Origin of the sequence: Dyella marensis (assembly GCF_900112865.1) — a bacterium.
GTDB lineage: Bacteria > Pseudomonadota > Gammaproteobacteria > Xanthomonadales > Rhodanobacteraceae > Dyella_D > Dyella_D marensis_A.
In genome coordinates this window covers 449,109-562,518 of the sequence record NZ_FONH01000002.1, presented here as the reverse complement: position 1 = coordinate 562,518, position 113,410 = coordinate 449,109, and the positions used below count along the sequence as shown (strand labels likewise).

Annotated in this window: 100 protein-coding genes and 1 tRNA gene (2 of these 101 only partly in view); 50 read left to right on the top strand and 51 right to left on the bottom strand. The window is 67.5% G+C overall.

Features of this window, described 5'->3' with window-relative positions; translation table 11 throughout:
- Positions 1-2,148, top strand: the 3' portion of a protein-coding gene (locus BM172_RS05410) for a GH92 family glycosyl hydrolase (protein ID WP_026636359.1). Its footprint begins 288 nt before the window's first position; 2,148 of the gene's 2,436 nt are visible here — the last part of the coding sequence; its start codon lies beyond the left edge, outside the window; its stop codon occupies positions 2,146-2,148.
- Positions 2,149-2,377: 229 nt separating this feature from the next.
- On the opposite strand, the gene ald is transcribed toward BM172_RS05410, so the two are convergent.
- Positions 2,378-3,496, bottom strand: coding sequence for an alanine dehydrogenase (gene ald, locus BM172_RS05405; RefSeq protein ID WP_026636360.1), 1,119 nt, complete (start codon positions 3,494-3,496; stop codon positions 2,378-2,380).
- Positions 3,497-3,661: 165 nt separating this feature from the next.
- Here ald and BM172_RS05400 point away from each other — a divergent pair, with 165 nt between their 5' ends.
- Entirely contained in the window at positions 3,662-4,135 is a 474-nt protein-coding gene (locus BM172_RS05400) for an Lrp/AsnC family transcriptional regulator (RefSeq protein ID WP_026636361.1), read from the top strand.
- An 87-nt stretch (positions 4,136-4,222) separates the two neighbouring features.
- Here the strand turns inward: BM172_RS05400 and BM172_RS05395 are convergent, their stop codons facing one another.
- Both BM172_RS05395 and BM172_RS05390 read right to left on the bottom strand, forming a co-directional pair.
- Positions 4,223-4,879, bottom strand: coding sequence for a helix-turn-helix transcriptional regulator (locus BM172_RS05395; RefSeq protein WP_035323789.1), 657 nt, complete (start codon positions 4,877-4,879; stop codon positions 4,223-4,225).
- Positions 4,879-5,529 carry a hypothetical protein gene (locus BM172_RS05390; protein ID WP_035323791.1) on the bottom strand — a complete coding sequence of 217 codons (651 nt, stop codon included), beginning with the start codon at positions 5,527-5,529 and terminating at the stop codon, positions 4,879-4,881. The genes BM172_RS05395 and BM172_RS05390 overlap by 1 nt, the downstream gene beginning before the upstream one ends.
- 365 nt (positions 5,530-5,894) lie before the next feature.
- On the opposite strand from BM172_RS05390, the gene BM172_RS05385 reads away from it, so the two are divergent.
- Genes BM172_RS05385 through BM172_RS05375 form a run of 3 tightly spaced genes read left to right on the top strand, consistent with a single transcriptional unit; the run spans position 5,895 to position 8,273 of the window.
- Positions 5,895-7,139 (top strand): sensor histidine kinase, encoded by a 1,245-nt coding sequence (locus tag BM172_RS05385; protein WP_026636364.1) that lies wholly within the window; start codon positions 5,895-5,897, stop codon positions 7,137-7,139.
- Complete coding sequence (locus BM172_RS05380; protein ID WP_026636365.1) at positions 7,132-7,899, top strand: LytR/AlgR family response regulator transcription factor; 768 nt, start codon at positions 7,132-7,134, stop codon at positions 7,897-7,899. The genes BM172_RS05385 and BM172_RS05380 overlap by 8 nt, the downstream gene beginning before the upstream one ends.
- A 26-nt stretch (positions 7,900-7,925) precedes the next feature.
- Positions 7,926-8,273 carry a hypothetical protein gene (locus BM172_RS05375; protein ID WP_026636366.1) on the top strand — a complete coding sequence of 116 codons (348 nt, stop codon included), beginning with the start codon at positions 7,926-7,928 and terminating at the stop codon, positions 8,271-8,273.
- A 103-nt stretch (positions 8,274-8,376) separates the two neighbouring features.
- On the opposite strand, the gene BM172_RS05370 is transcribed toward BM172_RS05375, so the two are convergent.
- From BM172_RS05370 to BM172_RS05335, 8 genes are all read right to left on the bottom strand, one after another.
- A complete protein-coding gene (locus tag BM172_RS05370; protein ID WP_026636367.1) occupies positions 8,377-10,203 on the bottom strand; it encodes a S41 family peptidase in 1,827 nt (608 codons plus the stop codon).
- Positions 10,204-10,270: 67 nt separating this feature from the next.
- Positions 10,271-10,837: a hypothetical protein gene (locus BM172_RS05365; protein ID WP_051548965.1), complete on the bottom strand. Its 567-nt coding sequence runs from the start codon at positions 10,835-10,837 to the stop codon at positions 10,271-10,273.
- Complete coding sequence (locus BM172_RS05360; RefSeq protein ID WP_026636368.1) at positions 10,834-11,154, bottom strand: hypothetical protein; 321 nt, start codon at positions 11,152-11,154, stop codon at positions 10,834-10,836. Before BM172_RS05360 ends, BM172_RS05365 begins: the two co-directional genes overlap by 4 nt.
- Positions 11,151-11,837 carry a sigma-70 family RNA polymerase sigma factor gene (locus tag BM172_RS05355; RefSeq protein ID WP_051548966.1) on the bottom strand — a complete coding sequence of 229 codons (687 nt, stop codon included), beginning with the start codon at positions 11,835-11,837 and terminating at the stop codon, positions 11,151-11,153. Before BM172_RS05355 ends, BM172_RS05360 begins: the two co-directional genes overlap by 4 nt.
- Positions 11,838-12,434: 597 nt before the next feature.
- Positions 12,435-15,545, bottom strand: coding sequence for an efflux RND transporter permease subunit (locus tag BM172_RS05350; protein WP_026636370.1), 3,111 nt, complete (start codon positions 15,543-15,545; stop codon positions 12,435-12,437).
- Positions 15,545-16,606 (bottom strand): efflux RND transporter periplasmic adaptor subunit, encoded by a 1,062-nt coding sequence (locus tag BM172_RS05345; RefSeq protein ID WP_428844756.1) that lies wholly within the window; start codon positions 16,604-16,606, stop codon positions 15,545-15,547. The genes BM172_RS05350 and BM172_RS05345 overlap by 1 nt, the downstream gene beginning before the upstream one ends.
- Before the next feature lie 38 nt (positions 16,607-16,644).
- Positions 16,645-17,793, bottom strand: coding sequence for a TolC family protein (locus BM172_RS05340; protein ID WP_026636372.1), 1,149 nt, complete (start codon positions 17,791-17,793; stop codon positions 16,645-16,647).
- Positions 17,794-17,986: 193 nt separating this feature from the next.
- Entirely contained in the window at positions 17,987-18,334 is a 348-nt protein-coding gene (locus BM172_RS05335; protein WP_051548967.1) for a hypothetical protein, read from the bottom strand.
- A gap of 92 nt (positions 18,335-18,426) precedes the next feature.
- Here BM172_RS05335 and BM172_RS05330 point away from each other — a divergent pair, with 92 nt between their 5' ends.
- A complete protein-coding gene (locus tag BM172_RS05330) occupies positions 18,427-18,777 on the top strand; it encodes a DUF3147 family protein (protein WP_026636374.1) in 351 nt (116 codons plus the stop codon).
- Between the two features lie 2 nt (positions 18,778-18,779).
- On the opposite strand, the gene BM172_RS05325 is transcribed toward BM172_RS05330, so the two are convergent.
- A complete protein-coding gene (locus tag BM172_RS05325) occupies positions 18,780-19,247 on the bottom strand; it encodes a nuclear transport factor 2 family protein (RefSeq protein WP_026636375.1) in 468 nt (155 codons plus the stop codon).
- Between the two features lie 536 nt (positions 19,248-19,783).
- Between BM172_RS05325 and BM172_RS05320 the strand changes: the two genes are divergently transcribed.
- On the top strand, positions 19,784-20,254 hold the full coding sequence (locus BM172_RS05320) for a hypothetical protein (RefSeq protein WP_051548969.1): 471 nt from the start codon (positions 19,784-19,786) through the stop codon (positions 20,252-20,254).
- 298 nt (positions 20,255-20,552) lie between these two features.
- On the top strand, positions 20,553-22,106 hold the full coding sequence (locus BM172_RS05315; RefSeq protein ID WP_051548970.1) for a DUF1565 domain-containing protein: 1,554 nt from the start codon (positions 20,553-20,555) through the stop codon (positions 22,104-22,106).
- A 110-nt stretch (positions 22,107-22,216) separates the two neighbouring features.
- On the opposite strand, the gene BM172_RS05310 is transcribed toward BM172_RS05315, so the two are convergent.
- Positions 22,217-23,929, bottom strand: a complete 1,713-nt coding sequence (locus BM172_RS05310; protein ID WP_197022884.1) for a DUF2334 domain-containing protein — start codon at positions 23,927-23,929, stop codon at positions 22,217-22,219.
- A gap of 485 nt (positions 23,930-24,414) precedes the next feature.
- On the opposite strand from BM172_RS05310, the gene wecB reads away from it, so the two are divergent.
- Genes wecB through BM172_RS05290 form a run of 4 tightly spaced genes read left to right on the top strand, consistent with a single transcriptional unit; the run spans position 24,415 to position 31,569 of the window.
- On the top strand, positions 24,415-25,527 hold the full coding sequence (gene wecB / locus BM172_RS05305) for a non-hydrolyzing UDP-N-acetylglucosamine 2-epimerase (protein WP_051548972.1): 1,113 nt from the start codon (positions 24,415-24,417) through the stop codon (positions 25,525-25,527).
- Between the two features lie 17 nt (positions 25,528-25,544).
- Entirely contained in the window at positions 25,545-27,782 is a 2,238-nt protein-coding gene (locus tag BM172_RS05300) for a glycosyl transferase family protein (protein ID WP_035323795.1), read from the top strand.
- Entirely contained in the window at positions 27,779-30,676 is a 2,898-nt protein-coding gene (locus BM172_RS05295; protein ID WP_026636378.1) for an NfrA family protein, read from the top strand. Before BM172_RS05300 ends, BM172_RS05295 begins: the two co-directional genes overlap by 4 nt.
- The gene (locus BM172_RS05290) at positions 30,673-31,569 is read left to right on the top strand and encodes a DUF4434 domain-containing protein (RefSeq protein ID WP_035323799.1); all 897 of its coding nucleotides are present in this window, start codon (positions 30,673-30,675) and stop codon (positions 31,567-31,569) included. Before BM172_RS05295 ends, BM172_RS05290 begins: the two co-directional genes overlap by 4 nt.
- A gap of 143 nt (positions 31,570-31,712) precedes the next feature.
- On the opposite strand, the gene BM172_RS05285 is transcribed toward BM172_RS05290, so the two are convergent.
- Positions 31,713-32,684 (bottom strand): hypothetical protein, encoded by a 972-nt coding sequence (locus BM172_RS05285; protein ID WP_026636380.1) that lies wholly within the window; start codon positions 32,682-32,684, stop codon positions 31,713-31,715.
- 736 nt (positions 32,685-33,420) lie between these two features.
- On the opposite strand from BM172_RS05285, the gene BM172_RS05280 reads away from it, so the two are divergent.
- On the top strand, positions 33,421-34,935 hold the full coding sequence (locus tag BM172_RS05280; RefSeq protein WP_035323800.1) for an alpha-N-arabinofuranosidase: 1,515 nt from the start codon (positions 33,421-33,423) through the stop codon (positions 34,933-34,935).
- Positions 34,936-35,101: 166 nt separating this feature from the next.
- Here BM172_RS05280 and BM172_RS05275 read toward each other — a convergent pair whose 3' ends face one another.
- Together BM172_RS05275 and BM172_RS05270 are read right to left on the bottom strand one after the other, a co-directional pair.
- Complete coding sequence (locus BM172_RS05275) at positions 35,102-36,511, bottom strand: HAMP domain-containing sensor histidine kinase (RefSeq protein WP_051548974.1); 1,410 nt, start codon at positions 36,509-36,511, stop codon at positions 35,102-35,104.
- Positions 36,511-37,176, bottom strand: coding sequence for a response regulator transcription factor (locus BM172_RS05270; RefSeq protein ID WP_090423545.1), 666 nt, complete (start codon positions 37,174-37,176; stop codon positions 36,511-36,513). The genes BM172_RS05275 and BM172_RS05270 overlap by 1 nt, the downstream gene beginning before the upstream one ends.
- A gap of 187 nt (positions 37,177-37,363) precedes the next feature.
- Between BM172_RS05270 and BM172_RS05265 the strand changes: the two genes are divergently transcribed.
- Both BM172_RS05265 and BM172_RS05260 read left to right on the top strand, forming a co-directional pair.
- Positions 37,364-37,915, top strand: coding sequence for a (2Fe-2S)-binding protein (locus BM172_RS05265; protein ID WP_197022885.1), 552 nt, complete (start codon positions 37,364-37,366; stop codon positions 37,913-37,915).
- An 89-nt stretch (positions 37,916-38,004) separates the two neighbouring features.
- Complete coding sequence (locus BM172_RS05260; RefSeq protein ID WP_177218785.1) at positions 38,005-38,760, top strand: MipA/OmpV family protein; 756 nt, start codon at positions 38,005-38,007, stop codon at positions 38,758-38,760.
- A 216-nt stretch (positions 38,761-38,976) separates the two neighbouring features.
- Here the strand turns inward: BM172_RS05260 and BM172_RS05255 are convergent, their stop codons facing one another.
- Both BM172_RS05255 and BM172_RS05250 read right to left on the bottom strand, forming a co-directional pair.
- Positions 38,977-39,588, bottom strand: coding sequence for a DNA-3-methyladenine glycosylase I (locus tag BM172_RS05255; RefSeq protein WP_026636386.1), 612 nt, complete (start codon positions 39,586-39,588; stop codon positions 38,977-38,979).
- A gap of 36 nt (positions 39,589-39,624) precedes the next feature.
- Positions 39,625-40,566 (bottom strand): bifunctional helix-turn-helix transcriptional regulator/GNAT family N-acetyltransferase, encoded by a 942-nt coding sequence (locus BM172_RS05250; RefSeq protein ID WP_197022886.1) that lies wholly within the window; start codon positions 40,564-40,566, stop codon positions 39,625-39,627.
- Positions 40,567-40,787: 221 nt separating this feature from the next.
- Here BM172_RS05250 and BM172_RS05245 point away from each other — a divergent pair, with 221 nt between their 5' ends.
- The 3 genes from BM172_RS05245 (at position 40,788) to BM172_RS05235 (ending at position 41,940) form a co-directional block, all read left to right on the top strand.
- The gene (locus BM172_RS05245; RefSeq protein ID WP_051548977.1) at positions 40,788-41,153 is read left to right on the top strand and encodes a DUF2239 family protein; all 366 of its coding nucleotides are present in this window, start codon (positions 40,788-40,790) and stop codon (positions 41,151-41,153) included.
- Entirely contained in the window at positions 41,153-41,503 is a 351-nt protein-coding gene (locus BM172_RS05240) for a GIY-YIG nuclease family protein (protein ID WP_026636388.1), read from the top strand. The genes BM172_RS05245 and BM172_RS05240 overlap by 1 nt, the downstream gene beginning before the upstream one ends.
- Before the next feature lie 134 nt (positions 41,504-41,637).
- Positions 41,638-41,940 carry a hypothetical protein gene (locus BM172_RS05235; RefSeq protein WP_026636389.1) on the top strand — a complete coding sequence of 101 codons (303 nt, stop codon included), beginning with the start codon at positions 41,638-41,640 and terminating at the stop codon, positions 41,938-41,940.
- 4 nt (positions 41,941-41,944) lie between these two features.
- Here the strand turns inward: BM172_RS05235 and BM172_RS05230 are convergent, their stop codons facing one another.
- The 5 genes from BM172_RS05230 to BM172_RS05210 form a co-directional block, all read right to left on the bottom strand.
- The gene (locus BM172_RS05230) at positions 41,945-42,436 is read right to left on the bottom strand and encodes an Ohr family peroxiredoxin (protein WP_026636390.1); all 492 of its coding nucleotides are present in this window, start codon (positions 42,434-42,436) and stop codon (positions 41,945-41,947) included.
- A gap of 29 nt (positions 42,437-42,465) precedes the next feature.
- Positions 42,466-43,764 (bottom strand): cytochrome b, encoded by a 1,299-nt coding sequence (locus tag BM172_RS05225; RefSeq protein ID WP_026636391.1) that lies wholly within the window; start codon positions 43,762-43,764, stop codon positions 42,466-42,468.
- Between the two features lie 67 nt (positions 43,765-43,831).
- A complete protein-coding gene (locus BM172_RS05220; protein WP_026636392.1) occupies positions 43,832-44,593 on the bottom strand; it encodes an SDR family oxidoreductase in 762 nt (253 codons plus the stop codon).
- Positions 44,594-44,885: 292 nt separating this feature from the next.
- Complete coding sequence (locus tag BM172_RS05215) at positions 44,886-45,887, bottom strand: LysR family transcriptional regulator (protein WP_051548979.1); 1,002 nt, start codon at positions 45,885-45,887, stop codon at positions 44,886-44,888.
- A gap of 115 nt (positions 45,888-46,002) precedes the next feature.
- Complete coding sequence (locus tag BM172_RS05210; protein WP_231504238.1) at positions 46,003-46,647, bottom strand: TMEM175 family protein; 645 nt, start codon at positions 46,645-46,647, stop codon at positions 46,003-46,005.
- A gap of 134 nt (positions 46,648-46,781) precedes the next feature.
- On the opposite strand from BM172_RS05210, the gene BM172_RS05205 reads away from it, so the two are divergent.
- The 3 genes from BM172_RS05205 to BM172_RS05195 all read left to right on the top strand — a co-directional run bounded on the left by BM172_RS05205 (position 46,782) and on the right by BM172_RS05195 (position 48,590).
- Positions 46,782-47,546 (top strand): SDR family oxidoreductase, encoded by a 765-nt coding sequence (locus tag BM172_RS05205; RefSeq protein WP_026636395.1) that lies wholly within the window; start codon positions 46,782-46,784, stop codon positions 47,544-47,546.
- Between the two features lie 119 nt (positions 47,547-47,665).
- Complete coding sequence (locus BM172_RS05200) at positions 47,666-48,145, top strand: carboxymuconolactone decarboxylase family protein (RefSeq protein ID WP_026636396.1); 480 nt, start codon at positions 47,666-47,668, stop codon at positions 48,143-48,145.
- A 28-nt stretch (positions 48,146-48,173) separates the two neighbouring features.
- The gene (locus BM172_RS05195) at positions 48,174-48,590 is read left to right on the top strand and encodes a cupin domain-containing protein (RefSeq protein ID WP_026636397.1); all 417 of its coding nucleotides are present in this window, start codon (positions 48,174-48,176) and stop codon (positions 48,588-48,590) included.
- 65 nt (positions 48,591-48,655) lie between these two features.
- On the opposite strand, the gene BM172_RS05190 is transcribed toward BM172_RS05195, so the two are convergent.
- Positions 48,656-49,558, bottom strand: coding sequence for an RNA polymerase sigma-70 factor (locus BM172_RS05190; protein WP_035323802.1), 903 nt, complete (start codon positions 49,556-49,558; stop codon positions 48,656-48,658).
- 196 nt (positions 49,559-49,754) lie between these two features.
- On the opposite strand from BM172_RS05190, the gene BM172_RS05185 reads away from it, so the two are divergent.
- The 3 genes from BM172_RS05185 to BM172_RS05175 all read left to right on the top strand — a co-directional run bounded on the left by BM172_RS05185 (position 49,755) and on the right by BM172_RS05175 (position 51,955).
- On the top strand, positions 49,755-50,636 hold the full coding sequence (locus BM172_RS05185; protein ID WP_026636399.1) for a hypothetical protein: 882 nt from the start codon (positions 49,755-49,757) through the stop codon (positions 50,634-50,636).
- A 29-nt stretch (positions 50,637-50,665) separates the two neighbouring features.
- Entirely contained in the window at positions 50,666-50,932 is a 267-nt protein-coding gene (locus tag BM172_RS05180; RefSeq protein WP_035323805.1) for a hypothetical protein, read from the top strand.
- Positions 50,933-51,031: 99 nt separating this feature from the next.
- Positions 51,032-51,955, top strand: a complete 924-nt coding sequence (locus BM172_RS05175) for a Dyp-type peroxidase (RefSeq protein ID WP_035323806.1) — start codon at positions 51,032-51,034, stop codon at positions 51,953-51,955.
- 315 nt (positions 51,956-52,270) lie between these two features.
- Here the strand turns inward: BM172_RS05175 and BM172_RS05170 are convergent, their stop codons facing one another.
- The 3 genes from BM172_RS05170 to BM172_RS05160 all read right to left on the bottom strand — a co-directional run bounded on the left by BM172_RS05170 (position 52,271) and on the right by BM172_RS05160 (position 57,669).
- Positions 52,271-53,593 carry a histidine-type phosphatase gene (locus BM172_RS05170; protein WP_051548981.1) on the bottom strand — a complete coding sequence of 441 codons (1,323 nt, stop codon included), beginning with the start codon at positions 53,591-53,593 and terminating at the stop codon, positions 52,271-52,273.
- A 56-nt stretch (positions 53,594-53,649) separates the two neighbouring features.
- Positions 53,650-56,376, bottom strand: a complete 2,727-nt coding sequence (locus tag BM172_RS05165) for a TonB-dependent receptor (RefSeq protein WP_026636401.1) — start codon at positions 56,374-56,376, stop codon at positions 53,650-53,652.
- A gap of 108 nt (positions 56,377-56,484) precedes the next feature.
- Positions 56,485-57,669: a phosphatidylinositol-specific phospholipase C1-like protein gene (locus BM172_RS05160; RefSeq protein WP_081805262.1), complete on the bottom strand. Its 1,185-nt coding sequence runs from the start codon at positions 57,667-57,669 to the stop codon at positions 56,485-56,487.
- Between the two features lie 377 nt (positions 57,670-58,046).
- Here BM172_RS05160 and BM172_RS05155 point away from each other — a divergent pair, with 377 nt between their 5' ends.
- The gene (locus BM172_RS05155) at positions 58,047-60,035 is read left to right on the top strand and encodes a peptide-N4-asparagine amidase (RefSeq protein ID WP_026636403.1); all 1,989 of its coding nucleotides are present in this window, start codon (positions 58,047-58,049) and stop codon (positions 60,033-60,035) included.
- 104 nt (positions 60,036-60,139) lie between these two features.
- Here the strand turns inward: BM172_RS05155 and BM172_RS05150 are convergent, their stop codons facing one another.
- The 8 genes from BM172_RS05150 to BM172_RS05115 are packed head-to-tail and all read right to left on the bottom strand — an operon-like array spanning position 60,140 to position 68,554.
- Complete coding sequence (locus tag BM172_RS05150; RefSeq protein WP_026636404.1) at positions 60,140-60,922, bottom strand: 3-keto-disaccharide hydrolase; 783 nt, start codon at positions 60,920-60,922, stop codon at positions 60,140-60,142.
- A 19-nt stretch (positions 60,923-60,941) separates the two neighbouring features.
- On the bottom strand, positions 60,942-61,835 hold the full coding sequence (locus BM172_RS05145; RefSeq protein WP_026636405.1) for a hydroxypyruvate isomerase family protein: 894 nt from the start codon (positions 61,833-61,835) through the stop codon (positions 60,942-60,944).
- Positions 61,832-62,887, bottom strand: a complete 1,056-nt coding sequence (locus tag BM172_RS05140) for a sugar phosphate isomerase/epimerase family protein (protein WP_026636406.1) — start codon at positions 62,885-62,887, stop codon at positions 61,832-61,834. The genes BM172_RS05145 and BM172_RS05140 overlap by 4 nt, the downstream gene beginning before the upstream one ends.
- A gap of 4 nt (positions 62,888-62,891) precedes the next feature.
- On the bottom strand, positions 62,892-63,482 hold the full coding sequence (locus BM172_RS05135; RefSeq protein ID WP_026636407.1) for a gluconate 2-dehydrogenase subunit 3 family protein: 591 nt from the start codon (positions 63,480-63,482) through the stop codon (positions 62,892-62,894).
- A gap of 11 nt (positions 63,483-63,493) precedes the next feature.
- Positions 63,494-65,191, bottom strand: a complete 1,698-nt coding sequence (locus tag BM172_RS05130) for a GMC oxidoreductase (RefSeq protein ID WP_026636408.1) — start codon at positions 65,189-65,191, stop codon at positions 63,494-63,496.
- A 37-nt stretch (positions 65,192-65,228) separates the two neighbouring features.
- Positions 65,229-66,113 carry a sugar phosphate isomerase/epimerase family protein gene (locus BM172_RS05125; RefSeq protein ID WP_026636409.1) on the bottom strand — a complete coding sequence of 295 codons (885 nt, stop codon included), beginning with the start codon at positions 66,111-66,113 and terminating at the stop codon, positions 65,229-65,231.
- A 42-nt stretch (positions 66,114-66,155) separates the two neighbouring features.
- Positions 66,156-67,361 (bottom strand): nucleoside permease, encoded by a 1,206-nt coding sequence (locus BM172_RS05120; RefSeq protein ID WP_026636410.1) that lies wholly within the window; start codon positions 67,359-67,361, stop codon positions 66,156-66,158.
- Positions 67,358-68,554, bottom strand: a complete 1,197-nt coding sequence (locus tag BM172_RS05115) for a Gfo/Idh/MocA family protein (protein WP_035323810.1) — start codon at positions 68,552-68,554, stop codon at positions 67,358-67,360. Before BM172_RS05115 ends, BM172_RS05120 begins: the two co-directional genes overlap by 4 nt.
- 336 nt (positions 68,555-68,890) lie before the next feature.
- On the opposite strand from BM172_RS05115, the gene BM172_RS05110 reads away from it, so the two are divergent.
- Complete coding sequence (locus BM172_RS05110) at positions 68,891-69,970, top strand: LacI family DNA-binding transcriptional regulator (protein WP_231504239.1); 1,080 nt, start codon at positions 68,891-68,893, stop codon at positions 69,968-69,970.
- Between the two features lie 32 nt (positions 69,971-70,002).
- On the opposite strand, the gene BM172_RS05105 is transcribed toward BM172_RS05110, so the two are convergent.
- The 5 genes from BM172_RS05105 to BM172_RS05085 all read right to left on the bottom strand — a co-directional run bounded on the left by BM172_RS05105 (position 70,003) and on the right by BM172_RS05085 (position 75,140).
- Positions 70,003-70,608: a DUF2894 domain-containing protein gene (locus BM172_RS05105; protein WP_026636413.1), complete on the bottom strand. Its 606-nt coding sequence runs from the start codon at positions 70,606-70,608 to the stop codon at positions 70,003-70,005.
- Positions 70,601-71,251 (bottom strand): OmpA family protein, encoded by a 651-nt coding sequence (locus BM172_RS05100; protein ID WP_026636414.1) that lies wholly within the window; start codon positions 71,249-71,251, stop codon positions 70,601-70,603. Before BM172_RS05100 ends, BM172_RS05105 begins: the two co-directional genes overlap by 8 nt.
- The gene (locus BM172_RS05095; protein ID WP_026636415.1) at positions 71,248-73,344 is read right to left on the bottom strand and encodes a DUF802 domain-containing protein; all 2,097 of its coding nucleotides are present in this window, start codon (positions 73,342-73,344) and stop codon (positions 71,248-71,250) included. The genes BM172_RS05100 and BM172_RS05095 overlap by 4 nt, the downstream gene beginning before the upstream one ends.
- A 10-nt stretch (positions 73,345-73,354) precedes the next feature.
- Complete coding sequence (locus BM172_RS05090; protein WP_026636416.1) at positions 73,355-74,059, bottom strand: DUF3348 domain-containing protein; 705 nt, start codon at positions 74,057-74,059, stop codon at positions 73,355-73,357.
- 151 nt (positions 74,060-74,210) lie between these two features.
- Entirely contained in the window at positions 74,211-75,140 is a 930-nt protein-coding gene (locus BM172_RS05085) for an alpha/beta hydrolase (protein ID WP_231504240.1), read from the bottom strand.
- A 168-nt stretch (positions 75,141-75,308) separates the two neighbouring features.
- On the opposite strand from BM172_RS05085, the gene BM172_RS05080 reads away from it, so the two are divergent.
- From BM172_RS05080 to BM172_RS05050, 7 genes are all read left to right on the top strand, one after another.
- Complete coding sequence (locus tag BM172_RS05080) at positions 75,309-76,241, top strand: AraC family transcriptional regulator (protein ID WP_197022887.1); 933 nt, start codon at positions 75,309-75,311, stop codon at positions 76,239-76,241.
- Entirely contained in the window at positions 76,204-76,611 is a 408-nt protein-coding gene (locus BM172_RS05075; RefSeq protein ID WP_026636418.1) for a DUF2000 family protein, read from the top strand. The genes BM172_RS05080 and BM172_RS05075 overlap by 38 nt, the downstream gene beginning before the upstream one ends.
- A gap of 109 nt (positions 76,612-76,720) precedes the next feature.
- Positions 76,721-76,951 carry a DUF3820 family protein gene (locus tag BM172_RS05070; protein WP_026636419.1) on the top strand — a complete coding sequence of 77 codons (231 nt, stop codon included), beginning with the start codon at positions 76,721-76,723 and terminating at the stop codon, positions 76,949-76,951.
- On the top strand, positions 76,948-77,370 hold the full coding sequence (locus tag BM172_RS05065) for a hypothetical protein (protein ID WP_143096465.1): 423 nt from the start codon (positions 76,948-76,950) through the stop codon (positions 77,368-77,370). Before BM172_RS05070 ends, BM172_RS05065 begins: the two co-directional genes overlap by 4 nt.
- 742 nt (positions 77,371-78,112) lie before the next feature.
- Positions 78,113-80,389: a protease pro-enzyme activation domain-containing protein gene (locus tag BM172_RS05060; protein ID WP_231504251.1), complete on the top strand. Its 2,277-nt coding sequence runs from the start codon at positions 78,113-78,115 to the stop codon at positions 80,387-80,389.
- A gap of 139 nt (positions 80,390-80,528) precedes the next feature.
- The gene (locus BM172_RS05055) at positions 80,529-80,954 is read left to right on the top strand and encodes a heavy metal-responsive transcriptional regulator (RefSeq protein WP_026636422.1); all 426 of its coding nucleotides are present in this window, start codon (positions 80,529-80,531) and stop codon (positions 80,952-80,954) included.
- Positions 80,951-83,422, top strand: coding sequence for a heavy metal translocating P-type ATPase (locus tag BM172_RS05050; protein WP_081805265.1), 2,472 nt, complete (start codon positions 80,951-80,953; stop codon positions 83,420-83,422). The genes BM172_RS05055 and BM172_RS05050 overlap by 4 nt, the downstream gene beginning before the upstream one ends.
- A 45-nt stretch (positions 83,423-83,467) precedes the next feature.
- On the opposite strand, the gene BM172_RS05045 is transcribed toward BM172_RS05050, so the two are convergent.
- A complete protein-coding gene (locus BM172_RS05045) occupies positions 83,468-84,202 on the bottom strand; it encodes a Crp/Fnr family transcriptional regulator (RefSeq protein ID WP_051548988.1) in 735 nt (244 codons plus the stop codon).
- Between the two features lie 234 nt (positions 84,203-84,436).
- On the opposite strand from BM172_RS05045, the gene ispG reads away from it, so the two are divergent.
- From ispG to BM172_RS05025, 4 genes are all read left to right on the top strand, one after another.
- The gene (gene ispG, locus BM172_RS05040; RefSeq protein WP_026636424.1) at positions 84,437-85,696 is read left to right on the top strand and encodes a flavodoxin-dependent (E)-4-hydroxy-3-methylbut-2-enyl-diphosphate synthase; all 1,260 of its coding nucleotides are present in this window, start codon (positions 84,437-84,439) and stop codon (positions 85,694-85,696) included.
- A gap of 192 nt (positions 85,697-85,888) precedes the next feature.
- Positions 85,889-86,215 carry a DUF4156 domain-containing protein gene (locus tag BM172_RS05035; RefSeq protein ID WP_081805310.1) on the top strand — a complete coding sequence of 109 codons (327 nt, stop codon included), beginning with the start codon at positions 85,889-85,891 and terminating at the stop codon, positions 86,213-86,215.
- A 95-nt stretch (positions 86,216-86,310) separates the two neighbouring features.
- Positions 86,311-87,006, top strand: a complete 696-nt coding sequence (locus tag BM172_RS05030; protein ID WP_026636426.1) for a class I SAM-dependent methyltransferase — start codon at positions 86,311-86,313, stop codon at positions 87,004-87,006.
- A gap of 85 nt (positions 87,007-87,091) precedes the next feature.
- Entirely contained in the window at positions 87,092-87,898 is an 807-nt protein-coding gene (locus tag BM172_RS05025; protein WP_026636427.1) for an HD-GYP domain-containing protein, read from the top strand.
- A 107-nt stretch (positions 87,899-88,005) separates the two neighbouring features.
- Here the strand turns inward: BM172_RS05025 and BM172_RS05020 are convergent, their stop codons facing one another.
- A complete protein-coding gene (locus tag BM172_RS05020; RefSeq protein WP_026636428.1) occupies positions 88,006-88,968 on the bottom strand; it encodes a GlxA family transcriptional regulator in 963 nt (320 codons plus the stop codon).
- 112 nt (positions 88,969-89,080) lie between these two features.
- Here BM172_RS05020 and BM172_RS05015 point away from each other — a divergent pair, with 112 nt between their 5' ends.
- Positions 89,081-89,725 carry a cysteine hydrolase family protein gene (locus BM172_RS05015; RefSeq protein ID WP_026636429.1) on the top strand — a complete coding sequence of 215 codons (645 nt, stop codon included), beginning with the start codon at positions 89,081-89,083 and terminating at the stop codon, positions 89,723-89,725.
- A gap of 111 nt (positions 89,726-89,836) precedes the next feature.
- On the opposite strand, the gene aat is transcribed toward BM172_RS05015, so the two are convergent.
- Genes aat through trxB form a run of 4 tightly spaced genes read right to left on the bottom strand, consistent with a single transcriptional unit; the run spans position 89,837 to position 93,377 of the window.
- A complete protein-coding gene (gene aat / locus BM172_RS05010; RefSeq protein ID WP_026636430.1) occupies positions 89,837-90,571 on the bottom strand; it encodes a leucyl/phenylalanyl-tRNA--protein transferase in 735 nt (244 codons plus the stop codon).
- Positions 90,572-90,573: 2 nt separating this feature from the next.
- Positions 90,574-91,758: a GNAT family N-acetyltransferase gene (locus BM172_RS05005; RefSeq protein ID WP_231504241.1), complete on the bottom strand. Its 1,185-nt coding sequence runs from the start codon at positions 91,756-91,758 to the stop codon at positions 90,574-90,576.
- Positions 91,759-92,418, bottom strand: coding sequence for a DsbA family protein (locus tag BM172_RS05000; RefSeq protein ID WP_035323811.1), 660 nt, complete (start codon positions 92,416-92,418; stop codon positions 91,759-91,761). It abuts the gene before it with no gap.
- Complete coding sequence (gene trxB / locus BM172_RS04995; protein WP_026636432.1) at positions 92,418-93,377, bottom strand: thioredoxin-disulfide reductase; 960 nt, start codon at positions 93,375-93,377, stop codon at positions 92,418-92,420. Before trxB ends, BM172_RS05000 begins: the two co-directional genes overlap by 1 nt.
- A gap of 293 nt (positions 93,378-93,670) precedes the next feature.
- Here trxB and BM172_RS04990 point away from each other — a divergent pair, with 293 nt between their 5' ends.
- From BM172_RS04990 to BM172_RS04955, 8 genes are all read left to right on the top strand, one after another.
- Entirely contained in the window at positions 93,671-96,001 is a 2,331-nt protein-coding gene (locus tag BM172_RS04990; protein ID WP_026636433.1) for a DNA translocase FtsK, read from the top strand.
- 61 nt (positions 96,002-96,062) lie between these two features.
- Positions 96,063-96,722 carry an outer membrane lipoprotein periplasmic chaperone LolA gene (gene lolA, locus BM172_RS04985; RefSeq protein ID WP_026636434.1) on the top strand — a complete coding sequence of 220 codons (660 nt, stop codon included), beginning with the start codon at positions 96,063-96,065 and terminating at the stop codon, positions 96,720-96,722.
- Between the two features lie 9 nt (positions 96,723-96,731).
- Complete coding sequence (locus tag BM172_RS04980; protein WP_026636435.1) at positions 96,732-97,397, top strand: YoaK family protein; 666 nt, start codon at positions 96,732-96,734, stop codon at positions 97,395-97,397.
- Positions 97,398-97,619: 222 nt separating this feature from the next.
- On the top strand, positions 97,620-98,951 hold the full coding sequence (locus tag BM172_RS04975) for a replication-associated recombination protein A (RefSeq protein WP_035323813.1): 1,332 nt from the start codon (positions 97,620-97,622) through the stop codon (positions 98,949-98,951).
- Positions 98,952-99,010: 59 nt separating this feature from the next.
- Entirely contained in the window at positions 99,011-99,637 is a 627-nt protein-coding gene (locus BM172_RS04970) for a 2-hydroxychromene-2-carboxylate isomerase (RefSeq protein WP_026636437.1), read from the top strand.
- A gap of 89 nt (positions 99,638-99,726) precedes the next feature.
- Complete coding sequence (locus BM172_RS04965; RefSeq protein WP_026636438.1) at positions 99,727-100,302, top strand: hypothetical protein; 576 nt, start codon at positions 99,727-99,729, stop codon at positions 100,300-100,302.
- Positions 100,303-100,414: 112 nt separating this feature from the next.
- On the top strand, positions 100,415-101,695 hold the full coding sequence (gene serS / locus BM172_RS04960) for a serine--tRNA ligase (protein WP_026636439.1): 1,281 nt from the start codon (positions 100,415-100,417) through the stop codon (positions 101,693-101,695).
- A 157-nt stretch (positions 101,696-101,852) separates the two neighbouring features.
- Positions 101,853-103,529 (top strand): S41 family peptidase, encoded by a 1,677-nt coding sequence (locus tag BM172_RS04955; protein ID WP_177218784.1) that lies wholly within the window; start codon positions 101,853-101,855, stop codon positions 103,527-103,529.
- 472 nt (positions 103,530-104,001) lie between these two features.
- On the opposite strand, the gene BM172_RS04950 is transcribed toward BM172_RS04955, so the two are convergent.
- Positions 104,002-104,091, bottom strand: a tRNA-Ser gene (locus BM172_RS04950).
- A gap of 109 nt (positions 104,092-104,200) precedes the next feature.
- On the opposite strand from BM172_RS04950, the gene BM172_RS04945 reads away from it, so the two are divergent.
- Positions 104,201-105,616 carry a cryptochrome/photolyase family protein gene (locus tag BM172_RS04945; protein ID WP_026636440.1) on the top strand — a complete coding sequence of 472 codons (1,416 nt, stop codon included), beginning with the start codon at positions 104,201-104,203 and terminating at the stop codon, positions 105,614-105,616.
- Positions 105,617-105,712: 96 nt separating this feature from the next.
- On the opposite strand, the gene BM172_RS04940 is transcribed toward BM172_RS04945, so the two are convergent.
- The 3 genes from BM172_RS04940 to BM172_RS04930 all read right to left on the bottom strand — a co-directional run bounded on the left by BM172_RS04940 (position 105,713) and on the right by BM172_RS04930 (position 109,342).
- Complete coding sequence (locus BM172_RS04940) at positions 105,713-106,912, bottom strand: cation:proton antiporter (protein WP_026636441.1); 1,200 nt, start codon at positions 106,910-106,912, stop codon at positions 105,713-105,715.
- A gap of 35 nt (positions 106,913-106,947) precedes the next feature.
- Positions 106,948-108,393 carry an MFS transporter gene (locus BM172_RS04935; protein ID WP_051549108.1) on the bottom strand — a complete coding sequence of 482 codons (1,446 nt, stop codon included), beginning with the start codon at positions 108,391-108,393 and terminating at the stop codon, positions 106,948-106,950.
- Between the two features lie 325 nt (positions 108,394-108,718).
- Positions 108,719-109,342 carry a phosphatase PAP2 family protein gene (locus BM172_RS04930; RefSeq protein WP_245778721.1) on the bottom strand — a complete coding sequence of 208 codons (624 nt, stop codon included), beginning with the start codon at positions 109,340-109,342 and terminating at the stop codon, positions 108,719-108,721.
- A gap of 122 nt (positions 109,343-109,464) precedes the next feature.
- Here BM172_RS04930 and ligA point away from each other — a divergent pair, with 122 nt between their 5' ends.
- The 3 genes from ligA to BM172_RS22445 all read left to right on the top strand — a co-directional run bounded on the left by ligA (position 109,465) and on the right by BM172_RS22445 (position 113,120).
- Positions 109,465-111,861: an NAD-dependent DNA ligase LigA gene (ligA, locus tag BM172_RS04925; protein WP_026636444.1), complete on the top strand. Its 2,397-nt coding sequence runs from the start codon at positions 109,465-109,467 to the stop codon at positions 111,859-111,861.
- A complete protein-coding gene (gene epmA / locus BM172_RS04920) occupies positions 111,852-112,838 on the top strand; it encodes an EF-P lysine aminoacylase EpmA (RefSeq protein WP_051548992.1) in 987 nt (328 codons plus the stop codon). The genes ligA and epmA overlap by 10 nt, the downstream gene beginning before the upstream one ends.
- Before the next feature lie 120 nt (positions 112,839-112,958).
- Positions 112,959-113,120 (top strand): LiaI-LiaF-like domain-containing protein, encoded by a 162-nt coding sequence (locus BM172_RS22445; RefSeq protein ID WP_026636446.1) that lies wholly within the window; start codon positions 112,959-112,961, stop codon positions 113,118-113,120.
- 71 nt (positions 113,121-113,191) lie between these two features.
- Here the strand turns inward: BM172_RS22445 and aqpZ are convergent, their stop codons facing one another.
- Positions 113,192-113,410, bottom strand: the 3' portion of a protein-coding gene (gene aqpZ / locus BM172_RS04915; RefSeq protein ID WP_218154627.1) for an aquaporin Z. It continues 480 nt past the right edge of the window; only the last 219 of its 699 coding nucleotides appear in the window; its start codon lies beyond the right edge, outside the window — the gene reads right to left on this strand; its stop codon occupies positions 113,192-113,194.

The window sequence follows — 113,410 nt, the reverse complement described above, 5'->3', positions numbered from 1 at the left end:
TCGATCATGGGCTTCTCGCACACCCACCTGAGCGGCACCGGCGCCGCCGACATGCTCGACGTGCTGGTGATGCCGTGCACCGGCCCCGTGCGCCTGCAGCCGGGCGAGCGCGAATACCGCGGCACCAACTACCGCTCGCGTTACGACGGCGTGCCGGCGACCAACGCGCCGGCACCGTCGAACCAGGGCCAGCCGGCCACGCGCGGCTATCGTTCGCGCTACGACGCGGCCGACGAGCATGCGCGCCCCGGCTATTACCAGGTGCGCCTGAAGGACTACGACGTGCTGGCCGAGCTCACCGCCACGCTGCGCGCCGGCCTGCATCGCTACACCTTTCACGGCAAGGAGGAAGGCCACCTGCTGGTCGATTTCGCGCACGGCTTCCATGACGATCCGGCCACGCCGACCAAGGTGACCGACGCCAGCCTGCGCCTGGTCGGCAAGGACACCCTGGTCGGCAGCCGCCGTGTGCACCAGTGGGCCAATAATCGCTACATCCACTTCGCCATGAAGGTATCGCGCCCGTTCGACCGCGCGGTGCTGTACAGCGGCGATGCGCCGCTGGCCGGTGCCAGGGAGGCCGCCGGCACCAACCTCAAGGCCACGCTGCACTACACGCATCCGGACAAGGCGCCGCTGCTGGTGAAGGTGGGCATCTCCGGCGTGGACATCGACGGCGCGCTGCGCAATCTCGACGCGGAAGTGCCCGGCTGGGATTTCGACGGCGCGCGCGATGCCGCCGCCGCGGCGTGGGAGAAGGAACTGGGCCGCATCCGCGTCGATGCCGCTACGGAAGACACCAAGAAGGTGTTCTATTCCGCGCTGTACCACACCATGCTCGCGCCGACGCTGTTCAGCGACGTGGATGGCCGCTATCGCGGCATGGACCTGCAGGTGCACCAGCTGCCCGAAGGCAGCCACAACTACAGCACCTACTCGCTGTGGGATACCTATCGCGCCGCGCATCCGCTGTACACGCTGTTCCAGGCCGAGCGCGTGCCGGACCTGGTCAACGGCCTGCTGCGCATGGCCGCGGAAAGTCCCGACGGTCCGCCGGTATGGCCGCTGCAGGGCGTGGAGACCGGTTGCATGATCGGCTACCACTCCGCCGTGGTGGTGTCCGAAGCGGTGGCGAAAGGTTTTGCCGGCGTCGATCCGAAGCAGGCCTGGCCGTTGTTCCGCAAGCGCGCGATGGAAGACGACTACCGCGGCCTCGCCTACTACCGCAAGCTCGGCTACATCCCCGCCGACAAGGAATGGGAAGCCGTCAGCAAGACGCTGGAATACGCCTACGACGACTGGGCGCTGTCGCATCTGGCCGATGCGGCCGGCGCGAAGGACGATGCCGAGGCGTTGCGCCGGCGCTCGCGCAATTATCGCAATGTGTTCGACAAGAGCGTGGCCTTCATGCGCCCGCGCGGCGAGCACGGCCAGTGGCTGGAGCCGTTCGATCCGCGCAGCATCGGGCACAGCAAGCAGTGGCGCGATTTCACCGAGTCCAACGCCTGGCAGGCGACCTTCCTCAACCAGCACGACCTGTACGGTTACATGGAACTGTTCGGCGGCCAGCCGGCGTTCGAGCGCAAGCTGGACGAGCTGTTCACCACCAGCTCCGAACTGCCGGCCGACGCACCGCCGGATATCGCCGGCCTGGTCGGCCAGTACGCGCACGGCAACGAGCCCGGGCATCACATGCCATATCTCTATGCCTACACCGGCGCGCACTACAAGACCCAGTCGCGCGTGCGCATGCTGCTGACCGACATGTACCGCGCCGATCCGGACGGACTGGCCGGCAATGAGGATTGCGGGCAGATGAGCGCGTGGTACGTGCTCGGCGCGATGGGCCTGTACCCGGTCGATCCGGTCAGCACGCACTATGTGTTCGGCAGCCCGGTGCTGGACCGCGCCGAAGTGGACATCGCCGGCAAGCGGCTGGTGGTGGAAGCGAAGGACAACGCCGCGGACAGTCCGTACATTCAGTCCGTCACCTGGAACGGGCAACCGTGGAGCAAGAGCTGGATCGCGCATGCGGATCTCGCCGCCGGCGGCACGCTGGTGTTCCAGATGGGCAAGGCGCCGAACAAGCAGTTCGGCGCGGCGCCGGCGGACCGGCCGCCGTCGTTCGGTGCGGCGATGAAGGCGTGACACAACGATCGGCGTAGGTTGGGGTGAGCGCAAGCGAACCCCAACGTGCCCCGGCTTCGGGCAGTCCGCAACGTTGGGGTTACAGGCTGCATCAGCAGCCTGCCTTTCGGGCCATCCGCTACGCGGATGTTCGCTACGGCATCCTGCCTTCGCAGTCGCTCGCGCTCACCCCAACCTAAGAAAACGGCGCCACCAGGGCGCCGTTTTCTTATCGCGGGTGCGAGAGGAATTACATCCCCAGCGCCGTCTCCGCCTTCACATACGGCAGGCCATGCGCCTGCGCCACCGGCTCGCACACCACCTTGCCGTCGATCACGTTCAGGCCGTTGCGCAGGTGCGCGTCGTCGGCCAGCGCCTTCTGCCAACCCTTGTTGGCCAGGGCCAGGGTGAAGGGCAGGGTGACGCTGTTGAGCGCGAAGGTCGAGGTGCGCGCCACGGCGCCCGGCATGTTTGCCACGCAGTAGTGCACCACGCCGTCCACCACGTAGGTCGGATCGGAATGGGTGGTGGCCTTGGAGGTCTCCACGCAGCCGCCCTGGTCGATCGCCACGTCGACGATCACCGAGCCCGGCTTCATGGTGCGCACCATGTCGTGGGTCACCAGCTTCGGCGCGGCGGCGCCCGGCACCAGCACGGTGCCGATCAGCAGGTCGGCGCGGCGCACCAGTTCCTCGATCGCCGAGCGGGTGGAGAACACGGTGGAGATCGAGGTGCCGAACTGCGTGGCCAGGCGCTTGAGCGCGTCGGCCGAGCGGTCCACCACGGTGACCTTGGCGCCCATGCCCACGGCAATGGTGGCCGCATGGGTGCCGGATACGCCGCCGCCCAGGATCACCACTTCCGCCGCCGGCACGCCCGGCACGCCGCCAAGCAGCACGCCGCGGCCGCCCTGGGCCTTCTCCAGCGAATGCGCGCCCACCTGCGGGGCGAGGCGGCCGGCGACCTCGGACATCGGGGTCAGCAGCGGCAGCGCGCCGTTGGCGGCGGTGACGGTCTCGTAGGCGATGCAGACGGCGCCGGAGGCGATCAGGTCATGGGTCTGCTCGGCGTCGGGCGCCAGGTGCAGGTAGGTGAACAGGATCTGGCCCTTGCGGAGCTTCTTGCGCTCCACCGCCAGCGGCTCCTTCACCTTCACGATCATGTCGGCCTGGGCAAAGATCGCGTCCGGACCCTCGACGATCCTGGCGCCCGCGGCGACGTAGTCGGCGTCCGACAGCCCCGCGCCGAGGCCGGCGCCGGCTTCGATCAGCACTTCGTGCCCGTGGTGTACCAGTTCCTGCACCGACGACGGGACGAGGCCGACGCGGTATTCGTGGTTCTTGATCTCTTTCGGTACACCGATGCGCATGGCTGGGAATCTCTCTTGAGAGTGAGGGTTTGCGGCGGGTTCCGGCGCGGGCGCCGGAGGCGTAGCAGTATGATCGGTGCTACGAGCAATTTCTCGCTCATTTGGACGGGTCGAGAGCTAGAATGTCGAACCTTGTTCGATAGATTGGCCAACGGATAGATATTTATGCCAAGCCTCGATCCCCTGCTCGACGACCGCGACCGCGCCATCCTCAAGCTGCTGCAGGAGGACGGCCGGCTGACCAATCTGGAGCTGGCCACGCGCATCAATCTGTCCCCCTCGGCCTGCCTGCGCCGGGTGAAGCTGCTGGAGGAGCGCGGGCTGATCTCGCGCTACGTAATGCTGCTGGACGAGAAGGCCGCAGGCCTGGCCGGCACCGCCTTCGTGCTGGTGACGCTGGACCAGCAGGGGCGGGCGGCGCTGGATGCGTTCGAGGCGGCGATCCAGCGGCACCCCGAAGTGACCGAGTGCTGCCTGCTCGCCGGCGCGGCGGATTACATGGTGCGCGTGGTGTATGCGGATTCCGCCGATTTCGAGCGGATCCACACCGATATCCTCACGCAGCTGCCGGGGGTGGTGAGGGTGCAGTCGACGCTGGCGCTGCGTACGGTGAAGAGAACCACGGCGTTACCCGTGTAGGTTGGGGTGAGCCGGAGGCGACTGCGAAGGCAGGATGCTGATGCAGCCTGTAAACCCAACGGTGCGCGATGTTGGAGTTCGCTGCGCTCACTCCAACCTACGCATTGGGGCCTTGCGCGCACCTATGCGGAAGCGGCAGCAGGCGCCGCCGCGCACGATGCATTCGAGGTGCCGCACCTCGCGCCCGCCGGCTGCTTCGAGATAGGCGAGGTCGAAGCGGCATACTTCGGGATGGCGGCGCGCCATGTCGTGGAAGACGCAGTTGAAGGCTTCGATCTGCCATTCGCCGTTGCGCCTGGCCGGCACCGCTTCGTAGCCGAGGCGGTCCAGCTGCGCGGCCAGCATACGGGCGACGGCCTCCTGCGAGCTGTCCTCGCCCGGCGCGACTTCGCGCTGGCCCAGTGCCTGGCCCATGTCACGCATCAGCTGGTCCAGTTCCGCGCCGCCCATGCGGTCGCGCAGCAGTTCCAGCAGTGCGGTGGCGATCGTGCCGTAGTTGCGCGGAAACAGTTCGCGTCCCGCCTCGGTAAGACGGAAGACGGCCAGGGGCCGTCCTCCGCTGGGACGCGCGTGGGCGCGCTCGACGAAACCGTCGGCGAGCAGGCCCGCCAGGTGCTGGCGCACCGCGTTGTGCGTGATGCCCAGGCGTTGGCACAGCAGTTCCACGGTGCCGCCCTCCTGCGCGGACAGCAGCGCGCGCAGCAGGCGCTGGCGGGTTTCGCCGAGCTGGCGCAGTGCGCTCATCAATGCGCCTGGTCCGGGAACTGTTTGGCGATGCCGGCGGCCAGCGCGTCGGCGACGGTGTCCATGTGCTTTTGCATGGCGTCCCAGGTCGCCGCCTCGCCCTTGCTGTCGCCGGCCATGATCTGGCGGATCTGCGTCGCGTGATGGGCGACGTGGCCGGTGAGCAGGCTGAGCAGGGTCGGCTCGGGCAGGTTGGGGTTGGCGCCGGCGAGGAACCTGGCGATCTCCGCGCCGTTGGCGTTGAGCGTGTCCATCGCCTTGGCCTGGCCGGAGGGGTCATTCGCCGCGGCGGCATCGGTCAGCGCTTTTACGCCGCCCCAGTGGCCGGCGAGCAGGGCGAGCATGCGTTCGCCCGCGGGCTTGCCGTAGAAGCCGGCCACGGCGTCGGCGATCTGCTTGGCGTCGGCAACCACCGCGTCCGCCGCGGTCTTGGCCTTGGCCTGGTCGTGCGCGTGCACCGCCATGGCGTAATCACGCGTGGCGACGATATGGCCGTGCCACAGCGAACGCATCGCGGCCTGCAGTTTCGGCGCGGCGGGAGTGGCCGCGGTTGCTGTCGCGTGGTCGGCGTGCGGGGTCGCCGGCAGCGCGAAGGCCAGCGGTGCGGTAGCGGTGAGAAGGGCGGCGAGGAGAATGGTTGAGGTCTTCATGACGTGCTCCGGAGAAGGTCGCTCGGTGCGACAGGGCGATCTTCCGGGGCTTAGGCATACGCTCAAGACATCTATGTGTAAAGCCTGCGAATCCGTCATTCCGGCGCAGGCCGGAATCCAGTGACGTCACGGCCCGGTTGTCGCGGCAACTTTCAAAGGCAAGCCCTTCCACGCCAGGTATTTATAAGGGTGATCGTCACTGGATTCCGGCCTGCGCCGGAATGACGGCTTTGCTGGAGCGCGCCTTTCGTCCCTGGATCGGGCCGTTTCGTCGCCACACCCGCGGTTCCGTCGCAACCCCGGCGCAACCCTCCGCACGCCCCCGCTATGCTCCGCCCCGTCATCGCTTCCGGGGAAAGCCTTCCATGACCAGTTTCTTCTTCGTTATCCGCCTCGCGCTCGCCTGGTTCATCGCCTTCATGGTCTGCGTGATCGCCTGGAACGGGGTGGTCGAGAATTATCACGGCCCGGCCTGGCCCTTCGTGCTGTTCTGCATGGCCCTGCTGGGCATGGTGATCACCGGCGCCTTCTCGCATGTGCGGCGCGTGCGCCTGATCACCGGCCGCGTCGACAGCGGCAACCTGAGCAGCCGCCAGCGGCGCCAGGTGGAGATTCCGTTCGAGGCCGGCGACGCGTTCCGGCTGCTGGATGCGGCGGTGCGCGAATTGCCGCGCAGCGAAGCCGTGGAAAGCGCGCCCGACAGCCTGCAGCTGCGTGCCAAGGTGCGTCGCCTCGATCCCTACGGCAATCGCCTGCCGCGCCGCTTTTCGCTGTTCGGCTGGTTCAACCACCGCGACAACCAGATCCTCGCCACCGTCACGCCCGGCGACGGCAGCAGCAGCGTCACGCTGATCTGCGAACCGTGCAGCGGCGCGTGGAGCGACTGGTTCCGCGTGGACGACGGCACCAACCTGGAGAACGCCGAGGGCATCACCCGCGCGATCACCCGCCGGGTGGCGGAACTGCGCCGCGGCGAACAGGCGGTGGCGCGACAGACCGCCACCGAGAAGGAACTCACCGTGGCGCGCCTGAACCTGCTGCACGCGCAGGTCGAGCCGCACTTTCTCTACAACACGCTGGCCAGCGCGCAATACCTCACGCGCACCGATCCGGCCCGTGCGGACGAAATGCTCGGCCACCTGATTGCCTATCTGCGCCACTCGCTGCCGCGCACCGGCGATGCGCTGTCCACGCTGGCTGACGAACTGGAACGCTCGCGTGCCTACCTGGAGATCCTGCGCATCCGCATGGGCGATCGCCTGAAGCTGGAGATCGACGTGGCGCCGGACCTGCTCGCCACGCCACTGCCGCCGATGATGCTGCAGACCCTGGTGGAGAACGCGGTCAAGCACGGCCTGGAACCCAAGCCCGGCGGCGGCACCATCTGGCTGCTCGGCCGCGCCAAGGACGATGCGGTGGCGATCACCGTGGCGGACGACGGCCAGGGCTTTTCGGAAGCGGGCAGCGGTACCGGCATCGGCCTGAAGAACGTGCGCGAGCGGCTCGGGCTGGTCTACGGCAGCACGGCCTCGCTCGCCATCCTGGCCAACTTCCCCAGCGGCGTGGCCGCCACGCTGACCGTGCCGGCCAAGGCGGTGGGCCATGCTTAAGACCGTGGTCGCCGAAGACGAACCGCTGCTGCGCCAGGCCTTGTGCGAACAGCTGGAGCATGCATGGCCGGAGCTGGAGATCGCCGCCGAATGCGAAGACGGCGCCGCCGCACTGGAAGCGATCGCCGAGCACCGTCCCGACGTCGCCTTCCTGGATATCCGCATGCCCGGCCTGACCGGCCTGGAAGTGGCCGCGGCCGCGGCGGAAGCCAGCCCCGCCACCCAGGTGGTGTTCGTCACCGCCTACGACCAGTACGCGGTGGATGCCTTCGAGCGCGGCGCGGTGGATTACCTGCTGAAGCCCATCGCGCCGGAACGCCTTGCCGCCACCGTGCAGCGGATCAAGGCACGCGGCGCGGGCGAGGGACTGGCCGGCGACGCGCTGGCCGCACTGGTGCGCCAGCTCGATGCCGGGCGCTTCGCCGAGGCACGTCCGCCGCTGACCTGGATCACCGCCAGCGCCGGCCGCGAGACGCGCCTGATCATGATCGACGACGTGGCGTATTTCCGCGCCGACCACAAATACACCACCGTGGTCACCGCCGAAGGCGAGGCGCTGATGCGCAAGCCGATCCGCGAACTGCTCGGCCTGCTCGACCCCGCGGTGTTCAAGCAGATCCACCGCTCGACCATCGTCAATCTCAAGGCGGTGGCGGCGGTGATCCGCGACGACAGCGGCAAGGGCACGCTGCGCCTGCGCCAGCGTCCGGAGACGCTGCTGGTGAGCCAGCCCTTCATGATCCTGTTCCGCAACATGTGACGCGGCCCGCGCCCAGGAGAGCGAACATGCGCAACCTACTGGCCCTGTTTTATTACCTGCTCGCGGTGGTGGGCTGCTCCAGCGGCCACGTCACCGATATCCGCAGCGAGGCGGACGGACGCGACATCGTGCACGGCAAGATCGTGCTGAACGCCGGCGTGGCGAAATTCGAATGCCTGGCCAGTGCGACTGGACAGTGCCAGTTCGCGCTGTTCGATCCCTCGTGCACGGATCCGACGGCGACTTGCGACAAGCCGCCGGAACGTTTCGCGCTGGCGCAGGGCACGAGCCGAGAAATTGTCGGTCTCGCAGCGGGTTTCCGCCCTTGCGTGAGCGCGGATGGAACAGCCGCACGGCCGGATTGCGCCCATTGACGTAGGTTGGGGTGAGCCACAGGCGAACCCCAACGTTGCGTCGCCCCCGAGGCGCTATGTTGGGGTTCGCCTGCGGCTCACCCCAACCTACGTTCCGCTTGCATCAGCGTGCGTCGACCGCCTGCAGGGCCCGCTCGATCACCTCGTCGCGTCCGGCGCGGAAGCCCGCGATCGTCTGCACCGCCCACACGTCCGGCGCCGTGCCGACCAGGTGGATGGGCGTGTGGCCATCGTGCCGCGTCACACGCAGTCCGCTGAACCGCAACAGATAGTTGCCCGGCACGACGAAGCTCTGCAGATCGCCGCTGGTGCCGGCGGTGCGCGAGCCGACGATGAGCCCGAGATGTTCGTCGTCCACATAGCTGAGCACGGAGTCGCCGAAACTGAGGGTGTCCGGGCCGGACAGGAACACGCGGCGGCCACGGAAGCGCGGTGCCAGCGGCTGCAGGTCCCAACCCTGGCTGTCATAGCCGGAGACCTGTTGGTACGGCCCGTCGACGAAGGCCATGTGCGCCCACTTCGCATGTTCTTCGTGATCGATCAGCTGGCCCAGCAGATCGAAGGTAACGGCCACGTCCTTCGGGTATTGGCGCATGTCGAACAGGACGGCGTCGGCATAGACCAGGCGATCCATGTAGGGCTGCAGGTCGGCCCGCACCACCCGGGACAGATCGACGTACCACACGCGCGGGCGCAGTTGCGCGATCGGCGCCGGCAGCACGGCGCTGTGCATGTCGGTGACGGTAGTGCGGTCGTAGTGCAGGGTGATGTCGAGGTAGCGCCCGCCGCGTTCCAGGCGCAGCGCGATCGCGGTGTTGCGCGCGCCGTAGGCCAGTTCATCCAGCGCGCGTTGCGGCCGGAACTGCGGCGAGCCCGAGGCGAGGCGGGTCTGGCGCGCCAGCCAGCGGCGGGCCGGTTCGCCGTTGACGGCGACGATGCGGTCGCCAGGCTGCACGCCGGGATCGCGGCTGTCCGTCACCACCAAGCGGCCTTCGAACGTGTCGACCAGGATCTGCAGCCCCGTCTGTTTGCGCAGACGGTCGAGCACCATGCCATGGCCGTCCTGCACCAGCGAGACCAGATGCCGCAGCAGGTCGCGATGCTCGCCGCGGTCCGCCGGCCGGTTCGCCTCGCGCAGCAGCGGCAGCAGTTGCGCATCCCAGTCGACATCCACATCCATCCAGTACGGATAGAAGTGCCGGTAGACATTCCACGCCACCACCACGTCGGCTTCGCGCTGCGCCGGAGTCAGCGCTAGGCCCTCCGCCGGCTCGGGAACCGACTGGGCCATGCGCGCCTTCAGCACGTCCAGTGCTGCACGCTGTGCAGGTGTCACCAGCGCATCGGCTGGCGCCAGGTCGAGCGGCACGCGTGCTTTCCAGCCATTGCCGAGCGGGAAGTCCACCACGCGGCCCAGCACTTCGGGCAGCGGATACAGCACGGCATCGGGCGCGTCGTAATCGGAGCCCGGCGGCGTGGGCGTGGCCGGGATCGATGCGGCCACGCCCGCGCGGTGTGTGCGTTTGGCCTGGTAGTTCGTATAGGGACTGACGCCGTCGGCGTAGCCGCGGTGCTGCCACAGGATGCGCGAGGGATCGCGGGTCGGTGGCGGTACCGGCGGGTAGGGCTGCCACGCCGGCAGGATCTGCACACCGGCGGCGATCGGCATGAACAACTCGCGCAACACTTGTCCCTCGGCCTGCCGGTCGGGCGCAGCCTGCACTTGCTGCACGCCGTAGACGGCGAAGCGGTTCCAGTCCACTTCCTGCACGGCGTCGCCGGGATGGAAGTGGCGCACCACGCCGTAGAGGCGGGCGAATGCGGCCACCTGCCGGGCATCGTGCGCGCCGCGGTCGGTATCGGCGCCGGTCGCGCCGGCAGTGGCGGTGGCGAGAAACAACAGCAGGCCCAAGGTCCGCAACATCTTCATGAGAGGACTCTCCGTGGTTACCAGGTTGTCGAAAACGGCGCCGCGGCGCCGGGGATTTCCTGCAGCGTTATTGCGAGAAATCGAGATTGGCCGGCGCCGTCGGGAAGATGGGCTGGGCCATGCCGGTCACCGGGATGTCCTTGCCTACTTCCTCCAGCCTGAAATCGTCGGCCGCGACTTCGCCCCTGCCTTCCAGCAGGAAGCCGAAGGCGATCGCCTGGGCATTCGGCGGCACGTCGAGCACGATCTCGTAGCGCTTCCACTGGGTATCGCCGTGCAGCGCGCGCGGCCCCATGTTGTCGAAGGCCGCTCCCCGCTGCGTCGCCGAATCGATGCGCATCCACAGCGCGGCGCTTAAGACATCGCGCGTGCGCAGGTAGCCCGACAGGCGCAGGCGCTTGCCGCGATAGGTCTGCGCGTCGATGGTCTGCATCAGCGTGGCGAAGCCGCGGGCCTGCGCTTGCGCGCGGATATAGGCATTGCGGCCGCCGGGATGCCGGTCGCCCGGGCGCACGCCGAAGTCGTAGCTTTCCGGTGCGGAGCCGGAAGTGAACCAACCCTTGGGCAACTCGCCCGCCTGGGCCTGGCCGGCGAGCAGCAGGGCGACGAGTGCGATGGTGGAGCGCTTGATCATGGCATTTCCCGGTAAATGTCACCGTGCGTTCCGGCGGCCAGGCCGACCTGGCTTCCGACGGCAGGCGGCGTGACGTCCATCTGCAGCAGATAGGCGCGGGTGGCTTCGTCGGCCGCGCCGGGACTGGCGGCTCGATACGTGCCCAGCCACAGCAGCAGGCTCGCCGCGAAGGCCAGGGCCAGCCAGGGCCAGGCGCGGCGCGCGGACGCATGCGCCACGGTGGCGCGCAGCACGCGCGCGTCCAGCCGGCGCGGCGCGGTTTCGTTCGCGCTCTGGCGATAAAGCGCGACCAGTTCGTCGAAGGCATCGTCGTTCACAGCCAGGGCTCCAGCGCTTCGCGCAGCCGCTGCTGCGCATAGCGCAGGCGGCTCTTGACGGTCTCGCGGGGCACGCCGGTGGCGAGCGCGATGTCTTCCAGGCTCAGGCCGCCCTCGGCTTTCAGCAGGAAGGCCTCGCGCTGCGGCAGCGGCAACGCGCGCACGGCATGCTGCAGCGCCTGGCCCAGGGCGTCGTTGTGGGCGCGGCCTTCGGGTGAAAGTCCGGCGGCCGGCGCATGTTCGCGCACGGCATCGGCTTCGTTGCGCTCCGCCGCGTGGAGTCCGTCGGGTGCATGGCGCTCCAGCACGCGCCAGCGATCGGCGGCGCGGCGATGGGCGATGCCGAACAGCCATGCCGCGAACGATGCACCCGTGACATAGCCGTGCTTGCCGCGAACCACCGCCAGCCAGACCTCCTGGAACACTTCCTCCGCCTCCTGCGGATGCGCCGCCAGCCGCAAGGTGTAGCGATAGAGCTTGTCGCGGTAGCGCAGGTAGAGCACGCGGAAGGAGCGCTCGTCGCCGTCCTGGTAGCGGGCCATGCAGTCTTCGTCGGTGGGGGCGTCGAAGCGCAGGGGCGGCGGCAGCACGGCTTCGTGCTTGGCGAGCCACGGCCACGGTGATTGCAGGAAACCGATGGCCCCGGCCAGTAACGGGCCGCCGGGCAGTGTGCGGGTGGTCATGGGCATCCGTTCCTAAAGGGTATCCCCGGTATTCGCTGAGTTCGACAGAATGGGGTTAAGAGGGCTCTGTCCATTCGAATCCTTCTCCCTTCGGTGATTCGATGTGGCCATTGGGGAAGGTGCGGGCGGAGCAGCGCACATCACTCTTGCGCTCCGCCCGTACCCTCACCCCAACCCCTCTCCCGAAGGAGAGGGGCTCAGCGCCGCGGTACGCGCAAACGTTGCGGCCCCTCGACCTCCAAGGTGGAACCCTTCTCCCTCCGGCGACCCGAAGGTAGTCCCCGTGGGAGAGAAGGTGGCGGCAGCCGGATGAGGGTACGGGCGGAGCAGCGCACATCACTCTTGCGCTCCGTCCGTACCCTCACCCCAACCCCTCTCCCGAAGGGAGAGGGGCTCAGCGTCGCGGTACGCGCAAACGTTGCGGCCCCTCGACCTCCAAGGTGGAACCCTTCTCCCTCCGGGAGAAGGTGGCGGCAGCCGGATGAGGGTACGGGCGGAGCAGTGCGCATCACTCTTGCGCTGCGCCCGTACCCTAACCCCACCCTTCTCTGCCACGGGGACTACCTTCGGGTCGCCGGCGGGAGAGGGGCTCCAAGCTCAGGCGCTGCGCGCCTTTCGCTCCGCGCGCAGTTCCAGCCATTCATAGAGCGTCGGCAGCAAGACCAGTGTCAACAGCGTCGAGGTGATCAGTCCGCCGACGACCACGGTTGCCAATGGCCGTTGCGTCTCCGCGCCCACGCCGCTGGACAGCAGCATCGGCACCAGGCCAAGGATCGCCACGCTTGCGGTCATCAGCACCGGCCGCAGGCGCAGCGCCGTGCCGCGCAGCACCGCCTCGCGCACGCCGAGGCCCTGGCTGCGCTGCTCATTGAGGAAGCTCACCAGCACGATGCCGTTGAGCATCGCCACGCCGAACACCGCGATGAAGCCGATCGCCGAGGGCACCGACAGATACTGCCCGGTCACCGCCAGCCCGACGATGCCGCCGATGGTGGCGAACGGCACGTTGGCGAGGATCAGTGCCGCGTACTTCATCGAATTGAACGCCGTATACAGCAGGATGAAGATGAAGAAGATCGTCGCCGGCACGATCAGCGACAGGCGCCGCAAGGCGCGCTGCTGGTTCTCGAAGGCGCCGCCCCATTCGGTGTAGTAGCCGTTCGGCAATTTCACCTGCTGCGCGATGGCGGCATTGGCATCGCGCACGAAGCCGTCGATGTCGCGGCCGCGCACGTCCATCTGGATCACCGCGTAGCGCTGCAGCTGCTCGCGGCGGATGAAGGAATAGCCTTCCGCCTGCGTCACCTCCGCTACTTGCGACAACTGCACCAGGGCGCCGCTGGCGGCGCGGATCGGAATGCGCTCGATCGCCGGCAGCGAGGCCTTGCTGGCGTCGTCCAGGCGCACCGCGATGTCGAAGCGCCGCACGCCGTCCAGCAGGGTGGAGACCGGTTCGCCGCCGATGCCGTTCTGCACCACGGTCAGCACGTCCTGCGCATTGAGGCCGTAGCGGGCCAGCGCATCGCGGTCGACGCGGATGCGGATCTGCGGCTTGCCTAGGTTGGCTTCCAGGGCGAGGTCGGCCACGCCCGCTACGCCTGCCAGCACGTCCTTGATGCGGCCGCTCAGGCGATCGAGTTCGCCCAGGTCGTCGCCGTAGAGCTTGAGCGCCAGGGTGGCGCGCACGCCGGATATGAGCTCCTCGATGCGCATCTGGATCGGCTGCGTATAGCTCACCACCGCGGTGGGCAGGGCGGCGCTCAGCTCCTGCTGCATGGCCGCCTCGATGCTTTCCAGCGTCTGCCCCTTGCGCCATTGCGTCTTCGGCTTGAGCGGCGTGTATACCTCCATGTAGTTGACGTCCGCGGTCTCGCCTTTCTCGGCGCGGCCGATCATCGCCAAGGTAGTGTCGACCTCGGGGAATTTCTGCCTGATCAGCGCCTCGACCTGCTGCGAGATCGCGATCGATTCGTCCAGCGAGGCCGACGGGATCGAGGTGATGCGCCACATGATCGAGCCTTCCTTGAGGTTGGGCATGAATTCCTTGCCCAGGAACGGGAACAGCGCAAGGCTCCCGGCCAGCGCGACAAGCGCGATCGCCAGCACCGCGCGGCGCCGCGCCAGCGACCAGTCCAGCACCCTGCTGTAGTGGCGCTTGAGGAAGGCCACCAGGCGAGTGTCCTTTTCCTCCTTCGGTCGCAGCACCAGCGCCGCCAGCACGGGAATCAGCGTCAAGGCCAGGATCAGCGAGCCGGCCATGGCGAAGCCGATGTTGAACGCCATCGGCTTGAACATCTTGCCCTCCAGCCCCTGCAGGCCGAACAGCGGCAGGAACACCACGATGATGATCAGGATCGCGAACGCGATCGGATTGGCCACTTCGCGCGCCGCCGCCAGCACCGCGGCGGTGCGGTCCACCGGCAGGCCCTGGGCCTTGCGTTCGGCCATCAGGCGGAACGCGTTCTCCACCATCACCACCGCGCCGTCCACCATCATGCCGATGCCGATCGCCAACCCGGCCAGCGACATCAGGTTGGCGGACAGGCCCGCCTGCTCCATGCAGATGAAGGCGATCAGCATCGCCAAGGGCAGGGCGACCACCACCACCAGCGCGCTGCGCAGTTCGCCGAGGAACAGGAACAGCACGATGGCCACCAGGATGGAGCCTTCGATCAGCGCGCGGACCGCGGTGCCCACCGCCTCGTTCACCAGTTCGGTGCGCTCGTAGACCGGCTTCACCACCGTGCCTTCGGGCAGCGCCTGTTGGACGGTGGCGAGCCTGGCCTTCACTGCGTCGACCACGTCCTTGGCATTCTCGCCGATGCGCGCCAGCGCCTGGCCCATCACCACTTCCTTGCCGTCGCGGGTGACCGCGCCGGTGCGCGGTGCGCCGGCTTCGGCGACGGTGGCGACGTCGCGCACATAGACCGGCGTGCCGTCTTCGCTCTTCAGCACGATATTGCCCAGGTCGCGCGCGTCCTTGACCAGGCCCAGGCCGCGCACCAGGTATTGCTCGCGGCCGACGTCCACGAAGTTGCCGCCGACCTGGGCGTTGTTCGCCTCCAGCGCTTCGATCACTTGCCTGAAGCCCAGGTTGTGCGCGATCAGCTTCATCGGATCGATGCGCACCTGGTATTGCTTCTCCTGGCCGCCCCACGACGTGACATCGTCGACACCCGGCGCGGTGCGCAGGATCAGGCGGATGGTCCAGTCCTGCAGGGTGCGCAGGTCCATGTCGCCGGGCGCGTTCCTGAGCTGGTCGTCGGCGCGCTCGACCGTGTACCAGAAGACCTGGCCCAGGCCCGAGGTGTTCGGCCCCATCTCCGGCTTGCCGTAGCCGGCCGGCAAGCGGTCGCCGACTTGCTGCAGGCGTTCGTTGACGAGCTGGCGGGCGAAGTAGATGTCCATGTCGTCTTCGAAATAGACCGACACGTACGAAAGACCGAACAGGCTGACGGAGCGGATTTCCTGCACCTTCGGCAGGCCGGCGAGCGCGGATTCCACCGGCGTGGTCAGCAGCTGCTCGACATCCTCGGCGGCCAGGCCGGAGGCCTCGGTGTAGACATTGACCTGTACCGGCGTGACATCGGGGAACGCATCGATCGGCAGCGAGCGCACGGCCCGGTAGCCGGCCGCGGCGACGATCAGGAACAGGATCAGCACCAGCAGCTTGTAGCGCAGGGAGAGTTCGACGAGGCGCCCGAGCATCATTCTTCTCCCAGCTGCGAACGCAGCAGCCGCGCCTTCAGGCCGAAGGCGCCCTTGCTGACGTAGCCGGTGCCGTCCTTGAGGCCGTCCCTGATTTCGACCCAGCCGTCGCGCGTTTCGCCGGTGAGCACCGGCGCCGGCTCGAACTGGCCGTTGCCCTTGGCGACGAACACCGTGCTCTGGTTCTGCAGCAGGATCACCGCTTCCGCCGGCACGGCGAGCACCGGCTTGCCCGCGCCGACGGCCAGGCGCGTGTCGACCAGTTCGCCCTGGTGCAGCAGGTCGTCGCGGTTGTCGACTTCGATGCGCACGGGGACGGTGCGCGTTCTCTCGTCGGTCTGGTGCGAGCGCTGCACCACCTTGCCCGGCAGGGTGCTGCCGTGGACCAGGATGCGGGCGTCGCCGCCGGGCTTGACGCGTTCGGCGTCGGCAGGCGGCAGTTGCGCTTCCACCCAGACCGAATCTTCCTTGACCAGGGTGAACAACATGCGCCCCGCATCGACGCGTTCGCCCACCAGGAACTGGTCGGTGGTGATGCGGCCGTCGGTGGGCGCGAGCAATTCGTAACTGCCATCCGCCTTGGCGGAACCGTTGCGCAGCACGTTGCGGATCTGCCCGTCCGAAAGACCGTAGGCGCGCAGCTTGGCCTGCGCCTGATCGCGCTGCACCTTCACTTCGGTGTAGCGGCGTCCGGACACCGCCTGCGGACCCAGTGAGGCGACGCGCTGCCAGTCCTGCTCGGCCACGATCAGCGAACCCTGCGTTTCGGCGACCTGCACGCTGGACAGCACCACCAGCGGCTGGCCGGCTTTCACCACATCGCCGAGCCTGACCAGCCGCTTGAGCACCATCGATTCGATGCGCGGGGCGACCAGCACGGTGGAATAGGCATCGGCCTTCACTTCGCCGGGCGCCTTGATTTCGTCGGTCAGCGCGCGCGTGCCGAGCCGGGCCAGCACGATGCCGGCATCCTTGATCGCTTGCGCATCGAGGGCGAGCGGGTTGGCGCTTGGCGTTTCCCTGGTTTCTTCGGCATGCACGGTTGCGACAGCTGTCGTCATGGCGAGACAGAAAAATGCGGAACGGAGAACGGGGCGGGTCATGGCGAAGCATCCTTCTGGCTGCCGTCGACCCAGTCGGTCAGGCGGCCGGCGGCGGAGAGGTAGTCGAACCAGGCCTGCCAGGCCTGGCTTTGCAGTTCGAGGCCGGACAGCGCGGTGTCGAGGCTTTGCTTGAGCTGGACGAGGTAGTCCGAGGTGCCGAGTTCGCCGGCGCGCCAGAGCCTTTCCAGCAGGGCGGTGCGCTCGTCGAACGCCGCGGCGCGGCTGCCGCGAAAGGCCTGGGCAGCGTTGAGCAAGGCGTCGTAGCGCGCCTGTGCCTCGCGCAGGCGCGCCTTGGCGCCCAGCTGCTGCGCATGCACGCCGGCCGCGGCGGCCTCGGCCTCGGCGCGCGCAGCGTCCACTTCGGCGCGGCCCGTGTTGAGCACGGGCAGCGGAATGGAAAGGCTTACGCCGATGACCCGATCGCTCATCTGCCTGTTGCGCACCTGCCCGCCGGTGACGCTGACAGTGGGATCGGGGATGCGTGCGCGCCGGGCGACCTGCACGCCGGCTTCGGCCCCGGCCTGCAGCGCGCGGGCCCTGAGCAGTTCGGGGTAGTCGTCGAAGGACAGCGGCGCGACGGATGACGACGCAGGCGGCAATGCATCCGGCAGGCTGCCCGCATCCGCGGCGGCGCTCTCGCTGATCGAGGCGAGCGATGCCAGCGACGCCGCTTCGTTGCCGACCAGCGAAGCCTGCTGGATCTGCGCCTCGCCCAGGGCCAGGCCGGCGAGGTCGCGTTCCGGGCTGCTGATATCGCCCACCTTCAGGCGCTGCGCCGCGAGGTCGTCGAAGCGGCGCATCAGTTCCACGCGGCGTTCGCCGAGCCGGCGTTGTTCGGCGGCGAGCGCCAGCGTGGACCGCGCCTTCAGCCAGCGCGCGGCGATGTCACGGCGCAGCAGGTCGTAGCCGGCCTGGCTGGCCTGCAACTCTGCCGCGCCCTGTCCGGCGCGCGCCTTGCGCTTGCCGGACAGGTCCAGTGCGAGGCTCAGCCCGGCCGTGCGCCGGTTGACGTCGGCGTTTTCGGCATCGAGCGCGAGGGTGGGGTTGTACAGCGGCTGCGCCGCGGCGCGGGCGCGCGCCTGCGCCGCGGCGAGGTCGGCGCGAGCGACCTGTACGCCGGGGCTGCCATCCCAGACAGCGCGCACGGCCTGTCGCAGTGATGGAGGGGCAACAAGGGCCGGATTTACGGCGTTTTCGCCGGCCGGCGCCGACCAGACGGCACCGGCACAAAGCATGCTGGCAACCCCGAGCAGGGCTGCGCGTAGGACGGACATGAGCAACGTCTCCTAAAAACCATCAGGGCGCCTCGCTCGTAGAGCGACGCGGATGCGAGGGTTTTCAGGCGGCGATGGGCGGGCGCAGCAGGGATGCCGTGGGTTCGGCGCGATAGCCGGAGGCGGCCGCGGGCAGCTCGGACGGCAGGATCTCGGCGGCGAGGTGGAACGTCACCATCGTCGGCAGCGGCACCGCATGCGTGCAGGCGCAATGGCAGGCACCGCCTTCGCCGAGCAGGCAATCGCCATCGTCGCCGGCGAGGTCCGCCGCGGCCTGCACGACGGCGGAGCGCTGCGCTTGCGTGTCGTAGCTCACGCCGTCGGCGGCGCACAGCGAACCGCCGACGAGCTTGAACATCAAGGCGAACATGGCCAGCAGCCACAGGCCGCGATAGCGGCGAAGCTGGGTCAAGGATGGCCTGGATGCACGGGACATAGTGCTGGATCGTAGACGGCGGGCGATGTGTTAGACAATTTCATCCGCCGCCAACGATGGGAACGAGCATGCCCTGGATCATCTTCAAATACCTGATCACGGCCGCCGTGGTGGTGGCCGTGTCGGAACTGGCCAAGCGCAGCGACCGCCTGGGCGCCGTGCTGGCTTCGCTGCCCCTGGTCACCCTGCTGGCGCTGATCTGGCTGTATGTCGAGAAGCAGCCGGCGTCGAAGATCGCCAACCACGCCTGGTATACGTTCTGGTACGTGGTGCCGACCTTGCCGATGTTCCTGGCCTTCCCGCGCCTGCTCAACCGCTTCGGCTTCTGGCCGGCGCTGGGTTGCAGCGCCGTGATCACCATGGTGTCCTTCGTGCTGTTCGCGCTGGCGGTGCGGCCGTTCGGCATCAAGCTGGTGTAGGGCTAGAACCCCAGCTCGCTCAACTCCGCGTGCCCGTCCGGCCTGCGCCCCGATGGCCAGTGGTATCTGCGCTCCGCTTCCGCGATCGGCTTGTCGTTGATGCTGGCGTGGCGATTGACCATCAGGCCGTCCGCGTTGAACTCCCAGTTCTCGTTGCCGTAGCTGCGATACCACTGGCCCGCATCGTCGTGCCACTCATAGGCGAAGCGCACCGCGATGCGGTTGCCTTCGAATGCCCACAATTCCTTGATCAACCGGTAATCCAGCTCGCGATCCCACTTGCGCCGCAGGAACGCCTTCACCGCCTCGCGGCCGTCGAGGAACTCCGCGCGGTTGCGCCAATGCGTGTCTTCCGTATAGACCAGCGCGACGCGCTCGGGGTCGCGGGTGTTCCAGGCGTCCTCGGCGAGGCGCACCTTTTGTCGGGCGGTTTCGAGGGTGAACGGAGGAAGGGGCGGGCGGGTAGTCATGGGGCACCTCGACGGATGGCGATAGAGAGGAGTGGGCCATCGATTATGCCGCCGTTATGCCACTACCAGGCATCTCACCGATGCGGCGAGCCCTCGCTCACCTCTAAGCAATAGATGTTCCCTGGCTGATTCATCCGCTGATTCGTCGATCCATTGGACAGGCAGGTCGACGCGCGGCAATCGTTCCATGGATATTCCGGCGCTTCCCGTCGTCGTTCCCCACGTCCGCTGCTCCCAAAATTTCAGACACTTCTGATTGATTATTCGGACGAGATTGCGAAGTGAACGTCGTCGCATGTGCAACTACTTCCGCAGGGCGGCCGGCTGTGATTTAGTTCACGTCGTTGCGGCCGCGCAGGGAGCGGTTCCGCCGATGGGGCGAGCACCGCGCGCGGGCGCCGACATCACGTCATCGTCACGCCTGCGTCGCGTCCGTCACGCTGACATGTGGTGCATGGGAGCCGGTCTCGTTGGCAAGGATTCACCATGCAAGGTGTTGCCTGTCACCTATCAGCCTCAAGGAGCCATGGCCTGCGATGGACAAACTCGAGACCTTGATCGATCTGCTCACCCGCGGCGGGCTGGAGCACGCCGAACTGGCACGCCGCGTCAGCGGCGTGCGCGAAGCGGACAAGGATGCCGAGCTGGCCTGGCTGCGCGATGAAGGCCAGCCGCGCCTGATGCAGGCCGCGCTGCTGCTGTGCCTGAAGGATGTCCTGCGCACCAGCGTACAGCTCGATGTGCTGCACGAGCGCATCAGCGACGGCCTCGACGAACCGCTGCCGCCGTTCCCCAGCGACCGCAGGGATTTCTGGTCCGACGATTACTTCGAATGGCTGGACGAGATCGTCGCCGCGCGCGGGCTGGAAGTGATGATGCTGCCGGACAGCTTCGAGGACAGGCTCGTGGCGGTGGTGGTACGGCGCGCGGATACTCAGCGCATCCTGGTGCTGGCCGACGCGCTGAAGCTGATCGTGGAGAAGTCGACGCAACGCCGCTACGCCTGAGGCGCCACGCGTCAGGTCCCCGTAGGGAAGCGCCGGACGAACCTCGTCATGCACATCGTGCGGGAACCGATGTCACGCGCCAGTGGTCCATCTGCGTCGAGCCACGCCTGCCCAATGAAGGAGGCCATGGCTTCGCCGTTGGCGCGATCTCCTGCGACGCCGGTCAACAAAGCGGCGATCGCTTGCGAGCAGACTGCGCCGTCCGCGCATGGGCACTCCGGCTGCGATGTTTCGTCCGGGTGAGCAGCGCGGCGCCCGTCTGTTCCGACGTCCCCATCCGCACCCTACGGAGATCTGCATGAAGCATGCCCCCGCATGGAAGTTCGCTCCCGTGTTCTGCGCCGTGCTCGCCGCCTTGCCCTATGCGCAGGCTCGCGCCGACGGCCACACCTATTACGTCGCCACCAACGGCAACGACAGCGCCGCCGGTACGCTGGATGCGCCCTGGCGCAGCATCGGCCGCGCCGCGCGCGGCGTGATGCCGGGCGACAGCGTGTACGTGCGCGGCGGCACCTATAACGAAACGATCGACGTCAACACCTCGGGCTCGGCCGCGGCCGGTCCGATCGTGTTCGCCAGCTATCCGGGCGAAAAAGCCGCGGTCAGCGGCGCAGGCCTTGCCGTGCCGGCCAATGCGATGCGCGGGCTGTGGAACCTCAACAATGTCAGCTACGTGACGGTGCAGGGTTTCGACATCGGCAACTACAGCACGTCGAGCACCTCGGCCACGCCGGTGGGCATCTACCTCAACGGCGGCGGCACCCAGGTCAATATCCTCGGCAACCGCGTGCACGACATCGCCAACCGGATCGAGAGCTGCCCCAACGGTAACGCGTTCGGCATCGAGGTCTATGCCAACGACGCGGCCCATTCGATCAACCACCTGACCATCAGCGGCAATGAGGTCGATCACCTGCGCACCGGCTGCAGCGAATCGCTGTCGCTCACCGGCAATGTGGAGCAGTGGACGATCAGCAACAATGTGGTGCACGACAACGACAATATCGGCATCGCGGCGCTGGGCTTCGAGAGCATGTCCGGCCGCAACGGCGGCAGCTTCCAGAGCCAGGCGCGCGACGGCGTGATCAGCGGCAACTCGGTGTACAACATCAGTTCGGAAGGCAACGCCGCGTATCCGGCGGGCGACTTCTCCGCCGACGGCATCTACGTCGAGGGCGGCACCCGCGTGACCATCGAGCGCAACCTGGTCAACCGGGCCGACGTGGGCATCGAGCTGGCCAGCGAGACCAAGGGCAAGTTCACCAGCGACGTCATCGCGCGCAATAACCTGGTGATGTTTTCCAATATCACCGGTATTTCCATCGGCGGGGCGGCATCCGGCAACGGCGGCACGCAGAACGCCACCATCGTCAACAACACACTGTTCCGCAACGACCAGCAGGCCAGCGGCAGCGGCGAGTTCCAGATCCAGTTCCACGCCAGCGGCACGGTGTTCGAGAACAACCTGCTGTACGCCACCACGGACGGCCTGCTGGTGAACTTCTGGCCGAAGACGACGAACAACGCCGGCTATGCCAACCCGGGCACGCTCGAGCACAACCTGTATTTCGCCGACGGCGGCGTGGGGAATGCCAACTGGGTGTGGCTGGGCAAGAGCTATACCGGCATCGCCGGATATCGCACGGCCAGCGGGGCGGACAAGCTCACCATGCTGGTCAACCCGATGTTCGCGAGTTTAACCATGCCCGATCTGCACGTGGGCAGCGGCTCGGCAGCGCGCGGCGCCGGCGTGGTGCTGCCGGCGTCGACGGTGGGTACGGTGGATTTCGATGGGCAGCCGCGTTTGAGCGGGGCGGGGAAGATCGATATCGGTGCTTACCAGCAACCTTGACGGCCCGACGTAGGTTGGGGTGAGCCAAAGGCGAACCCCAACAGGCGCGGCACCTCGCCGCTCTGTTGGGGTTCGCTGCGCTCACCCCAACCTACCTCGGTGGAAGGGCTTCAACCCTGCTTCACCGTATTCGCCGGCACAAACGTATACCCCATCCCCTGCAAGCCCTGCACGATCTGCTTGAGGTAATTGATGTTGACGTAGGGATGGAAGAAGAAGCTCTGCACGCTGTCCTGCACCACCGTGTTGGCGTTGGCGCTGGCCAGGATGTCCGCCGGCAAGCGCGGCGGGTTGTTGTTGAACGCTTCGGTTTCCACGTTGCCCAGCTGCTCGCCGATCACCACGCTGCCGTAGATGTCGCGCACCAGGTAGGGGAAGAACTGGCCGTAGATCCTGGTGTAGTCCGGCGTGCCCGTGCCGCAGGCGCCGTTCGGGCACCAGCCGCCCGCATACAGGCCGCGGTCGTAGCGTGCGGAGAACATGCTGTTGATGACTTTGTAGTCTGTCGCCGAGGCCGCGTAGTGCGGCGGCTCGAAGATGGTCGGCGCCAGGAAGCCGGCGGCGGCGAAGTCCATCAGGCCCTTGACGATGCGACCCTGGGTCCAGAGCGCGGAATCCTCGGCCGGCGGCGTATCGTAGATGACGTAGTTGTCGGCGTTGATGTGCGCGCGGAAAAACTCGAAATCGTCCGCCGACACGCCGCTGTAGGGATTGGGCACGTTGGAGTACTGATGCGTATAGCCATGCATCAGGATGGTGCCGCCCTTGGACTGCATGTATTTCAGCGCACTGACCACGTTGCGCGCCTGCGACAGGTGGATCGCCTGCGGCACGCCGTTGCTGTAGTAGCCCTTGGGGTCCAGGTAGTAGGGGATCACCGCCACCGTGAACGGCACGCCCTTGCTGAACAGATAATCGGCGATCGCCCGCAGCGCGGCCGGATCGTCGGTGGCGTTGACGTCCTCGATGCGCACCAGCGCCCGCTTGCGCGCCGGCATCGACGGATTGGAGACCTTGCCGATCAGGTCGGCGGCGATCAGGTAGCGATCGTTCATGCCGATATAGCTGAAGGGAATCTCGCCGATATAGGTCAGGTTCGCACCCTTGGTCGCCCAGTTCACCGTGCCGCCGGTGTCGTTGGTCGCCACGGCCACGGCGGTCGCCTTGGCCGGATCGACGATGGCGGTCTGCAGCAGGCCGGACGGCACCGCCAGCGCGTTGCGCTGGATCGCCACGCCCTTGTAGCTCACCGTCACTGCATTGCTGAAGTCGAAGAACATCGGCGTGAAGCCGTACTGCGCGCCGAAGTTCGGCGAGCGCGCGGCCAGCTGCCAGATGTTGTCGTTCATCCACAGCACTGGCTTGGTGGTGGCGAGCACGTCGTCGAGCATGGCGGTCGGCAGCGGTTCGTCATACGTCGAACCGACATAGACCAGGCCGGTGTAGTTGTTGAGTTCGCCGGCGGTGTAGGTGGCCGCCGTATGCAGCGTGTACTTGCTGCCGTGCGAGACCAGGTTGGCGGCCATCACCGCATAGGCTTCGCCCAGCCATGCCCATGCGCCGGTGCTGTCGTACAGCACCAGGGTGTTCTGGTTGGCATTGGCGCCCGGCGCGCCGGCGAAGGCGTTGGCCGGTGCGCCGAGCAGGGCACTCAACGACACGTTGCGCTGGACCGGGCCGGACGTGGTGTACGTCGAGGCGGTAAGCGTCGAGGCGGTCTGGATCTTCTTTATCGACGGTGCCGCGACGAACGAGCGCGGCGGCGCCGGCAGCAGGCTCATGCCGCTGTGCTCGGCGGTCTGGGCTTGGACAGGAGAGGTCAAGCCGGCTGCCGTGGTTAACACCAGGGCGGCACTGGCGAGAAGAGACCTCACGACGGAGGGCTTGAGGCGGGACCTGGTCATGGGAGTTCCTCACATGCTGCGATGGAATCGACGCATGCCGGGTATGCCCCGTGCCTGCGCGCATGGCGGAGAACGATTTTCCGAAGCCCAGGTCCCTGTTCCCGAGAGTGGAGAGGCATCGCCCCCAAGTTGAAGCTTACGGGCCGGCAGCGCGCGTTTTTATTGGTCTGTCGAGGTATGGCTTTTAGTCAATCGTCAGGTGCCATCGCGCGACCCCAATATGCGACCCGAACGCAACACCTGATCGCGAGTCGACAACCACCACGCGGACTCCTCAGCCGACTACGTCTATCCGGGCGCCAGGGACCCCGGACGACCGCTCTTCCTCTCCGTTCGCGGGGAGGGCGCGGCGCCGGACATCTGGGCCCAGGAAGACGCGTCGCCATCCTTAGGGGGAAGGAGTCATGCTGGATATCCTGATCATCTGCGGCACCCGCCCGGAAATCATCAAGTTGGCGCCGGTCTACCACGCGCTGCGCAACTGCGGCTGGGCGCGGCCGGTATGGCTGCACACGGGGCAGCACGGCGACATGGCACGGCAGATGCTGGCCTGTTTCGACATCGAGCCGGATATCGAACTGTCACGCGCAGGTGACAGCCTGGCGCAGTTCAGCACCCGCTGCCGCGAGCTGCTGGACGGTGTGATGGCCAGCCGGCCGTGGTCGCTGGTGATGGTGCAGGGCGATACCGAAAGCACCTTCCTGGGCGCGCTGGCCGGCTTCTACCACCACGTGCCGGTGGCGCACGTGGAGGCCGGCCTGCGCACCTACGACCTGTCACGGCCGTTCCCCGAGGAAGGCCTGCGGCAGATGGTCAGCCGCATCGCCAGCTTCCATTTCGCCCCCACCGCGCGCGCCTCGCAGGCGCTGCAGGCGGAGGCGGTGCCGGACGAGCGCGTGTTCATCACCGGCAATACGGTGATCGACGCGCAGCACTGGGTGATGCGGCACCGCCGTATCAAGCGCGGCGGCACCGGGCGCGGGCACCTGCTGGTGACCGCCCATCGCCGCGAGAACTGGGGCAGCGACCTGCGCGAGATCTGCTACGCCATCGCCGACGTGGCCAGCCACCACCCGGAGCTGGACATCTTGTTCCCGGTGCACCTGAACCCGACGGTGAGCAAGCCGGTCCACGCCATCCTCGGCGAGCTGTCCAACGTGCACCTGAGCGGCCCATTCGATTACCTGCGCATGCAGCAGGCGCTGATCGACGCCTGGCTGGTGCTGACCGATTCCGGCGGCCTGCAGGAAGAAGCGCCCACCTTCGGCGTGCCGCTGCTGGTGCTGCGCACCGAGACCGAGCGGCCGGAGGCGATCGAAAGCGGCTGCGCGCGGCTGGCCGGGACGCGACGTGTTTCGATCGTGAAACAGATCGAGGACCTGTGGGAGGACGGCGAGGCCTACGCCGCGATGGCGCGCGCGGGCAATCCGTTCGGCGACGGGCAGGCCAGCGATCGCATCGTGGATCTGCTGCAGGGGGCGCTGGAGGGCGGCGAGCGCCGGCGCGAGGCGGTCTGACGGGGGAGACACTCAGGATGTGGTGGCTGGATGCATTCACGACCTACCTGTACGGCTTGAGCGTGGCCGTATCGGTGATCGCCGTGCTCATGCTGGCGAGCGGCATGGACGATCTGTTCATCGACCTCGTGTACTGGACGCGGCGGACCTGGAAGGCGCTGGTGGTCTACCGCCGGCACGAGCGGACCTATTACCACGAGCTGTACCGGCCGGCGGAGAAGCCGCTGGCCATCATGGTGCCGGCCTGGCACGAGACCGGCGTGATCGGGCACATGGCGGAGCTTGCCGCCAGCACGCTGGACTATGAGAACTACCACATCTTCGTCGGCACCTATCCGAACGACGCCGATACGCAGCGCGACGTGGACGAGGTCAGCGCACGCTTCCCCAACGTGCACAAAGTGGTGTGCGCGCGGCCGGGTCCGACCAGCAAGGCGGACTGCCTCAACAACGTGCTGGATGCGATCCTGCAGTTCGAGCGCCGCGCCAAGCTGAGCTTCGAGGGCTTCATCCTGCACGACGCCGAGGACGTGGTGTGCGCGATGGAGCTGCGCCTGTTCAATTACCTGGTCGGCCGCAAGGACCTGATCCAGATCCCGGTGTATCCGTTCGAGCGGCAGTGGAACAATTTCACCAGCCTGCATTACCTCGACGAATTCGCCGAGCTGCACGGCAAGGACGTGCCGGTGCGCGAGGCGCTGGCCGGCCAGGTGCCCAGCGCCGGCGTCGGCACCTGCTTCAGCCGGCGCGCGGTGCTGGCGCTGCTCGAGGAGGGCAACGGCGTCGCCTTCGACGTGCAGAGCCTGACCGAGGACTACGACATCGGCCTGCGCCTGAAGGCGCGCGGCATGCAGGAGATCTTCGTGCGCTTCCCGGTGCTGCGTTACCGCAGGCATCAGAAGGCGCCGCCGTTCGGGCAGAGCCGGCGCGAATCCAATGTGATCTGCGTGCGCGAGTATTTCCCGGACCGCCTGTCCACCGCGGTACGGCAGAAGTCGCGCTGGATCATCGGCATCGTCTACCAGGGCTACCGCACGCACGGCTGGAAATGGCGGCACGGCCTGGTGCTGAATTATTTCCTGTGGCGCGACCGCAAGGGCGCGATCGCCAACTTCGTCAGCTTCGGCGCGATGCTGGTGCTGACCCAGCTGCTGATCATGCTGCTGGTGCAACAGGTCCTGCCGGGGACGCCGCGCTTCCTGTCGATCTTCGAGGGGCAGCACTGGCTGGATATCGTGCTGTACACCAATGCGGGGTTGATGGCCAACCGCATCCTGCAGCGCGTCGTCTTCGTTTCCTCCTACTACGGCGTGAAGCAGGGCCTGCTGGCGATCCCGCGGCTGCTGTGGAGCAACCTGGTCAACTTCATGGCCAACTGGCGCGCGATCAAGCAGATCCTGCAGACCGGCGATCCGCGCCGCGTGGCCTGGGACAAGACTACCCACGACTTCCCCAGCATCGGCGGCGAGAACCGCGCCAAGCGCTCGCTGGACGAACTGCTGGTGACCCAGGGCGCGCTGACCGAGGCGCGGCTGCGCGAGGCGCGCGCGCATCCGATCGAGGGCTTGCATGCGGGCAGCACGCTGGTCCATCAGGGCGTGATCACCGCGGAGCAGTTGGCCCAGCCGATCGCCGAGCAGGCAGGCGTGGCCTGCGAGCCGGTGGATGCGAATACCTTGAACGGCGAACTGGTCAATGCGCTGCCGATGGCGGTGGCGCTGCAGTACGCGGTACTGCCGCTGCGCGTGGACGGCGGCACGCTGGTGCTGGCGAGCGAGTCGTATATCGACCCGGTGTCGCTGGCGGCGATCGCGCGCAAGCTCGATCGGCCGGTGCGTTACGTGGTGGCGCACAAAGGCCAGGTCACGGTCGGGCTGCGCCGCTGGTACGTCAAGTCGGACGAGCACGATCCGCGCGGCCTGCTGGATGCGGCGACGCGCAGCGGACGCATCGGCGCCGAGCGCGGGCGGATGCTGTGGGACAGTTATGTATCCCGGCAGGTGATGCTGGGCGAGATCCTGGTGGCGCAGGGGCACCTGGATGAAGTGGCATTCAAGGCATTGCTGTTGAGCCATGCGCGCAGCGGACAGCCGCTGGGCGAATTCCTGGTGGCGCAAGGCGTCATCGCACAGGACACGCTCGACCGCCTGCTGGCCCTGCAATCGGCGCTGCAGCCGAGCATCGCGTCGCTCCTGAAGACGGAGGCGCTGCCCCCGGTGCAGCTGATCAAGCAGTGGACGGAGCGCGTGGCATGAAACGCCCATGGCCGACTCGTTGCGCGGCCGCGCTGTTCGCGATGGCACCGGCCTTGCCGCTCTGCGCGGCGGGCCAGCAGCCCGACAGCGCCAGCCGTTACCAGCAATTCCTGTTGTATCCCCACCGCCAGGCCGGCTTCGCCGCGCTGCGCGCCAACGACGAGCGCACCGCGCTGGCCGAGTTCGAGCGTGCCCGCGCGCTGGCGCCCAGGAGCATCGATACCGCACTGGACCTGGCCGAGGCGTACCGCCATTTCGGCCATGCCGACAAGGCGCGCACGGTGCTCGACGACCAGCGCCGCTATACGCCGGCCGATCCGCGCCTGCGCGCGCCGCCGCCGGCGGAGGCGGCGGTCGACTGCAAGGTCGACAACCGGCCGGTGTGCCGCGCGCAGCGTGGCTTCGACGCGCTGCAGGCGGGCCAGCTCGAGCGCACCCAGGCGGAACTGGCCGCGGCCGATTTCGCCAGGTCGCCCGAAGGCCTGGCCCTGCGCCGCGCGCTGGTGCAGCGCTCGATCTACCTGGGCGACCGCGTGCGCGCCGGCGAGCAGCTGGCGGCGCTGGACGCGCTGGGGCAGCTCGGGCCGGACGAACGCGCGCAATGGTTCAACCTGCTGCTGCTGCAAGGCAAGCCGCTGGAAGCGCGCGACCTGCAGGCACGCGGTGGCCTGGGCACGCCGGCGCAGGACCTGGCGGTGGCGCTGGGCCTGTCCGCCGCGGGCGAGCGCAAGGCGCTGGCCGATTACCTCGCCGTGCACCAGCCGGCCTTCGACGACGAGAAGGACGAGCGGCAATGGGTGAACCTGCTGGCGCAGGTGGGACGCACGCGGCCGGAGCTGCTCGACCTGTATGAAGCGCGCTTCCCGGCCAATGCCGCATGGCAGGCGCGCTCGTCGCTGCCGCTGGCCATCGCGCGCCACGACGACGGCGCCGCGCAGCGGCTGCTGGCGCGCCTGCCGAAGGACAGCTATCGCGAAGAGCGCTTCTCGCTGGCCCTTGCGCAAGGGCGCTACACGGATGCGCGCGAGCAGGCCGAGGCACTGGTGGCACAGCCGGACGGGCATCGCCTGCTCGATCCTTTGAGTTACCGCCTGATGGACGCCGGCGCGCCGGACCAGGCGCAGCGGCTGCTGCTGGCCTCGTATCCATTTGGCGGCAATCCGCAGGCCGGCACCTTGTTCGCGCGTCTGGCGGTGCTGGCGGCGAAGCAGGCCGCGGCATTCTCCGCGGCGGACCGCGCGCAGCTGGCGCGCCCGCTCGAAAGCGTGCCGCTGCGCATCGCCCAGGTGCCGATCCTGGCGGCGCTGCGTGACTGCGACGGCATCCGCCAGGTGATGTCGGATCTCTCGCCGGACTATCCGGCGGAACTGTGGCGGCAACTGGGCGACTGCTACGGCAACGAGCGTCCCGGCCTGGCCGAATACGCCTACGCGGAAGCGAACAAGCGCAAGCCCGACCCCGACACCACCCGCGCGCTGGCCTACCAGGCCTACGGCGCACGCGACTACGCCACGGCCTTGCAGGCCTGGCGCGCGGTGCCGGTGGAACACATGAAGCCGGACGACCTGCTGGCCGCCGCCACCACCGCGATGAGCGCGGAGCAGCCCGGTGTCGCGCGCGCCTGGCTGGACAGCTACGCGGCGCAGGGCGGGCGGCAGGACCATGCCTACTGGTGGTTGCGCGCGCAGGCCGACGAGCCGCGCGATGCGGCGCTGGCGCGCACCGACCTGGAAAACGCCATCGCCCAGCATCCGGATGCGCGCTACTACCAGCGCCTTGCCGCGCTGCAGACCCAGGCCGGCGAAGCGCGGCCGGCGCTGACTTCGCTGCAGCGCGCCGCCGTGCTGGCGCCGGAGGACGACAAGCTGGCCGCGCAGCTCGGCTATGCCTACCTGCAGAACGATGCGCCGGAGCAGGCCGTGGTGCAGTTCGAGCGTGCGCACCGCGCCAACCCCGACGATCCAAAACTTACCTGGCAGTTGCTGTACGTGCACCAGAAGCTGGGCGATAACGTGCAGGCGCGCAGCTATGCCGCACAGGCGATCGACCAGCTCGACGCCGGCGGCACCGGCGCCGCGGTCGCCGACAGCGCCGCGCAGGACGAAGGCCAGCAGCGCTTCGAGCTGCGCCGGCTGCACGAGGATCTCGGGCGCAAGTGGCGCTTCAATGCCGACATGACCCTGGGCGATACGGTGTCCTCGGCGGCGAACGCGGCCAATCCAGGCCAGTCGTATCGCAGCTATTTCCAGCTGGAGGGGCAATACCGCTTCGACCCGCCCTGGGCCGGCGCGGACATCAATACGCTGGCCGCCTATGCGCGCCTGTTCGCTGGCAGCGGCAGCGGCGGTTCGGTATGGCCGATCCACAGCTGGATGCTGGGCGTGGGCGTGCACTGGAAACCGCTGACCACGCAGAACATCGTGCTGTCGGCGGAGCAGCAGACGCCGGTGGGCGGCAGCCGCTTCACCCGCAACGACACCATGCTGCGTGCGGCCGGCTCGTGGTCGTTCGGCCCGCATCTCAACGACGACTGGCATGCGGCCGGCCACGGCTGGTGGTCGCAGAATTTCTATGTGGACGTGGCACGTTACCTGCGCGCCAAGCAGACGGTGCTGACCGCCGATTACCAGCTCGGCTGGCACCACAAGCTGGCCGACGGGCAGTCGATCGAGCCGTATGCGCGAGTGCAGTTTACCGGCATCGATCGCAACCGGGGCAGCTTCCAGCGCGACGGCCGCGTGGGCCTTGGCGTGCAGTGGAACCTGTGGTTCGGCGAGACGCGCTACGACGCGTATCCGCATCGCTTCAGCGTGGCGGTGGAAGGGCAGCATGCCTTCACCAGCTATCTGCGCGAGAAGAACGCAGTGTTCCTGATCGTGAGGACCGCGTGGTGAGGCGCGCGCGGCGGTGGTGTCTGGTCGCGGCGCTGCTGCTGGCGCCGTGGCTGGCGCAGGCGACGACAGCGGTGTTCTACCAGCCGCAGACGCGCGACCGCGAGTTGGCGGTCGCGCAGTGGCCGGGGTGGTTTGCGCAGTTGCGTGCGCGCGGCTTCGACACCCTGGTGGTGCAGTGGACGCAGTATGGCGATGCCTTCGCCGATCCGGCGGGGCATGCATGGCTGTTGCAGCGGGTTCGCGAGGCGCGCGCCGCCGGGTTGCGCATCGTGCTGGGGCTGCACAGCGATCCGGCGTTCTTCCAGCGCCAGGAAATGCCGGCAACGGCACTGGACGACTACCTGCGTACACTGGCCCGCCAGGATGCCGAGGCGGCGCGCCGTTGGAGCGGTGAGCTGGGCGAGGATGCCATCGCCGGCTGGTACCTGCCGATGGAGATCGACGACCGGCGCTGGCGCGAACCCGAGGCGCGCGAGGTGCTGCGCGATTATCTGGCGCTGGAGCGGCGGCAGCTGGATCGGGTGGCGGCGCGGCCGGTATATGTCAGCACGTTCTTTGCCGGGCATATGGCGCCGGCGGCGTATGCGCAGCTGGTGGCGGATGTGCGCGACAGTGGCGTGCGGGCGTGGGTGCAGGATGGGGCGGGCACCGGGCGTTTGAGTCGCGGGGAGAGTGCGGTGTATCTGGCGGCGGTGCTGTCGTGCGATCAGAAGGCTGCGGCTGGCGTGGTGTACGAGGTGTTTCGGCAGACCGGCAGCGATGCGGCATTCAAGGCGGAGTCGCTGGATGGGCGCGAGGCGGATGCGGCGCTGTTGCAGCGTGCGCCTTGCGGCGATACGGCGTTCTTCGAGTTGCGGTATTTGCCCGAGATGCAAGCGCTGCGGCGCGAATGAAAAAACGCCTCCTCGCGGAGGCGTTTTTCGTTGCGGCGCAGGTTGGGGTGAGCCAACGGCGAACCCCGACGTTGCGATGCGCCTGATCGTCGCGCATGTCGGGGTTCGCTGTGCTCACCCCAACCTACGGTAGGCCTGCGGCCTTACTGCGGCACCTTCAGCGTCGAGATCGTCTGGTTCAGGGTACCCCAGTACGTCTTGGTGTACGGCACCATCTGCTCGGCGTAGTTCCACCAGAACACGCCACCGATGAAGCGCGGATCCTTCATCGTGTTGACCATCGGGTAGTAGGTCTTGATCAGGTTGGTCTGCACGGTGGTCGGCGCGCTCAGGCTCGAGGTGCCGATCTCGCCGAAGCCCACCTTGGCGTTCGGGAAGATGCCTTCCAGCGCGGTGAAGTCGCTGGTCCACGACGGCGACAACCCGGGGCAGTCCTGGTAGGGGTAGTAGCTGAACAGCGCGTAGTCGGTGTTCTGGCGCACGCTCAGCGGCAGGAAGGTGGTCGGCCAGGTCTTCCAGTTGTCGACCGGCTTCTCCCAGCAGTTGGTGCCCTTGCTGTCGTCGTTGTAGTACAGCGTGATGGCGGTCTTGCCACCGGCAGCCTTTACGATCTGGTGGGCCGCGGCGACCATCTGGCCGATCTGCGTTTCCTGCGAGTTGACCACTGTGTTGCTGCCGTTCGGGTTCGGACGCAGCCACTCGCCGTTGATCTCGTTGGCGATCTCCCACACGTCGACCAGGCCGTTGAGCTTGCCCACCAGTTCCTTGGTGCGCGCGGTGTAGGTATTGATGTCGGTCGGGAAGTAATACGAGTCCATGATCTCGCCCATCGTGTAAGCCACGGTGTGCAGCTTGACCAGGGCGGCGTAGTAGTCGGCGGTGCTGGTGTCCGGATCGAACACCACGCGCACCGTCGGACGGTACGGCAGTTTGCTGAGCGAGGTAACGATGGCGTTGATGTTGGAGATGTCGTCGACCGTCACGCCGTAGATCGGGGCCTTGATGGTGGTGGCGGCCTGGGCATGCACGTCGGACGACAGCGGCGCCGAGCCGGCATACAGCGCGGCAGAGGCGAGGAGCGAAGCAAGGAAGGTCTTGGTAGCGGTCTTGTTCATTGAGTTTGATTAATTCGCTTGCGTGGGCGATCCGTTCCCCCGGTGAGCCGCGGCGAAAAAAAGGCCGCAGCAATACATCGGTCGCCCCCGAAAGTCGGGCGGCCGGGCTTGAGTCGTGCGTTCCGCGCACTGATGAAGGTCGTCCGTACAACGCAACCCCCAGCCCCTGGGCTCGATGGCCAAGAGGAAGGCGACGAAAGTCGACGCTGGGAGTGCCGGCGAAACGGCAGGAACCACCAGGAGCCCGTCACGGAAAAACCCCTTCCGCGCGGCTCCGCCCGTCCTGGAGAGCGGGCCGGACCGTAACACCCGGGAGACAACGCACCGGGCTTCGCTGACGTGAAAATTCTAGTCGCTGATTTTCACAAGTGATGAAAATTTGGTTAGCATGAACGATATGGATCGAGTCAAAGCATTCAATCTATGTCCAGGACTGTCGCCGGCCTTACATTGATGCGGCTAGTGCACGATCTTTCAGTCACTTGCGTGAACATGCGTGAAGTCACTGTATCGCGCATGTGACACGCGATCCGTTCATGTTACGTCACCCTGTGACACCTCTCCGCCATAAGCTGTGAGCCGCGCTTGTGCGCTGTATCACGCTCGGAAAAAACACAAGCGCCAATCCCGGAAATCGCAATGCGCTCTTGCCGAAGATGCGCTTCGGCACTCGAGCCGATCCCGTGGAGAGGAAGCGATGGCGTTGCGCGCTTGGATGGTGGCGTTGGGATGTTGCATGTCCTGGGGGATAACCGGTGTTGCGTTCGCGGCAACCGCCACCGCACAGGTAACCGTGCAGGTGGATCGACCGGGTGCGGTGATCCATCGCGAAATCTACGGCCAGTTCGCCGAGCAGCTCGGACGCGGCATCGACGAGGGCATCTGGGTCGGCGAAGGCTCGCCGATTGCCAATGTGCATGGTTTCCGCAAGGACGTGGTCGATGCGCTCAAAGCCATCCACGTGCCGGTGATCCGCTGGCCGGGCGGCTGCTATGCCGACGAATATCGCTGGCGCGACGGCATCGGCCCGCGCGCAAAGCGGCCGGTGCGCGCCAACTACTCCTGGGGCGGCGAAGAGCACAATGCCGTCGGCACGCACGAGTTCATGGACTTCGCCGAACTGGTCGGCGCGCAGGCCTACCTCGCCGCCAACATGGGCACCGGCTCGCCGCGCGAGATGAGCGACTGGCTGGAATACCTCACCGGCGACGGCCAGACCGACCTGGCGCGCGAGCGCCGTGCGAACGGCCGCGCGAAACCCTGGAAGGTCGCCTATCTCGGCATCGGCAACGAGAGCTGGGGTTGCGGCGGTCATATGCGCGGCGTGTACTATGCCGACCAGTACCGGCAGTACGCCACCTTTGCGCGGGCGCTGGGCGGCCAGACGCTGGTGAAGGTCGCCAGCGGCGCCAATGCCGACGACTACGCCTGGACCGAAGCGGTGATGGCCGGTGCGGCGGAGCAGATCGACGCCTTCGGCGTGCACTACTACACGCTGCCCAGCGGCGACTGGAAGCACAAGGGTTCCGCGGTGGCGTTCGGCGAAGACGCGTGGATCGCCACATTGAAGGCCGCGCTGCACATCGACGAACTGATCGCGCGCCACAGCGCGATCATGGACAAGTACGACCCGGCCAGGCGCATCACCCTGGCGGTGGACGAATGGGGCACCTGGTACGACACCGAGCCCGGCGCTTCGGCGCTGTACCAGCAGAACAGCCTGCGCGATGCGATGGTGGCGGCGGTCACGCTGGGGATCTTCCATGCGCACGCCGAGCGCGTGCGCATGGCCAATATCGCGCAGATGGTGAATGTGCTGCAGGCGATGATCCTCACCGACAAGGGGCGGATGGTGCTGACGCCGACCTATCACGTGTTCGACCTGTACCAGGTGTTCCAGGACGCGACGTCGCTGCCGGCGCAGGTGCGCGCCGACGACTACGTGCATGACGGCGTGCGCGTGCCGGGCTTGTTCGCCACGGCGGCGCGTGGAACGGATGGCGCGGTGCATGTGGCACTGGTCAATCCCGATCCGACCCGGGCGTTGCGGGTGGCGCTCGCGCTGCCGGGATGGAAGGCCGGCAAAGTGAGCGGCCGGGTGTTGAGTGCGCCGAAGATCGATGCGATCAACACCTTCGAGCGGCCGGATGCGGTCAAGCCGGTGGCGTTCGATGGCGCGACGGTTGGCAGCGATGGCGTTGTCGCGGTGTCGATGCCGGCGAAGGCGATCGTGGTGCTGGAGTTGCGCTAGGGCGATTCGCGCTTGCGCGATCTGGCTCGTCATCCCGGCGCAGGCCGGGATCCAGTAGCGTCATGGTCGGATTTTCGCGTAAGGCAAAAGCGTCGCCTTTCAGCGCTCATGGTTTCATGCAGCGTGTCGTTACTGGATCCCGGCCTGCGCCGGGATGACGGCTTTGTCAGGCTTCGGCGAGCGTCGTTCCAATGTTTGCCGACACATGCGCTGGAAACACGACGGTGACGCCGAAGCCCCCGCCATCCAGGCCTTCGTGGATCTCGATCGCCGCCGCATGCGACTGCGCAATCCGCGCCACCAGCGACAGGCCGATGCCGCTGCCGCGTTCGTTGCTCCCGGCCACGCGATAGAACCGATCGAAGATGCGCGGCCGATCCTCCTCCGTCACCCCCGGTCCGTTGTCCTGCACCTGCAGCTGCACCGCTGCCGCGACGCGCCGGCAACGTACCGCCACGCGCCCGCCCGGCGGCGTGTAGCGCAGCGCGTTGTCGAGCAGGTTGCCGATCAGGATGCCCAGTTCGTCCACGTTGCCCTCGATCGGGCTGGGGCAGGTGTCCAGCGTGATGGACTGATGCTTGGCCGCCGCGATGGTTTCGAACTCGCGCGTCAGCATCGCCACCAGGTCGGCCAGTTCCAGCGGCACGCGCTCGCTGCTCGGGCGATCGGCCTCGAGCCGGGCCGAATCCAGCAGCTGCTGCGATAGCCGTGCGCTGCGCTCCACGCCTTTCACCAGTTGGCGCAGCGGCGCCTGCGCTTCCTCCAGGCTGCGCGAACGCAAGGCCACCTGCGCATGGGTCAGCAGGGCTGCCAAGGGCGTGCGCAACTCGTGCGCGGCCTCGGCCAGGAACTGGCGCTCGTGGTGCATCGCGCGGTCCAGCCGGGCCAGCATGCGGTTGAAGGATTCGACCAGCGGGCGGACTTCGTTGGGCAGGTCGTGGTCGGGCAGGGGTGTGAGGTCCAGCGTATCGCGTGCGGTGATGGCCTGGCGGATGCGGGTGATCGGGCGCAGCGACCAGTACAGCACGCGCTGGATCGCCACCGCGAGCACCAGCAGGAGCAGGGCAGTGGTGATCAGGCCGATGCGCACTCCCTGGCGCAGTTCGGCGGCGAGGTCGGCGGTGGGCTTGCCGACCTGCACCTGCACTTCGCCGCGCGCATCGGTGATGGCGAAGATGCGCCATTCCTCGCCGTCGATCGTGCGGGTGACGAAGCCGTCCAGGAAATCCGGGCGCAGCGGCACGCGGAACGGATCGAGCGAATGCACCACCAAATGGTGCCGGTCCTTGATCCACACCTGGAAGATCAGGCGACCCAGCTTGCCGCGGTGCTCCGGCGGCGGCGCGGTGTGGGCCGGCAGGCGCAGGTTGGAGTTGCCGTCGAGGCGACTGACATCGGCCGGCATCGAGACCAGGATCTCGCGCCCGATGTCATTGAGGTTGCTGTCCCACAGGCCGGTGCGCTCCTTCGAAAAGCGTACGCCCAGGCAGGTGAGGGTGATGCCCCAGGCGACCACGAAGATCGCCAGCATCACGATGAACAGCCGCCGGCGCAGCGAGCGTATGCGCAGCGCCATCAGCGTTCCTCGCCCAAGCGGTAGCCGTAGCCGTGCACGGTGGCGATCACGTCGTCGCCGAGCTTGCGGCGCAGCTGGTGCACATAGACCGCGATGGTGTTGCTTTCGATCGCGCCCTGGCCGCCGTAGACCAGGTCTTCCAGCAGGTCGCGCGCCACCGCGCGGCCCTGGCGTTCCATCAGCGCCAGCAGGGTGCGGTATTCGTGCGCGGCCAGGCGCACCGGTTCGCCGTCGCGGGTGACGGTGCGGCGCGCCGGATCGAGCGCGATGCCTCTCCAGTTCAGCACGGGCGCGACGCGGCCTTCGCTGCGCCGGATCACCGCGCGCAGGCGCGCCAGCAGTTCGTCGATCTGGAACGGCTTGACCAGGTAGTCGTCGGCGCCGGCATCGAGGCCGCGGATGCGCTCGCCCAGCTGGTCGCGCGCGGTGATGATCAGCGCCGGCGTGGTGTCGTAGCGCTCGCGCATGCTGCGCAGCACGTCCAGGCCGGAGCCGCGCGGCAGGCCCAGGTCGAGCAGGGCCGCCGTGTAGGCGTGGTCGGTGAGCGCGATGCGCGCCGCGGCGGCGTCGTGCGCGCAGTCCACGTGCCAGCCGTCCTGGCGCAGGGCCGCGGCGATGGCGTCGGCCAGCATGCGGTCGTCTTCGACTAGCAGGATATTGGGCAAGGTCCCCTCGCGGCCCGGCAGGGCGTGTCGTCAGTCATGCAGCCTAGGCTGGCGTCTTTAAAGAATTCTTAAATACGGACGGCCAGACTGCCATGCATCCGGCACGGTCCGCCTCCACTCCATGTGGTCTCCACCCCGCATGCGGACAAGGAAGTGGCCGGCACCCCTCCGCACGAGAGACGATGCCATGAGCGCCAACCCCAGCCGCTTGCCCATCGATGCGCCGGATACCGCCGCCGCGCCGGAACCCGGCCCGAAAGGCTGCGCGATGCGCCTGAGCGTGAATGGCCAGAGCCGCGCGATCCAGGCCGATCCGGACACACCCTTGTTGCGCGTGCTGCGCCAGGAGCTGGGCCTGACCGGCGCCGGCTTCGCCTGCACCAACGGACGCTGCAGCGCCTGCACGGTGCACGTCAACGACCGGCCGACCCGCGCCTGCCGCGTGCCGGTATACCTGGTGCAGGGCACGGAGGTCGTCACCATCGAAGGCCTGGCCGCCCGCGAAGGCCTGCCGCCGGGCCAGCTGCATGCGGTGCAGCGCGCCTGGATCGAGTACGGCGTGCCGCCGTGTCCCTGCCAGTCCGGCATGATCATGGCCGCCACCGCCCTGCTCATGGACAAGCCCGATCCGAGCCCGGCCGAGATCGAGGCCGCGCTGTGCCTCGACTGCGGTTGCGGTGCGCGTCCGCACGTCTTGCGTGCCATCCGCTCGCTGGCCGAGCGCATGCGTTCGTGGTGAGCCGTTTTCCCCAACCCCCCCTGATCATCCCCACTGACTGGAGTTCCTCTATGCATCATCGTGCGCGTCGCGGTGCCCGTGCGTTGTCCATGCTTGTCTTGCTGTCCGGCAGCGGCGCCGCCTTCGCGGCGGACGACGGCTGGCATGTGATCGTCGGCGCCGGCGGGCTGGACCTGCCGCGCTATCCCGGCAGCGCCGACCGGCGCAGCCAGCTGGTGCCGATGCTCAGCGCGAGCTACGGGCGTTTCTTCCTGGGCGGCGCGCCGGGTTCGGGCTCGCCGGCCGGGCTGGGCATGTATTTCCACCAGGACCAGCAATGGCGCGCGGGTGTTTCGTTCGCCTATGACTTCGTGCAGCCGCGCAAGGAATCCGATGACCGCAGGCGCCTGCACGGGCTGGGCGATATCGACCGCACGGCACGCGCGACCTTGTTCGGCAGCTACACGGTCGATTGGTTCACGGTGCGCGGCAATGTATCGAGCGACGTGGGCGGGAAGGACCAGGGCACCACGGCCTCGTTCGATTTCGAAGGCAAGTATCGCGTAAACGACAAGCTCAGCTTCGTGGCGGGGCCTGGCGTGACCTGGGCCGATGGGAAGCACAACCGCACCTTCTATGGCGTGGACGAGGTGCAGAGCGTGCGCTCGGGTTATGCGGCTTATCGTCCTGGTTCCGGCATCGAGTCGTTGCGTTTCTCGCTGGGCGCCGATTATCGGTTAAGCGAACGGTGGACCCTCGGTGCGCGTGCCATTGCGGCGCGTTTGCAGGGAGATGCGGCGGATAGTCCGGTGGTGGAGAAGCGGATGCAGAACACGTATGTGGCGTATGCCTTCTATCGGTTCTGATCGAGCCTCAATCTCCACGTTGGAGCCCTTCTCCCTCCGGGAGCACGCGGGGAGGGCACAGGGATGTGCCCGGCTTTGAGGAGCGAGGAAGGTGGCGGCAGCCGGATGAGGGTACGGGCGGAGCGGTGCGCATCACTCTTGCGCTCCGCCCGTACCTTCACCCAAACCCTCTCTCCCACGGGACTACCTTCGGGTCGCCGGCGGGAGAGGGGCTTTTTAACGGACCGGTCGCTTGAACACCTTGCGCGCCTTCTCCACCTTCGCGCGGACCGCGCAGGTCTCGACGTGGTCGTCCACCAGCCCCATCGCCTGCATGAAGGCATACATCGTCGTCGGCCCGACGAACTTCCAGCCCTGCTTCTTCAGCGCCTTCGACAGCGCCACCGACTCATCCGAGGTGGCGATCGCCTGCGTCGGCGCCGGCCGGCCGCGCTCCGCTTCGTAGCGCCACAGATACGCTGCCAGCGAACCCTCGCTTTTCGCCAGTTCGACGGCATGGCGCGCATTGTTGATCACCGCCTCGATCTTGCCGCGGTGGCGGATGATGCCTTCGTTTTTCAAAAGGCGCTGCACGTCGCGCTCGGTGAAACGCGCGACGCGGTGGTAGTCGAAGCCGTGGAAGACGGCGCGGAAGTTTTCGCGCTTGGCCAGGATGGTGCGCCAGCTCAGGCCGGCCTGGAAACCTTCCAGGCTCAGCTTCTCGAACAGGCGGAAATCATCGTCGACCGGAAAGCCCCATTCGGTGTCGTGGTAATGCATGAAATCCGGGGCGGAGGCGGCCCAGCGGCAGCGCGGCTTGCCGTCGGGGCCGGCGATGGTGTCGCTCATGCAGGGCGTCCTTGGAGGTGACTGCCGGCGATCATGTCACTGCGGTCGTGCGCGGACCAGGTATTGCTCGACCATCGGCTTGCCCCATTGCTCGCCGGGCGCCTCCGAAACCAGGCGGAAGCCGACCTGTTCGTAGAGATGGCGCGCGGCATCGAGTCCCTTCACCGTCCACAGGTGGATTTCGCGGAAGCCTTGTTCGTCACAGTAGCGCAGCACCTCGTCCAACAGGCGCCGGCCCACGCCGCGCCCCTGCATGCGGCCATCGACGATGAAGGTGCGCAGGTGGGCGATGCCGGGACCCATGCCTTCGCCGTCGATCGCCACCGAACCGACCAGGCGCTCGCCGAGCATGGCGCGCCAGATCTGATTGCCGGGGCGGTCCAGGCGCGCAGTGACATCCGCCACCGCCGCCGCCACGCGGCTCTCGAACACCTGGCCGAAACCCACTGCCGGCGCGTAGTAGGCCATGTGCAGCGCGGCGACTTCGCCGATCACGCCGGGCGCGTAGCCGGTCTCGATGCGGATTTCTTCCTGCGCCGGCGCAACGCCGAGGCGATGCGCACGCAGCGCATCCGCGTAGGCGGTGAGGCTGGCGCACACCGTATCCAGTTGCGCGGGTGCGAAGTGCGCGGCGGCGGAGCCTACCTGCTTGCGGGCGTAGGCGTCGACGGCGGCCAGCGTGCGGCGGCCCTTATCGGTGAGCATCAGCGGCTTGCAGCGCGCGTCGCCGCCGCTGCCCAGCACGGTGATCTCGCCAGCGTCGGTGAGCTTGGTGAGCAGGCGGCTGACGCTGGACTTGTCCAGGCCCAGCAGCTCGACCAGGTCGACGGCGGTGAGCGTGCCGCGCCGGCCGAGTTCGACGATGGCATGCACGGCGGAGGGCGAATAAGTGGTGCCGGCCAGGGTGGGGCGGAGGAAGCCCCATTCGCGCGCCATCTGGCGCGAGGCGGCGCGGATGCGGTCGATGAGATCGGTCATGGTCGGCATGTTTCGGTTATTGGTTGCAATGTGCAACATTTATCCCGCTGTGCTGGAATTGGCAAGTGTTTGCCGCAAATCATTGATAAAGCTGCATCCAAGAGGGATGGCTCAGGAGGGCGAAGTCGATCTGTTGGCTTGTTTCTTATTTTATCCGGCATATATTGACTGAATGTGATTTGCCCGGGTATATATGCCATTGCCCTCAGGAATCGATTCCCATGCCTTCCCCCACTCATCCGCCGGAAACCACTCATCATCCCGCCGCCTCAAGCCGCGGCATCCGCCTGCTCGATCGCCATTGGGCCTGGCTGGATGCGCAACCGATCGGCGCCGGCGCCACCTTGCGCCGCCTGGTCGAGCGCGCCCGTCGCGACATCGACGGCTGTTACCGCAAGGCCGCGGCCAAGGAGGCCTGCTACTTCCACATGCGCGACGCGGCGGGCGATCGCCCACAGTTCGAAGAGGCGGCGCGCGCGCTGTTCGCCGACGACTATCCGCGCCTGCGCCAGTGCATCGCCGCCTGGCCGGACGACGTGCGCACACGCATCGAAGCCATGCTCGCCACTGCGGACGGAGCCGCCTGATGGACCGCGCCAGGCGCAAGGCCCTGATCCAGGCCTACAAGCTGGCCTTCCCGCCGATGGGCATCTATGCCATCCGCAACCTCCGCAGCGGACGCGTGCTGATCGAGCAGAGTGCCAACACGACCGGTGCGCTCAACCGCCAGCGCACCCAGTTGCGCTTGGGGCTGCACCGCATCCGCGATCTGCAGCGGGACTGGCGCGAGCTCGGCGAGGACGCGTTCGCGTTCGAGGTGCTGCAGGCGCAGGAGCCACGCGCCGAACCGACCTTCGACTACACCGCCGAACGCGAGGCGCTGCTGCAGTCGTGGCGCGAACGCATCCCGCCCGGCTCGAAAGATTCGTACCTGTAACTACGAGGCGCAGTGACGCGCGCATCGCGGCGTGAAGACGATGTCGAGTGTGATCTGAGTCGCGGTTATGTCACATCCCTGTGCGAGTCTGCGCGTCCCGCAGGTTCCAGTACGTAAGAAGAAGGGGATGGCTGGTGTCCATCGAACTCGATCAGGCCGACATCGATACGCTGCGCAACATCCACACCGGCCGGCTGAAGATCGTGGAAACGCGGCGCGCCGCACGGCTCATGCTGATGGGCTATCTCGCCCCGCTCGAAGCCGGTTGCGCCGCGCTGGCGCCGGCAAAGACGGAACGCAACGGCAAGCAGGTGCCCCTGCGCATCACCTACGGCGGCACGCGCCTGCTGGCGCGCTTCCGCGGCGACGGCGAGCACGACGGCGAGCACGGCGGCGAGGACGGCCCGGCGCCGCGCCCGGTGCGCGCCGCCGGCTGAGCGTTCATTCGAGCGATACCGCGCACTCGATGCCTTCGCGCGCCATCTTGGCGTAGGGGCAGATGCGCTCGGTATTGCGCACCAGTTCCTGCGCGATGGTGCGCTCCACGCCGGGCAGGCTGATGCGCACCCTGGCGATCAGGGTGAACAACCCATCCACCGGATCGCGGCCGAAGGTGACCGCGGCGGTGACCGCCGCATCCGGGATCGCCACGCCCGCGCGCGCGGCCAGCAAGGTCAGCGCGCCATGGAAGCAGGCGGCGAAGCCCGCCGCGAACAGCTGTTCCGGATTGGTGCCTTCGCCTTCGCCGCCGAGCTCCTCTGGCATGCGCAACTGCACGTCGAGCCGGCCATCGTCGGAGCGGGCCAGGCCGGAGGCGCGCGCATGCGCGGCCTCGCCGCCGGTGACGCACACCGTGCCGGTATACAGCGGATGGAAATCTTCGCCGTAGTACTTGTCGAGCAGCGAAGTGGGCGGGCGTTGCGGCTTGGCCATGGCGGGACTCGCGAAAGGCGGTGACGGCATCATGCGTCGGGGGTCACGCGCGGCGGAAGTGGCCGGGTCCGTTCCAGGCCGTAGCGCGTATAGATCCACAGGAACACGAAGAAGCCGAAGTAGCCGGCGGTCATCAGCCGGCCGAAGGCGTTCTCCCAGCTTGTCACGTCCGCGCCGGGAAACCAGCGGGCAACGACCTCGGCGGTGACGCCCGCACCCACCGCGCCCAGGCCGAGGAAGCTCGCCACGAACATCGCCAGCGCCACCTTGAAGCCGGTGCCGCGATAGCGCACCGAACGCACCTGGCCATGGTCGATCCACGGCAGCAGCATCAGCAGCAGGATCGAGCCGAACATGGCGAGCACGCCCCAGACCGGCGTGCCGAAGTACGACGGGATCATGCGCAAGATCGCGTAGAACGGGGTGAAGTACCACTGCGGCTTGATATGGCTGGGCGTGACCAGGTTGTTGGCGGGCGTGAAGTTGTCGTGCTCCAGGAACCAGCCGCCGAAGGTGGGCGCGTAGAACACCACGAAGGCGGCCAGGGTGACGAAGAACACCGCGGCGAAGATGTCGTGGATGGTGTAGTAGGGATGGAAGGGAATGGCATCGATGGGCTTGCTGGCGTCCCAGCGGTTGCCTTTCGGGCCGTGCTTGACGTCGATGCCGTCCGGGTTGTTCGAGCCCACCTCGTGCAGCGCGAAGATATGCAGCACCACCAGCAGGAGCAGCACCAGCGGCAGCGCGATCACATGCAGCGCGAAGAAGCGGTTGAGCGTGGCGTCGGCCGGCAGGTAGTCGCCCATGATCCACTCGACCAGGCTGTGGCCGATCACCGGCACGGTGCCGAACAGCGAGATGATCACCTTGGCGCCCCAGAACGACATGTTGCCCCAGGGCAGCACGTAGCCCATGAAGGCCTCGGCCATCAGTACCAGGAAGATGATGCTGCCCAGGAGCCACACCAGTTCGCGCGGCTTCTTGTACGAGCCGTACATGATCCCGCGCAGCATGTGCAGGAACACGGTGACGAAGAACAGCGAAGCGCCGGTGGAGTGCATGTAGCGGATCAGCCAGCCCCACGGCACGTCGCGCATGATGTACTCGACCGAGGCGAACGCTTCGGCCGCGCTGGTCTTGTAGTTCATGGCCAGGAACAGGCCGGTGGCGATCTGGTTGACCAGCACCAGCAGGTTGAGGCCGCCGAAGAAGTACCAGAAGTTGAGGTTCTTCGGCGCGTAGTACTGCGTGTAGTGCTTGCGCACCAGGGCCCCCAGGCCGGGCGCCCGTTCGTCCACCCAGTCGCGCAAGCGTATCAGCGTGGTCATGGCGAAACCCTTCGACGGGCGGGCTGCGCGCATCGCGATGCCGGTGCGATGCGCGCAACACGCGCGATCATGCCGACTGCGCGAACTCAGAACGGTCGAACCAGGTCTGGAAGTTCACCGAGCCGAGGCGCGCGCCGGACGCCGGCAGCAGCGACTCCTCCTGCAGGACGGCGCCGAAATAGCGCGCGTTGACGTCGGTGTACACCTGGTGCGGATCGTGGGTCAGGGTGAGGAAGCGCTCGACCAGCGCATCGAGGCCGAACGCATCGGGGCCGGCGATCTCGACCATGCCGTTCACCGGCTTGGCCAGCGCGACGTCGGTTACCGCGTCGGCCACGTCGTCCGAGGCGATGGGCTGGATCAGCGCGGGCGACACGTGCACCTGGTTGTCCCTGGCGGCGGACTTGATGATGCCGCTGAGGAACTCGAAGAACTGGGTCGAGTGGACGATCGTGTAGGGGATGCCGGATTCGCGGATGATCTGTTCCTGCACCACCTTGGCGCGCATGTAGCCGCTGTCCTTGAGGCGTTCGGTGCCCACCACCGACAGCGCCACGTGGTGCTTCACGCCGGCTTTCTTCTCCGCCGTGGCGAGGTTGCGACCCGCGGTCTGGAAGAAGTCGAGCACCGCCTGGTCCTCGAAGGACGGCGAATTGGCCAGGTCGATGACGATGTCGGTGCCGGCCATCGCGGCATCCAGGCCTTCGCCGGTAAGAGTGTTGACACCCGAGGCAGGGGAGGCGGCGATGGCCTCGTGCCCGCGCTGGCGCAGGCGCGCGACGACCTTGCTGCCGATCAGCCCGGTACCGCCGATGACCAGGATCTTCATGGGAATGCTCCGTCGAGGGCGCCGGTGGCGCGTCGAGGTGATGCTAGGCAGGGCGGCATCGGACCGGTAGGCGCGGCGGCGGGCGCATGGTGTTGCGCGTGGCGCATCAATCGGAGCGCCCACCTTTGCCTCAATCCCCCCGTCATTCCGGCGCAGGCCGGAATCCAGTAGCGGCAAGCTGTATGCCGTGCAGAGCGTTGCAGGAGCTGCTCTTCGGCTCTTCGGCGACAAGCGAACGGTGTCGCCACTGGATTCCAGCCTGCGCCGGAATGACGGTGGGGGATGTGGTGGGTTATCCCGGCAGCGATAACGCCGGCGAAAGCCCGCTGACATGCAGCAGATCCAACGCCCGCACCGCCTCCGTCATGTAATCGATGAACACCCGCACCCGCGTCGGCAGCTGCTGCCGGCTGAGGTAGCACAGGTAGTGCCCGCGGTCGTCCGGCGCGTACTGTGCCAGGCAGGCCACCAGGCGACCCTCGCGCAGGTAGTCGCAGACCAGGTAGCCGGGCAACTGCGCAATGCCTTCGCCGCGCAGCACGCTCTCCAGCACCAGGTCGATATCGTTGAAGGAGCAGCGCGACGGCGGCACCAGCTTGCGCTTCTGCCCATCGAGCTTGAATTCCCAGTCGGCGATGCGGCCAGCGACCGTCCGGTAGTTGATGCATCCGTGTGCGGACAGCTCGTCGACATGGCCAGGCAGGCCATGCGCCTGGACATAGGCGGGCGCCGCGCAGACCAGCATCTGCATCGGCACCAGCCGCTTGGCGATGACCTGGCTGTCTTCCAGTTGCCCGTCGCGAAAGGCCACATCCACGCGGTCGGAAGTGAAGTCGGTCAGCCGGTCGTCCAGCAGCAGGTCGATGGCGATCTCCGGATAGCGCGCGCGGAAGCCGGCCAGCAACGGCGCCACCACGCGGCGCCCGAAGCCCACCGTCGCGCTGATCCGCAACTGTCCCTTCGGCGGCCCCTCGCGCAGTTCGCGCATTTCCTCCAGCGCCTGCACGATCCGCTGCACGCCCGGATGGCAGTTGCGGAAGAACATTTCGCCCTCGCGGGTCAGCGAGGTGCTGCGGGTGGTGCGCTGGAACAGCCGCGCCTCCAACTGCGCCTCCAGCTTCTGCACGCTGCGGCTGACCGCGGAGCGGCCCACGCCCAGGCGGTCCGCCGCGCGGGCGAAGCTGCCCTCGGCGGCCACCGCGATGAAGGCGACCACGCCGGCATAGCTGGCGGTGAAGCTGGAGGCGAGGGCGTCGGCCTCGTGCTGCGGTTTGTCGGAGAAATTCAGGGTCATGCGCGGCTGGCCTCGTGGATGGGATCCGGGCGGATGCCGGCGCGCGCGCCGGCCGGTCCATGCACCCCAGTCGTATGAGGCGGGGCGTTTGTGACATCGCTGCCGGAACCGGCGCCTAGCGGCTGCCCAGCCGCTGCTCGATGCGCCGGTCCGGAATGAACCACATCGCCGCCACCACGGCGTACAGCACACAGGACACCACCGGTTGGCGGAAGGCGATGGCGGTCGCCGCGACATGGATGACGATCGAGCCTGGGGTCTTGCGGTCGGCGCCGAGCACCTTGCGCAACTCCGAGTCCTCGCCGCCGTTGGCGGCGGTCAGCACGCGCGCCAGCAGCCCCCACGACAGCGCGGTGAGCAGCAGGGTGACACCGTAGAGCACGGTGGGCACTGCCGCCGGTCCCGGTTGCGCCTTGTTGAGCCAGGCGGTGGAGAACGGGAACAGCGACAGGCAGAACAGGAAGAACAGATTCGCCCACAGCACCGTGCCGTTGACCCGCCGGACCAGCTGGAACAGATGGTGGTGGTTGGTCCAATAGATGCCGACGTAGACGAAGCTGAGGATGTAGCTGAGGAAGACCGTGCCGTCCTCAAGCAGCGCGGCCCAGCTGGCCGCGGCCGGCACGTGCAGTTCCAGCACCATCACCGTGATCACCACGGCGATGACGCCGTCGGTGAAGGCTTCCAGTCGTCCCTTCTCCATGTGCTCGCCCTCGGCCCGGTCCCGCTGCGCATGATTGGGCAGAACGCCACGGCGCATTGGTGCACTTCGGGCAACGCGCTATGTCCCTGGCCATGCCTGCCGGCGCCGCGGGCGCCGGCCTAGCATCGCCAGGCATGGTCGCGAGCCTTCCATCGCCATCGAACACCGGCATCGCCCGCTCGAGGTAGCGCATGAATATCGTTGTGGTAGGTGGTAACGGACTGGTCGGCCGCAACGTAGTGCGCCGGCTGCGCGCGAAAGGACACGCAGTCACCGCCGCCTCGCGCGCCACCGGCGTGGACATCGTCACCGGCGCAGGCCTGGCGCACGCACTGGACGGTGCCGAGGTGGTGGTCGACGTGAGCAACTCGCCCGTGCTGGTCGGCGAGGCGCCCTGCGAGTTCTTCAAGGCGGCGATCGCCAACCTGCTGGCCGCCGAAGCCGCCGCAGGCGTGCGGCATCACCTGGCGCTGTCGGTGGTGGGCACCGAGCGGCTCGACGACAGTCCGTACTTTCGCGGCAAGAAGTTCCAGGAATCCCGCATCCGCGATTCCGGCATACCGTTCACCATCGTCCATGCGACGCAATTCTTCGAGTTCCTGCTGGACATCGTCGAGGTCAGTGTCTACGACCAGGCGTTGCGCCTGGCGCCGGCGTATATCCAGCCGGTGGCTTCGGCCGACGTGGCCGCCTGCCTGGCCGAACTGGCGCAGCGTCCCGCGCTGAACGCGACGATCGAAATGGCGGGGCCGGAGCGGGAGCGCATGTCGGAGATCATCCAGCGCTTCCTGACCCAGATCGAAGCGCCGTACGAGGTGATCACCGACGCGCTGGCACCTTACTTCGGCGCGCGCCTGCAGGCCGACTCCCTCCTGCCCGGCGCGAAAGCGCGCACCTGCGCCACCGATTTCGGCGCATGGCTGGGGCAGTCCGAATACTGGGGCGCCGACTGGTGAGCGCATTGGTGCCCGCGGTGCAACACCGTGCGCCGCCGCGCATGCCTACCCGGCGCGATGGGCCTGTTCCAGTCTTCCGGCGGCAACGCCACGCATTCTCCCACTACCGAGGATAGGCCATGAGCCAGCGCATCAATTACCAGCAGCAGGCGCCCGAGCTGTTCAAGAAGTTCGCCGATTTCAGCAACGCCCTCGAACATGGTTCGATCGAGCGGCCGATCCACGACCTGGTCAACATCCGCGCCTCGCAGCTCAACGGCTGCACCTTCTGCCTGGACATGCACGTGAAGGAAGCCACCCTGCACGGCGAGCGCACGCTGCGCTTGTACCACGTCGCCGCCTGGCGCGAATCCACGCTGTTCTCGCCGCGCGAGCGCGCCGCGCTGGCCTGGACCGAAGTGTTGACCCACCTGCCGCGCGAAGGCGTGCCGGACGAGATCTACGAGCGCGTGCGTGCCCAGCTGTCGGAGCAGGAAATCACCGAGCTGACCTACCTGGTCATGGCGATCAACGCGTGGAACCGCATCAACGTGGCGTTCCGTCCGCAGCCGGGCGGCTTCGACAAGTTCCTCGGCCTGGACAAGGCCGGGCTGACCTGATCCTTCATCGGCAACCGAGGAAAAACCCATGACCGTTTGCAGAATCCTGGCAGCGCTGCTGCTGACCGTCGCCGGCGCCGCCGGTGCGCAGGAAGCCGCACATCGCCCCGACGCCCCGCATGCCAGCGTCGCCACGCTGATGACCAAGGCGTTGAGCGATTACCCCGGCAAGGAGGCGATGATGATCACCGTCGACTATCCGCCCGGCTCGGTCGATCCGGTGCATCGGCATCATGCGCATGCCTTCGTGTATGTGCTGGAGGGCTCGATCGTGATGGCGGTGAATGGCGGCAAGCCGGTCACCTTGAAGGCCGGAGATACGTACTATGAAGGGCCGGACGATGTGCATACGGTCGGGCGCAATGCGAGCCAGACGGAGCCCGCGAAGTTCGTGGTGGTGTTGCTGAAGGACAAGGGTGCGCCGGTGTTGACGCCGGTGCATTGATCCCTTGGCAGGCGTAGGTTGGGGTTCGCCTGCGGCTCACCCCAACCTACGCCGTTGCCGCGGGGTCAGAGCGGCGTCAGCAGCTCGACGCCCAAGCCGGCCGCCAAGCCCGCGAGCTTCTCCGGATTGCGCTGCACGAACACATCGGTCACGCGCTCGCCATCGATCTCGATTGCCAGCACCGATTCCAGCTTGCCGCCGATGTAGCGCAGGATCGCCAGCTTGCCGTTGACCGTCGCCATGTCGATGCGCAGATCGCTCTTGAAACGCAGCTTGCCCGCATAGAGCAGCTGCGCGATGCGCCGGCCCCCGGGCATCGGCCTGGGAAACGCGGTGGTCCTGCCGCCGCCGTCGCCGACCAGTTCCGCGTCGTCGGCGAGCAGGGCGGTGAGCAGCTTGAATTCGCCGTTCGCCATCGCCTGCGCGAAGCGCCGCACGATGCGCAGGTGCGCTTCGGCGGATACCGTGTAGCGCGGGCGGCCGTCCTGCAGCTGGGCCTTCGCGCGGTGCACGATCTGGCGCACACCGGCCTCGTTCTTGTCGATGATCCGGGCGATCTGGGGATAGTCGACGTCGAACACCTCGCGCAACAGGAAGGCCGCGCGCGCCTCGGGCGACAGCCGCTCGAGCAGGAGCAGCAGGGCGACCGACACTTCGCTGGAGCGCTCCTGGACCTGCTCGGGGGTATCCGGTCCCTCGGTCAGCAACGGCTCGGGCAGCCACATGCCGACGTAATATTCGCGCCGCGCCTTCAGCGCGCGCAGGCGATCGATCGCGGTGCGCGTGGTAGCGGTCACCAGCCAGGCTTCCAGGTTCTCGATCAGCGACTGTTCGGCACCATGCCAGCGCAGCCACACGTCCTGCACCACGTCTTCCGCATCGGCCACGCTGCCGAGCATGCCGTAGGCGATGCCCTGCAGGCGCGGCCGCAGCGCGTGGAAGACGGCATTGAGATCATTGGTGGCCATGCGCAGCGGTACCCCTTACGTTGGAGCGATCCCTCGCCCGTCACCATGAAGCGCCACCGCGCATTCTCACCCGGAAGCGGCCCCGTCACTGGTGCCCGCGCGGAAACACGGTAGCGCCTTGCGCGGGGCTACAGCGCGGCGGCATCCGCGTTCACGCTGTCGGCCCTGACACTACGGCACGCATCGGGAGACGATCATGCGGCCCATCACGCGAATTCTGCTGCAAACCACCATTGCTTACGAGTCCGACGATTGGCATATCGGCCGCTTCGGCCTGCTGCGCGAGTACCTTGCCGGCCTGCGCGACGACGCGGGCCTGCCTCTGTACGAGGTGACCGCGCGCGATCGCGATCCCCCGGGCAGCCCCGATCGCGTGCTGTCGCAACTGGACAGTTCCGGCTACGACGAACTGTGGCTGTTCGCGGTCGATACCGGCGACGGCTTGACGGCCGCCGACTGCCAGGGCATCAGCCGCTTCCGCCGGCGCGGCGGCGGCCTGCTGGTGGCGCGCGACCACATGGACCTGGGCAGCTCGGTGTGCACCCTGGGCGGTGTCGGCGCGGCGCATTTCTTCCATTCGCGCCATCCGGAGCCGGACCCGTCGCGGCGTTGCATCGACGATACGGGCACCACCAGCATCCTGTGGCCCAACTATCACTCCGGCGCCAACGGCGACTACCAGCGCATCGAGCCGGTGCTGCCGCTGCATCCGGTGCTGGCCGATCCGGAGGCGCCGGACGGCGCGTTGCGCTACCTGCCCGCGCATCCGCATGAGGGCGCGGTGGGCAAGCCCGAACACGACGCTTCGGCGCGGGTGATCGCCACGGGCCGCAGCCAGGCGAGCGGCCGCGTGTTCAACCTGGCGGTGGCGTTCGAGCCTTCGGCCGACGGTGGCCCGGCGATCGCCCAGTCCACCTTCCATCACTTCGCCGACTACAACTGGGATCCCTCGCGCGGCTCGCCCAGTTTCGTCTCCGAAACGCCGGGCGACGGACTGGCGCGGGCGCCGGAAGCGCAGCGCTCGGTGCGGCGCTATGTGCGCAATCTCGCCTCGTGGCTGGCGGCGGCCGCGTCCTGACCTGTCATTCAACCCGTTCGGAGAACATCATGACCGTATCGTTCGCCAAGGACATCGCCCCGCTGTTTACCGACGGCGATGCGCGCTGCATGCGCGGCATGGGCGTCTATCTGCACGAGTACGACTACATGGCCGATCCCACCGGCGACGCCAGCTTCGCCGATCACGCCAATGCACGCCATGTGCTGGCGCGCCTGGACGGCAGCGTGAAGCCGCGGATGCCGCCGGGCGGTCCTGCGTGGAGCGAGGCGCAGCTCGCGCTGCTGGTCGCCTGGATGAGCGCCTGGCTGCCCTGACATCGAGTTGACACGCTCTTCGCCGCGGCCCAATGTTCAGCGCTTTCGCGGCGCGGAAACCGCCGCCGCGGCAAGGCCCATCAACGCAAAGGATTCGACGTGTCTTCTGTCATGACGCAAGCGGTGACTGCCCCGCTGACCCAGGCGGCGATCTTCCTGGTGGTGACGCTCAAGCCGGACCCGCGCGGCGACGAGGCGGTGCGCGCGCTGTGCGCCGACCTCGCCGGCGTGGCGCGCTCCATCGGCTTCCGCTACCCGGAGCGCCAGCTCACCTGCGTCACCGGCTTCGGCTCGGCGGCGTGGGACCGCCTGTTCGGCCAGCCGCGGCCGGCCGAGCTGCACACCTTCCGCGAGATCAACGGCGCGCACCATGCGCCCTCCACGCCGGGCGACCTGCTGTTCCATATCCGCGCCGGCCAGATGGACCTGTGCTTCGAGCTGGCGACCGAGATCATGGCGCGGCTGGGCGAGTTCGCCGAGGTGGCGGACGAGGTGCATGGTTTCAAGTACTTCGACGCCCGCGACCTGCTGGGCTTCGTCGACGGCAGCGAGAATCCGGTGGACCAGGATGCCGTCGCCGCCACCATCGTCGGCGACGAGGATGCCGCCTTCGCCGGCGGCAGCTACGTGATCGTGCAGAAGTACCTGCACGACCTGAAGGCGTGGAACGCGATCCCGGTCGAGCAGCAGGAAAAGATCATCGGGCGCAAGAAGTCCTCGAATATCGAACTGGCCGACGAGGCCAAGCCCAGCTACGCGCATAACGTGCTCACCGTGATCGAGGAGAACGGCGAGGAGCTGGACATCGTGCGCGACAACATGCCGTTCGGCGAGGTGGGCAAGGGCGAGTTCGGCACCTACTTCTGCGGCTACGCGCGCTCGCCGTCGCGCATCGAGCGGATGTTGGTGAACATGTTCGTCGGCCGCCCGCCGGGCAACTACGACCGCCTGCTCGACGTCAGCCGGGCGATGACGGGGACGCTGTTCTTCGTGCCGTCGGCGGATTTTCTGGATGGGCTTTAATAAAGCTCCTCTCCCTCTGGCGACCCGAAGGTAGTCCGTGTGGGAGAAAGGGGAGGAGGGTACGGCCGGAGCGCAAGCGTGACGTGCACTGCTCCGCCCGTACCCTCATCCGGCTGCCGCCACCTTCTCCCGGAGGGAGAAGGGTTCCACCTTGAAGGTTGTGGAATAACGGTAGCGTCTGTACGCAGCGCGACGTAGAGCCCCTCTCCCTCCGGGAGAGGGGTTGGGGTGAGGGTACGGGCGGAGCGCAGGAGTGATGTGCACCGCTGCATCCGCCCCCTCATCCGCCCGCCGCCACGCTCTCTCCCGCGAGGACTACCTTCGGCTCGCCGGAGGGAGAAGGGCTCCAACGGGAAGATTCATGACGCCCCCGCTCGAGCGCACATGCGCGGCAGCTCGCTCCAACGCGGGCAGTACGGCTTCAAGCTGGCAGGGCTCGTTTGCAGTGCAACCCATCGGCGTAAGCGGCAACGTCACCGGCGCCGCCGCTTCATCCAGCGGCCGCAGCTCGCGCAACTGATCCAGGCTCTGCGCCTGGTAGAACAGCCGCACATAACGCTTGCCTGCATGGTCCCTCCACAGCTCGACCCCGAGCGCCCCGCCGATCGGCGGATCGTCCTTGGCATAGCCGGCCAGCTGGAAATGCAGGCCCAGCACGGAGGCCAGCGCCACGATGTTGTTGTCGCTGCCGACCAGCACGTTGAGGCGCGGCGCATGCTCGTTGCGCAGCACATCGAGGAGATGGCGGCTCATCGTCGAAGCCACGCGTTCGGCCATGTAGGCAGGGCGGGCGTGGATATCGAACAGCAGCGCATGCAATTGCGAGAGCTGCCGCAGCCGTTGCGCATCGGTGCGGCCCCAGCCGACTTCCGGCAGCGGGCGGCCTTCGGCGTAGGCCATCAGGATGACTTCGGCGGTGCCCGAGGTGGTGGCGATCGGACCGGTCAACTGCATGCGTCCCGTCTCCGGCGCCAGCGCCAGGCTGCCATGCCATTGGCCGGGCGAGCACCAGTCCGGATCGTGGGCGCCGCCACAGCCCATCACCTGCGCCATCGCCGCCAGCGCATCGGCGTGCGGCGCGGTCAGCGCATCCGGGCCGCCGGTGGCACGCTGGATCGCGGCGACGGCATCGGCGGCGTTCCAGTCGGCGGTCTTCGCTTCGATCGGATGGAACAGCGGATCCTCGCTGCCCTTCGGCTGGTGGCCGATGGCGATAGGGCAACCCGGCGCGAAGCCTTCCGCCAGCGCCGCGGCGCTGTCGATGGTGCGCTGGTCGGTATTGGCCCAGAACCACAGCTGCGCCGCGGGTGGGCAGCCGCGAGGCTTGAACAGTCCCAGCGCCGCGAGGCGCTGGCGATCGTAGCCGCCCATCAGCTTCACACCGGCCATGCCGTGCGGCGTCAGCTGGCTGGGGGCCTGTTGCCACGCGGGCCACGGCTTGCCCGTGGCTTCGTCCAGCTGGACCTCGCCGGGCAGCGGCGTGCGCACGCCGTGGCGATACAGCAGGACGACACGTTCCAGTTGCATGCCTGCTGCGGCGGCACCGGCCTGGGCGCAGACCAGCGCCAGGCTCAGGCCCAGCAACAGCCGCCCCGCAACGTGCGGCAGCCGGGAGGACATCGTGGTCTGCATCGTCATCGCATCGGTTCCCTGGATGGGGCGCCCCGCACCGATCGGCGCGGGGCGTCCACGCCTCAGAAGTTGTAGCTGAGGTTGAGCATATAGATGCGGCCCGTCTCCAGATACGCGCCGTCCGCGCCCGGATCGTAGGCGAGATAGCGGCGCGATTTGCCCTGGGTCTCGTGGAAAGTGCTGTTGTCCAGCAGGTTCTTCACCGCGAAGCCGACATCGAAGCCGTAGGGCAGGTGATAAGTGGTGTTGAGGTTCAGCGTGCGCGTCGGCTGCAGGTAGTAGTCCAGGCCGTTGCCGGTGAGGCCGAGCAGCTGCAGGCCGGTGTAGTTGTAGGTCAGGTCGGCGCGCAGGCTGCCGTCGTCGTAGAACAGGCCGAGGTTGTACATGCGCTGCGGCGCGCGCGGCAGCCAGGTCTTGCGGCCGTCGTGGTCGGGGCGCTGGCTGTCGGCCGAGCTGTGCTGCAGGGTGAGGTTGGCGTTCGCGCCGAAATGGCTCCACACGCCGGGCAGTTCGACGAACTGGCGGCGGCCGGCCAGTTCCAGGCCGTACAGGCGGGCGGTGCCGCCGTTCTCCGGCGTGGTGACCGGGATGCCGTCGGTGATCACCGTGCCGGTGGGTACGTTGCCACCCAGCGTGCTGTCGTTGCTGGTGGCGGACTGCGAGGTATAGATGAAGTTGCTGATGCGCTTGTAGTACGCCGCGGCGCTCAGTACGCCACCCTGGGCATCGTAGAACTCGGCGGAGAGATCGAGGTTGTCCGCGGTGCTGGGCTTGAGGTCCGGGTTGGGCTTGGAAATGCCCAGCACCTGGCCGGTGATGTCGTCGATCGAATAGGTGGTCTGGCCGGAGATCAGGCCGAACGCCGGGCGGCTGAAGCTGCGGCGCAGCGAGGCGCGGTACACGCTCAGCTCGTCGGGGCGGTAGTTGAGGCTGATGCCCGGCAGGAACTCGCCGTAGCTGCGGCCCATGCCGACGAAGCGGCCGGTGGCGTCGTCGCCGTTGGACTGCCAGGAGTCCGCCGAGTAGTGCGTGCGCTCGTAGCGCATGCCCGGCAGCACGCTCAGCGCGCCGAAGCGCAGCGTGGTCATGACGTAGGCGGCGTAGATGTTCTCGCGGCTGGAGGTGGTGTTGGCGTCGTAGTCGTTCGCGGTGTAGTTGCCAGCGCCATTGGGATCGTTGACGTACTTGTACGGCACCGCCTGCGCCAGAACCCAACTGCGGTCGATCAGCTTGAACGGCCCGGCATAGCGACCATCGAACGCGCCATGGACCACCTGGCCCGGCAGCGCGCCGAGGGTGGGGCCGCCCGGCGCGGTGGACGGATACTTCGGGCCGCCGAAATACGGGCCGCCATAGATAAAGTTGTTGTCGTCGTGGAAAAACGGATGGTCGTAGGCATCGCGCTTGGAGGTGTCGCCGGACAGGCCGAATTTCACGCTCTCGACCGGGCCGTCATCGAAACGATAGGTCGCGTCGGCGTGCGCGTTGATACGCGTATCCGTGCTGCCGGCGTCGTGGCCCTGCACCTTCCAGAAGCTGTTGGAATTGAGGCTGTAGAAGTAGTTCTTCAGCGCGGCGGAGCTGCCGGCGATGCTGGGCCAGGTCGGATCGCTCAGGTCGAAGTTGAACTGGCCGGCCGGCACCGCGCCGTACAGGCTGGCCTCGACGTAGTTGGGCCGTTTGCGCGCGCCGTAGCCGTACGACGTGCCGTAGTCGATGTCCCAGCCGTCCACCGCGCTGCTGCCGCCGAGCTGCAGCGCGGCGGTCTTCTCGCGCAGGTCGCGGGTATTGAAATAGCCGCCGCGCTGCGCGTTCGCCGCGTTCGGGTTGCGCGCGGAAGCCTGGTTCTGTTCGCCCTCCACGCTGTACACGCCGTAGATGGCACGTGCGTACAGCGACGTGGTCTCGCCGTGCCAGTCCAGCGAGGCGTTGGCGCCGTAGCGCTTGATCCGGTTGGTGTAGAGGCTGTACTTGTACTGCGAGCTCTGCAGCGGGCCGGCAGTGCTGAGGTCCGGATTCCTGGCCTGGGCCGGATCGACCGGCTTGTACGAGGCATTGGGCGCAACCGCTTCGGCCGCGTTGTCGTTCTTGCCGTAGTAGGCCGCGACATAGAGGCCGAGCGACTGGTCCGCACCGAAGCGGCGCGCGAATTCCTGCTGCACCGTGCCGCCCTTGTTGGACACACCCAGGTCCGAGGCCAGGCTGTTCATCTGTCCCTGCACGGTGGTGCGCGCGTAGCCGTCCTTGCCGAAGTCGAACGCGGTGGGCGTGCGCATGTCGATGCTGCCGCCGATCGAGTCGCCGGGCAGGTCCGGCGTCGGCGCCTTGGACACCTTCACCGACTGGATGCCGAACGGCGCGAGCATGTTCAGCGAGATGGCACGCGTGGAGGCATCGGTCTCCGGCAGGGCGAAGCCGTTGAGGGTGTAGGCGTTGTAGCTGGAATCGAGGCCGCGGATGGTCACGTACTCGTTCTCGCCAGTGGCGGCCTGGCCCAGATGCATGTCGCTGTAGGCGGACAGGCCCGGCATGCGCGCGACCACGTCGGCGATGTTCGCCGACGGCACCGCGTTCATCTCCTGCTTGCTCATCACGGTGTTGACGCTGACCGAGAGGCGCTGTTCGTCGATGGTGCCGATCTGCGGCATGGAGTCCGCACTGACGCTGACGGCGGAAAGGGTCTTCGGGTTCTTCTCGGCATCGTCGTCGGTGGCGTGGCCGGCGGGGCTGAGGGCCAGGCCGAGCAGGATCGAGGCGGCGAGCAGGTGGTGGCGGTGCAGGTGGCGCATGGGGATGGCTTCAGTAGGGGGAAGTGGGCAATAAGCAAGCCGCTCCCGTGCCGCGCTGGCGCGGCCGGTGCGATCAGGCGTGAGTGGTGCGCTTGCGTGCGCGAAGAGTCAGGGCGCGAGGTCGGCCTCGCTGCAGCGCAAGCCGGCAAATTGCGGATTGCAGCGTGCGCGCCGGTGGCCGGGGAAGCCGACGACATAGCCATGGGCGGCGGCTTCGCCGTCGGGGTAGTCGGTGCTGAGCAGCTGCGCGCCGCTGGCCAGCATGGCGTCGCGCCGGGTGCCGTCGTTGCGCAACGGCTCTTTCAGGTCGGCGTCGGTGCGCGTGCGCACCAGGTAACCCTGCCTGACCAGGCGCGCGATGTCTTCCGCGGGGCCGTCATTGAGTTCGGTGAAGGCGGCATCGTCGCCGCCGGGTGCGGCATTGGTGAACAGCACGCGGTCGCGCAGCGATGGGTGGCCTTGCAGATAGGCGGGGCCGACATGGCGCTGGTCGAGCAGGAAGACGATCTTGCCGCGCGCGCTGTCCAGCGTGGGCCAGCCTTGCGCGCGGATGGCGGCGTTGAGCGTGGCGAACTTGCCGCGCACGTCGTCGGGCGCGATGTAGTCGTGGCGTGCGAATACCGAGCGGATCTCCGCATCCAGGGCATCCAGCGCCCGAGTGTCGAACGGCTCCGGCTGCACCGTGGGGAACGCCAGCTGCAGCGGCGTCTCCTCGGTTTCCAGCAGCACGAACAGCGGCAGGTGGCGCGGATGCGCCTGCGACCAGGCGCGCACTTCGCGCAGGCACGCGACCAGCGGCTGGCAGGTGCTGCGCTGGTCCAGGTCCTGGATATGCATGACCTTGAAGCCGGGGCGGCGCATCACTTGCGCATCCGCAAACGGCGGATCCGCCGGCAATCCCGCCTTCGCCACCTGCTCGGCGATCGCCGGGTGCGCATAGCGGCCGCCCTTGGCATCGGCGTAGATGTCCAGCTCGATCTGGCGCACGCCGTCGTCGAACTGTCTGGTCAGCGGCGGATGGGAGTAATCGATCTTGGCGAACAGCTCCGGATCGGTGCGCTTCCACAACACCGCCTCGCTGGGTGCGATACCGGCGTGATAGCTGTTGTGGCTGCCGATGTACTGCAGCTGGTTCATGCGCAGCGGCGCCGATTCGGCGGCGAGCGACGGCAGCACCACGGCCAGGGCGAGCAGCGCCGCGCAGGCATGCGTGGCGATGGCCAGCACGTCGATGCCGCGCCAGGCGCGGGCAGGGGAGGTGCGCAGTTCGAATGCGGGACGCGTAGCGGACATGGCAGTGCTCATTGGCGGAAGGGCGCGGCCGCGTTGGGGAGCGCGGCATGACACCATGGCGAATTGGATCGATCCAAGTCAGGGGATTCTAGAAACCGGCGTTTTGCAATCAGGTGACGGCAGTGTGAAGTCTTTTACTTGCGTCCGGACGTCCGAATGACACGGCTGTCATCTTGGCAAGGCGATCGATGACAGATGCGACCGGTGTGTGTCGATGGTCACGCAAGCGAAGCTGCGCAAAGGCAACGCCAACTTTCGCGTGACTGACGACCCGTGCGTGAATGCAGCGGCTCCCTTGGCTGCGGCGCCTGTCACGCTTTTCCCGGAGTGCGTTTCTTACCATCGCCGGCGCGGGGGGGAGCCACCTGGAGGTCGTCATGTTCCCCGGAATTACCGGTCGCGCCGCCGTGTCCGTCCTGCTCGCCTGTCTCACCTGGAATGCGTGTGCCGCGGCCGATGCGCCGACGCCGGGCACCGATTTCCTCGTGCGCGCCGATCCACCGGTGCCGCGTCCGTCGAGCCGGCCTTGCAGCGTGGAACTGGTGCGCATGACCACCAACGGCGTGGGCAAAGGCAACTTCGACTATTCATCCCAGTCCTGCGGCAACGGGCCGTGGGCGAAGGTGGTGCTGGAGATGGATTTCGTGCTCACCGACGACCAGGAGGAGCAGGGCCTGGCCTTGCCGCTGAACCTGTGGCTGAGCGGCGTGAACCTGTATTCCGGCAATGTCGCGCTGGCCGGCAACCACGTGCAGATGCAGCCTTGCTTCGAACTGTATTGCGGACATACGGAGCGTGACGTCACCGACTATCTCCCCCTGCTGGCCTACCGCAACGGAGCGCCGGCCCTGGAGAGCAACTGGGTAATCGGCGTAGGGCAGGAAGCCTATGTGCCCGCCCCGTACTTCGCCGGCATCGCCACCTTGAAGTTCTATCCGGCCACCGCTGCCGAGCCGGCGTCCGCCGTGCCGGATGCCATCTTCCCGCTCGGCGCCGCCGGCTTCAGGACCGGCAACTATTACGCCGTCGGCGCCCTGGCCGACCTGCGTGGAACGTCGGACCGCCTTGCCGCCAACTTCAATGTGTCCGGCCAGCAGACGCTGCCGCGCAATATCGAGCGCGCCTACCTCGACGTGATCGTGCGGCCGTCCACCTACCACTACGTGCCGACCACGGGTTCGACGCAAGGCCACGTGGAACCTCACGACGCCTGGTACAGCTGCCTGCCGGCGCCGCTGGCGGTGGTGTTCCCGCGCCTGCTGCTCGACGCGAAGCACAACTTCGCCGCGCATTGCATCGGCGGCGCCTTCCGCGAGGCGCAGGTGAGCATCGACCAGCAGCCGGCCGGCGTGGTGCCGTTGTATCCGGCCTACCCGAGCCTGAGCGAGAGGGACGCGAAACTGTGGCGGCCGGCGACGCAGCCGCAGGAGCTGCTGAACCTGCCGCACCGGGTGGACCTGAGCCCGTTCGCCGCGCTGCTCAGCAATGGCGCGCCGCATACCGTCTCGGTGCGCATCGCCAGCAACAGCGTGCCTGGGCTGACCAATAATCCGGTGGCCGGCGCGTGGGCTTCGGCGACGCTGCTGGTCTATCAGGACCGACGGGTGCAACAGGTGACCGGCATGCTTACGCGCAACGACCTGGCCGGACAGCCGGCGGTGCCGAAACAGCGCAGTACGGTGACGCGCGACCGGCAGGGCAATCTCAGCGGCAGCGTGGCCACCACGCTGAGCCGGCATTTCGTCATCGACGGCTATGTGAACGGGTCCAGGGGACGCATCCGCCATCGGGTGGAACGCTGGGTCGGCTTCGACAACACCCAGGCGTTCAGCGTACCCGCCGAGCCGGTGGCGCCATTGCAGCGCAAGGTGTTGCAGAAGAGCATCACGCTGCGCAGCACGGAGACCGGCAAGACGCGTACCTATCTCAATGGCGTGCTGGCGGACGAGCACATCACCAACTACGGCTACCCGATATCCAGCTTCTACTACCTGTGGCGGGACCCTACCGTGGAACGCGAGATCAGGCGCCTGCGCCAGGACGTCGGCCTGCAGCTGGTGCATCGTGCCAACGGCAATACGGTCTACAGTTCGGTGACGCAGAACCTGACGGGTGCCGAACTCGATACCACGACCGGCCTGTTCCCGTATCGCGTGTTCACCAAGGTCAACGATCGCGGCGGTTGGCAGACCTTCCGCTTCAACGATTCCGTGGGCAGCTGCTACGACGCGATGCTGGCCACCCGCGACGGCAAGCTGGCGACCTGGGAAACCGGCGGCAACTGCACGGACGGGCAGAACCGCCTGTCCTGGCGCAGCCGGCCGGATGGCTCGCCGGATTCGCTGGGGTGGCTGCAGTATCCGTAGCCCGTGGGTTGGGGTGAGCCGCAGGCGAACCCCAACAATGCGATGCGTTCGGATATGGCGATGTTGGGGTTCGCCCGCGGCTCACCCCAACCTGCGCGACGCATTCAATCCAGCGGCCGCACCCAGATATTGCGGAAGCTGATCGGCGCCGACGGATCGCCGTGCGCCTGCAGCTTGATCGGCGCATCGGTGTAGGCCTTGTACACGGGCTTGCCGATGTACAGCGTCTCACCGGTCAGCCTGGTGTGGTTCTGCACCACGATGCCGTTGTGGAATAAGGTGACGTAGGCGGGCGATTGCACGCTGCCGTCGGCGGCAAACACCGGTGCGGTCCACACGATGTCGTAGGCCTGCCACTCGCCCGGCGGGCGCATGGCGTTGGCCAGCGGCGGCGTCTGCTTGTAGATCGCGGCGGCCTGGCCGTTGACATACGTCTTGTTGCGGTACGAATCGAGGATCTGCACTTCGTAGCCCTCGTCGCCGGGGCCGGTGGAAGCCACGAACACGCCGCTGTTGCCGCGCGCCTGGCCTTCGCCGCTGATGTTCTTCGGCACCTGCCACTCGAGATGCAGCTGGTAGTTCCTGAAGCGCCGTTTGGTCTGGATGTTGCCGGTGGTCTTGTCGACCGTCATCACGCCATCGTGGACTTTCCAGTGCGCGGGCGAGTGATCCTTCGAGGCTTCCCACTGGTCGAGCTGGTGGCCGTCGAACAGCACGATGGCGTCGGAAGGCGGCGCGGCGTCGCGCTGGCCCGGCGTCACCACCGGCGGCACCGGTTCCCATTGCTCGGTGGCCTTGGGATCGCCGGCCGGCGGTGCGTTCTGCGCCATGGCGACGCCGGTGGCGAGGGCGAAGGGGAGGAGGGCGAGAGCGAGGCGCGCAGTCATAAGCGGGTCCGGTGAGCGATCAGACGGTGCAGATCTTGTAGGCGTCGGCGAAGGCGGCGAACGGATCGGGTCCCGCCGGCATGAACTCGTGCGCGATGTAGCCCTGGTAGCCCAGGTCCGCGATGGCCTTGGCGACGGCGTGATAGTTGAGCTCCTGGGTGCCGTCGATTTCGTGGCGGCCGGGCACGCCGCCGGTGTGGAAATGGCCGATCCACTGGAAGTTGTCGCGGATGGTGCGGATCACATCGCCTTCCATGATCTGCATATGGTAGATGTCGTACAGCAGCTTCACGTTGGGTGAGCCGATGCCTTTCATTACCGCCACGCCGAAGCGCGTGCTGTCGCCCTGGTAGCCGTGGTGGTCGACCTTGCTGTTGAGCAGTTCGACGCACAGCGTGACGCCGTGCTCGGCGGCAAGCGGGGCGATCTTCGACAGGCCCGCGATGCAGTTGTCGCGCGCCTGGTTTTCGTCGATGCCCGGCACGCGGTTGCCGAACATGGTGATCACATTGGTCACGCCGGCTTTCTGTGCGAGCGGGATGGTGGTCTCCAGCTCTTTCAGCAGGGTGGCGTGGTTGGCCGGATCGTTGAAGCCCATGGCGATGAAGTTGTCGCGCTTGGCCGGATAGCCCATGGTGACCTTCAGGCCGCTGTCGTTGACCATCGCCCATTCGTCCGCATACAGCAGATCCACGCCGGCGAAGCCCAGGCTCTTGAGGCGCTTGCACAGCTCCGGCAATGGCGCTTTCGAGGTCCAGCGGCTGAGCGATTGCTTGAGGCGGCCAGGGCCGGCCTTCTGCGGTGCGGCGGAGGCGGTGCCGGCCGGAGCCAGCGCCGCGGTGGCGCCGAACGCCGCGGCCGCGGCGAGCTGGCCGAGCATGGCGCGGCGGGTGATGCCTCGGGAATTGGTCATTCGAGCCCCAGCACTTGGCGGTTGAATCCACGGTCGGCGCCGGTCGCGGCGAAATCGTCGAACGCGCGCGCGGTGACCTTGATGATGTGGTCGCGGATGAACGCCGCGCCTTCCTTCGCGCCCTGCTGGGCGTCCTTGATGCAGCATTCCCACTCCAGCACCGCCCAGCCCGGATAGTCGTACTGCGCCATCTTGCTGAAGATCGCGCCGAAATCGATCTGCCCGTCGCCGAGCGAACGGAAGCGGCCGGGGCGGTCGATCCAGTTCTGGTAGCCGCCGTAGACGCCGGCGCGGCCGTTCGGCCGGAACTCCGCATCTTTCACGTGGAAGGCGCGGATGCGCTGGTGGTAGAAGTCGATGAACTCCAGGTAGTCCAGCTGCTGCAGGACCATGTGGCTGGGGTCGTACAGGATGTTGGCGCGCGGATGGTTGTCGACCGCTTCAAGGAAGCGCTCGAAGGTAGCGCCGTCGTGCAGGTCTTCGCCGGGATGCAATTCGTAGCAGACGTCGACGCCGGCTTCGTCGAAGGCATCGAGGATCGGCCGCCAGCGCCTGCCCAGTTCGGCGAACGCTTCTTCCACCAGCCCCGCGGGACGCTGCGGCCAGGGATAGAACAGGTGCCAGGCCAGCGCGCCGGAGAAGGTGGCGTGCGCGGTCAAGCCGAGATTGCGGCTCGCCTTGGCCGCGAGTTTCAGTTGCTCGACCGCCCAGGCCTGGCGTTCCCTGGTCTTGCCGCGCAGCTCCGGCGGCGCGAAGCCGTCGAACAGGCGGTCGTAGGCCGGATGCGAAGCGACCAGCTGTCCTTGCAGATGGGTGGACAGCTCGGTGACCTGCAGGCCGTGCCCGGCCAGCATGCCGGCGATATCGTCGCAGTAGGTCTTGCTGGACGCGGCCTGTTCGAGGTCGAACAGGCGCTTGTCGTTGGATGGGATCTGCACGCCGACGAAACCGAGGGACGCCGCCCAGCGCGCGATCGAAGGCAGCGAATCGAACGGCTCGACATCGTCCGCGTACTGGGCGAGGAAAATGCCTGGACCCTTGAGCGTCTTCATGCCTTCAGATCCTCAGCACCGTCTCGACTGCCCAGGCCCGGCCGTTGCCTGCCTCCGACAGCGGGATATCGCCGTGGTAGGCGCCCGGCACCGGCATGTACTGCATCACTTGCGTGCATCCAGGCTGGGAGATGAAGAAGCCCGAGGTCGCCAGCCTCTTGGTCATCAGCACGAACGCCGCCGCCGACTCCGGATCGAGGTCCTTGCCCTTGATCAGCGCCTGCTCGTGCAGCTTGGTCACCAGCGCCAGGCGCTGCTTGGCGTCGAGCTGGGCGAACGGTTTGCCGCCTTCCTTCTCGAACGCCGCCATGGCGGTGAGGTAGCGCTTCTGCTCCTCGGGCGTATAGACGTCCTTGAACATCTGGTCGATGAAGCGCGGCACGCCGGCATCCACGGCGCCGGGGGTATCCGTGCGCGGCACGATGATGTCCACCACGGCGGTCACCGTGTCGTGCTGCGGCGGGGTGAAGAACTGCGGCGCCGGGCCGCCTTTCTGCGCGGCGGCATGCGCGTCGAACACGGCCAGCAGCGAGGGTGCGGCGGCCACGCCGACGGCCAGCGTGGTCATGCTTTTCAGCCATTCGCGACGATTCATGAGGGTTCTCCTTAGATATTGCCGCGCTTGAGTTCTTCCACCGCATGGCTGGCCGCGCGCGCGGTCATCGCCATGTAGGTGAGGGACGGATTCTGGCAGCCGGAGGAAGCCATGAACGAACCGTCGGTGACGTAGACGTTCTTGCAGGCGTGCATCTGGTTCCAGCCGTTGAGCACCGAGGTCTTCGGGTCGCGGCCCATGCGCGCCGTGCCCATCTCGTGGATGCCGGCGCCGACATTGGCCTGGACCTTGAACGAGCGCACGTCGCGGTAGCCGGCGGCGCTCATCATTTCCAGCGCGTCGTCCACGATCGCCTTGCCGATCGCCAGTTCGTTCTCCTCGTGCGCGGCATCGAAGTTGAGCACCGGCAGGCCGTACTTGTCCTTGCGGTTGCGGTCCAGCGTGACCTTGTTGCGGTGCGAGGGCAGCATCTCGCCGAAGCCCATCATCGAGATGCTCCACGGGCCAGGCGTCTGCGCGGCGCGCTTGAGGTCGCCGCCGATCAGCGGCGTGTTGACCAGGCGCGTCCAGTCCTGGCGGCTGGCGCCGCCCTGGTAGCCGTAGCCGCGCAGGAAGCTGCTCTTGTCGCTGCCGACGTTGCGGTAGCGCGGGATATAGAAACCGTTGGGGCGGCGGCCGGAGTAGTAGCGGTCGTCGTAGCCGTCGACCATGGCGCGCGCGCCGCTGCCGAACAGGTGGTCCATGATGTTGTGGCCCAGCTCGCCGCTGTCGTTGCCGAAACCGTTGGGGAAGCGGCTGGAGGTGGAGTTGAGCAGGATGTGCGTGCTGCCGAAGGTGGAGGCGCACATGAAGATGACCTTGGCGAAATACTCGGTCTGGTGCCCGGTCTCGGCATCCAGCACGCGCACGCCGGTGGCCTTGCCCTTGTCGTTGTCGTAGATCAGCTCGTAGACGATGGCATTGGTCACCATGGTCATGTTGCCGGTCTTCTCGGCCGCGGGCAGGGTGGAGGAGTTGCTGCTGAAGTAGGCGCCGAACGGGCAGCCGCGCATGCACAGGTTGCGGTACTGGCAGGGCGCGCGCTGCGGGCTCTTGTCGTGCTTGAGCGGCGCGGAAAGATTGGCGGTGCGGCCGATGATCAGCTTGCGGCCGCCGAACTTGCCGGCGATCTTGTCGCGGAAATCCTTCTCCACGCAGGTCAGCTCCATCGGCGGCAGGAAGTCGCCGTCCGGCAGCTGCGGCATGTGCTCGATCGAGCCGCTCACGCCGATGAAATGCTCGACGTAGTCGTACCAGGGCGCGATGTCGTCGTAGCGGATCGGCCAGTCCACGCCGACGCCTTCCTTGCCGTTGGCTTCCAGGTCCATCGGGCTCAGGCGATAGCTCTGGCGTCCCCACATCAGCGAGCGGCCGCCGACGTGGTAGCCGCGGAACCAGTCGAACGGGCGGGTTTCCTCGTAGGGGTTGTCGATGTCGTCGACGAACCAGTGCTTGGTCGACTGCGTGATGCCGTAGAAGGACGGACGCGTGTGGATCGGGTGGCGCTCGATGTCGTGTCGCGTCGGCTCGTCGCCGTAGGGCAGCTCCCACGGCGCTTTCATCGCGGTGGGGTAGTCGCCGTGCTTGACCATGGGGCCGCGGTCCAGCACCAGGGTCTTTAGGCCTTTCTCGGTCAGTTCTTTCGCGGCCCAGCCGCCGCTGACGCCGGTGCCGACGACGATGGCGTCGTATACGTGCTTGTTGTCCATGTGTTTCCCTATGGAGCGGAAGGTGGAGGGCGTGGGGTCAGCGCAGCGGCTTGAGGTAGGCGTAGTCGATACGCGCGGCCTCGAGGTCGCTCATGCGGCTGAACGGACCTTCCTGTTCGACGAAGCAGTGCTTGAGCCCCGCGCGATCCGCGGCGGCCATGATCGGCTTGTAGTCGAGCGTGCCGCGGCCGAGCTCCGCGCCTGGGAAATCCTTGCCGCCGGCGCCGGGGAGGAAATCCTTGGCATGCATCAGCGCGATGCGGCCGGCATTGGCCTTGAAGTAGTCGGCGGGATTCTTGCCGCCCATGTGCACCCAGCCGCAGTCCAGCTCGAAATGCACCAGCTGGTGGTCGGTCTCCTTCAGCAGCACGTCGTAGAAGGTCTGGCCGCCGCCGACGTCGGTGAACTCGAGGTGGTGGTTGTGATACGCGTACTGCAGGCCGGCCTTCTTCGCCTTCTCGCCGAGGCGGTTGGCGTATTCGGCGGTGCGCTTGGCTTCGTCGAGCGAGTAGGTGGGCTCGGGCGCACCGGCGCCTTTTTCCTTCTGCATGATCGACGGCAGCATGCTGCTGACGATGAACTTCGCACCCAGCGTGTGTGCGGCCTCGACGCCGGGATCGAAGCCCAGGCTGTCGAAATGCATGCTGGGGCAATTCAGGCCCGCTTCTTTCAGCTGATCGCGCAGCGTGGCCGCGGTGGTGGTGACGATCGCCTCGATCTCGGTGTAGCCGATGCTCTTGAGCGTCTTGAGCGTGCCGAGCGGATCGGCCTGGTAGGACTTCAGCACCATATAGAGCTGGATGCCGAGCGCCTTGCCCTGCGCGCCGGCGGCGAGCAGCCGGCCGGAGGGACTGGCGGCAAGCCATGCAGCGGCGCCGAACATTGCGGATCGAGCGAGGAACTGCCTGCGATTCATCATCATGTGGATTCTCTCGGGGCGGCCGGTGGGTAGCTTGGGAAAGAATTAATCGGTGACGGCGACGGGCTGGCCGGCGGCGCTTCTGCGGTCCTTGAAGGCCAGCACGAACAGCACCAGCACGGCCGCCGCGCAGCCGCCGGCGATCAGCCAGATCGACCGCCAGTCATGCGCATTCTGTGCGCCGGCATAAGTGTCGACGACCACGCCGGACAGCCAGGAGCCGACGAACATGCCCAGGCCATAGGTCAGGAAGGTGATCAGCCCCTGCGTCGCCGCGCGCAGCGCGGACGGCGCTTCGCGGTCGATATAGATCTGGCCGACCACGAAGAAGAAATCGAAACAGATGCCGTGCAGCACGATGCCCAGCCACAGCATCCACATCAGGTCGCCCGGCGCGCCGAAGGCGAACAGCACATAGCGCAGCACCCAGGCCAGCATGCCCACCGCCAGCATGTACTTCACGCCGAGCCGGCGGAAGAACCACGGGATCAGCAGCATGCACAGGATCTCGGACATCTGTCCGCCGGTCATCTTGCCCGCCGCGTTGACCACGCCCACCTCGTTGAGGAACAGGTTGGTGAAGGCGTAGTAGAACTGCAGCGGGATGCAGATCAGGAACGAGGCCAGCGCGAACACCGCCATCGAGCGGTCGCGCAGCAGGTGCAGCGATTCCAGCGGCAACGCGTGGCGAAGCTCGAAACGCTGGTTGCGCGCCAGCGGCGGCGTGGGCGGCAGGGTGAGGCAGTACAGCGCCGTCACCACCGACAGGCCCGCGGCCAGTTGCAGCGGCGTGGCGGTGGCCTCGACGCCCCAGGCGCCGACGATCAGGCCGACCACGATCCAGCCGATGGTGCCGAGCACGCGGATGCCGCCGAATTCTTCCTGTGGATCGCGGATGTGCCGCATCGCCAGCGAGGTGGTCAGCGCCAGCGTCGGCATGTAGCAGAGGCTGTAGGCGAGCAGGGTGCCGTAGAGCAGCGGAAACGAGCTCTGCCTGGCGGCGAACATCAGCAGCACCGCGCCCAGCACGTGCAGGGCGGCGAGCACGCGGCGCGTGTCGAACAGGCGGTCGGCCAGCAGGCCGACGAACAGCGGCGAGATCATCGCGCCGATCGCGGTGGTGCCGGCAATGGCGCCGATCTCCTGGCCGCTGAAGTGCAGGGTCTTGCCCAGCCAGGTGCCGACGGTGACATACCAGGCGCCCCAGATCGCGTACTCGAACAGCATCATCAACCTAAGGCGCCACTTCATCCCCGTGCTCCCCTTTTGCGTGGTGTTGCGGATGGGTCTTCGACGTCCTGCCAGGCGCCGCCCGCGGCATGGCTTCTGAGCATGGCGTCGACCAGCAGGCTGTTGCGATATCCGTCCGCGAAGGTGGGCAGGGCGGCCGGCTTTTTGGCCGGCGCGCCGCCCTGGCGGATCCATGCGTAGGCATCGGCGATCAGGTTGCGGAACGCATCGGGCCAGGCTTCCGGATGGCCGGCCGGCAGATGCGCATAGCCGCGCGCGGCCGGATCGAGCAGGGCCGGATCGCGCGTCAGCACGGTGTTGGGTTGCGCGTGGTGGCCGATCCACAGATCGTTCGGCTGTTCCTGGCGCCAGGCCAGCGAAGCCTCGCGGCCGCTCACTTCCAGGCGCAGGTCGTTCTTGTGGCCCGGCAGCACCTGGCCGATGGTGACGCAGCCGCGCGCGCCGTTGTCGAAGCGCAGCAGCACGCTGGCCAGGTCTTCGCTGGCGATCTTGATCTTCTTGCGCGGCGCGCTCTTCGACGCCTTGGCGAACGCCTTCGGCGAAGCGGCGGGCACTTCGCGCACCGGCACCGCCGTGTGCAGGTCGGCCAGCACGGCGACGATGCGCGCGCCGGTGACATGTTCGGCCAGGTCGCACCAGTGCGAGCCGATGTCGCCCAGCGCCGAGCTGGCGCCGCCGCGCTTCGGGTCCAGCCGCCACGAATAGGCGCGCTCGTCGGTCAGCCAGTCCTGCAGATAGCAGCCATGCACGAACACCTGGGCGCCGAGCTTGCCCTTGGCGATCATCGCGCGTGCCTGCTGGATCAGCGGATAGCCGCGGTAATTGAAAGTGACGACATGGGCGACACCGGCCTTGCGCGCGGCCTCGTGCAGCTCACGGCTTTCTTCCAGGTTGCTGGCCAGCGGCTTGTCGGAGATCACGTGCTTGCCGGCCTGCAGGGCGGCAAGCGAGATCTCGCGGTGCAGATGGTTGGGCGTGGTGTTGTGGATCACCTGCACGGCCGGATCGGCCAGCAGCTCCCGATAGTTGGCGTAGGCGCGTTCGACGCCCAGATCGCGGGCGCGGGCCTGCGCCGATTCGAGGCTGGAGCCGGCGATGCCGACGATGTCGACGTCACCCAGGCGGCGCACCGCATCGAGGTGGTGGGCGGCGATGAAGCCGGGGCCGACCAGCCCCATGCCGAGGCGCTTCATCGGCGCTTCCTGTGCTTGCGGGTCGCTACGGCCATGTTCCCCCTCCGAGATATCGCTACCACTGAAAATGTATTCGATTACATCCGCATGGAAACTGGACTTCCAGAGCACAACCAGGAAAAGTGCGATGCAGGCCACGCAAGTGGAAGCTGGCAAGCCCGCGAAAAAACTGCGCTGGTATGTAACAGACTTGGAAATGCCGATGCAACGATTTCATGTAATCCATTACATTGCGGCGCAGCATGCGCGGCCGTCGATGGCCCGGCGGAGCGCTTGCCGGCTCGCCCGCGGGTGGTATCGTCCCGCACCAATCGGCGGCATGGGAGGCCGGCATTCGTGAGTTCCAGGGGATCCGCCAAGGGACAGGCCGGGCGTGCGCGCAAAGACGGCAAGCGCGCGCAGGCCGAAGCGCAGCCGGCCCGCGTCAGCACGGTCAAGGAGATCGCCGCCATCGCCAAGGTGTCGGTGGCCACCGTGTCGCGCGCGTTGCAGCGGCCGGAGGTGGTCAGCGAGAGGACGCGCCAGCGCATCCATGAAGTGGTCAAGCGCCTCGGCTACACGCCCAATGCCCTGGCGCGCAATCTGCGCACGGCGCGCACGCGGTTGATCGTGGCCCTGCTGCCGGACATCGCCAACCCATTCTTCTCCGAAGTGATCCGCGGCATCGAGCAGGTCGCGCACGAGAACGGCTATTCGGTGCTGCTGGGCGAAACCCAGAGCAGCCAGGTGCGCGAGCAGGCCTATGCCGACATGGTCGCGGCGCGCCAGGCCGACGGCATCATCACCATGTCGCCGCGCGTGCCGTCGATCCCGATCCAGGGCCGGCTGCCGGTGGTCAATGCCTGCGAGTACGTCAAGGACGGGCAGATTTCCAGCGTCTATATCGATAACGTCGCCGCAGCCGGCGTGGCGGTCGACTACCTGGCGATGCTGGGGCACCGCGAGATCGCCTTCGTCGCCGGGCCGCCGTCGAGCCCGATCTGTGTCGATCGCGAGCAGGGTTATCGCCTGGCCCTGCAGCGCGCGGAGCTGCCGGCGAATCCGGGCCTGGTGGTGACGGGCGATTTCTCGATCGAAGCCGGCGAGCGTGCCGTCGAGCAGCTGCTGGCGCAGGGCCAGCCGTTTACCGCGCTGTTCTGCTCCAACGACGAGATGGCCATCGGTGCGCTGCGCGCGCTGCGTTCGCACGGCCTGCGCGTGCCGGAGGATGTCTCCGTCGTCGGCTTCGACGACATCCGCTTCGCCCGCTACACCTCGCCGCCGCTGACCACCATCGTCCAGCCGAAGAACGCGCTGGGGCGCGAGGCGATGAGCATGATGCTCGAGCTGCTCAACGATGCGGAGGTGCCGCCGCGCAAGCGCGTGCTGACGGCGGACCTGGTGGTGCGCGGTTCGACCATGCCGCGCCGCAAATAGCCCGTCATTCCGGCGCAGGCCGGAATGACGGGCTATGGAGTCTTCTCTTTCTTGGCGCGGCCGCGCTTGCGGCCAGGTGTGACCTGGGCCATTTCCTTGCTCGCGCTGGCACCGGCGCGGATCTGCTCCATCCACGACAAGGCGTCGACGTAACCGAGGAAATGCTGCAGATACCCCGGCGACAGCTCGCGCATCAGCGCGATCGCGCGATGCGCCAGCGCGCTGGAATTGAGCGGGCCGGCATTGGAGGGAGCGGGTTGCAGCGACTGGCGCAGCTGGCTTTCCGTGCGCAGTCGCGACCAGAGCTGGCGAAAATCGCCAAGCAGGGGCAGCTCGGCAACGTCGGCGAGCTTGCCGTTGCGGTTGGCGAACCCGTCGACCAGGTTGGCGAGCGGGCGATCCTCGCCTGCGCCTGCGGCAACTGGCTGTTGCGCCGCCCTGCATTCGACCAGTTCGGCATAGCCGGCAAGCAGGGTGTCCAGGCGCGCGTCGAGCCAATCGCGCACTTCGCCGTCATGCGCGGCCGCGCGCCGCTCGAGTGCTTCCATCCGATGAAAGCGCACCGGATCGAAGCGGTCGGCGCCTTGCTCGCGCCACGCATCGAGCCTCCGCCGTGCGGGTGTCCGCTGGTCACTCATGCGCCGGCGTTTCATGCCCGTTCGCGGCGGGACGCGGCACCGGCGCGATCTCCACGCGCCGGTTCTTCGAGCGACCTTCCTCGCTGGCGTTCGAACCCACCGGCTGCTCCGCGCCGAACGCAGCGGCGAACACGGACGACGCGGGCACGCCATCGGCGATCAGGGTGCGCGTCACCGTAAGCGCGCGCTCCGCCGACAACTCCCAGTTGTCGGCGAACAGGCGGTTGCCGTCGCGCACCTGGCGGTCGTCGGTGAAGCCGCTGACCATCAGGATCTCGTCGCGCGATGTCAGGTATCCCGCCAGCGGGCCGGCGAGGCTCTTGAGCAGCTCGCGTCCTTCCGGCTGCAACTGGTCGGAGTTCAGCGCGAACAGCACGTTGCCGCGGATGCCGATGCGGCCGTCGACCAGGGTCACGCGGCCGGCGGCGAGCGGCGCGGCCAGCGCCTGTTCCAGCGTCTGCCGGCGCTGCGCCTCGGCCTGGCGCCGCTGCACTTCTTGCTCCAGCTGGTTCGACAGCTTCATCTGCATGCCGAGCATGCCGACCAGGATCAGCACGAACACGCCCAGCAACACCGACATCAGGTCGCCGAAGGCGGCCCAGATCGGCGTCGATTCGGTTTCGGCCTCGATCTCGCCGCTCATGCGGTTTCGGCTCCGGCCGCCGCGCGCTGGTCCGCGAGTTGCTGCATCTCTTCGATGATCTGCTTCTGCGACAGCATGCTCAGGTCGACCACTTCGCGGGCCTGGGCCACGTAGTAGGCCAGCTGCTCGTCGCTGCGGGCGAGCGAGCTGTCCAGCGCGGTGGCGATCTGCTGCAGGCGTTCCATCAAGGCCTCGTTCGACTGCCCGAACATCTGCACGGCGACGCCCAGCGCCTCGCCCAGGCTGGCTACCTCGGCGGCGCCGCCGGCGACATGCGCGGCGGCCGTGCCGAGCTTGCCGGTCTGCGCTTCGACGTGATCCTGGAAACGCGTGCCGACGCGGTCGAGCAGGTCGGCCGAGGTGGCGATCAGGCCATCGACGGCCGCGCGCTGCTCGGTCGAGGCGTGGTTGACCGCATCGAGCAGGGTTTCCACGGTGGCGAGCAGGCGGCTGCGTTCTTCCAGCATCGCGGTGTCGCGCACCATGCTGTCGGAGAGTTTCTGGCGTAGCTCGGCGACGACTTCGGCGGCGGCCTTCGGCGCTTCCGAGGCGGCCTGCACCAGGCGGGAGATTTCGGCGATGGTTTCGCCGGCGTGGCTGCGGTTCTGCTCGGTGATGTCGCGCGCCGTCTGCGCCAGGGCATCGCAGATCTCGCGCTGGCGATCGGCGGCATGGGCGGCGGTCTGCTCCCATTGTCCGTGCAGCGCGGTGGACATATGGCCCAGCGTATCGGTCCAGGCGGCGAGGCGTGCCTGGTCGCGTGCGGCCAGCGCAGTCTGCAAGTCCTCGTGCGACTGGCGCACGACGCCGACCAGCGAAGAGGCGTGTTCCTCGAACGTCGCCGCGGCCGCGGCCAGCGCTTCCTGGCTGCGCGCGGCGAGGCTCTCGTTGGCAGTTTCCTGGCGCGACAACGCCTGCTGCCAGGCGTCGGCCGCGCGGCCGGCGGCGTTCTCCAGGCGTGCCGATACTTCACTCACCAAGGCGGCGGAGCGCTGCTCGAACGCGCCGGTGAACTGCGCGAGCGAATCGCGCAGGTCGCCGGTAAGCGCTTCACCGGCGCGGCGGTGCTCAGCCAATGCATCCTTCCACAGCGTCGCCACGTTGGCGGTCGTCGCCTCGAAGCCGCCGGCCACGCCATCGAGATGGCGCTGCACGCCTTGCTCGACCGCTTCGCGCAGCGCCGCCGTTTCGCGCGCGAGTCCCGCCATGGTGGCTTCCACCACCGGCTGGATCGAGGCGCTGACGGCGCGCGCACTGTCGGCCACGCCTTGCTGCAGCGACTGCTCGACCGAGCTGGCCAGGCGCGCGTAAGTCGCCTCCGTCCGGCCGTGGAACGCCTCCTGGCCGGCCAGCTGGCGCTCGTGCGCGGCGCTGCTTTGCTGTTCGATGCTGCTCATCAACGCCTGCAGCCGGTCGACCAGGGTGGGCATCAGCTCGGTCTGGCGTTGCAGCAGGCGGAAGGCTTCGTCGCGCTGGTGTGCCTGCGAGAACACGCGCAGGGTGGTGGCGGCGTGCGCATCCAGCTGTTGCGTCGCCTGCTGGCGCTCGCGGCGGCACAGCGCCGACAGCAGGCCGAGCATGGCCGAGCTGGCCACGCCGGCGATCGAGGTGCCGAACGCAAAGGCCAGGCCCTTCACCGGCGCGGCCAGCGAACCGCGCATGGCCTGCAGGTCGCTCGCGCTTTCCAGCGCCAGGCCGGTGCCGCGCAGGGTGGCCATCATGCCGAGCAGGGTGCCGAGCATGCCCAGCAGCACCAGCAGGCCGACCAGGTACGGCGTCAGCGCCGGCGCCGGCAGCGCCACGCGCTCGCCCTCGATGCGCAGGCGCACGGCGTTGCGCAGGCTCGGATCCACGCGCTTCAGCCAGTCGCCCAGGCTGGGCGGCGCCACCGCCAGGTCGGCGCCGGCATCGTCCAGCGTGCGCGTGGCCTGGCGATAGCGATAGAGCTCCCATCCGCCGGCGAGGTAACACGCGCCGATCAGCAGCGCGACGCCGGCGCCGAGCGGACTGGAGCCGACATAGCCAACGCCGATCCAGCACACGGCCGCCAGGCCGACCAGGAAAACGAGGGGATAAACAAGACTTCTGAACATGACGTCCCAGTTAGCTGGCGCGAAGGGCCGCGAGCAGGCCCTCGACCGGTTGAAAACGAACATCCAGTTCGGCGAGCAGCACGCTCTGCATGTCCTTGCGAAACACGTCCAGCCACGCGGCCGACGCTTCCCCGGAAGGGAGCTGTGCTCCCTGTGCGCCATCCGCGGCTTCCGCGGCCTGGCGCAGACGTTCGAAATGCACTTCCAACAGCCTGGGTGCGGCAGCCAGCAGCTCGTGCTCGCGCGGACTCAGGACGATTTCCATGCTGGCGTCCAGCGCGGCGAGCCGCGCCATCCCGGCGCTGGCGCCGGCCAGCCGATCGCGCAACTTGCCGCGCAAGCGGCCGGTGGCGGCCTGGATCGCGCGCTGATGGGCGATATAGCGCTGGCGGAAGATGGCGTAGTCGATGCCAACTTCAACGTGCGTTGCGTCCTGCCGCGCGAAGGCCTGCTCGCCCGCGATGGCCTGGGCCAGCGCAGCGCGCAGTTGCGCGCATTCGTCCTCGTCGTCGCTGCCGAACGGCACGCCGTCGCCCTGCGCCGGCCGGCCATCGAGCACGGTGGACAGCGCAATGGCCTGGTTCCAGTCGAGCCATTGGCTCAACCGGTCCGGCAGCGGGGGCGGAGAGGACGGGGCGGCGGCGTCCGTCAGGCTGGCGAGCAGGCGGATGAACGTCGGGCCGCGGACGGGCGTCCGGTGGAGGGCTTGCACCATGCGGCTGGGTAAAAAAGACGACGATTCTACACGGGGGGTGGGACGCGTCGATTAACCCAAGGGCCGGCGGTGCGGGCCAATGGCGGCGAAATCCGCCATGCATTTCCTGCAACTTATTGATTAGGCGTGCCTTTGCGAGGCGCGCCCATGCTCAGTCCGCCGCCAGCACGCCAATCGTGCGCAACCACCGCTCCACCAGCACCGGCCATTGCCCGATCGGCAGCCTGGTCGGCCGCAGGCCGAAGGCGTGGCCGCCCTGCGCATAGAGATGCAGCTCGGCCGGAACGCCGGCCTTCTGCAGCGCGACGTAGTAGGCCAGCGATTCCTCCACCGTGTCGGTGGGGTCGCCCTCGGCCTGCAGCAGGAAGGTGGGCGGCGTATCGGCGCGGACGCGGATGTCCGGCCGCAGGCGCAGATCCGTCTGCGGGCGGGTGGCGCGGTCCTCGTCCTCGTGCAGCCATAGATGGCCGGGGTAGAGGGCGATGGCGAAATCGGGACGCGAACTCAGTCGATCCGCGGCGTCGACCGCCGGGTAGGTCCGCTTGTCGACATGCGTACTCACCGCGGCGACGAGATGGCCGCCGGCGGAAAAACCGATCACGCCGATCTTGTGCGGATCGACCTGCCACTGGGCCGCGTGCTGGCGCACCAGGCCGAGCGTGCGTTGCGCATCCTGCAGCGCCGTCTGCACCTTCGGGTAGTAGCGCCGGTCGTTTTTCCAGGTCGGGCCCGAATCGGGCACGCGGTATTTGAGCAGCACGCAGGTGATGCCACGCGAGACGAGCCAATCGCAGATCTCGGTGCCTTCCAGGTCCATCGCCAGGATCTGGTAACCGCCGCCGGGGAACACCACCACGGCGGCGCCGGTGTTGCGGCCCTGCGGCGCATAGATGGTCATGGTCGGCTCACTGACGTTCTCGACCTTCGCCCAGTCGGCGGCGACCGATTCCGGCTTGGTGGCTGGCAGTGCGTCGGGCATCTTGCCGGCGGGCCAGATCGGCAGTTGCGCATGGCCGGGCGAGGGTTGCCACGTGGCGGCGGACGCCTGCGCGGCATGGCAGGCGAAGGCAAGCAGGAGCATGGCGAAGACCGGTCTTGGCATGGCGTGGCTGGATCGTCCGGGATGAGGCCGGCAGCGTGGGCGGGCAGCGGGGCGCGGTGCGGGCGAGGGCGGGCCTTTCGCGTGCGCAGAACGGCGCTTTCCCGTGCCGAGGTGGCCCGGCGCGGTCGCGCGATGCATAGTGCTGCGGTGAATCGACCGACGCGCAGCGACGACTGGATCCATATTCGCCGGGACCATGACACCGGGATCGAGAGCGTGCACGCGCATTTCCGCGGCCATGCCTACGATCCGCACGATCATGACGAGGTCCTGGTCGGTGTCACCCAGCAGGGCATCCAGCAGTTCCGCTGCCATCGGATCGTCCACCGCAGCACGGCGGGCCGCGTCATCCTGATCGAACCCGGCGCGGTTCATGACGGCGATGCGCCGGAGGATGTCGGCTTCACCTACGCCATGCTGTACCTGCCGCAGCGCTGGCTCGCCGGCATGGCCGGCCGGCTCGAGTTACCCAATGCCTCGGGTATCGGCGCCGCCTTCAGGAATACGGTGGCCATCGACGACGGCTTGCGCGAAATCATCCAGAACGCCTTCCTCGCCCTGCATGGCAACGAAGCCAGGCTGGCGCGCGACCAGTGCCTGGACGAGCTGGTGCGACGACTTTCCGCACAGGCCGGCGAGCTTGCCCTGCCCGAAGCGGGTTCGACCGATCAGCTGCTGCGTGCGCGCGATTTTCTGCACGACCGGATGGCCGGCGACATCGGCCTGGACGAGCTGGCCCGCCATTCCGGCATGGATCGCTTCCGCCTCACGCGGCAGTTCAAGCGCAGGTTCGGCCAGTCGCCGCACGCTTACCTGGTGCGCTTGCGATTGCGCGCGGCCAGGGCGCTGCTGGCCGGTGGCGGCGAGCCGAACCAGGTTGCGCTGGACGTGGGCTTTGCCGATCAGAGCCATCTGGGGCGATGGTTCCAGCGCGCCTACCGGTTGTCGCCGGCGGCCTATCAGCGCGAATGCACAAACGTTCTAGATCGCCATGCCGGTCGTGCCGAAGATGAGCGTCATCGATCCGTGACCGGAGCTGTGGATGTTCGACACCAAGGTGGCGCTTATCGTCCGCGATGACCTGGCGGGCTGGCAGCGGCTGAATGTAACCGCGTTTCTGGCTACCGGCATCGCCGCCGCGGCGCCCGAGGCGCTGGGCTTGCCTTACCGCGACTCGGCGGGAAATCAGTACGGCAACATGCTGGGCCAGCCGATGCTGGTGTTTCAGGCCGATCTGGCCGGTCTGCAATCCGCGCACAGGTCCGCACTGGAACGCGGGCTGGCCATCGTGCCCTATGTCTACTCGATGTTTTCCACGGGGCACGACGAGGCGAATCGGCAAGCTTTCCTGGCGGAAGATCCGCAGGCCCTGAACCTGGTCGGCCTCGGCTTGCGCGGACCGAAGAAGGCGGTGGACAAGGCGATCAAGGGCCTTTCGCTGCATCCCTGAGCGAACGCCGGCCCGCATCGCGTGGTCAGTCGACAGGCCTGTTGCTCGGCGCGGCGCTTTCGACTGAAGCGGATACACTCTGCCGCGACTCGAATGACAGGAATGCTCAGTGAAGCCCGAAGACTTGCAGCGTCTGGTCACCATGACCATGCCTTATGGCAAGTACGAGGGACGCCTCATCGCCGACCTGCCCGGTGCCTATCTGGCGTGGTTCGCGCGCAAGGGTTTCCCGCCGGGCGATCTGGGCAACCTGCTCGCACTGGCGCATGAGCTCGATCACAACGGCTTGAAGCGGCTGCTCGATCCGCTGAGAACGCGTTCGCAGGCGCCGCGGCCATGAAACGATCCCGCGTGGTCCTTGGCGTGGTGTTGGCGCCGTCTGCGTTGCCGCTGGCCTATGCGCTGTTCGCGCTGCTGTTCTCGAGCTATGCGATCGAGGCGCCCGAGCACCTGGATCAATTCCTGCTCGGCCTCCTGGCGATGGCCATCGTCTGCTATGCGGCCAGCTATGTGCTCGGCGCGCCGGTGATCGCCTGCCTGCTGCTTGCACGACGGCTTACATGCTTGCCTTGCATTGGATTGAGCATCCTGGTCGGGGCGGCTGGCGGGGCTGCGGCCTACAAGTACTACCTGCGGGACAGCGGAGAGATCGTCGTGGCTGCCCTGCTGGGCGGTTGTGCCGCGCTGCTGGTTGCCGCGGTCTTTTGCACGATTGCCGGTGTGCCTTGGAAGAGTGCGCCGGCCGGCGCCGCGGCTTGAATGGTTGGTGCGCGATAATCGCAATTAATTACCGACCTGCAATTAATTGCGCCGGCGCGATATTCGCAATTAATTACCGATCTGCAATTAATTGCGTCATTTACCCTGCATTCCTGCGGATTTCTCTATAAGACTATGATATTGCGACAAATATCGTCGCTTCGCTGTATATAATGCAGCGCCATGCATAAATGTTTTCACTAAGTCTTGATTTATCCCGCGAAAATCCGTGATTTAAATCACGCGATATTTCCTCGATTCCTATTGACGCCTCTCGACGTCTCGCCATTCAATAAATGAATTCATCAGTCGGGGACTGATGAATGATCCTGTGATTAGCGCGGTACGGCGTAACGCACTTCCAGCACATGGAAGGGCGTGTTTCGTGCAGGAGATCGGGCGGGGGGACTGCGACGCGCCTTGGATCGCTGGGCAATTCCGGAAAAACACAAAGCGGCCGTGCCTGTTCACGGTTTCCATCGATGAGGGTTCTCGCAACCCCATGGGGTTCGTTTGTCCTCAAAATCCTTCGGAGTATTGCATGCCAAGCCATTTCCGCCACAAAGCCATGAAGAACGGTCATGCCCTGAAACAGCAGGGGCTCGCAAGCCGGATCCGGTTGGTTCTGGGTCTGTCCATATGGGTTGCAGCATCGGGTCTGTGCGCGATTCCTGCTGCCGGCGCGACTGACGCCGCGGTAGCGGTCGTCGGCACGACGGCGACGCAGCACGTGCCATTGGCCGTGAGAAATGGCGCGGCGCCGCTGGTCAGCAACCTGGATACGCAAGAGCATCTCAAGCTCGCCCTCAGCCTGCAGCCGCGCAACCAGGCCGAGCTCGATCAGCTGCTGCGCGACCTGCAGGATCCGAAAAGTCCGCAGTACCACCAGTACCTCAGCGTCGAGCAATTCACCGCGCGCTTCGCGCCGACGCAGGCTGATTACGACACCGTCGTCGCCTGGGCGCAGGCCAACGGCCTGACCGTCACCGCCACCGCCGCGAACCGCCGGCTGGTCGACGTGGAGGGCCCGGTGGAAACGATCAACCGCGCCTTCAAGGTGAAGATGGGCAACTACGCGCATCCGAGCGAGAACCGCACGTTCTTCGCCGCGGATCGCGAACCGACGCCCGTCGGCCTGAGCGTGCCGCTGCTGCACATTTCCGGACTCGACAACTTCCGCCTGCCGCATACGCACTATTCCAAGAAATCCAGCGCGACGCCGATTCCGCATGGCGGTTCGGGCCCGGGCGGCGAATTCCTGCCGAGCGACATGCGCACGGCTTATTACGGCAGCGGTTCGCTGACCGGTTCCGGGCAGACGGTCGGCATCTTCTCGTTCGATGGCTACGTCAGCAATGACATTTCCGTGTACTACAGCAATACGGGCATGAGCTCGAGCGTGCCGGTCAGCAACGTGCTGGTCAGCGGTTTCGACGGCAAGTGCGGGCACGTCGGCAGCAGCTGCGACGACGGCGAGCAGATCCTCGATATCGTCAACGTGATCGGCATGGCGCCGGGCCTGACCAAGGTGTTGTTCTACGAGGGCGACAGCGCCACCGACATCCTCAACAAGATGGCCTCGGACAACCAGGCCAAGGTGCTGAGCTGCTCCTGGGGCGGTGGCGATTTCGATAATGCCACCGACGATCCGATCTATCAGGAAATGGCGGCGCAGGGCCAGACCTTCGTGAACGCCACCGGCGACAGCGGTTCGTATAACGCTTCGTCCAGCGCCTACGATCCGCCCTCGGCCGACTCCAATGTGCTGGAAGTCGGCGGCACCGATCTGACCACCAGCAGCAGCGGCGCGTGGTCGGCGGAAACGGTCTGGTCCGATGGCGGCGGCGGCTACACCAGCGCCTCGGGCGAAAGCACGCCGAGCTATCAGAAGCTGGCCGGCGTCATCACCTCGGCGAACAAGGGCTCGACCACCTATCGCAACGACCCGGATGTCGCGGCCGAGGCGAACTTCGACAACCCGACGGTGAGCAACGGCTCCTTCGAAACCGGCTACGGCGGCACCAGCTTCGCCGCGCCGCGCTGGGCGGGCTTCCTCGCCCTGGTGAACCAGCAGGCCGTGGCGAACGGCAAGGCCACGGTGGGCTTCGTCAATCCGGCGATCTACAACGTCGGCATCGGCAGCAGCTATACCAGCAACTTCCACGACGTCACCAGCGGCAGCAACGGCTTCAGCGCCGTGGCCGGCTACGACCTCGCCACCGGCTGGGGCAGCCCGCAGGCGGCACTGGTCAACTCGCTGGCCGGTTCCGGCGGCGGTGGCGGCAGCACGCCCGTGGCGAACTTCGGCGACACCATCAGCGGCCTGACGGTGAGCTTCACCAACAGCTCCACGGATACGGGCGGCACCATCAGCTCGTATGCCTGGGACTTCGGCGACGGCGGCACCTCCACCGCCCAGAACCCCAGCCACACTTATGCGGCTGGCGGCACCTACAACGTCAAGCTGACCGTGACCGACAACCTCGGCGCGAGCAACAGCAAGACGCAGGCGGTGACGGTGAGCGGCGGCGGTGGCGGTTCCTCGCAGCTGCTCGGCAACACCGGCTTCGAAAGCGGTGCGGCCTCGCCGTGGTCGATCAGTTCCGGCGTGCTGTGCAGCAACAGCAGCTGCTCCGGCGAGACGGCGCATGGCGGTACGTGGTTTGCGTGGATGGACGGCTATGGTTCCAGCCACACCGATACGGTGTCGCAGTCGGTGGCCATCCCGAGCGGCAAGACCAGCGCGACCTTGCAGTACTACCTGCATGTCGATACGGCGGAGACCACCACCAGCACCGCCTACGACACGCTGAAGGTGCAGGTGCTCAACAGCTCCGGCACGGTGTTGGCGACGCTGGCGACTTACTCCAACCTCAACAAGGGGACCGGGTATACGGTGCACACGGCGAATCTGACGCCGTATATCGGGCAGACGGTGACGATCAAGTTCACCGGCGCCGAAGACTCGTCGCTGCAGACCTCGTTCGTGCTGGACGATGTGACCTTGACCGTGCAGTAAGTACGTGCTCCCGACCGCCGCATGGAGCGGGCGGCGGTTGCGCTTGCTTGTCACCAAAGAACCCGGCTGCATGGCCGGGTTCTTTTTGCCTGGCGCCGGCTTGACTCTGGACCTTGATCAATGGTCTAGACTTCGCCCCATGGACACTCATAACCCCACCCTGACCATCGGTGCCGTCGCCAAGCGCGTCGGCGTGAATATCGACACCATCCGCTTCTACGAGCGCGAAGGGCTGCTGCCGGAGCCGGTGCGCCGGGCCTCCGGCTATCGCAGCTACGACGAAGGCGCGGTACGCCAGTTGCGCTTTATCCGGCGCGCCAAGGACCTGGGCTTCACGCTGGAGGAGATCCGCGACCTGCTGGCGCTGTCAGCCGACCGGCAGCGCGGCGTGAAGGCGGTGAAGAAACGGGCGCAGGAGCGGCTGGCCGCGATCGATGCGCGGATTGCCGAGTTGACCCGCGTGCGTGACGGGCTGGAGGAATTGATCGATGCCTGCCCGGGGCACGGTTCGCCGGAGCAGTGCCCGATCCTGCGCGCGCTGTCGGACGCGGAGGACCAGGCATGAGCGGGCAGGACAAGGCTTGTTGCGGCTCGAAGGCGGAGGCGGCGCCGGCCGAACCGGTAGCGGCGAGCTGTTGCCATGGCGGGGCCAAGGCCCAGGCGGAGCACGCGCATCACGAGCATGCGCAGCACGATCATGCACATGGCAGTCATGACGCCCACGCTCATCACAGCGTGAAAGATCCGGTCTGCGGCATGTCGGTCGACCCGCATACCGCCAGGCACCGCGCGGAATTCGAAGGCCACACCTATTACTTCTGCGCCGCCCGTTGCCGCGAGAAGTTCCTGGCCGATCCGGCCAGCTACCTCGGCGAACGTCCCAAGCCGGTCGACGCGCCGCCGGGCACCATCTACACCTGTCCGATGCATCCGGAAGTGCAGCAGGTCGGTCCCGGCGACTGCCCCAAGTGCGGCATGGCGCTGGAACCGATGATGCCCAGCCTGGAAGAAGACGGCGGCGAACTGCGCCACCTGTCGCGCCGCTTCTGGACGCTGGTGGCGCTGACTGTGCCGGTGTTCGCGCTGGCGATGGGGCCGCATCTGTTCGGTTGGCATCTGCCGATGCCATGGGATGGCGTGGCGGCGTGGGCCGAGGCGCTGCTGTCCAGCGTGGTGGTGCTGTGGGGCGGCGCCTCGTTCTTCGCGCGCGGCTGGCGTTCGCTGCGGCCGTGGTCGCCGAACATGTACACGCTGATCGCGCTCGGCACTGGCGTGGCATGGTTGTACAGCGCGGTGGCGTTCTTCCTGCCTGACGCATTTCCGGCAGGCTTCCGCGATGCGCACGGCCGGGTTGGCGTGTATTTCGAATCCGCCGCAGTGATCGTCACCCTGGTCACGCTGGGCGATTTCCTCGAGCTGCGCGCACGACGTCGCACCGGTGCAGCGTTGAAGGCGCTGCTCGGCCTGGCGCCGAAGACCGCGCGCCGCGTCAACGGCGACGGCAGCGAGCAGGACGTGGCCTTGGCAGACGTGCAGGCCGGCGACGTGCTGCGCGTGCGGCCGGGCGAGAAGGTGCCGGTGGACGGCGTGGTGCTGGACGGCGCCAGCCATGTCGACGAAGCCATGCTCACCGGCGAGCCGCTGCCGGTGGCCAAGCGCGCGGACGATCGCGTCACCGGCGGTACCGTCAACCAGGACGGCGCGCTGACCATGCGCGCCGAGAAGGTCGGCGCCGACACCATGTTGTCGCGCATCGTCGCCCTGGTGGCGCAGGCGCAGCGCAGCAAGGCGCCGCTGCAGCGCGTGGCCGACCGCGTGGCGGCCTGGTTCGTGCCGGCGGTGGTGGCAGTGTCGGTGCTGGCCTTCGCGGCCTGGGCCGCGTGGGGGCCGGAGCCGCGGCTGGCGCATGCGCTGATCGCGCTGGTGTCGGTGCTGATCATCGCCTGTCCCTGCGCGCTGGGCCTGGCCACGCCGATCTCGATCATGGTGGCGAGCGGCCGCGGCGCGCATGAAGGCGTGCTGTTCAAGGATGCCGCGGCGATCGAAACGCTGCGCGATGTCGACACCCTGGTGCTGGACAAGACCGGCACGCTGACCGAGGGCCGGCCGACGCTGAAGGACGTGGCGAGCCTCGGCACCGGCCAGGATGGCGCGCTGCCGTGGGATCGGCTGCTGGCGGTGGCCGCCGCGCTGGAACGTCCCAGCGAGCATCCGCTGGCGCGCGCCATCCTGGCCGGCGCCGAGGCTCGTGGGGTCAAGGTGCCTGAGGTGGAGGCGTTCCGCACGCTCACCGGCGGCGGCGTGCAGGGCAGGGTGCTGGGACGCGAGGCGGCGCTGGGCAATGCGCGCCTGTTCGAGACACTGGGCATCGCCCTCGGCGAGGATGCGCAGCTGCGCGCCGATGCCTGGCGCAAGGAAGGCGCGACGGTGATGTTCCTCGCCGTGGATGGCGCGCTCGCCGGCCTGCTGGCGGTGGCCGACCAGGTGAAAGCGACCACGCCGCAGGCGATCGCCGCCTTGCACGAAGCCGGCCTGCGCATCGTCATGCTCACCGGCGACAACGCCGTCACCGCGCAGGCCGTGGCGAAGACGCTGGGCATCGACGCGGTGCACGCCGATGTCTCGCCGGCCGACAAGGCCGCGGTGGTGAACGCCTTGCGCGCCGAAGGGCGGCGCGTGGCGATGGCCGGCGACGGCATCAACGATGCGCCAGCGCTGGCCGCGGCGGATATCGGCATCGCCATGGGCGGCGGCACCGACGTGGCGATCGAGAGCGCGCAGGTGACCCTGGTGAAGGGCGAGCTGACCGCGATCCTGCGTGCGCGCGCGCTGTCGCAGGCGACGGTGGCGAACATCCGCCAGAACCTGTTCTTCGCCTTCATCTACAACGCGCTGGGCGTGCCGCTGGCGGCGGGTGCGCTGTATCCGTGGCTGGGCCTGACCTTGTCGCCGATGGTGGCGGCGCTGGCGATGAGCCTGTCGTCGGTGTCGGTAGTGGGCAATGCGCTGCGCCTGAGCCGGGCCAAGGCCTGACGTAGGTTGGGCTGACTTCAGACGTCTCGCATCGTTGGGGTTCGCCTATGGCTCACCCCAACCTACGTGGCGCAGTCCATCCATGTCCAGCAGCTCCACGCCGCTGCGCGTCACCCGCAGCAGCCCCGCGTCGCGGAACCGCGCCAGCAGCCGGCTGACCGTTTCGGTGGCCAGGCGCAGATGATTGCCGATGTCGGCGCGCGACATCGGCAGCGGCAGCGCGGCACCGCTGCAGCCGAGCGCCTCGCGGCGCGCATGCAGATCCACCAGGAAGGCGGCCATGCGCTGTTCGGCCGAACCGTCGGCGGCATCCAGATGCTGGCGGTGAAGCTGCCGGCTCATCGCGTACAGCAGATGCGTCTGCACTTCTACCTGGCGGCTGGCCAGTTCGCGCAGTGCCGCATAGGGAAAGCGGCAGCACTGCGTGCGGCCCAGCGCGACCGCGGCGTTGTCGTGCTGGCCCAGCCACAGCGCGTCCAGTCCGAACAGCTCGCCCGGCAGATGAAAGGCCAGCACGCGCTCGCGGCCGGCGCGGTCCACCGCCACGCTCTTGGCCATGCCGGCCTGCACCGCGTACACCGCATGGAACGGCGTCAACGGGCGGTACAGGTATTCGCCGTCGCGCAACAGGCCGGCAGGTTCGGCGATGCACTGCAATCCGCGCAGCTCGCTTCGCCCGTAGCCGGCGGCCTGGCACGCCGGCAGGTGGGCGCAGCCGTTGCAGCGCGCCGGATGGAGCGGGCCCGGCGACGGGGTTTCGATGGCATGGGCGACGGACATGCGGCTTCTTCCTGCGATCCTGTTGCCACGCATGATGAGCACCGTATGCCACCTGCGCCGCGCCGGTGCGCGCTTATGCCGCGCGGCGTCGCGCCGCGGATTTCGGTCAAAACCGTACCCTGATCGGGCCATCCGGGGTCATGAAGCCGCCAGGCGGCTTGAAGTATCCTTGTCCATCGTCCGCGGCGATTTCCGGCCGCGGCGTCCCCATCCAGCCATTCCGCCGGTTTCCCCATGAGCGACAAGTCCTCTTCCATTTCCCGCCCGGCCGAGCCCGAGCAGCGCCGTCCCAGCGTCGGCGTGCGCATCGGCAAGGTGACGGTGGGCGGCGGCGCGCCGATCGTGGTGCAGTCGATGACCAATACCGACACCGAGGATCCGGCCAGCACCGCCAGGCAGATCGCCGAGCTGGCGCGCGCAGGTTCCGAGCTGGTGCGTATCACGGTGAACACGCCGGCCGCGGCGGCCGCGGTGCCGCGCATCCACGAGCGGCTGCAGATGATGGGCGTGGAGGTGCCGATCATCGGCGACTTCCACTACAACGGCCACCAGCTGCTGGAGCAGGAGCCGGCCTGCGCCGAAGTGCTGGCCAAGTACCGCATCAATCCGGGCAACGTCGGTTTCGGCAAGAAGAAGGACAGCCAGTTCGCCGCGATCATCGAGAAGGCCATCCAGTACGGCAAGCCGGTGCGCATCGGCGCCAACTGGGGCTCGCTGGACCAGAGCATGGTGGCCGCGCTGATGGATGAGAACCACACGCGCGCCGAGCCATGGGACGCCGCGCTGGTGGCGCGCGAGGCGCTGATCCGTTCCGCGGTGGATTCGGCGATCCGCGCCGAGGAAATCGGCCTGCCGCGCGAGCGCATCATTCTTTCCTGCAAGGTCTCCGGCGTGCAGGAACTGATCGCGGTCTACCGTGACCTGGCCAGGCGCTGCGACTACGCGCTGCACCTGGGCCTGACCGAGGCCGGCATGGGCTCCAAGGGCATCACCGCGTCCAGCGCCGCGCTGGCGGTGCTGCTGCAGGAAGGCATCGGCGACACCATCCGCATCTCGCTCACGCCCGAACCGGGCGCTCCCCGCACCGGCGAAGTGGTGGTGGCGCAGGAGCTGCTGCAGACCATGGGCCTGCGCGCATTCACTCCGCTGGTCACCGCCTGTCCGGGTTGCGGCCGCACCACCAGCGAGTTCTTCCAGGAACTGGCCAAGACCGTGCAGGAGCATGTGCGCGACCGCATGCCGGAGTGGCGGGTGAAGTACGACGGCGTGGAGAACCTTACCCTCGCGGTAATGGGCTGCGTGGTGAATGGCCCGGGCGAATCCAAGCACGCCAATATCGGCATCTCGCTGCCGGGCAATGGCGAGGCGCCGGCGGCGCCGGTGTTCATCGACGGCGAGAAGGCCATGACCCTGCGCGGCGAGCGGATTGCCGAGGAGTTCATCGGCATCCTCGACGACTACGTGGCCAGGCGCTATCGGGCGCTGCCGGGCTGACCGGGGCCCGGTTCCCGGAGCGCGGGGGCGGATGCGTCGCGCTGCCGGGGAGCGATCAAGCCACGCCTCTTGGACCTGAATGCGCGGCCCATGCCGGCGCATGGCGCGAAATTTCCGGTTGGTCCGGACGTTGCCGCTCACTAATTTCTGCGCCTCCTAACCCAAACCTGAGGAGTGGCAGACGTGAAGAAGATGATGGCGATCGCATGCGCGATGATGATGGTGGGCTGCGCGACGACGAAGCCGATCGCGGGTTCCGAAAAAGTCCGCTTTACGAACACGGAGCCGCAGGGGTGCAAGCTGCTTGGCGACATCACGGGCAGCCAGGCGGCGGTGTTCCGTACCGGAGCGGATATCGAGACCGGCGCGCGCGCCGACCTGAAGAATAAGGCTTCGGCGATGGGCGGCAACGTGGTGCAGATCCTGACCAGCAACCCCAGCCAGAGCCAGGTGGATGGATACACCGGAGTGAAGGCCACCACGATGAGCGCCAACGTCTTTTCCTGCGCGCAGAGGTAAATCCAGTACCTTTGTGGGCGCGGATGAGGCCCGCCAATGCCTCATCGCCGGCCATGCCGGATCAAGGCTTGTAGTTGCCGCCGACAAGGGAATACATGGACAGACGCGCCCAGGATTTCGAAGCCGCCATCCTGAGCGTGTGGCGTCAGAACGCCGAGCCATGGATCGCGGCAGTACAAGGCCAGCGTATCGAAAGCCGCAGGCTGGCCACGGACAACGCCGTCATCCAGGCGGCGTTGTCGCTTAAGCCGCGCAGCGCGATCGACTTCGGTTGCGGCGAAGGCTGGCTGGTCCGGGCGTTGGCGGCACAGGGCGTCGATGTGCTGGGCCTGGATGCGGTGCCCGAGCTGATCGACACCGCACGCGCAAAGGGCGGCGGACGTTTCGAAACCATGAGCTACGCGCAGATCGCCGCCGGCGAGCTGCACGCGAAAGCCGACGTGGCGATCTGCAATTTTTCCCTGCTCGGCGAGGCATCGACCGAGGCCGTGCTGGCCGCGGTGCCGGGCCTGCTTGAACCCGGCGGCGCATTGCTGGTGCAGACGCTGCATCCGGTCGTTGCCTGCGGCGAGCTGCCGTACCGCGACGGCTGGCGCGAAGGCTCCTGGGCCGGCTGCGGCGAAGGCTTCGGCCAGGCGGCGCCCTGGTATTTCCGCACGCTCGGCGGCTGGCTCGATACGTTCGCGGCCTGCGGCCTGCGCGTGGCGCGCATCGAGGAACCCCTGCATCCGCACAGCGGGCGGCCCGCCTCGATCATCTTCGTGCTCGAGCCCCGACCGCCCAGGGCTTGACGCACGTTCCTTCCTGCGCGGATAGCGGTAAGCTCGCGGCTCTCGCTGCCGGGACGGAGTTTCCCGGCGCGGCAAGGGGAGTCGGATGAGACTGAAGCCTCAAGTACGCACCGCGCTGGCGTACGTGATCGTGGCCAGCCTGTGGATCTGGTTGTCCAACCGCGTGCTGCGCCTGTTCGTGCAGGACACCGACACGCTGAGCCTGATGCAGAGCCTGAAGGGCACGTTCTTCGTCCTGGTCACCGGCGCGCTGCTGTACGTGCTGGTCGACCGCGACCTGCGCGGCATGAGCCGCGCCAACCGCCTGCTGCTCAAGGGCAACGAACAGGCCCTGCGCGCGCTGGTCCACGCGATGGACATCCGTCACAAGGAAACCAGCGACCACTCCGACCGCGTCATGCGCATGACCGTGGCGCTGGCCCGGCTGGCCGGCCTGCGCGGCGAGGAGCTGCGCAAGGCGCGCTTCGGCGCGCTGCTGCACGACATCGGCAAGCTGGCGCTGCCGGATGCGATCCTGATCAAGCCGGGGCCGCTGACCGAGCAAGAGATCGTGGTGATGCGCACGCATCCGCAGGTGGGCTACGACCTGCTGCAGCAGGTGGATTTCCTGCGCGATGCGGCCGAGATTCCGTACCACCATCATGAGCGCTGGGACGGCGGCGGCTATCCGCGCGGCCTGCGCGGCGAGGAGATTCCGCTCGCCGCACGGGTGTTCAGCGTGGTGGATGTGTGGGATGCGCTGAGTTTCCCGCGGGTGTACAAGCCGGCCTGGCCGGAGGACGAGGTGATCGCGCATCTGCGCAAGATCGCGGGAAGTCAGCTGGATCCGACGCTGGTGGAGCTGTTCCTGGCCAATTACGAGGACATCAAGCGGGTAGGGCTGGCCGACTAGCCGACGTAGGTTGGGGTGAGCCGAAGGCGAACCCCAACATGAGCTGGATACTGCGCGAGGCCTGTTGGGGTTCGCCTTCGGCTCACCCCAACCTACGTCGTGGTTTTCTATGCGGCCTTGCCTGCGTTGAAGGTTCTGCGGTAATTCGCCGGCGAGGTTCGGAACGCCCGCTGGAAATGCTGCCGCAGCGTCACCGGCGAACCCAGTCCGACCGCGCTGGCGATGCGGTCCAGCGGCAGGCCGGTCGTCTCCAGCAGGCGCTGCGCTTCGCTCAGCCGCTGCGCCATCAGCCAGTCCCCGAAGCTGCTCCCGGTCAGCTGGCGGAAATGCCGCGTGAAACTGCGCCGGCTCATCGCCGCGCGCACGGCGATCTCGTCGAGGTTCTGCGGCTGGTGCAGCTTGCGGCGCACCTCGTCCAGCAACTTCGCCATGCGCTCGTCGCCGGCCATGCTCGGCACCGGCTGCTCGATGAACTGCGCCTGCCCGCCGTGGCGGAACGGCGATACCACCATGCGTCGCGCAATGCGGTTGGCGGCCTCGCTGCCCAGCAGCTGGCGCACCAGGTGCAGGCAACAGTCGATGCCGGCCGCAGCGCCGGCGGAGGTGACGACCTGGCCGGCATCCACGTACAGCACGTCCGGGTCGACTTCGGCGGTGGGAAAACACGCGGCCAGCTCGTCGGTGGCGAACCAGTGCGTGGTGGCGCGGCGGCCGTCGAGCAGGCCGGCGTGGCCGAGCACGAAGGCGCCCATGCACAGGCCGACGATGCGCTTGCCGCGCGCGGCGGCGCGGCGCAGGGCTTCCAGCAGAGGTTCCGGCGGGCGTTCCTCGGCGCTGCGCCACGACGGCACGATGACGATGTCGGCGTTGCGCAATTCGTCCAGGCCGTAGTCGGTGGCGATCATGAAGCCGGAGGCGCTGCGCACTCGCCTGCCTTCGGCCGAGCACACGCGCAGCCGGAACGGCGACTGCTCGTCGCGCAGCACCGCCGCGAACACGCCGCAGGGTACGGACAGGTGGAAGGGAAGGATGTCGTTGAACGCCACCACGGCGATGCGGATCTTGCGCATGGGAATTCCGGTTGGCCCGATCACATCGATTATTGTCCTTCAGGCCACTCTCGCGCAAGTGGTCCGGAGCGCAGCATGTGCACACCTTTTCCAAGCCAGGGAACTCCAAGCCATGAACGCCAATGCTCCCCGTCGCGCACTGATCGTGATCGACGTGCAGAACGAGTATTTCGACGGCAACCTGCAGATCGAGTATCCGCCGGTAGCCGACAGCCTGCCGAAGATCGTCCGCGCGATGGATGTCGCCGCCGCGGCCGGTCTGCCGGTGATCGTGATCCGCCAGGACTCGCCGTCGAACGGTCCGGCTTTTGCCGAAGGCAGCCACGGCTGGCAGCTGCATCCGGAAGTGGCGCGCCGCCATCGCGACGTGCTGATCGGCAAGCCGCTGCCGAGCGCCTTCGCCGAGACGGGCCTGGGCGATTGGCTGCGGGCGCGCGACATCGACACCCTGACGGTGGTCGGCTACATGACCCACAACTGCAACGACACCACCATCAAGCACGCCTTCGATCGCGGCCTCGAGGTGGAATTCCTGCATGACGCTTCGGGCGCGGTGTCGTATGCCAACCGCGCGGGTTACGCGACCGCCGAGGAGATCCATCGCGTGTTCGCGGTGGTGGAGCAGTCGCGCTTCGCCGCGGTGTTGAGTGTTGAAGAGTGGGAGCGCTGCCTGGCGACCGGCGAGGCGCCGGTGCGGGAGGACATCCTGGCCTCGTATGCGAATGCGCGGAAGCTGCGCGAGGCGAAGGCGGCCTGAACCTAATCGCTGGGCGTAGGTTGGGGTGAGCCGCAGGCGAACCCCAACATGGCCATCACCAAACACATCGCATCGTTGGGGTTCGCCTGCGGCTCACCCCAACCTACGCCGTCAACGCCGCAGCGTAGCCATCGTCTGTTCCACCAGCGGGGTGAACTCTTTCCAGCTCCCCGGCTGCCCCGGCAACTTCACCAACTGCCGCACCGTCTTCAGAAACAGATCCCGCGGATACTCCACCGCGCCGAGGCTGAGCAGGTGGTTATTGGTGACCTGCGCATCGATCAACGGATAGTCCCAGCGGCGCAGCAACTGGCCCAGGGCGAGCAGGGCCAGCTTGGACCCGCCGCTCTCACGGCTGAACATCGATTCCCCGCAGAACAGCCGCCCGACCGTCACGCCATAGATCCCGCCGACCAGCCGCTCGCCTTCCCACACTTCCACGCTGTGCGCATGCCCCATCTCGTGCAGCTGGATATACGCCTCCGCCATCGCCGGCACGATCCACGTGCCGAGCTGGCCGGAGCGGGGTGCCGCACAGGCTTCGACCGTTGCACGGAACGCATGATCGAGCGTGATCCGCCACGGCCTGCCCGCGAGCTGCCGACGCAGGCTGCGATTGGCGCGCAGTCGATCGGTATGGAATACGCAACGCGGATCCGGCGACCACCACAGGATCGGCTCGTCCTCGTTGTACCAGGGGAAGATGCCGCCGGCGTACGCCGCCAGCAGCCGGCGCGGCGTGAGATCGCCGCCGAAGGCGAGCAAGCCGTTGGGATCGGCCATGGCGCGGCCGGGATCGGGGAACTGCTCGGGATGGGCGGCGTCGAGCAGGGGCAGGCGGATCATGGTCAGGCGTCGCGGTGGGCGTACGGGCTGTGTTCGAGCAGGTCGGCGGCGTAAGCGTCGACTGCTTCGGTCTCGCGCGCAAGCGCCGCGCGCACCGCCTTGCGCAAGCCGGCGTCGGCCAGGTAATGGCGCGAATGCGTGTGGACCGGAAGAAAGCCGCGCGCCAGCTTGTGTTCGCCCTGGGCGCCGGGCTCGAAGCGCTGCAGGCCGGCGCGGATGGTATGTTCGATGCCCTGGTAGTAGCACAGCTCGAAGTGCAGGCCGGGCACATCGACGCGACTGCCCCAGTAGCGGCCGTACAGCGCTTCGTCGCCTTGCAGGAACAGCGCCATCGCCGCGATGTGCGCGCCTTCCCAGGCCAGCGCGAGGTGGGTGGCGGTGCCGAGTTCGCCGCCCAGCGCGTGGAAGAACTCGCGCGTCAGCGCGGCGTGGTTGCCCTTGGCGTCGAAGGTGTGCTCGTACAAGCCATGCACCTGGCGCCATTCGTCCGCACCCAGGCTGTCGCCCCGACGCCACTCCAGGCGCAGGCCGGCGCGGGCGACGTGGGCGCGTTCCTGGCGGATGTTCTTCCGCTTCTTGTGATTGAGCGCGGCGAGGAAATCCTCGAAGTGGCCATAGCCCCTGTTCGGCCAATGGAACTGCACGTCCGTGCGTGCCAACCAGTGGTTGTCGAACGCCGAAAGGTCGTCGGGCGCAAGGAAATTGGCATGGACGGAGGACAACCCATGCGCATCCGCCAGCTGGCGCATGGCCGACACCAGCGCCTCGCGCCGGCGCGGCGCCTGTGCTCCATCGCCGGCGAGCAGGCGTGCCCCGGGCACGGGCGAGTAGGGCACCGCATTGAGCAGCTTGGGATAGTAATCGCCGCCGGCGCGTTCCCAGGCGGCGGCCCAGCTCCAGTCGAACACGAACTCGCCATGCGAATTGCCCTTGACGTAGAGCGGCGCGGCGGCGACCAGGCGGTCGTCCTCGTACAGGCCCAGATGGTGCGCCTGCCAGCCCCAGTCGTCGCGGATGCAGCCGGTGCGTTCGAGCGCGGCGAGGAAGGCATGCGAGAGGAACGGATTGCCGTCGGTGCGCAGCGCGTCCCACGCCGCCGCGGGCACCTCGTCGATGCGCGGATGAAAGCGGGCTTCGAGCACGCCGTGCCGCTCGGCGGCCATCGACGGGCGATGGCCGCGCGTCATTCAGTGCACCGCCGGCAGGCGGGCCGCGATGCGTTCGACGAAGGCATCGGGCCGGCCGTAGTCCTGGTGGTGCGGCAGGACGTGGCGCTGGCCCTGGACTTCCAGCACCAGGGTGGGGAAGCCCTGGCCGCCCACCTCGCCGAGCAGGCGGCGGCTGGCCTGGACGTGCTCGATCAGTTCGTTGCCGCTGGCCTTGGCGAAGGCATCGGCGAACTGCGTGGCGTCCAGGCCCAGTTCCTCGGCCAGTTCGGCCAGCACGTCGGCTTCCACCACGCGCAGACCGCGCTGGTAGTGCGCGTGCTGGATCGCCACGAGCATCGGATAGCCCGCCTCCGGATGCAGCGTTTCGGCCGCCAGCACCGCCGCGATCGGTGGCAGCGAATACAGCACGGTGCTGGCCTCGGCCAGCAGCCCTTCCGTATAGGCCTCGCCGAACGGCTGGCCGCTGATCTCCTCGATGCGCTCGTCGGCGCGCACGATGTGCTCGGCCATCGCCGGCGTCAGCTGCTGCGGCTCGGCGAACAGCGCGCCGCCGTGCAGGCGCAGGGCCAGGCGGTTGCCGAGCATGGCGACCGCGGCGCTGACCAGCGGCTGGGCGCCGTAGCACCAGCCGCACAGTGGGTCATGGATGTAATGCAGGGTGGCGTGCGGCGCGTTCATCAGACCACCGGGGTCTGCTGGTCCAGCCAGCGCTCGGCGTCCAGCGCGGCCATGCAACCGAAGCCGGCCGAGGTGATGGCCTGGCGGTAGACGTGGTCGGCCACGTCGCCGGCGGCGAACACGCCCGGCACCGAGGTCATGGTGGCCATGCCTTCCTGGCCGCTGTGGATCTTGATGTAGCCGTCGTGCATGTCCAGCTGGCCTTCGAAGATGCCGGTGTTCGGCGTATGGCCGATGGCGACGAAGAAGCCGGTGGCCTGGATGTCGCGGGTGGCGCCGCTGTTGACATCCTTCACGCGCACGCCGGTGACGCCGCTGTTATCGCCCAGCACTTCGGCCACGGTGTGGTTCCACACCAGCTCGATCTTGCCGGCGGCGGCCTTCTCGAACAGCTTGTCCTGCATGATCTTTTCCGCGCGCAGCTTGTCGCGGCGATGGACCAGGGTGACCTTGCTGCACAGGTTGGACAGGTACAGCGCTTCTTCCACGGCGGTGTTGCCGCCGCCGACCACCACCACTTCCTGGCCGCGGAAGAAGAAGCCGTCGCAGGTGGCGCAGGCGGACACGCCCTTGCCCTTGAAGTGCTGCTCGCTCTCGATGCCCAGGTACTTGGCGGTGGCGCCGGTGGCGATGACCAGGGCGTCGGCGGTGTATTCGCCGGAATCGCCCTTCAGGCGGAACGGGCGCTGGCCCAGGTCGGCGCTGTGGATGTGGTCGAACACCATCTCGGTCTCGAAGTGCTCGGCATGCTCGGCCAGTCGCTGCATCAGCTCCGGACCCTGCACCGCCTTGTCGCCCGGCCAGTTCTCCACGTCCGTGGTGGTCATCAGCTGTCCACCCTGCTGCAGACCGGTCACAAGGGTGGGCTTCAGGTTGGCGCGGGCAGCGTACACGGCCGCGGTGTAGCCGGCGGGGCCGGAACCGAGGATCAGCAGGCGGCTGTGCTTGGGGGTGCTCATGGTTATAATCCTTGGGTGTTATCAGCAGCTTGGAATTGCTATTCGTTCCGGCCTTTACGGCGGTTTCCTCACACCGGTTCAAGGCTCCGGCGCCAGGTTGGAGCCCGACAGAATGGGGAAGACGGGTGCGCGATTCAAGGCAGCTGAGCCGGCAACCGGCGGTTGACGGGCCCCTGGGCCCGGCCCATCGGGAACGGACCGCGGGGGGCGGTAACGAGGTATCTGGAGTCCTGGCCTTTGCCCAGGCGACGCAGCAGAAGCGGGTCTCTTAAGACCGGCACGCGAGGAATACGGTGGCGCGTAGCGCGAACGTCAAGAAAGACAAGAACAAGGAACCCAGCGGCCTCAGCGAGGAGCTGAAGCGCCGCCTGCGCGAGGCCGGCGCATTGCTGCTGCTGCCGCTGGCGCTGTACCTGCTGGTCTGCCTGTTCAGCTACAACGACCAGGATCCCAGCTGGGGCCATGCCAGCACGGTGGAGCATGCGCGCAACTTCGGCGGCGCGGTCGGGGCCAATATCGCCAACCTGCTGCGCTACATCTTCGGGCTGGTCGCCTACTGCTTTCCGCTGCTGCTGCTCGGATTGGGCGTGCAGGTGCTGCGCCACCGCGGCGTGCGCACGGTGCATCCGTGGGAGCCGTCGCTGCGGCTGATCGGCTCGGTGTTCTTCTTCATCACCGCGCCGGCCCTGCTGTACCTGAAGTTCAGCGACGAGCCGGTGCTGCCCCAGGGCGTGGGCGGCATCATCGGCATGTGGGTGGGCCGCGGCCTGCTGCAGGCTTTCGGCGGCACCGGCGCGCCGCTGCTGCTGCTGGCGATCTTCCTGATCGCGGTGACCCTGGCCACCGGGCTGTCCTGGTTCAAGCTGATGGACCTGACCGGGCAGGGCATGCTGAAGATCGCCGGCTGGTTCGGCGGCAAGCTGAAGGAGGCCCCCGAAGTGCTGGCCGCGCGCCAGGCGCGCGCCGAGCGCGAGGTGGTCAAGAAAGTCGAGGCGGTCAAGCAGGCCAAGCGCGAGCCGGTGCGCATCGAAGCCCCGCCGCCGCCGCCGCCGAAGAGCGAGCGCGCCCGCGTCGAGACGCAGATCCCGCTGTTCACCGGCGCCTCTTCCGCCGGCGAGCTGCCGCCGCTGTCGCTGCTGGACGAGGCGCCGCCGCAGGGGCCGGGCTACTCCGAGGAAACCCTCGAGGTGCTGTCGCGCCAGGTCGAGCTGAAGCTCAAGGACTTCCGCATCGAGGCCAAGGTGGTCGGCGTGTATCCGGGCCCGGTGATCACCCGCTTCGAGCTGGAGCCCGCCGCCGGCGTGCGCGGCTCGCAGGTGTCGAGCCTGGACAAGGACATCGCGCGCGGCCTCTCGGTGGTGAGCGTGCGCGTGGTCGACGTGATCCCGGGCAAGAACGTGATCGGCCTGGAAATCCCCAACGCCAAGAAGCAGGTCGTGTACCTGTCGGAGATCCTGCGCTCCGAGAAGTACGACCTGACCAAGTCGCCGCTGGCGCTGGCCCTGGGCAAGGACATCGCCGGCCGCCCGGTGGTGGCCGACCTGGCCAAGATGCCGCACCTGCTGGTGGCCGGCACCACCGGCTCGGGCAAGTCGGTGGCGGTGAACGCCATGGTGCTGAGCCTCTTGTACAAGGCCAGCGCCAAGGACGTGCGCATGATCATGATCGACCCGAAGATGCTGGAGCTCTCGGTCTACGAGGGCATCCCGCACCTGCTGGCGCCGGTGGTCACCGACATGAAGGAAGCCGCCAACGCGCTGCGCTGGTGCGTGGCCGAGATGGAGCGCCGCTACAAGCTGATGGCCGCCGTGGGTGTGCGCAACCTGGCCGGCTTCAACAAGAAGGTGAAGGACGCCGAGAACGCCGGCCAGCCGCTGCTGGACCCGCTGTTCCGCCCCAATCCCGAGATGCCGAACCTGGCGGCCGAGCCGCTGGAGCCGCTGCCGTACATCGTGATCATCATCGACGAGTTCGCCGACATGATGATGATCGTCGGCAAGAAGGTCGAAGAGCTGATCGCCCGCCTGGCGCAGAAGGCGCGCGCCGCCGGCGTGCACCTGGTGCTGGCCACGCAGCGCCCGTCGGTGGACGTGATCACCGGCCTGATCAAGGCCAATATTCCCACCCGCATCGCCTTCCAGGTATCGAGCAAGATCGACTCGCGCACGATCCTCGACCAGTCCGGCGCCGAGGCGCTGCTGGGTCATGGCGACATGCTGCACCTGCCGCCCGGCACCGCCACGCCCGAGCGCGTGCACGGCGCCTTCGTCGACGATCACGAGGTGCACAACGTGGTGGCCTGGCTCAAGTCGCAGGGTTCGCCGCAGTACATCGAGGGCGTGCTGGAAGAAGTGCAGGCCACCTCCGACGGCAAGTTCATCAACGACTCCGGCCTGCCGCAGGAAGGCGAGGAGGGCGGCGACGCCGACGCGCAGCTGTACGACAAGGCGGTGCGCATCGTCACCGAGACGCGGCGCGCCTCCATCTCCGGCGTGCAGCGCCACCTGCGCATCGGCTACAACCGCGCCGCGCGATTGATCGAGCAGATGGAGCAGGACGGCGTGGTCAGCGCGCCCCAGCACAACGGCAACCGCGAAGTGCTGGCGCCGCCGCCGCCGAAGTAACCATTAAGCGATGACGGCGCAGACTCCGCCGCCATCCGCGACACGCAAAACAGGGAACCCCATGAACCGCTTGCTCACCTTCTGTGCCGCACTGGCCCTTACGGCCGCCGGCGCCGTCCATGCCGCCGCCGGCCCCGCGCGCGCGCGCCTGGACAGCTTCGCCACCGGCCTGCACGCGCTGACCGGCCAGTTCACCCAGACCCTCACCGACGCCAACGGCAGCAAGGGCAAGACCAGCGCCGGCACGCTGTCGCTGGAGGCGCCGCGCCAGTTCCGCTGGGAGACACTGACGCCGTACAAGCAGACCATCGTCGCCGACGGCAGCCGCGTGTGGCTGTACGACCCGGACCTGGAGCAGGTCACCGTGCGCGTGCAGAGCACCGAGGAAGCGCACAGTCCGCTGACCGTGCTCACCGATCTCAAACAGATGGACCGCGACTTCAAGGTGACCGAGCAGGGCGAGCACGACGGCCTGGCCTGGCTGCGCCTGACCTCCACCGCCAAGGATCCGCAGTTCGACTACGCCGATCTGGGCTTTGACGCCAACGGCCTGGCGCGCATGACCTTCCGCGACCAGCTCGGCGCGGTGACCGAGATCCGCTTTGCCAACTGGCAGCGCAATCCCACGATTGCGCCGGCGACGTTCAACTTCGTGCCACCGAAGGGCGCCGACGTGATCGGCGACGCGCCGGTGATCCAGACCCAGCCGCTGAAGGACTGATCCTTCCCCATGCTGCGCCAGCTGCCGCGCTGGGCCTGGATCGGCGGAGGCCTGCTGGCCTTCATTGCCGGGATGATCAATGCGGTGGGCTTCATGGGTTTCCGCCACCAGGCGATCACCCACCTCACCGGCACCGCCACGCTGATGGGCGTGGCGGCGGCGGAGGGCAACCGCGGCGAGCTGCTGCATTGGGCGCTGGCGATCCTGGCGTTTCTCGGCGGTGCGGTGCTCAGCGGTTTCATCGTGCAGCAGCACACCTTGAAGCTGGGGCGGCGCTACGGCGTGGCGCTGATGGTGGAATCGGCCTTGCTGTTCGCGGCGGTGCCGTTGATCCATGCGGGCAGCGACGCCGGCCTGTACCTGGCTTCGATCGCCTGCGGCCTGCAGAACGCCATGGCCAGCACGTACAGCGGCGCGACGTTCCGCACCACGCACCTGTCCGGCATCTTCACCGACCTCGGCATCTACCTCGGCCAGCGCCTGCGCGGATTGGAAGTGGATCATCTGCGCATCCAGGTGTGCGTGCTGGTGGCGGGGAGTTTCATCGCGGGCAGCGCGGTTGGCGCGTTGGCATTCGGTGTGATGGCGGAGCGCACCTTGCTGGTGCCGGCGGTGATGACGGGGGCGATCGGGTTGGTCTATGCGATCTACCGCCATCGCCACCTGGCCGATTAAGACGCGGCATCCCCCATTTGCCGTCATCCCGGCGCAGGCCGGGATCCAGTAGCGATAGTGGTGAGGCATGCGGTCACCATCAAAAGCTTGTCCATCCCCTCGCGACGATCGGGCTTATCGCCACTGGATCCCGGCCTGCGCCGGGATGACGATGTGGTGAAGTCGCCTGTCGGGCCCATGCTGCGTCCGTCCTGAGGCCATCCCCGCGCTATCATTCCCCACATGCCTTCCCGCGGTTCCTCCCCCGACCTCTTCCCCGAATCCGACGAGCTCAAGCCGCTGGCCGAGCGCATGCGGCCGCGCAGCCTGGACGAGATCGTCGGCCAGCAGCGCGTGCTCGCGCCCGGCAAGGCGCTGCGCCGCGCACTGGAAGCAGGCCGCGTGCACTCGATGGTGCTGTGGGGCCCGCCCGGTTGCGGCAAGACCACGCTGGCCTTGCTGGTGGCGCGCTATGCCGATGCGGATTTCCGCGCCATTTCCGCCGTGCTGTCGGGCCTGCCGGAAGTGCGCAAGGCCTTGGCGGAAGCGGAAGCCAACTTCGCGCAGGGCCGCCGCACCGTGCTGTTCGTCGACGAGGTGCACCGCTTCAACAAGGCGCAGCAGGATGCCTTCCTGCCGCATATCGAGCGCGGCGTGATCATCTTCGTCGGCGCCACTACCGAGAACCCATCGTTCGAACTCAACTCCGCCTTGCTGTCGCGCTGCCGCGTGCACGTGCTGGAAGCGGTGTCGGCGGACGACATCGTCGGCGCCTTGAAACGCGCGCTGGAAGACGCCGAGCGCGGACTGGGCGGGCAGGGGCTCACCGTCAGCGATGCCTCGCTGCAGCTGATCGCCCGCGCCGCCGACGGCGACGTGCGCCGTGCGCTCACGCTGCTGGAAATCGCCGCGGAGCTGGCCGAGGACGGCCGCATCGGCGAAGCCACGCTGGAGCAGGTGCTGGCCGACCGTACGCGCCGCTTCGACAAGGGCGGCGAGCAGTTCTACGACCAGATCTCGGCGCTGCACAAATCCGTGCGCTCCTCCGATCCGGACGCCGCGCTGTACTGGATGTGCCGCATGCTCGACGGCGGCGTGGACCCGCTCTACCTGGCCCGCCGCATGACCCGCATGGCAGTGGAAGACGTGGGCCTGGCCGAGCCGCGCGCCTGGCGCATGGCGCTGGATGCGTGGGATACCTATGAGCGCCTGGGCAGTCCCGAAGGCGAGCTGGGCCTGGCGCAGCTGGCGATCTGGCTGGCCATGGCGCCGAAGAGCAATGCCGCCTACACGGCCTACAACCAGGCCCGCGCGGTGATCCGCGAGACCGGCACGCTGGACGTGCCGATGCACCTGCGCAATGCGCCGACCAGGTTGCTCAAGGGCCTGGGCTACGGGCAGGGCTACCAGTACGACCACGACGCCGAGGGCGGCATCGCGCTGGACCAGCAATGCCTGCCGGACGCGCTCGACGGCACGGTGTTCTATGAGCCGGTCGAGCGCGGCCTGGAATTGAAGCTGCGCGAAAAACTGCTGAGCCTGCGCGAGGCGCGGCGGCAGGCGCGCGGCAAGTAGGCGGTTTTCCTTCGCGTCCTTGGTGGGACGCTCCATTTCGCCGTGTTCGAGGCCACCGCATGTCGATCGTCTGGTACTTCGATTTCGTCTCGCCGTTCGCCTGGTTGCAGTGGCCGCGCGTCAAGGAGCTGATGCGCACGCATGAGGTGATCTTGCGTCCGATCCTGTTTGCCGGCGTGCTCGATCGCGTCGGCCAGAAGGGGCCGGCGGAGATTCCGGCCAAGCGCGAGTTCATCTATCGCCACGTGCTGTGGCGGGCGCGCGAAACGGGACAGCCGCTGCGCTTTCCGCCGAAGCATCCGTTCAATCCGCTGGCTTCGCTGCGCCTGTGCATCGCCGCCGGCAGCGATGCGCGCGCGACCGAGGCGATCTTCGAGTGGATCTGGGGACAGGGGCAGGTGGCGGACAGCGCCGAGGCCCTGGCGCCGGTCGCCGCGCAACTTGGCATCGACGATGCGGCCGCGGCCATCGCCGATCCCGCGGTGAAGGCGCAGCTCAAGGCCAACTTCGAGGCGGCCATCGCCGACGCCATCTTCGGCGTGCCCACGTTGGCCATCGACGGCCGCCTGTTCTGGGGCAGCGACGCGCACGACTTCGCCCTGGCCTACCTGCGCGATCCGGCCATCTGGGACAAGGCGGAAATGCACCGCGTCGCCACCTTGCCGATCGGCGCCTCGCGCCTGTAGTTCTCCCTGCTGCGCGCGCCCTTGCAGGGCTTCGGCGCCCCGGCATAGATTCCGGCCACCGCAGCGTCTGCAACCGGGGGAGAACGGATATGCGCGTACTGATGGCTGCCTTGATCGGCGGCATCGTGATGTTCGTCTGGGGCGCCGTGGCACATATGGCGCTGGGGCTGGGCGAGACCGGCATACGGCAGCCGGTTGCCGAAGACGTGGTGCTGGGCAGCCTGCACCAGGGCCTGGGCCCGCAGGCCGGCGTCTACATCCTGCCTGCATTCGATCCCAAGAAGATGTCGGACCAGGCGGCGATCCACGCCTATTCCGACAAGGCCAAGTCCTCGCCGTATGCCTGGATCGTCTACATGCCGCAGGGCGACGACTTGATGCAGATGGGGCCGCAGCTGGGCCGGCAGTGGGCCTCGGACACCTTGTCCGCGCTGGCCCTGGCCTTCGTGATGGGCCTGGCCGCGTTCGGCTTCCGCAAGCGGCTCGGTATCGCAGTGGCGGCGGCGCTGTTCGCCTGGCTCAGCGCGATGGTGCCGTACTGGAACTGGTACCGCTTCCCGCTGGACTTCACCCTGGCCGCATTGGTCGAGCAACTGGTCGGCTGGCTGCTGGCCGGCGCCGCCATGGCCTGGTGGCTGGGACGCGCGGAGCGGCGCGGGGCCTGAGCGGGTCCGTATCGCAGGCGGCGGCGGGCGATGCGCCGCCGCCTGTCGCATTGCGGCCATCAGGGCCCGGCCGCCATAATCCGGTGTTCCCAAGCCATCATCCGGACCCATCATGCTGGACCCCGCCCTGTTGCGTTCGCGCCTGGCCGATACCGCCGCGCGCCTCAAGGAAACCCGCGGCTACGAACTCGACGTCGCCGCCGTGGAAGCGCTGGAGAGCGAACGCAAGCGGCTGTCCACCGAGACGCAGGAACTGCAGAACCTGCGCAACACCCGCTCCAAGGCGATCGGCCAGGCCAAGGCCAAGGGCGAGGATGTCGCCACGCTGATGGCCGAGGTGGCCGGCCTGGGCGACAAGCTCAAGGCCAACGAGCATGCGCTGGACGCGGTGCAAGCAAAGATCGCGCAGATCGCGCTGGGCATTCCCAATATTCCGCATGAATCCGTGCCGCACGGCAAGGACGAGGCCGACAACGCCGAGCAACTGCGCTGGGGCACGCCGCACGCTTTCGATTTCGCGGTGAAGGATCATGTCGACCTCGGCGCCCGCCATGGCTGGCTGGATGCCGATGCAGGCGCGAAGCTTTCCGGTGCGCGTTTCACCGTGCTGCGCGGTCAGCTGGCGCAGCTGCATCGCGCGCTGGCGCAGTACATGCTCAACCTGCATACCGCCGAGCACGGCTACCTGGAATGCAGCGTGCCGCTGATCGTCAACACCGAGACGATGCAGGGCACCGGCCAGTTGCCGAAGTTCGAGGAAGATCTGTTCTCGACCCAGGTGGGCGACAGCAAGCGTTACCTGATTCCGACCGCGGAAGTGGCGCTGACCAACCTCGTCGCCGACACCATCGTCGAAGCCGACGCGCTGCCACTGCGCCTCGCCGCGCATTCGATGTGCTTCCGCGCCGAGGCCGGCAGCTACGGCCGCGATACGCGCGGCATGATCCGCCAGCACCAGTTCGAGAAGGTGGAGATGGTGCAGATCGCCTCGCCCGAGCAGTCGCAGGCGCAGCTTGAGGAAATGGTCGGCCACGCGGAGAAGGTGCTGCAGCAGCTGGGCCTGCCGTATCGCAAGGTGCTGCTGTGCACCGGCGACATGGGGTTCGCGGCGCAGAAGACCTACGACCTGGAAGTGTGGCTGCCGAGCCAGAACACGTATCGCGAGATTTCCTCGTGTTCGAACTGCGGGGATTTCCAGGCGCGGCGGATGCAGGCGAGGTGGCGGAATCCCGCCACCGGCAAGCCGGAGTTGCTGCATACCTTGAATGGGTCCGGCCTGGCGGTGGGGCGCACCTTGGTGGCGGTGATGGAGAACTATCAGAACGCGGATGGTTCGATCACGGTGCCGGAGGTGTTGCGGTCCTATATGCACGGGTTGGAGAAAATCGCCTGAGCCTTTGATGAAAAAGCCCGGCCTTCGCCGGGCTTGTTCTTTTCGGGCCGGGGATGGGGTTGCCGGAATACAGACGGGTCGTCTGCTGCGGCGGATGACCGACCGGGCCGTCCGTTCGAGATGGCTCATGCATGGTCATTTGAACGGCGAAGACGACATGATCAAGACGTGGATGCGAATCGGTGGCCTGATTTTCCCTCTCCTGGCCTGCGGATCGGCGCTCGGCGCGGAAGCCCAGCCAGCGTCCATATCGGCAGCCAGCCTGCCCGGGCGCTACATCGAGTCGCTCAAACTGCATGAAGCGAAGCGATACGCCGACGCAGCGGCGATGCTTGAGCCGTTCTATGCGGCCGGCCCCGAGGGCATGGATTGGCACTGGAACGCCGCGATGTACCAGCTCGCCCGCGACGAAGCGCTCGCCGGCCGCAAGGAAAAAGCGATGGACGTACTCCTGGCCGCGCAAGCCAGGGGCGGCAGCGTGCCGGCGGAGCAGTTGGCGGCGGATGCCGATCTTGCCTCGCTTCATGGCGACCCGCGCTTCGCCCGACTCGTGGAAGCGACGCACAGCCAGGAACGCCTGTGGGCGCGCGAGCCCGGCCAGAACCTGCCTTTCGCGCCGAATCTGAGTGATGACGCCAAGATCGCAGGGCTGTCCGTGCTGTGGTCGGAGGCCCGCTTCAACTTTGCTTTCTTCGACCGGCAACCGGAGCTGGACTGGAACCAGGCCTATCTGGACTTCCTGCCCAAAGTGCGCGCAACCGCCTCGACCGAGGACTACTACCGCCTGCTGATGCGGTTCGCGGCACTGCTGAAGGACGGGCACACCAATGTCTATCCTCCCGAATCCATGCGCGACGCTTTTTATGGTCGCCCTGGGTTGCGCACGCAACTGGTGGAGCATGCCGTCGTGGTGACGCGGATCGACGATCCTGCGTTGCCCGGGCAGCGTTGGCGAGTGGGCGATGTGCTTCTGAAGATCGACGGGGAAGACATCGGCCGTTATGCAGAGCGCGAAATCGCGCCTTACCAGAGTGCTTCGACACCGCAGGATCTGCAGGTGCGCACCTACGACTATGCGCTGCTCAGCGGGCATGCCGGCAGCCGTTTGCGCGTCACCGTGAGGAATGCCGAAGGCAGGCAAGAAGAGCGCGAGCTGATGCGGCTGACCTTGGCGGAACGGTCGAAATTCAGAACCAACGGGGCTTCGTTCAAGCTGAGGCCGGATGGAGTTGCCGTCCTCACGATCGATGAGTTCGAGGACACGGAGGGCACCAAGGCGTTGCTTGCCAACTTACCGCTCGTCAATGCTTCCAAAGGGCTGGTCATCGATCTTCGCGACAACGGTGGCGGCAGCACGCCGGTGGATCTGCTGCAGGTGCTGACGCGGGATAGGATTCGCGGCGCCATGACCCGAACGAGAAGCTACGTCGCGGCAGATCGCGCGCGCGGTGTATTGCCAGGGTGGACTGACGTTCCGCCGTTCGAGGTTCCGGCCGATCCCGGGCATAAGGTCGATGTGCCGATCGCGGTCTTGACCAGTGCGCGGACTTTTTCGGCGGCGGAAGATTTCGTTGCGGCGTTCGATGCGATGCATCGTGGCATCACGGTGGGGGAGACGACGGCGGGGAGCACCGGGCAGCCGTTGTTCTTCCCGTTGCCTGGCGGTGGCAGTGGGCGTGTCTGCACCAGGAACGATCGTGGTCCGGATGGGATGGTTTTCGAGGGGGTCGGGCTTCATCCTGACATCGCTGTCTTGCCCACGGTTGAGGACATTCAGCGGGGTGTGGATGCTGCGGTGGAGCGGGCTGCGGGGGCGTTGTTGGTGAGGAGGTGAGGGGGCGCGCGGGGGCTCTGGTATGGAGCTTCGATGGAGGGTGCGCTTCGCCTTGAAGGGTGGGATTGTGAGGCCCATCCATGGGCCTCACCCCTCCGCGCTGCGCGCTGCGGGGCCAGCCTGCGGCTGTCCAAATTCGCTCCCGGCGAATTTGTCGAACCGGTGACTCGGCTGGCCGAGTCACCGGTTCTCTGCACCCACTCTCTCCGCCAGATACGCAAACGCCCCTTTCGGGGGCGTTTGTCATTGGTTTCGATGTGCGGTGCGCTTCGCCGTGACGCGTGGGATTGTGAGGCCCATCCATGGGCCTCACCCCTTCGCGCTTGCGCGCTGCGGGGCCAGCCTGCGGCTGTCCAAATTCGCTCCCGGCGAATTTGTCGAACCGGTGACTCGGCTGGCCGAGTCACCGGTTCTCTGCACCCACTCTCTCCGCCAGATACCAAAACGCCCCCGGTGGGGGCGTTTTGGTATCTGGCGGAGAGAGTGGGATTCGAACCCACGGAAGGTTTGACCCTTCGCCGGTTTTCAAGACCGGTGCCTTAAACCGCTCGGCCATCTCTCCGTAAGCGTGTTGGCTGTCCAGGACAGCGAAAGCCGCGTCATCCTAGCAGAATTGGCGCCGGCCCTCGCTTTGGGCGATAAGCGTCGTTCCTCCGCAGGCTTCCCGCCCCATGACCGCCATCGTCTGGTTCCGCCGCGACCTCCGCCTGGCCGACAACCCCGCTCTCGCCGCCGCCTGCGCGGAGCACGAGCGCATCCTGCCGGTCTACGTGCATGCGCCGGACGAGGAAGATGCGTGGGCACCGGGCGCGGCCAGTCGCTGGTGGCTGCATCATTCGCTCGCTGCGTTGTCCGCGGCATTGAGGCGCGAGGGTGGGCATCTGCATATTCGCGCCGGCGATACGCTGGCCAGCCTTGTCGCGATGTGCCGTGCCGCCGGTGCCACCGCCGTGTACTGGAACCGTCGCTACGAGCCTGCGGCCATCGAGCGCGACAAGCACATCAAGGCGGCGTTGCGCGAACAAGGTATCGAAGCGAAAAGCTTCAACGCGGCGTTGTGGGTGGAACCCTGGCAAGTTGCCACGCAGCAGGATGGCCCCTACCGCGTCTTCACTCCGTTCTGGCGTGCCATAAGGCCGCGACTGTCGCCGGAGGAACTGCTGCCGGTTCCCCCGTTGCGTTTCGCCACTGCCAAAGATGGCGAATCATCGGCATCCCTGGAACTGCTCCCGCGCATCCGCTGGGACCAGGGCATGCACGAGACCTGGACGCCGGGCGAGCAGGGCGCTCTCGAAGCTTTGGAAGTGTTCGCCGACGACGCACTCGGCGGCTACGCCCGCCTGCGCGACCTGCCGGCCCGCCACGGCACCTCGCGCCTGTCGCCGCACCTGCATTACGGCGAGATCTCGCCACGCCAGGTCCACCACATTCTCCATCGCGGCACGCAACGGCGCGCCGCGATGCATCGCCCGGACCTGGAGCCTTTCCTGCGCGAACTGGGCTGGCGCGAATTCGCCCACCACCTGTTGTTTCATTTCCCCGAAACGCCCACCGAGAATTTCAACCAGGGATTCGCCAGCTTCCGTTGGGCCGAACCCGACCAAGCACTGCTCGACCGTTGGCGCCACGGCCGTACCGGCATCCCGCTGGTCGACGCCGGCATGCGCGAGCTGTGGCACACCGGCTGGATGCACAACCGGGTGCGCATGGTGGTGGCGAGCTTTCTCACCAAGAACCTCCGCCAGCATTGGCGCGAGGGTGCGAAGTGGTTCTGGGACACGCTGGTGGATGCGGATCTGGCCAACAACACGCTGGGTTGGCAATGGGTGGCCGGGTGCGGTGCGGATGCGGCGCCGTATTTCCGGGTGTTCAATCCGGTGGCGCAGGCGCGAAAGTTCGATCCGGAGGGGGATTATCTGCGGCGATGGCTGCCGGAGCTGAAGGATGCGCCGGTGCCGTTGCTGCATGAGCCGTGGAAGGATGCTGCGCTGTTGTCGCGCAGTGGGTATCCGGCGCCGATGGTGGATCTGGCGGAGTCGCGGCGGGAGGCGTTGGGGGTGTATCAGGCGATGCGTGGCCGGGGTTAACAATAAGCAGGTTGCGGCTCGTTTTCCGTAGCGGCTTCCGCGCTTCGCCCGGCCCCTCACCCGGCCCTCTCACCGAGGGGAGAGGGGGAAGTACGGTCAGCCGCGCGTATCGGGTTCCGCCACGCCGCCGCCGTCGCGCTTGAGCATCACCGCCAACACCGGCGGCGTCACCATCGCCGTCAACAGCGACATCGCCACGATGATCGCGTAAGTACGATCGCTGAACACTCCGGCCGCCAACCCCAGGCTGGCGATCACCACACCCACCTCGCCGCGCGGCACCATGCCGAAACCGACGATGGTGGCCCCGCGCTTGCCCAGCGACAGAGCGCCGAGGAACCCGCCAGCCAGCTTGGAGATGATCGCGATGACGGTGACGACGGCGAGCGTGAGCAGCGCATCGCCGCTGGCCAGCTGCTGCAGGTCGATCTTGCTGCCGGTGATCACGAAGAAGAACGGTGTGAGCAAGGCCAGCAGCGGCTGTACCTGCTTTTCCAGTGTGTGCTGTTGGCGCGTTTCGGAGGCGATCATGCCGGCCAGGAAGGCGCCGATGATCGCCGCCAAGCCGAACAGCGTGGAGACATAGGCCAGGCCCAGGCACAGCGCCAGCACGATGCCCAGCGCGGAATGCTGGCTGTGCGGCTTGTCCAGCCAGCTGGAATTCCAGCGCATCGCGCGCGCGCCCCCTAGACCGATCACCGCGATGAAGCCGATCGCGCCGACCAAGGTGGTAACCAGGTGCATGGCGTTGAAGCCTTCGCCGCCCTGCAGCGACACCACCACGCCCAGCAGCAGCATGGCCAGGATGTCGTCGATCACGGCGGCGCCCAGGATCACCTTGCTCTCCGTGCGCTGCAGCGCATTGAGCTCCTGCAGTACGCGGGCGGTGATGCCGGCGGAGGTGGCGACGAAGGCCGCGGCGATGAACAGCGACTTGCCCCAGTCGTAGCCGCTGGCGTGCGCCCACACGCCGCCGAAGGCGAACGGCAGCAGCACGCCGAGCACGCCGACCAGGAAGGCGACCTTGCCGACTTTCTTGAGGTCTTCGAGCCGGGTCTCCAGGCCCACGGCGAACAACAATAGGACTACGCCTATTTCGGCGAGCACATCGAGCGGTGTGCCGGTGGCGATCTGCTCAGGCGTGATCCAGCCCAGCAGCGAGGGCCCGACCACGCAGCCGGCGGCGATCTCGCCTACCACGCCGGGCAGCTTCAGGCGTTGCGCGATCTCGCCGCCGATCTGCGCGGCGACGAAGACGATGAACAAGGTGAGCAGAATGTCGGCCGCGTGATGCATGCAGGATTCCTTCCGGTCGATCTGACCGGGGCATGCTACACGCTCGCGCCGCGTTTCGGCGCGTCGCGTCCGAGCCTGCTGAACACCCAGCTCGCCGTGGCGGTGACGATGCCCAGCAGCAGCACGGTCCAGCGGAACGACACCACGTAGTCGTCATGCGCATGGCCTTGCAGCAGCGCTTCCATCAGCAGCGAGGCAAGCGCGATGCCGAAGCTCATCGACAGGTATTGCGCGGTCGAGGCCATCGATGACGCCATCGAGGCGTACTTCACGTCCAGGTCGTTGTAGATCAGCGTGTTCATCGCGGTGTACTGCAGGCCCATGAAGCCACCGTAGACGAACACCATCGGCGCGATCACCCACATCGGCGAGTTCCTGCCCAGCAGGGCGAAGGAGGCCAGCAGCGCAGCGACCACCAGCGTGTTGGTGAGCAGGAAGCGGCGATAGCCCATGCCCTGCAGCAGCCGATTGATCACCCACTTGGCGCAGATCGAGCCCAGCGCCTGCGGCACCATCATCAGGCCCGCCATGGTGGGCGACCAGCCGCAGCCGACCTGCAGGAACAGCACCAGCAGCAGGAACATGCCGGACACGCCCAGGCGCGTGAACAGGTTGCCGGCGAGCGCCACCCACACGCTGCGCACGCGCAGCAGGTTGAGGTCGGCCACCGGGTATTCGGTGCGGCGGCTGTGCCACACATAGATGCCGCCGAAGATCAGCGCGAGCGTGCCGCTGACGGCGATCTGCGGCCACTGGCCGCCGCCGCCGCTGGCCACTTCCGACGCCGTCAGCAGCATGGCGGAAGCCAGCGCGAACAGCAGGAAGCCGGAGAGATCGAAGCGGTGCGGGTCGGCCAGGCGGTAGTCCGGCATCTCGCGGCGGTTCATCCAGTAGCCGACCACGCCCACCGGCACATTGATCAGGAAGATCAGGCGCCACGAGGTGTATTCGGCCAGCACGCCGCCGAGCAGCGGGCCGATCACCGAGCCGAGCAGGCCGACGGTGGCGACCGTGCTCATGGCGCGTACGAAGTCGCGCTTGTCGATGCTGCGCACCAGCACATAGCGGCCCACCGGCATCAGCGCCGCGCCGCCCAGGCCCTGCAGCACGCGCGCGGCCACCAGCTGGGGCAGGGTCTGCGAGATGCCGCACAACAGCGAGCCCACGGTGAAGATGGCGATCGCCGCGGCGAAGATGCGCCGCGTGCCGAAGCGATCGCACAGCCACGGGCTGGCGGGAATGAAGATCGCCAGGGTCAGCACGTAGCTGGTCAGCGCGATGCGCATGCCCAGCGGCGTGACCCCGAGCGCCTCGCCCATCGCCGGCACCGCGGTGTTGACGATGGTGGAGTCGAGCGCCTGCATGAAGAACGAGGCGGCGACCAGCCAGATCAACCCGCGATAGCGCTCGCGCGAGGAGACGGGAGGCGGCGCGGGCGGCACGCCGGGGTTGGGCTTGCCCAGTTCGGGCGGCACTTCCATGGCTGCGGAGGTATCGGACATGACCTGCGCATGATAGCTGCTATGGCAACTTGCTTTTCATGGCTCGCGCCGGTGGGCAGTGCCTTGCTCGGTTGGCGAAGGAGCAGCACATCGACTGGTCGATGCCGGATGGCAGGGGGCGGCGATTGCATGTAGTCGATATCGCGCATCCGCCGGAAGCGGCGGAGCACGACCGCCGCTGACGTAGGTTGGGGTGAGCCAAAGGCGAACCCCAACGGACTCCTACGTGGTCGCGGCGTTGGGGTTCGCTGCGCTCACCCCAACCTACGCCGGTGCCGTGTCCGTGCAGATGGCGTGAAAGCATTCAATCCCAATGCTTGGCAAAGCCCACCTGAAAGCCGCCCGGCAGGAAGCCCACGATCCACGGCGACTTGCGGTGCTCCGCCCACAAACCCACTCCCACGCCGATCGCCGCACCGACCAGCACGTCGCTCTGCCAATGCTCGTGCACCTTCATGCGTGCCACCGCGTCATAGGCGGGCAAGAGGGCGAGTGCGTAGACGGCAGGGTGTTCCTCGCCGTAGTGGGCCATGATCGGCGTGACTGCCGCACTGATCGCCGCCACTTCGCCGCTGGGGAAGCTCTGCGCATGGAAGCCCTTGAACCACTGATTGGGGCTGTTGCTCTGGGTCGGCCGCTCGCGCTGGAAGGTCCATTTCAGGGCCTGGGTGCCGGCGCCGGCGATCACGATGGCATCGACCGAGCGCCACAGGGTATCGCCCATCTCGTCCTGGTCGCCCAGCCACAGAGCCCCGGCGGCGACCGAGGCCAGGGAGCCGTAGTAGACGATCCGTTGATTGCCGCGTTTCCACACTCCGCTGTTGTCGTAATGCAGGGTGTGGTCGATCCCGAAGGGGCCGCCGGCGGCATGGGCGGCGGCAGGCAAGGCCAGGGCGGCCACGAGCAGGGCGACGACTGATCTGGGCACGAACACGTCCGGACCTCCTTGAGGGTGGTCTTGGTTGCCCCTGATGGATGTAAAACCAAAAGGAGGCTAGGGCGTGTGGCTTTCGGTTGTCTTAGTAAACTGCGCGGCATGAGGAGCCCCGCATGAGCCATTCATCTGACCCTAAGGTCCACGCCGCCGAGCTGCGCGAGCAGATCGAGCGCGCCAACTACCAGTACCACGTGCTCGACGATCCCCGGATCACCGACATCGAGTTCGACCGCCTGCTGCGCGAGCTGGAAGCGCTGGAAACCGCGCACCCGGAACTGGCCACGCCCGATTCGCCCACGCGCCGCGTCGGCGCGCGCGCGGTCGGCGGCTTCGCCGAGGTGCAGCACGCCATCCCGATGCTGTCGTTGAGCAATGCCTTCGAGCAGGAGGGCGACACCGAGCTGGAGCGCTTCCGCGAAGTGGCCGAGTTCGAGCGGCGCATCGAGCAGACCCTGCAGCGGCGCGAGCCGGTGTTCTCGGTCGAGCCCAAGCTGGACGGCCTGGCCATCAGCCTGCGCTATGAGGATGGCGTGTTCGTGCAGGGCGCGACCCGCGGCGACGGCGCCACCGGCGAGGACGTCACCGCCAACCTGCGCACGGTGGATGCGATCCCGCTGCGCCTGCGCGGCAAGGACTGGCCGCGCGTGCTGGAAGTGCGCGGCGAAGTGATCATGCTGCGCAAGGATTTCGAGGCCTTCAACGCGCATGCGCGCGAACACGGCGAGAAGGTGCTGGCCAATCCGCGCAACGGCGCGGCCGGCTCACTGCGCCAGCTGGATCCGGCGATCACCAAGAGGCGCAAGCTCAGCTTCTTCGCCTACGCCATCGGCGTGGTGGAAGGCGGCACGATCCCGGACACCCACTCGGCCACGCTGCAGAAGCTGCGCGACTGGGGCTTCCCTGTCTCGCACGAGGTGGGCACGGCCAAGGGCTTCAAGGGTCTGCTCGCCTATTACCGGCGCATCGGCGAGAAGCGCGACAGCCTGCCGTTCGATATCGACGGCGTGGTCTACAAGCTGGACGACTACGAAGGCCAGCGCGAGATGGGCTTCGTCTCGCGCGCGCCGCGCTGGGCCATCGCGCATAAATTCCCGGCGCAGGAACAGACCACTACGGTCGAGGCGATCGAGATCAATATCGGCCGCACCGGCGCCGCCACGCCGCTGGCGCGGCTGAAGCCGGTGCAGGTGGCCGGCGTCACCGTCAGCAACGCCACCCTGCACAACGCCGACCAGGTGGCGCGGCTGGACGTGCGCGTGGGCGACACGGTGATCGTGCGCCGCGCCGGCGACGTGATCCCGGAAGTGGTGCGGGTGATGTCCGAACTGCGCCCGCCGCATACCAAGGCCTGGCACATGCCGTCGCACTGCCCGGTGTGCAACTCCGAGTTGCTGCGCGAGGAAGGCGAGGCAGTGTGGCGCTGCTCCGGCGGCCTGATCTGCCCGGCGCAGCGCAAGGAGGCGCTGATCCATTTCGCCGCGCGCCGCGCCATGGATATCGAAGGCATCGGCGAGCGCTTCGTCGATGCGCTGGTGGACTTCGGCTACGTACACACGCCGGCCGACCTGTACCAGCTGACCCTGGACGACTTCCTCGAGATGAAGCGCCGCGCCGACGAGCGCGACGGCACCACGCCGGAGACGGTCAAGCAGGGCAAGGTCGCCACCAAGTGGGCGGAAAACCTGCTGGAGGCGATCGAGGCGAGCAAGCGCAGCACGCTGCCGCGCTTCCTCTACGCGCTGGGCATCATGCATATCGGCGAGAGCACGGCCAAGACGCTGGCGAGCTGGCTGGGCCGGCTGGAGCTGGTGCGTTCGACGCCGGCGCCGGTGCTGCGCGTGTTGCCGGATATCGGCGACGAAGTGGCCAACTCCATCGATGGCTTTTTCGCACAGGAAGGCAACCAGCGGGTGGTCGATGCGCTGCTCGCCGCCGGCATCGAGCTCGGCGACGAGAGCGCGCCGTCGCCCAAGCTGCGCGGCAAGCTGGGGCTGGGGGTGCTGCTGGATACGGCGAAGGTGTCCAAGCTCGGGCCCAAGAGCACGCAGCAGTTGGCGCAGCATTACCGCAGCTTGAAGCAGTTGGCGGATGCGGGCGCGTCGCACTGGGTGGTGGCCGGCGTGCCGTCGGCCGCCGCGACCAACCTGGAGCTGTTCCTCGCCGACCAGGAGAACCGCAAGGCGCTGGAAGAAGCAGAGGCGGCGATGCAGCGGCTGCTCGATGCGATTCCGAAGTCGGCCAAGGCGGAAGCCGCGCCACTGGAAGGCCAGACGGTGGTGCTCACCGGCACCCTGGCCGGGCTGACCCGCGACGAAGCGAAGGAGCGGCTGGAAGCGCTCGGTGCGAAGGTGTCCGGTTCGGTCTCGAAGAAGACCAGCTTCGTGGTCGCCGGCACCGAGGCCGGCTCCAAGCTGGACAAGGCGCAGGAATTGGGCGTCGAGGTGTGGGATGAAGCCCGTTTGCTTGCGTTGCTGGCAGAGCACGAGAGCGAGGGCGATTTATGGATTTGAGGAAATCCGCGCGCATCGTGCAGCTCCCCAGCGACCGCGGCTCGCTGCGCCTGCGCGCGCAGCTCAATGCGCTGGTGCGGCAGTTCTTCGCCGAGCGCGGCGTGCTGGAAGTGGAGACGCCGATCCTGTCGGCGGCCGGCAATACCGATCCGAACATCGAAAGCTTCAGCGCCAGCTTCAGCGGGCATGTCGATGCCGGTCCGCGCGAGCGCTGGCTGCGCACCTCGCCGGAATATCCGCTCAAGCGCCTGCTCGCCGCCGGCGTGGGCGACTGCTACGAGCTGGGGCGCGTGTTCCGCAACGGCGAGGCGGGCGGGCGGCACAATCCCGAGTTCACCATGCTGGAGTGGTACCGCGTCGGCTGGGACCATCGCCAGCTGATGGAAGAGAGCATCGCGCTGGTGGAAGCCGCGCTGGCCATGGCCGGTCGGCGCGCCGAGGTGGTGGTGGAGAGCTATCGCCAGCTGTTCCTCGACGAGCTGGGGCTGGATCCGCTGCATGCGCCGGTTGACGAACTGCGCGCGCCGCTGGCCGAGTACGGCATCGGTCCGGAAGGGCTGGGCCGCGACGATTGGCTGGACCTGCTGATCACGCACAAGCTGCAGCCGGCGTTTCCGCGCGACCGCATCACGGTGATCCACGATTACCCGGCAAGCCAGTGTGCATTGGCGCGTATCCGGCCCGGGGATCCGCCGATGGCGGAGCGCTTCGAGCTGTTCCTGGGGCGCTATGAACTGGCCAATGGCTATCACGAGTTGAACGACGGCGCGGAACAGCGGCAACGTTTCGAGCGCGATAACGCGGTGCGGCGCGAGCGCGGGTTGCGCGAGGTTCCGCTGGACGAGTCTTTGCTGGCGGTGCTCGATGCGATGCCCGATTGCGCCGGCGTGGCGATGGGCATGGAGCGCCTGCTGATGTGCCTGGCGGGGACGGATGCGATTGCGGACGTGCTGGCGTTTCCGTTCGCGGAGGCCTGATCGCAGGTTGGGGCGAGCGCAGCGAACCCCGACATGCCGCGACGCTGGGGTTCGCTGCGCTCACCCCAACCTACGGTCTTGTGGCAGAGTGGCCGCCGTCGCCTAACCACCGTGAGACCCATGAAACCCAGCGCACCCGGCATCATCCTGATCGTGATCGGCGCACTGTTCCTGCTGCGTAACCTCGGCCTCGATCTGCACCTTGGCCAGCTGTTCGCCACCTGGTGGCCGGTGGTGCTGATCGCCCTGGGCGTGGGCATGATGGTCCGCCGCACCAGCTGAGCATGCGTGAAAAAGGCCGGGCGCCTGGAGCATCTTCCCGATGCCCCCGGCGCCCGGCCTTTATCGTTTCGTCAGTCCCGGCTTTCCAGCAGGTGGCGATAGATCAGGCCGCCGACCGCGCCGCCGATCAGCGGCACCAGCCAGAACACCCACAGCTGCTGCAGTGCCCAGGTGCCCTGGAAGATCGCCACGCCGGTGCTGCGCGCGGGGTTCACCGAGGTATTGGTCACCGGGATGCTGATCAGGTGGATCAGGGTCAGCGCCAGGCCGATCGCCAGCGGGCCGAAGCC

Excerpts from the sequence above, each read along its gene's own strand:
- ald (WP_026636360.1), bottom strand. The coding sequence starts at position 3,496 with ATGCGCATCGGTGTACCGAAAGAGATCAAGAACCACGAATACCGCGTC.
- BM172_RS05400 (WP_026636361.1), top strand. The coding sequence starts at position 3,662 with ATGCCAAGCCTCGATCCCCTGCTCGACGACCGCGACCGCGCCATCCTC.
- BM172_RS05395 (WP_035323789.1), bottom strand. The coding sequence starts at position 4,879 with ATGAGCGCACTGCGCCAGCTCGGCGAAACCCGCCAGCGCCTGCTGCGC.
- BM172_RS05390 (WP_035323791.1), bottom strand. The coding sequence starts at position 5,529 with ATGAAGACCTCAACCATTCTCCTCGCCGCCCTTCTCACCGCTACCGCA.
- BM172_RS05385 (WP_026636364.1), top strand. The coding sequence starts at position 5,895 with ATGACCAGTTTCTTCTTCGTTATCCGCCTCGCGCTCGCCTGGTTCATC.
- BM172_RS05380 (WP_026636365.1), top strand. The coding sequence starts at position 7,132 with ATGCTTAAGACCGTGGTCGCCGAAGACGAACCGCTGCTGCGCCAGGCC.
- BM172_RS05375 (WP_026636366.1), top strand. The coding sequence starts at position 7,926 with ATGCGCAACCTACTGGCCCTGTTTTATTACCTGCTCGCGGTGGTGGGC.
- BM172_RS05370 (WP_026636367.1), bottom strand. The coding sequence starts at position 10,203 with ATGAAGATGTTGCGGACCTTGGGCCTGCTGTTGTTTCTCGCCACCGCC.
- BM172_RS05365 (WP_051548965.1), bottom strand. The coding sequence starts at position 10,837 with ATGATCAAGCGCTCCACCATCGCACTCGTCGCCCTGCTGCTCGCCGGC.
- BM172_RS05355 (WP_051548966.1), bottom strand. The coding sequence starts at position 11,837 with ATGACCACCCGCACACTGCCCGGCGGCCCGTTACTGGCCGGGGCCATC.
- BM172_RS05350 (WP_026636370.1), bottom strand. The coding sequence starts at position 15,545 with ATGCTCGGGCGCCTCGTCGAACTCTCCCTGCGCTACAAGCTGCTGGTG.
- BM172_RS05345 (WP_428844756.1), bottom strand. The coding sequence starts at position 16,606 with ATGACGACAGCTGTCGCAACCGTGCATGCCGAAGAAACCAGGGAAACG.
- BM172_RS05330 (WP_026636374.1), top strand. The coding sequence starts at position 18,427 with ATGCCCTGGATCATCTTCAAATACCTGATCACGGCCGCCGTGGTGGTG.
- BM172_RS05325 (WP_026636375.1), bottom strand. The coding sequence starts at position 19,247 with ATGACTACCCGCCCGCCCCTTCCTCCGTTCACCCTCGAAACCGCCCGA.
- BM172_RS05320 (WP_051548969.1), top strand. The coding sequence starts at position 19,784 with ATGGACAAACTCGAGACCTTGATCGATCTGCTCACCCGCGGCGGGCTG.
- BM172_RS05315 (WP_051548970.1), top strand. The coding sequence starts at position 20,553 with ATGAAGCATGCCCCCGCATGGAAGTTCGCTCCCGTGTTCTGCGCCGTG.
- wecB (WP_051548972.1), top strand. The coding sequence starts at position 24,415 with ATGCTGGATATCCTGATCATCTGCGGCACCCGCCCGGAAATCATCAAG.
- BM172_RS05300 (WP_035323795.1), top strand. The coding sequence starts at position 25,545 with ATGTGGTGGCTGGATGCATTCACGACCTACCTGTACGGCTTGAGCGTG.
- BM172_RS05295 (WP_026636378.1), top strand. The coding sequence starts at position 27,779 with ATGAAACGCCCATGGCCGACTCGTTGCGCGGCCGCGCTGTTCGCGATG.
- BM172_RS05285 (WP_026636380.1), bottom strand. The coding sequence starts at position 32,684 with ATGAACAAGACCGCTACCAAGACCTTCCTTGCTTCGCTCCTCGCCTCT.
- BM172_RS05280 (WP_035323800.1), top strand. The coding sequence starts at position 33,421 with ATGTCCTGGGGGATAACCGGTGTTGCGTTCGCGGCAACCGCCACCGCA.
- BM172_RS05275 (WP_051548974.1), bottom strand. The coding sequence starts at position 36,511 with ATGGCGCTGCGCATACGCTCGCTGCGCCGGCGGCTGTTCATCGTGATG.
- BM172_RS05265 (WP_197022885.1), top strand. The coding sequence starts at position 37,364 with ATGAGCGCCAACCCCAGCCGCTTGCCCATCGATGCGCCGGATACCGCC.
- BM172_RS05260 (WP_177218785.1), top strand. The coding sequence starts at position 38,005 with ATGCTTGTCTTGCTGTCCGGCAGCGGCGCCGCCTTCGCGGCGGACGAC.
- BM172_RS05255 (WP_026636386.1), bottom strand. The coding sequence starts at position 39,588 with ATGAGCGACACCATCGCCGGCCCCGACGGCAAGCCGCGCTGCCGCTGG.
- BM172_RS05250 (WP_197022886.1), bottom strand. The coding sequence starts at position 40,566 with ATGACCGATCTCATCGACCGCATCCGCGCCGCCTCGCGCCAGATGGCG.
- BM172_RS05245 (WP_051548977.1), top strand. The coding sequence starts at position 40,788 with ATGCCTTCCCCCACTCATCCGCCGGAAACCACTCATCATCCCGCCGCC.
- BM172_RS05240 (WP_026636388.1), top strand. The coding sequence starts at position 41,153 with ATGGACCGCGCCAGGCGCAAGGCCCTGATCCAGGCCTACAAGCTGGCC.
- BM172_RS05230 (WP_026636390.1), bottom strand. The coding sequence starts at position 42,436 with ATGGCCAAGCCGCAACGCCCGCCCACTTCGCTGCTCGACAAGTACTAC.
- BM172_RS05225 (WP_026636391.1), bottom strand. The coding sequence starts at position 43,764 with ATGACCACGCTGATACGCTTGCGCGACTGGGTGGACGAACGGGCGCCC.
- BM172_RS05220 (WP_026636392.1), bottom strand. The coding sequence starts at position 44,593 with ATGAAGATCCTGGTCATCGGCGGTACCGGGCTGATCGGCAGCAAGGTC.
- BM172_RS05215 (WP_051548979.1), bottom strand. The coding sequence starts at position 45,887 with ATGACCCTGAATTTCTCCGACAAACCGCAGCACGAGGCCGACGCCCTC.
- BM172_RS05210 (WP_231504238.1), bottom strand. The coding sequence starts at position 46,647 with ATGCGCCGTGGCGTTCTGCCCAATCATGCGCAGCGGGACCGGGCCGAG.
- BM172_RS05205 (WP_026636395.1), top strand. The coding sequence starts at position 46,782 with ATGAATATCGTTGTGGTAGGTGGTAACGGACTGGTCGGCCGCAACGTA.
- BM172_RS05200 (WP_026636396.1), top strand. The coding sequence starts at position 47,666 with ATGAGCCAGCGCATCAATTACCAGCAGCAGGCGCCCGAGCTGTTCAAG.
- BM172_RS05195 (WP_026636397.1), top strand. The coding sequence starts at position 48,174 with ATGACCGTTTGCAGAATCCTGGCAGCGCTGCTGCTGACCGTCGCCGGC.
- BM172_RS05190 (WP_035323802.1), bottom strand. The coding sequence starts at position 49,558 with ATGGCCACCAATGATCTCAATGCCGTCTTCCACGCGCTGCGGCCGCGC.
- BM172_RS05185 (WP_026636399.1), top strand. The coding sequence starts at position 49,755 with ATGCGGCCCATCACGCGAATTCTGCTGCAAACCACCATTGCTTACGAG.
- BM172_RS05180 (WP_035323805.1), top strand. The coding sequence starts at position 50,666 with ATGACCGTATCGTTCGCCAAGGACATCGCCCCGCTGTTTACCGACGGC.
- BM172_RS05170 (WP_051548981.1), bottom strand. The coding sequence starts at position 53,593 with ATGACGATGCAGACCACGATGTCCTCCCGGCTGCCGCACGTTGCGGGG.
- BM172_RS05165 (WP_026636401.1), bottom strand. The coding sequence starts at position 56,376 with ATGCGCCACCTGCACCGCCACCACCTGCTCGCCGCCTCGATCCTGCTC.
- BM172_RS05160 (WP_081805262.1), bottom strand. The coding sequence starts at position 57,669 with ATGTCCGCTACGCGTCCCGCATTCGAACTGCGCACCTCCCCTGCCCGC.
- BM172_RS05155 (WP_026636403.1), top strand. The coding sequence starts at position 58,047 with ATGTTCCCCGGAATTACCGGTCGCGCCGCCGTGTCCGTCCTGCTCGCC.
- BM172_RS05150 (WP_026636404.1), bottom strand. The coding sequence starts at position 60,922 with ATGACTGCGCGCCTCGCTCTCGCCCTCCTCCCCTTCGCCCTCGCCACC.
- BM172_RS05145 (WP_026636405.1), bottom strand. The coding sequence starts at position 61,835 with ATGACCAATTCCCGAGGCATCACCCGCCGCGCCATGCTCGGCCAGCTC.
- BM172_RS05140 (WP_026636406.1), bottom strand. The coding sequence starts at position 62,887 with ATGAAGACGCTCAAGGGTCCAGGCATTTTCCTCGCCCAGTACGCGGAC.
- BM172_RS05135 (WP_026636407.1), bottom strand. The coding sequence starts at position 63,482 with ATGAATCGTCGCGAATGGCTGAAAAGCATGACCACGCTGGCCGTCGGC.
- BM172_RS05130 (WP_026636408.1), bottom strand. The coding sequence starts at position 65,191 with ATGGACAACAAGCACGTATACGACGCCATCGTCGTCGGCACCGGCGTC.
- BM172_RS05125 (WP_026636409.1), bottom strand. The coding sequence starts at position 66,113 with ATGATGATGAATCGCAGGCAGTTCCTCGCTCGATCCGCAATGTTCGGC.
- BM172_RS05120 (WP_026636410.1), bottom strand. The coding sequence starts at position 67,361 with ATGAAGTGGCGCCTTAGGTTGATGATGCTGTTCGAGTACGCGATCTGG.
- BM172_RS05115 (WP_035323810.1), bottom strand. The coding sequence starts at position 68,554 with ATGAAGCGCCTCGGCATGGGGCTGGTCGGCCCCGGCTTCATCGCCGCC.
- BM172_RS05105 (WP_026636413.1), bottom strand. The coding sequence starts at position 70,608 with ATGAGTGACCAGCGGACACCCGCACGGCGGAGGCTCGATGCGTGGCGC.
- BM172_RS05100 (WP_026636414.1), bottom strand. The coding sequence starts at position 71,251 with ATGAGCGGCGAGATCGAGGCCGAAACCGAATCGACGCCGATCTGGGCC.
- BM172_RS05095 (WP_026636415.1), bottom strand. The coding sequence starts at position 73,344 with ATGTTCAGAAGTCTTGTTTATCCCCTCGTTTTCCTGGTCGGCCTGGCG.
- BM172_RS05090 (WP_026636416.1), bottom strand. The coding sequence starts at position 74,059 with ATGGTGCAAGCCCTCCACCGGACGCCCGTCCGCGGCCCGACGTTCATC.
- BM172_RS05085 (WP_231504240.1), bottom strand. The coding sequence starts at position 75,140 with ATGCTCCTGCTTGCCTTCGCCTGCCATGCCGCGCAGGCGTCCGCCGCC.
- BM172_RS05075 (WP_026636418.1), top strand. The coding sequence starts at position 76,204 with ATGTTCGACACCAAGGTGGCGCTTATCGTCCGCGATGACCTGGCGGGC.
- BM172_RS05065 (WP_143096465.1), top strand. The coding sequence starts at position 76,948 with ATGAAACGATCCCGCGTGGTCCTTGGCGTGGTGTTGGCGCCGTCTGCG.
- BM172_RS05055 (WP_026636422.1), top strand. The coding sequence starts at position 80,529 with ATGGACACTCATAACCCCACCCTGACCATCGGTGCCGTCGCCAAGCGC.
- BM172_RS05050 (WP_081805265.1), top strand. The coding sequence starts at position 80,951 with ATGAGCGGGCAGGACAAGGCTTGTTGCGGCTCGAAGGCGGAGGCGGCG.
- BM172_RS05045 (WP_051548988.1), bottom strand. The coding sequence starts at position 84,202 with ATGTCCGTCGCCCATGCCATCGAAACCCCGTCGCCGGGCCCGCTCCAT.
- ispG (WP_026636424.1), top strand. The coding sequence starts at position 84,437 with ATGAGCGACAAGTCCTCTTCCATTTCCCGCCCGGCCGAGCCCGAGCAG.
- BM172_RS05035 (WP_081805310.1), top strand. The coding sequence starts at position 85,889 with ATGATGGCGATCGCATGCGCGATGATGATGGTGGGCTGCGCGACGACG.
- BM172_RS05030 (WP_026636426.1), top strand. The coding sequence starts at position 86,311 with ATGGACAGACGCGCCCAGGATTTCGAAGCCGCCATCCTGAGCGTGTGG.
- BM172_RS05025 (WP_026636427.1), top strand. The coding sequence starts at position 87,092 with ATGAGACTGAAGCCTCAAGTACGCACCGCGCTGGCGTACGTGATCGTG.
- BM172_RS05020 (WP_026636428.1), bottom strand. The coding sequence starts at position 88,968 with ATGCGCAAGATCCGCATCGCCGTGGTGGCGTTCAACGACATCCTTCCC.
- BM172_RS05015 (WP_026636429.1), top strand. The coding sequence starts at position 89,081 with ATGAACGCCAATGCTCCCCGTCGCGCACTGATCGTGATCGACGTGCAG.
- aat (WP_026636430.1), bottom strand. The coding sequence starts at position 90,571 with ATGATCCGCCTGCCCCTGCTCGACGCCGCCCATCCCGAGCAGTTCCCC.
- BM172_RS05005 (WP_231504241.1), bottom strand. The coding sequence starts at position 91,758 with ATGACGCGCGGCCATCGCCCGTCGATGGCCGCCGAGCGGCACGGCGTG.
- BM172_RS05000 (WP_035323811.1), bottom strand. The coding sequence starts at position 92,418 with ATGAACGCGCCGCACGCCACCCTGCATTACATCCATGACCCACTGTGC.
- trxB (WP_026636432.1), bottom strand. The coding sequence starts at position 93,377 with ATGAGCACCCCCAAGCACAGCCGCCTGCTGATCCTCGGTTCCGGCCCC.
- lolA (WP_026636434.1), top strand. The coding sequence starts at position 96,063 with ATGAACCGCTTGCTCACCTTCTGTGCCGCACTGGCCCTTACGGCCGCC.
- BM172_RS04980 (WP_026636435.1), top strand. The coding sequence starts at position 96,732 with ATGCTGCGCCAGCTGCCGCGCTGGGCCTGGATCGGCGGAGGCCTGCTG.
- BM172_RS04975 (WP_035323813.1), top strand. The coding sequence starts at position 97,620 with ATGCCTTCCCGCGGTTCCTCCCCCGACCTCTTCCCCGAATCCGACGAG.
- BM172_RS04970 (WP_026636437.1), top strand. The coding sequence starts at position 99,011 with ATGTCGATCGTCTGGTACTTCGATTTCGTCTCGCCGTTCGCCTGGTTG.
- BM172_RS04965 (WP_026636438.1), top strand. The coding sequence starts at position 99,727 with ATGCGCGTACTGATGGCTGCCTTGATCGGCGGCATCGTGATGTTCGTC.
- serS (WP_026636439.1), top strand. The coding sequence starts at position 100,415 with ATGCTGGACCCCGCCCTGTTGCGTTCGCGCCTGGCCGATACCGCCGCG.
- BM172_RS04955 (WP_177218784.1), top strand. The coding sequence starts at position 101,853 with ATGATCAAGACGTGGATGCGAATCGGTGGCCTGATTTTCCCTCTCCTG.
- BM172_RS04945 (WP_026636440.1), top strand. The coding sequence starts at position 104,201 with ATGACCGCCATCGTCTGGTTCCGCCGCGACCTCCGCCTGGCCGACAAC.
- BM172_RS04940 (WP_026636441.1), bottom strand. The coding sequence starts at position 106,912 with ATGCATCACGCGGCCGACATTCTGCTCACCTTGTTCATCGTCTTCGTC.
- BM172_RS04935 (WP_051549108.1), bottom strand. The coding sequence starts at position 108,393 with ATGGAAGTGCCGCCCGAACTGGGCAAGCCCAACCCCGGCGTGCCGCCC.
- ligA (WP_026636444.1), top strand. The coding sequence starts at position 109,465 with ATGAGCCATTCATCTGACCCTAAGGTCCACGCCGCCGAGCTGCGCGAG.
- epmA (WP_051548992.1), top strand. The coding sequence starts at position 111,852 with ATGGATTTGAGGAAATCCGCGCGCATCGTGCAGCTCCCCAGCGACCGC.
- BM172_RS22445 (WP_026636446.1), top strand. The coding sequence starts at position 112,959 with ATGAAACCCAGCGCACCCGGCATCATCCTGATCGTGATCGGCGCACTG.